Source organism: Kribbella sp. NPDC020701 (assembly GCF_055562215.1).
Window position 1 is genome coordinate 56,058 of sequence record NZ_JBVHFT010000021.1, and the last position, 81,741, is coordinate 137,798.

Below are 81,741 nucleotides of genomic sequence, written 5' to 3' on the forward strand. Positions count from 1 at the left end.
GACCCCGATCCGGACCACCGGCTGGTGCTGTCAACCTCCCGCGGTGCGGTGAGTCTTGACGGCAACGACGTGCCGTTGACGGTCACGGAGTACCGGCTGCTGGTCGAGCTGGCGCAGCCACCCGGCCGGGTTCTGAGCCGGTCCGCCTTGCTCGCCTCCGTCTGGGAACACGGGTACTACGGAGACGAGCGCATCGTCGACGTTCACATCCGAAGGCTGCGCACGAAGATCGAACGCGACCCCGGCAAGCCACAGCTCGTGGTCACGATGCGAGGAATGGGCTACCGGCTGGACCCGCAATGACCGTCGGACTGCACATCTTCGGCCGGAACACCTGGGGCTTGCGACGCCGGCTCGTGCTCGCCTTCGCACTCGTGGCATTGCTCGTGTCGGCTGTGTTTGCCGTCAGCACCTACCTCCTCGCGCGTGGCTACGTACTGGCGCAACGCGAGCGGGCCGTGCAGCATCAGGCCTTCGCCGATGCGGCGTTCGTCCAACGCCGCCTGGAGAGCGCAGGCGCCGACATCTCCGCCGTTCTGACCGCAGCCGGTACGCCGGCCGGGCACACGATCATCCTCAAGTGGAAGGGACAGTGGTACGCGTCCGCGCTCGACCAGGGCCGGGACGCCATACCGGCCACCGTCCGCCAGGACGTCGCCGACGGAACCGCGTCCAGCCAGCGCTTCCGATCCGACGACGGCCCAGCGCTCGTCGTCGGCGTACTGGTCCCGTCGGTTGACGCAGAGTTCTACGAGATCGCCCCACTCAACGAACTCGACGGGACGCTACGTCTGCTCAGTGGAATCCTGTTCGGTGGTGCGTTGCTCGCAACGGCTGCTGGAGCAGGCCTTGGAGTGTGGGCCAGCAGGTCGGTCGTCACACCGCTGAATCGTGTCGCGGCAACGGCAGCGTCGATCGCGGGCGGCGACCTCGACACCCGGCTGCCGGCCACGCTGGACCCCGAGCTGGCCACGATCGTCGGCTCGTTCAACAGCATGGTCGACACGCTCCAGCAACGGATCAATCGCGATGCCCGGCTCGCTGCGGACGTCAGTCATGAACTCCGTTCGCCGTTGACGACGCTGGTCGGCAGCGTCGACCTGCTGAACGCCCGCCGGGACGAGCTGTCCGATCGATCACAGCGCGCCCTCGACCTGGTCACGGCCGACCTGCAGCGGTTCCGGCGGCTGCTCGAGGACCTGCTCGAGCTCGCGCGTTCCGATGGCGGTCTCGACGTCCGCCCGCTCACTGTGATCGAGCTCGGTCCGCTGCTGCGGCAGGTCCTCGGTGAGGTCGGCTGCGACACGTCGCTGCTGACCAGCCCAGAGGATCTGTCCGTATGCGCGGACAAGCCGCGCCTGGGACGGCTGTTCCGCAATCTCTTCGAGAACGCCGAACGCCACGGTGAGGGACTCGTCAGCGTGCAGGCCGCCCGCTCCGGGACCGACCTCGTCGTGTTCGTCGACGACGCCGGCCCGGGCATTCCCGTCGACGACCGCGAGCGCGTCTTCGAACGCTTCGCGACCGGTCCGGCCAAACGCGGATCCTCATCCGGAACCGGCCTCGGCCTCGCGCTGGTGACCGAGACCGCTACGGTGCACGGCGGTGCGGTCTGGTGTTCGGCGTCGCCGTCCGGCGGAGCCCGATTCGTCGTGAGGTTGCCGGAGGCCCCCAAATGAGCCGCCGTACGCGCGCAGTGCTGGGAGCGATCGCGGCGACGATCCTGCTGATCGGTTGTGGCGTTCCGATCCAGCGACAGCCCGCACCGATCGATCCGGGGGCCGTGCCGTCGCGGCTCCAAGGTTCCGGCTCACCGACCTCGGGCCCGGCCTCCGCCACACCGGGCAGACCTGCCATCCAGGTGGTGTTCGTGCAGAAGGACCAGCTCGTCACCCTGGTCCGCGACGCCCCCAGCCCGGCCACGTCCGATCGCCTGCGGACAGTCATCGCGGCGCTGCTCGCCGGCCCGACCACGACCGAGCAGGCGAACGGCCTCACCTCCGCACTGCCGCCCGAACTCAACCTCGCAGTCAGCAACGTGCAAAAAGACCGCGTTGACCTCGAGCTGTCCGGGGAAACCGACGGGCGGTCCGCCGCCGAAAACGTCCTCGCCGTCGGGCAGATCGTTCTCTCGATCACAGCACTCCCGACGATCCGCGAGGTCACCTTCTCCCGCAACGGGCAGCCCGTCGACGCCCTCCTCGCCGACGGCGCCCTAACCACCGCCCCACTCACCGCCGCGGACTACGCCGCACTCCGCGCTCACTGAGACCACCAACCACGGCCACCGGACCAGGCTCAAGAAGCCACGTACTCCAGACGCACCAAGGGCAGCCGGTCCGCGACGTCCGGCGGCAGCGGTCCGTTGCCCGCCAGATCCGGAAGCGCCAGCGTCCGTCCGAGCGCCTTGGCCGCGCGTGGATGTCGGCGACGGTACGCCGCTAGATGCTCAGGGACCTCACCCGCCGGAATCTGGACCGCATGCGCTGGAACACCCCGGCGTCGTCCGGACCACAACCGGACCGCCGGATCCGCCAGGACGTTCCGGTACCACTGCGCCGTACGGCCGTACCCGGACACCACAACGAGTCCCTCCGGATCACGCTCCAGCACCTCGAGTACGACGTAGCGGGCTTGACCCGTCACCCGGCCGTGATGCTCCAGCATCGTCAGGCGCTGTCCCAGCACGAATCCGAGACCAGCGCGGAACATCGGAATCGGTGCACGCGCCAGAAGACGCGGAATCCGGCGAGTCATAGGTCACCACCTCCAGTCAACGAGGGAGTATCCCGCCGTGGGTTGTCGATCGGTGCCGTCGATTTCGCAGCGATCGCGGCAGCCGCTGTGCGGTTGAAAGGCAACCTCCTTGAGCATCACGCGTGCTGGTGTGCGGGCAGTGACTGCAGGGCGACGCGATAGCTGATCCAGCCGACGACGTGGTTCTCCTCGAGTACCGGGATCGCCGCGCAACCGCTGCGATCGAGCGCCTCGATGGCCTGTCCCAGTTGGTCGTCACGTCGTACCTCGAGCGGCAGCTCGAGGACCAGGGACGCGGGATCGGCATCGTGCCGCCCGTCCGCCAGCGCCTCCGCGACGACCCGTGCGGTGACCACGCCCACATAGCCGCCATCCGCATCGAGCACCGGCAGCACGCCCGACGCGGAGCGCGCCAGAACGCCGGCGACCTCGCGCACCGGCTGGTCCGTCCGGACGCCTTCCGGGACGGTGGTCATGACATCGCCGACCTTGGTCAGGGCCGCCGTACCGATGACTTCGCGGCGCCCGAGGTCGATACCTCGCCGGCGGAGCTTGAGTGTGTAGATGGTGTCCGCGGACAGCGCGTGGCTGACGCCCGTGGCCAGCACGATCGCCGTCATCAACGGCAGGATGATCGAATACTCGCCGGTCAACTCGAACAGGATGACCACCGCAGTGATCGGAGCCCGGGCCGCACCGGCGAACACCGCACCCATGCCGATCAGGCCGTACGCACCGGCCGGTCCCGCCACGCCCGGGAACATGCCATGGGCCAGTCCGCCGAACGCGGATCCGAGCATGGCCCCGACGAACAGGCTCGGCGCGAACACGCCACCGGATCCCCCGATCCCGATCGTCAGGCTGGTGGCGAGCATCTTCGCCCCGGCAAGCAGCACAAGGAAGGCGATCCCGTACGCGCCGAAGACCGCGTTCCCGAGCACGGGGTATCCGACGCCGTACATCTGCGGGACGGCAATCAGCAACAGGCCGAGGAGAAGGCCACCCACTGCCGGGCGCAGCCACTCCGGTCCACGCCACACCGCGTCGCACGCATCCTCGATCAGATAGAGGACGCGGGTGAAGACGACGCCGACGACACCGGCCAGCAGCCCGAGAACGGCGAACAGACCGTACTGACCGACGTGCTCGACAGTGAACGGCGGAAGCGACAGGAACGGCGCGTCGCCCAGGGCTGCCCGGCCGATCGCCGCGGACGTGACAGCCGCGACCACGACCATGCCGAAGGCCTGGGCGGTGAAGTCGGCAAGGATCAGCTCCATCGCAAAGAAGACCCCGGCCAACGGCGCGTTGAAGGTCGCCGCGATCCCGCCGGCCGCCCCGCATGCCACCAGCACCCGCAACCGCGGCTCGGCGACCCGCGCCAGCCGCCCGACCGTGGATCCCAGTGCGGAGCCGATCTGGACGATCGGCCCCTCGCGGCCCACCGATCCACCACCACCAATGCACAGCGCGGACGCCAGGGCCTTCACAGCGGCGACCTGCGGCGGAATACGAGCTCCACGCCGACCCACGGCGTACATCACCTCCGGCACGCCGTGACCGCGGGCCTCGCGGGCGAAGAAGTGCACCAGCGGCCCGTACAGCAGGCCCGCCAGCACCGGCACCGCAAGCAGGAACCAGCGCCCGAGACCCTCGATCCCCGGGTGCGGAGCTCCCGGCGTGGCCGCGTAGTCGGCGCGGCCGGTCGCCAGGTGGGTGAAGGTGGCGATCAGCCAACGGAAGACGATCGCGAAGCCCGCCGACCCCGCCCCGACCAGCAACGCCAGAGCCAGCAGGCCGCCCTCGGAGACGCACAGCAACTGGCGGAGTCGGACACGACGGGGAGCCGACGAGGCGGCTCTGGGGATCACGGCGGACATGAATTGCATTATGCAATATTTGGTGTCCGCAACTCCCTGCCCGTCTCATCGACGCGTCCGGCAAGTCAGCCTCGCCGCCTGTCATGCAGCAGATCCGCGGCGGCATGGAGTGCCGTGAGCGCCTGCTGCAGATCTTCGAGAACGAGCTGTCCGTAGCAGGCGCGCACCGCGAACAGGCACACCGCCCGGCGGCCGGCAAGCGTCTCCCCCGCTACCTCCGGGTCACTACGTTCGTTCTCGAGCAGCGTCCACCCTGATACCGCCAGGCGATCGAGGAGACTGACCAGGTCAGCAGACTGCAAGGACAAGCCCGCAGCCGGCGAATCGTTCCACTCGGACGGCCAAGCGACCCCCGCAAACCCATCCTCCGAGGAGATGTCGGTCTCTCCCGCCGGCAGCAGCAGGAACCCTGATCCGGTGTGAGGTTCGAGGTACGCGCTGTGCGCCGCCGACTCGATGACCGCGATCTGGATGGGCCTGGCGACCCCGACGTCGATCGAAAGGTCCTGGTCTCGCGGCAGCGGGCGCGACGGCTCCGGGCCGACGTTCAGGTTCCGGTGATAGTAGGCCGACACCGCCGACAACGGGATCCGGCACGTCTGGAGGTCGTGTGTCACCCGCACCACCTTTGCCAACCCAGCTTTACGAACGACTGGACGCGTTCTTGACGATCTGATGACAGCTTGACCGTTGGCGAACTGGTGCCGTGAATTGCGATATGCAATATTTGGCCGCGCCAAGTCACGGATCCACCTGTCCGGTGAACTAAACGTCTGCAGCGCGAAGACACGAAAAGCTGAGGCGAGGTCGGGCGCGCAGGCCCGGCCCGGCCGCACTTTGAGAGTTCTTGACATTCGGCCCGAGATCGAGCGGAAAGGTGGCAGCCGAGCCGTGCCTTACCTAGTCTTCGTCGACAGGTGCGGCGGATTCGTTGGCGCGGAAGCCGGGCCACGTGGATGCCGCGGCGATCGTTCAGAGGCGGCCGCCGTCGGCATCCCACGTAGCCAAGCCGGCCTCACCAACGCTCGCTGGTCGGCGAGCGGAGCACCTGCGTAGTCGCGGCACCCACCGAGACGTCGCACGGCAAGCTGTTCCTCGCGGAGGCGCTTACCTGTGCTTCCTCGGCGTGCCGGCGTCGCCGCCTGCGCGTCGCTGGAGCATGCGGTTGTAGGCGGCGTGGGCCTCGTCGCTGTCGGGATCGAGCGACCGTGCAGGATCGGCTCCGACTTCGGTCGCGATGACATTGCGACGTACGGCGTCCAGCCACCGCCCGGTCATCCGATCGCGTCTGCTGGGCGACGTGACGACGCTGATCATCAGCCCGATGGCGGCGAACATCATGAGCCCGTCCCCTCCGGCCCACATGAGCCCACCGGCAGTATGAACGTCCGTCAGCGCCGCAGGCGCCCACGACGGATGGTGAGATGTCATTACCGGGAACGGGTCACGGGTGGCCTGGAGCAGCACAATGCCGACAACGGTGTCCGGCACCATCGCGATCAGAAACAGCACGAACCGCACGAGGTACCCAGGGTCCGGACGGATCGGCTCCTCACCCAGGAGAGGCAAGAAGAACAGATAGCCGGCGGCGACATACAGCGTCTGCTCAGCCGGCATCAGCCAGGGATGCAGCACCATTCGGTCCATGAACCCTGTCAGATGGGTTCCAATGATCACCACTGTATAGATGACCAGCCCACTCGCGGGATGAGTGAGGACACCGAGCAGTCGTGACTCCACCAACCGCCGTGGCCGAGACCAGCGGCCGGCGGGCAATGACTCCAGTGCGACGGTGATCGGGTGCCCGAGGACGAGCAACGCGGGCACCACCATGATGAGTAGCAGGTGGAGCACCATGTGCATCCAGAACACCGCCATCGCATAACGACCGATTCCCGACGCCACACAGATCCACAGCAGTCCGCAGCCCAGGACGAACGACACCGCCCGCCAGAGATGAACACTCGACCGGCCCCGGGCTCGGACCCGCAATGCGATGTATCCGCCCGCAAGCAGCACACAGACCGCAAGCCAACCCGGCGCGAGCCGCCAACTGTTCCAGAAAGGCCCCCAGCCCAGCGGCGGCATCGCACTCAGGCCGGACATCGGCATCTCGGATCATCGATCGCTCGTAACGAGGCCGCCATCCATACCTCCGTATTTGTCTGATGCAAGCATTGCATACTGCAATTCCTGGCAGCTGCCGGCTTCAGACTGGTGCTCCGGACTGGGACCGGAGGAGTTGGGCGGTGGCTGCGTCAGCGGGAAAGAACGTCTCGATCGCGATCTCGTCGAGGGTGACGTCCCGCGGTGAGCCGAAGACCGTGGCCGCGTAGAGGAACGCCACGTCGCCGTACGGCGTGGTCATCCGCAACGGAACGACGACGTCGTCGATCGCCGCGCTCGCCGTCGCCCCGGAGGCGCCGTACCCCTCGAGTTCGCTGAGCAGGTCGGCCAGCCCCTGTGCGGCAGTGCGTTCGAGCTGACGACGTACCCGCCGCAGCACATGCGCACGCCACTGCCCGAGGTTGCGCACCTGAGACGCCAGGCCGTCAGGGTGCAGCGTCGCTCGGAGCATGTTGACGGGCGGCCCGGCGAGTTCGGCGGGAAGCCCGCCCAGGAACGTCTGCGCTGCCTGATTGGCGGCCAGCAGGTCCCAACACACATTCACCGCCACAGCGGGGTTGGGCTCCATCCCGGCGAGCACCGCACGCACCGCGTCCTGGGCCACACCGAGGTCGGCGAGCGGCCGCTCGGGATGGACGGGAGCGAAGCCGGCGGCAAGGTGAAAGCGATTCCGTTCCCGCAGCGGTACGTCGAGCTCGTCACAGATGCGTTCGATCATCTCCGGACTCGGATTCGACCGGCCGGTCTCGATGTAGCTCAGGTGCTTGGCGGACAGATCCGCGGCCAGCGACACGTCGAGTTGTGAGCGCCGGCGCCGCTCGCGCCAGCGCTTCACCAGCATCCCGACAGTCTCACCCGAAATCATCGTCGTCGTTGTCACGACAGCAACGATGCCGCCCTCAGGTGCGCCCGGCAATCACCTCGAAGGTTATTGCGACGCGCCGCCCCTACCTTCCAGAGTGGGCGACGTCCACATCGACAGAGGAGACCTCGCAATGACCGAACACGCCATCGTGCAGCAGTACATCGACTTCTGGAACGCCGGCACCGATGCCGAGCAACGCGAACTCGCCGCAACCACGTTCGCCGACCACTTCAGCTACCACGCCCCCGTCGGGGTCATGCGCGAAGTCGAGGAGCTGGTCAACTTCCGCAAGCAGTTCGCCGAGCACGCACCAGGCTACGAATTCCAGCCGCGGTCCGAACCCGAGGCCCACCACGACCGCGCCCGGCTGCAGTGGGAGCTGATCGTCGACGGTACGTCGTTCGCGACCGGGACCGACGTCCTCGAACTCGGATCCGACGGCCGGATCGTCTCGGTCGCGGGCTTCCTCGACCGCGCCCCGGAGGGCTTCGCACACGCCGATCACTGACTCGGCGACTCGGAAGGAGCTCCGCGATGAACAGCAACGAGGAGGCCGTGCAGGCGCGCGGTCTGGTCAAGTCGTTCGGCCGAGACCGGGCCGTCGACGACCTCGACCTCGCCGTTGCCGACGGCGAAGTAGTCGGACTGCTCGGCCCGAACGGCGCTGGAAAGACAACCGTCGTACGCATGCTCTCGACATTGTTGCGGCCCGACGGCGGCTCCGCGAGAGTCTTCGGCCACGACGTGGTCGACGAGGCCGGCGCGGTACGTCGCCTGATCGGACTCACCGGACAGTTCGCGTCGATCGACGACGACCTGAGCGGGCGCGACAACCTGACCATTCAAGCCCGACTGCTCGGCCTCGACAGATCGGCCGCCGCTGCTCGGAGCAGCGAACTGCTCGCGCAGTTCGAACTCGAGGACGCGGCGCGCCGTCCGGTCAAAACGTACTCCGGTGGCATGCAACGCCGACTGGACATCGCCACCTCCCTCGTCGTGCCTCCGCGGCTGTTGTTTCTGGACGAGCCGACCACTGGCCTGGACCCGCGCAGCCGAAGTCAGGTCTGGCAACTGGTCCGGGCTCTGGTCGCCGATGGCGTGACCGTGCTTCTCACTACGCAGTACTTGGAGGAGGCTGATCAGCTGGCCGACCGGGTCGTCGTGGTGGACCGCGGCCGACTCCTGGCCGACGACACACCCCTGCAACTCAAGCGATCGGTCGGTGCCAGCGTGCTTGAAGTCGAGATCGTCGACCCCACACGTCTGACTGATGCCGCGAGGTCCCTGGCCGTCGACCTGGGGCCCGCAGAGATGACCGGGGACGGAACCACTTTGCGGATCCGCATTCCGTCCAGCATCGAGAACCACGGTCACCGTACGACGCGCGCCCTCGCCGGCCTGACAGAGGACGGAATCGATGTGGCCGGCTACGCCCTCGGTCAACCCAGCCTCGACGAGGTCTTCCTGGCACTCACCGGCCACCGCGCCGAAACCCCGACCGGCGACGAGACTTCGCTCGAGGAGACCGCATGACCACAACCATCCAGAAGGCCGCCGGGAGTACGTCGCCGCTGACGATCCACCGCCCGAACGCCGTATCGACCTCGCGAACCATGGCCTACCGGGCCGTCCTCCGAATCAGGCGTGCACCCGAGCAACTGGCGGACGCGCTGATGATTCCCGTCATCTTCACGCTGCTCTTCACCTACCTGTTCGGCGGTGCACTCGCAGGATCGACGTCCAGCTACCTGCAAGAGTTGCTCCCAGGCACCCTGGTGATGTCCGTCATTCTTGTGACCACGTTCATCGGAACCGGTCTGAACACCGACCTCACCCGCGGCCGGCTGGACCGGTTCCGGGCGATGCCGATCTGGCAGCCCTCGCTGATCGTCGGCGGCCTCATCGGCGACCTGGCGCGGTACCTGATGACCTCCGGCATCGTGATCGGCCTCGGCCTGATCATGGGCTTCCGTCCCGCCGGCGGGGCCACCGGCGTCGTCCTGGGCGTCGCCCTGATCCTGGCGTTCGCATCCGGATTGTCATGGATCTGGACGACTCTCGGCCTCCTGGCCCGTTCGCCCCAGTCGCTCGGAATCCTCAGCTTCCTCGTCCAGTTTCCGCTCCTCTTCGCCAGCAACACCTTCGTCTCACCCAACACGATGCCGGGCTGGCTCGACCGTCTCGTCACCCTCAACCCGGTCAGCCACCTGGTCTCTACTGAACGCCACCTGATGGCAGGCACCGCCACAGCCGGCGAAGTGACCGGCGTACTCCTCGCCGCAGCCGCCCTCACCGCGGTCTTCGCCCCGCTCACCATGCGCCTCTACCAACGCCGCAACTAGGCGCGCAGACGCGCACGGGATGGCCGGCCCGTCGTGTAAGTTGCTGCTTGGTGTGCCGGGAAGCCTGGTCGGCGACAGGGTTTGGTGTGTCGGCCGAGGGGGTTTCTCGTGGTGGTTCAGATTCTGCTTGCCGTTGCCGGATTGGTTGTGTTGACCTTCGCGGCGGACCATCTAGTGCTCGGATCCTCCCGGCTGGCGCAGCGGATGCGGATCAGTCCGGTCGTGGTCGGCGTTGTCGTCATCGGTCTGGGTACGTCAGCGCCCGAGTTCCTCGTCTCCGGTGTCGCCGCGGCACGCGGGGACACCGGACTGGCGGTCGGCAACATCACCGGATCCAACATCCTCAACCTCACTCTCGTGCTCGGGATCGCCGCACTCGCCGGGCCGGTGGCTGTCACGTCACAGGTGATCCGTCGTGAGGTGCCGCTGGCCGTGGGCGCCGTCACCGTGTTCTCGTTCCTGGCATGGGCCGGCTTGAGCCCGGTGACGGGCGCGGTGCTCGCCGCTACAGGCGTGTGCGCGGTGCTGGTGCTGCTGCGTTGGGCCAGGCAGGGGCGCAGTAACGAGGAGGTTGCCACCGAGGCCGCGGAGTTCACCCAGGCACCGGCGGCCGTGGATGTGCCCGTGCAGCCGTCGCGGCTGCCGGCCTGGTTCGAGCCGGTACGGGCGCTCCTCGGACTCGCCGGCGTCCTGGCCGGAGCACAGCTCCTCGTGTCCAACGCGTCGGCCATCGCGACCGATCTCGGCGTACCGCAGGTCATCATCGGCTTCACGTTGGTCGCACTCGGTACGTCGTTGCCGGAGCTGGTCACCACCGTGCAGGCCCAGCGCCGCGGCGAGTCCGACCTCGTCGTCGGAAACCTGTTCGGCAGCAACCTGTTCAACAGCCTCATCGGAGGCGCAGTCGTCGGACTCGCCTCCGGATCCGCCGCGCCCGGCCGCGCCGCCGTCGCGCTGAGCGTCACCATGATCCTCACGGCGGGGCTGGCCTGGATGCTGCTGCGTCGAGGTCTCGCCCTGACCCGAACCGAAGCCCTGGTTCTCCTCGCCGCCTACGCACTCACCATGCCGCTACTGCTCTCCACGTGACACACCACCCACGGTATTTGATTGCCTCTGACAACGGCCCGTGATGTTGCGCGGTTTCGGGCCATGGTTTGCGTCCATGGCCGCGGATAGGAGAGGCTTGACTGCGGAGCGCCGGGAAGTCTGGTCGGCAGCACCCGCCCTCAGCCGAGGTGCGGGTCGATCGACGACCCCGGAGGCGGCATGGCGCTGCAGGAATCCCACGGTCAGGACCTGCTGACGTTACGTGAGCCCGATGGTTCCGGCGTATCGTGCAGGTGTGCACGGACAGCAGATGGCCGAGGCGTTTCCGGTGGTCAGCCTGGACACGGACGCGCGGGAGGCAGTCGAACTTCTGGCCTCGCGGCACTTGCCGGGGCTCATCGTGGTCGACGAGAAAGGCCGTCCACACTCGGTCCTACCTGCGTCGCAGGTGGTGCGCTTCCTGGTGCCGAGCTATGTGCAGGACGATCCGTCCCTGGCCCGGGTGATGGACGAGCCGCTGGCCGACCAGGTAGCGAACAGGCTGGCCGGACTGACCGTCCGCAAGCTGTTGCCGAGGGAACCGGTCGAGCTGCCAGTGGTCAACCACGACGACACCGTCATCGAGGTAGCGGCCATCATGGCCCGGCTGCGGTGCCCGCTGGTCGCGGTCGTGAAGGACGACGAGATCCTGGGCGCGATCACCGCGTCCCGGCTGCTGGAGCTGGTCGTCGCGGCGCACTGACCGACGGACGGGTGATCACATGACAGTGATCGCCGTCGTCGTCTTCGTGGTCGCATATGTGCTGATCGCGACGGAGTGGACCCACAAACTGCTCGCCGCACTCGGCGGTGCGGCTGTGCTGCTAGCTCTCGGCGTCACCGACTCCGAGGACGCGTTCTACTCCCACGACACCGGCATCGACTGGGACGTCATCTTCCTGCTGCTGGGCATGATGATCATCGTCGGCATCCTGCGCCGTACCGGAGTCTTCGAGTACATCGCGATCTGGGCCGCCAAACGGGCCAAAGGATCGCCGCTGCGAGTGATGATCCTGCTCACCCTGATCACCGCGGTGGCCTCGGCCTTCCTCGACAACGTCACCACGGTGCTGCTGATCGCACCGGTCACCCTGCTGGTCTGCGACCGGCTCGGGATCAATCCCGTCCCATTCCTGATCGCCGAGGTGATGGCCTCCAACATCGGTGGCGCCGCCACGCTGATCGGCGACCCGCCGAACATCATCATCGCCAGCCGCTCCGGCCTGACCTTCAACGACTTTCTGATCCACATGACCCCACTGGTCGTGATCGAGCTGATCGTGTTCACACTGGTTGTGCCGTGGCTGTTCAGAGGGTCGTTCGACGTCGATCCGGCCAGGGTCGAGAACGTCCTGCGGCTGAACGAGCGAGAGGCCATCCAGGACACCAGGCTGCTGATGAAGTGCGGCGCCGTACTGTTGCTCGTATTCACCGGCTTTGTCGGGCACTCGATCTTCCACGTCGAACCGTCTGTGGTGGCGCTGCTCGGGGCCGGGCTGCTGGTCCTGATCTCCGGCGTCCCGACCAAGGACTATATGGGCAGCGTCGAGTGGCAGACGCTGCTGTTCTTCGCCGGACTGTTCATCATGGTCGGCGCGCTGGTCAAGACCGGCGTGATCGGTGATCTCGCCGAGCAGATCGGCGAAGCGACCGACGGCAAGCCCCTCCTGGCCGTGATGCTGATCTTGGTCGTATCTGCTGTCCTGTCCGGCATCGTCGACAACATCCCGTACGTCGCGACGATGAGCCCCGTCGTCCTCGAACTCACCAAGAACGTCACCGATCCCGCGCATGTCCATGCGTTGTGGTGGTCACTGGCCGCGGGAGCCGACTTCGGCGGTAACGCCACCGCCGTCGGGGCGAGCGCGAACGTCGTCGTCATCGGCATCGCACTCCGGGCCGGAAGCCCGATCAGCTTCTGGGAATTCACCCGCAAGGGCGTGGTGATGACCGCTATCACCATCATCGTCGCCGCGCCGTACCTGTGGCTGCGCTACTTCGTCCTGTCCTGACCGGCGGCGACTCAGACAGCTACTGTCCCGCCGGGAGGCGAATCGCATGGCACAGCGCGACGAGAGCCTCACCGCAGCCGGCGGACCCGACACGAATCAGCGCGTCACGATTCGAGGTCGGGAGCGGTGAGGTCGGGCGGCAGGAAAGCCTGCGGGTACGGCGTCTGCCGGCGATCCAGGTAGTAGGCAAGCATCCCGGCTCGCCGAGCGCCGTCGATGTCCCACGGGTGCACCGCCACCAGCGCCATCCGATCCACGTCTGTCTTGCAGACCTCGGCTGCGTACCGGTAGGCGGTGGCGTGTGGCTTCCAGCGACCGGCCTTCTCGACGTCCAGCCGATGCTCCAGCAGTTGGAGGACTCCAGCCTCGGCGAACATCTGCTCCGACATCGCCGCTGCGCCATTGGTCAAGGTGACCAGGCGGAACCCGAGTTCCCGCAGCCGCGTCAACCCGGGCGCGACGTCCGGATGTGCATGCAGCTGGGTGAATCCGGACAAGATGCTGCTGATCATGTCATCGGTGGCGTCGAGCCCTGCGTCGGCAAGCATCGAGTGGAGCAGGTCGCTGCCGATCGTGCGGAAGGCGGCGTACGAGTCGGCCGCTGTGAGCGCGAATCCGTCCCGGAGCGTGGCCGCGAAACAGGTGTCGAGAGCATGCCCCGGCAGCCCCGCGGCCTCGAACCGGGCGCGCAGCGGTTCCATATCGGGCAGCGTTTCGTTGACGTCCAGAACAAGCACCTCGGGCCGTTGGTTTGTCACCATCACGCCACACCCTTTATCTTGGATTGATCGTTCCAAGATAAGGGGTGTGTGGCGTGCCGGATGTCAAACACTTCGACTCGGATGAGACGCTGGCTGCGGTCGAGCTGCTGTTCTGGCGTCAGGGGGTGACCGCGACCGGGATCCAGGACATCGTGTCCGCGACCGGGCTGAGCCGGTCGAGCCTGTACAACGCCTTCGGCAGTAAGGAAGAGCTCTACATCGCAGCCCTTGAGCGGTATCTCGATCGGCGCTCCCGGCCGATGTTCGACCGGCTCGCCTCCGACGATCGCGGCCTGCCGGCCATCGCCGACTTCTTCGACCGCCTGATCCGGCTCCGCTGCTCAGGTCGCCATGCTCAGTGGGGTTGCCTGATCTCGAATGCCCACACCGAGCGCCCGGGCGATTCCACTCGGGCGCTCCTCGACCAGCACCACGCCGGTCTCCGCGCGGCCTTCACCGCGGCTCTTGAAGTTGCCCGAGGCAAGGGCGAGCTCCGCCACGGCCTCGACCAGGCCGGAGCCGCCGAGATGCTCACCCTGCTCGCGTACGGCGTCAACCTCCGCTCGCGGTCAGGAGCCCGACTCGAGGATCTGAAGGCGGGCATCGGAACCTGCCTGCACATACTCGCCGCGCCGTCGGCAGGGCGCAAGCCGACGGTGTGATCGAACCCGGCAGGCTGGTCAGACGGGGGCGGCCCGACCAGCCGAGGTGACTGCGAGCCACAATCCGCCCAAGCCGTCGATGTTGTGGCACTTCACCTCGTTCTTGCCCTCGTGAGCGTAGAAGTACAGCGGATGTCCGCCGTACGTGACCTGGGTCGTGCCGTCCGTCCGCTTCGTCGTACCAAGGAGGGACTGCTTCACCTCACCGAGCGCCTTCGGTGCACCCTTCGTCAGCACCGGCGGCCAGGCCTCGGCGCAGGCCCTGTAGCACGCCGAGGTCGCCGACTTCTCCTTGTCGAACAGATAGATCGCCTGCCCCGCATTGTCGAACAGAATCACACCGAAATCACTGGCAGCCGTCTTCACACCAGTCCCAGCAGGCGTCGGCACCGTAGGCTGCTTCCGCGGCGAAGCCGAGCTGACACCCGGCGAAGCCGGAGGTGCCGAAGACACAGACGCCGTGGACGTCGGTGCAGCGGGCTGCGAGCCCGCCCCAGGGTCGCTTCCACAACCAGCCAACAGCAATCCGCACGCAGTGAGTACGGCACCCGTGCGCATCACAATCATCTCCAACCTCAGGCGTTCCAGGATCTGACGGTAGCGCCCAAAGACAGGCCGGAGCGGTTCCGTCATCGGTCCGTAAGCCAGCCCACCCCGGCCCCACCAACCTGACCGAGGAGGGTTTCGCTCTGCTTGCGCAGGAATTGTGTGGTTGGTTGGGCTCTGGTCAGCTCGGCGGCGCGGGGGTAGGCCTCCGCGGCGCCACCGCTCCGGGATCTGACACGCTGCCGGACTCGGCGCCATCCGTCGCGACACGGGCAGCGCCGAGTCCAGCCGATTCAGGACAGGTCGAGGTCTCGTCGACGGAAGCTGATGCCTCCGGCAACTGTCAGCAGGGCGGCGATCACTGTCAGGACGACCAGTGGGAGCGCCGCGATGCTGGACAGCGGCATCGCGGTGGTGTGACCGAACGGCGACAGCTTCGCGAAGCCGTCGGGCAGGTTCAGCAGCGTGCCGAAGAAGCCGAAGAAGAAGGCGTAGGCGACCACAAGCCACGCCCAGCTCGACACCCCCGGCCGGAGCCCGAACAACACCGCTGCGACGCCGATCACGACGAGGACCGCTGGGACGAAGGCGAGGGTCGCAACCATCACCTCGGCGACCACACTGCCGTCCGAACCGCTCGTGACGGCGCCGAGACCGACTCCGAGTCCGCTGACGAGCAACAAGACGACAGATGCCAGGCCGGTGTACCCGAGCCACGAGAGGATCCAGCGCCGGCGGCTGACGGCGGTGGCCAGTGCGGCCTCGGTGTGACCGGTGCGTTCCTCGGACCTCAGTCGCAGTACGGATGTGACCGCGAACGCCGCGATCATCAACGCGAAGAACAACGCCATGACGCCGAAGAAGCCATCGGTCGGATCCTGCCCGTTGGCGCGGAACACTTCGCCCATGTCCGGGTTCTCGGCCACCGCCTCGGACACTGAATCACTCAACGAACCGCTGGCCAGTGCGAACACGAACAGGCCGATTCCCCAGCCGATCAAGCTCGCCCGCTGCTGCCGCGCCGCCAATCCGAACGGCGTGGACAGCGACGGCGCCGCATTCGCTCTTCCCAGCCGTGCGGGCAGCAGCCCAGCGCCGACGTCACGCCGCCCGGACAGCAGATAGGCCGCGCCGACAACAGCCGCCGTCACCGCAACCGGCAGCAACAGCGGCCACCACCGCAGGTCGACGAACGGACGCAACTGTTGCGTCCACGCCAACGGCGACAACCAGGACAGGATGTTCCCGCCGCGCTGCGACGCATCCCCGAGTGCTCGCAGCAGGAACGCAGCACAGACGACCGCCATCGCCAGGCTCGAGGCCGATCGGGCGTGCTCGGTCAACTGCGCGGTCACCGTCGCGACCCCGGCGAAGACCAAGCCCGTCAGGCCCAGCCCGAGACCGACGGCGAACGAATCGCCCGCCGCCAGGTCACCGCTCACCATGGCCAGCCCGGTCAGCAGGGCGACTCCGGCGTTCGCGATCACGGCCACGATCAATGCGGCCAACGGAGCCGCATAACGACCGACAATGGCCGAGCGGACGAGTTCGGCGCGGCCGGTCTCCTCTTCCGCGCGGGTGTGCCGGACGACCAGGAAGATGCTCATCATCGCGGTCGGTACGGCGAGCCACAGCACCATCTCGTTGGTGATCATCGCGCCGAGCGTGTAGTTGTCCAGGCCGTACCCAGGCCCCGACATCATCGTCGCCGCGGGCGAATCCATCAGCCGCGCCCGGACCTGACGTTGCTCCGGCGTCGCATAGACAGTCGGCAGTGCGCTGACGGCGTACAACATGCCGAGCCCGATCGCGCCGACCCAGACCGGCAGCTTCACCCGGTCCCGCCGCAGCGCGAACCGGACCAGGTCGCCTGTCGCGGTGAAGTTCGTCATGACTCCACCCCGACCAGCTCGTCGCCGTACTGACGAAGGAACAGCTGCTCCAACGACGGCGGGGCACTCGTCAGGCTCCGCACGCCGAGTCCGCCGAGCTCTCGCACCACCGACGCCAGCTCGTCGTGATCGACGTCGAACGTCACCGTTCCGTCGTCCGTGCGCAGATCGTGTACGCCGGGTAGCGCAGCCAGCCGCTCCGCATCGCCGTCGAGCGACGCGGTGATCGTCGTACGGGTCAGGTGACGCAGCTCCTGGAGCGTGCCGGACTGGACCGCGCGTCCCGCACGGATGATCGTGACCGTGTCACACAGCTTCTCCACCTCGGCGAGGATGTGGCTCGACAACAACACCGAACGACCGGCAGCCTTCGCCTCGGCGATGCACTCCTGGAAGACCGTCTCCATCAACGGATCAAGGCCCGACGTCGGCTCGTCCAGCACCAGGAGCTCGACGTCGGCGGCCAACGCCGCGACCAGCGCGACCTTCTGCCGGTTTCCCTTGCTGTACGTGCGTCCCTTCTTCGTCGGGTCGAGCTCGAAACGCTCCAGTAGCTCGGCTCGGCGCGACTTCGACGCGCCGCCGCGCAGCCGTGACAACAGATCGATCGCCTCGCCACCGGTCAGGTTCGGCCACAGACTCACGTCACCGGGCACGTAGGCGAGCCGGCGGTGCAGTTCGACCGCGTCGTGCCAAGGGTGCAGACCTAGTACGTCGACGTACCCGGAGTCGGCGCCGAGCAGGCCGAGAACGATCCGGATCGTGGTGGACTTGCCGGCGCCGTTCGGGCCGAGGAAGCCGGCCACCTGACCGGCCTCCACGGTCAGGTCGAGACCGTCGAGCGCCTTCACCTGGCCGAAGGATTTGTGTAGTTGCTGAATTGTCAGGGCAGCAGTCATCGCTGAACCTCTTCGCAATGGATTCCGGGATCGTCCCGGCGTGATGTCGTCTGTCAGCAGCGCCTCGATGCAGGCGCATGGTCGGCTTACGGTTTCGCGTCGCCGGCCGGCGGATCGCAGACGTACATCAGGTAGTCGTCGAGCATCGTGCGGTCGACGAACAAACCCTCCGAGAACAACTCCAGCGCCGGCAACGTGATCTCGTCCGAGATCTGCCGCAACTCCTTGCGGAAGTCGTCGACCTCCCGGAACCCCGGGTGCAACGAGATCCACAACAACAACGACCCCATGCCCTGCATTGCGAGATACCGCGCCCGCGCCGCCGGATCCCGGCTCGGCTTGATCAGGCCACTCGCGACACCGGCCTCGAGATACTCCAACGCATCGGCGCACATCTGCTCCATGAACTCGCCGGCGAGCTCACCACCGGCTTGCAGGCTGCGCAACGAGTACAGCGCCATCGGCGCGTACTCCTCGATCTCGGCCAGTTGCGCGATCGCCGCCGCCGGCCCACCCGTCGTCGCCTTCAGCTTCGCCGACCGGATCACACCGAGCACGTGCGCGTCGCAGGCCTTCCGCAGGCCGTCCTTGGACCCGAAATGGTGCACCACAAGTCCCGCGGTCACTCCCGCATCCGCGGCCACCGCCCGCAGCCCGACCGAGAACCCGTCCCGCCCGTACCGCAGGATCGCGGCGTCCCGAATGCGCTCAGCCGTCACCTGCCCGGCCCCCGGAGCCGAGCCGCCGGAATCTGCGGTTGAACGCACGTTCAAACCTTAAACGCGCGTTCAATCAGCTGGCAAGCTCCTGCTCTTGTGGCCGCCAAATGTTAGCGACTAACATTCACTGTGGGCTCAAGGGCGGAGCGGACGCGGGACCGGCTGTTGACGGCGGCGCTCGAGCTGTTCGTGGAACGCGGGTACGACGGCACGAGCGTGAGTCAGATCGCTGCCCGTGCAGGGGTGACCGAGATGACGTTCTTCCGGCACTTCCCGGGCAAAGCGAGTGTGCTGGTCGACGATCCGTACGATCCGGTGATCGGCGAGGCGATTCGCACGCAGCCGCCCGGACCCGATCCGATCAGCCGCGCGGCCCGGGGAATCCGTTCGGCGTGGCGGCAGCTTCCGCAACCGTCGGTCGAGCAGGTTCGGACCCGCCTCCGGATCGTCGCGCAGACCCCTGCCCTGCGGGCGAGTGTCGCCGGTGGAACGGCCGCGACCGAGGCCGTGATCACCGACGCCCTCACCAGCGGCGGGACCAGCCGACGGGAAGCGCTGATCGCCGCGGGAGCAGTCATGGGCGCACTCAACACGGCCCTGCTCGAATGGAGCCTGACCGACAGCGACGACCTCGGTCAGGCGATCGAGACTGCCCTGGATCTGTTGGAGGACCGACGTGGCTGAGCACGCGGTCGATGCCCGAGGACTGGTCCGTACGTTCGACGACGGCACCGGAATCCGGGGCGTCGACATCTGGGTCGCACCAGGCGAGATCCACGCGCTGGTCGGGCTGAACGGCGCCGGAAAGTCCACCCTGATGCGGCTCCTCCTCGGCATGCTCACGCCGACCGCAGGTACGGTCACGATCGCCGGCCAGGCACTGAAGCACGTCGGCTGGGCGACAGTCGGGCACCTCGTCGACTACCCGTTGGCCTACCGGGAACTGACCTGCCGGCAGAACCTCGAGCTGGGCGCACGACTGCACGGTGTCTCACCGGCCAAGATCCCGCGCATGGTCGCAGCCGCGATCGCCGAACTCCAGCTGACGCAGTACGCCGATCGGCGCGCCGCCAAGCTGTCCCTCGGCAACAAACAAAGGCTCGGCCTCGCCTCGGCACTGCAACACGACCCGCGCTTCATCGTGCTCGACGAACCAACCAACAGCCTCGACCCCTCCGGAGTGATCCTCCTCCGGGAGGCGCTGCTGCGTCGATCCGACGAAGGCGCCGCCGTGCTGGTCAGCAGCCACCACCTCGACGAGGTCGCCCGCATCGCCGGACGCATCTCGGTCCTGAACGCGGGCCGCGTCATCGGATCCCTCGACCCGCACGGCGTCGACATCGAACGCGCCTTCTTCGACCTCGTGCACAGCGACGACATGGCCGCATGACGATCGGCCTCGTCACCGAGTTCGCCAAACTCGTCCATTCGACCGTCGTCCGAGTCACCACGATCCTTGTGGTGCTCGGGATCTCCCTCATCTGCGCGGCGATGCTGTTCGCCGTCCACACCGACGATCCGCAACTGGCCGCCAAGCTCGGGCCGCTCATCGACCCCGGCGGATGGGCCGGCTACATCACCGTCGCCATCCAAGTGACCGGCGCAGCAGGATTCGTCGGATACGGCGTCGTACTCAGCTGGCTGTTCAGTCGTGAGTTCGCCGACGGCACGATCACCGGCCTGTTCGCGATCCCGGTCTCCCGGCCCATGATCGCGACCGCGAAGCTCATCGTCTACCTCGCATGGGGCCTCGTCACGGCCGCCGCTCTCCTGCTGACCCTCGTCATCCTCGGAGTCATCAGCGGCCTAGGCGGCGTCCCCGCCGACGTCCTACCGTCGATGGCCCGGCAGTTCGGCCTCTCCGTGTTCACCATCGTCCTCGCAACCCCCGCAGCCTGGGCAGCGACACTCGGACGATCAGTGCTCGCCGGAATCGGAACCACCATCGGCATCCTCGTCACGTCTCAAGTGAGCGTCATCGCCGGCAGCGGCGGCTGGTTCCCCTTCGCCGCACCCGCGCTGTGGGCGATCAACACCGACATCACCGTCACACCCGTCCAGCTCGCCCTCGTGATACCTGTCGTCGTACTCGCCGTCGCCTTGACCCTGCACGCCTGGCACCGCCTCCAACTCGACCGCTAGGCGCGGCTGGGGAGACGCAGGGTGCTTCTCGACGTGTAACGTCCAGGCCCGATGGGCGGATAGTACGAGTGAGTCTGTCGTGCTCTGGCGCGACGGACCACGGTGTGCCGGGAAGCCTGGTCGGCGACATGTTTCGTCGTCGACCGAAAGAGGCAGGACATGCCGGCCGTCCCGCGCTGGGTCTCGGTGCTGGGCGCCTACGCGCTCGTGGCAACAGTTCTCGGCCTGGTCGCCCTCCTCGACACCCGCCACCGACGAGCCGTCGCACAGGACTTTCTGGACACCGGTGTCCGGACCACGGCCGACCACGTTGAGGTGGCGGTCCAATACGGCAGAGGCGGGAGCTACATCGACGAGGTCGAGGTGACGTTCGCCGTAGCTGCGAAGCAGCACCTGGCGACCTTGTCGAACAGCCACGGCGATCCGGAAAGCAACGCCGACGGCCGCCACCCACCGGCGGCCGGAACGCGGTACGCGAGCCCCCTACGGATCGTCTACAAACCCGACGCCCCGTCGCAAGTCATCGCTCTGGTAGACGCCGAGGACTTCGTTTCCGACACCGGAACTCCGACGGGCATCGCAGCCGTTGCCTCCATCGGGGGCACCACCACCGTCGCCATCGCCGTCGGATGGCTCGCGCACTGGCGACTGCTGTCCGGCAGAGCAGATCGAGAAGAGCGGCGGCGCGGTCGATCGCGCCGCGACGATGCTGGATCGACCGGACGGCATCGTCGTGTCGGCGGGTAGGCACCGGGGCGGGGCTGACGGTCCTTGGCTCGAGCGCGTCGTGCTGGCGACCCCCGTCGGCGAGTGGTCGACGCTCCGCGTGATCCTGAGCCTGCTGTGGATCGCCGGCATGGCAGGCCTTTCAGCGTCCTTCGCGTACGACGACCTGATGCTGGACCACCGTGGTGAACTCGTGACCGCGCTCGTGCTCCGCACCAACTACGACCAGCGCGGCCCCAGCTTCAACGCAGAACTTCGAGCACCGTTCGCCGGCGTACGAGTCCTGGTCGAAGACATCCACCAACGCCCGGCTGCCGGCGATCTCATCGACCTCGAGGTGGACTCCCGCAAACCCACCAGGGTCCGCGATCCACAGTCCTGGCGCTGGCACCCTGTCAACGTCGCCTTCATCGTCCTCGCCCCCACCGGCGTACTCATCGCCTGGGCCTGCCTCAACCACTCACACCGCAAACGCCGAAACCCTGGGCACCCGGCCTGATCCACCGCGCATCCCATCCGCGAGAACGAAGGGCTGGTGGCCGCCCCGGCCAACTGCCCTGCACTCGACCCGACCGCCGCCGTGCAAGCGCACCCATTTGTCGCACCTCAATCATCGCGAGACACCGCGGCAGCAAGAACCGACGCGCAGCGCGACACCCGAAACCCCTTAGATATAGGGGCTCTCACGACCGATGCGAAACCGCGGTCCCAGCTGCACGGCAGTGCGCGCCGAGGGCGAGCGCAGTCCATCAAGGGGACAGCCAGGGGTTGCACCCGGGGTTCTGACGGACGCGCCCGCCGATCGATGAACGGGAGACTCCTGGCCAGGCCCACTGACGCGGCCACGATCGACACGAGGAGAACCCACATGTCTCTACTGCAACCAGGCGATCCCTTTCCCGACCTCTCGTTCCCGGTTCCCGGCGGTGACAAGGTGACCGTTCCAGAGGTCTTCGCCGGCGGCTTCGGCGTGATGCTGTTCTATCGCGGTTCCTGGTGCCCCTACTGCAACGCCCAGCTGCGCGGGTTCCAGCGCGCAAAGAGCACGCTGGAAGAGCTCGGCGTCGGCGTGGCGGCCCTGTCGGTCGACGACGAGGCCACAACCGCCGAGCTGATCACCAAGCACAAGCTCACGTTCCCGGTGGGCTTCGGGGCCGATGCCGGATCAGTCGCCGAGCTCACCGGGGCCTTCGTGAACTCGGACCCGGCCTACCTGCAGTCCACAGGCTTCGTCCTGGATCCCGACGGCGAGGTGATCGTGAGCGTCTACTCCAGTGGAGCGATCGGTCGCCTGGTGCCCGAAGACGTCGTCGGCCTCGTTCGCTATCTCCGTGAGCCCGTCGGCCATTGACCGGTGAACCGCTGCGGCCCGTTCGGGATACACCATCTCGAACAGGCCGCGACGGGGCTGTCAGTCGAACTTCTGTTGCCGACCATGGGCTCAGCCGTACAGGCGCTCCTCGGTGGAGGTGGAGAAGAGGTGCAGCTTGTCCGGGTCCGGCGCCAGGTGGACGACCGTGCCCTTGTCGTTGTGCAGCCGGGTGCCGACCCGGGCGATGATCTGGTCACTGGTGTGCTCGGCGGTCCCGTACAAGAACGCGTCCGATCCCAGCTCCTCGATCACCGACACCTTCACCGGCAGACCGTCGTCGGCCAGGTGCAGCGCCTCCGGACGGACGCCGAGCGTCAGCGTCTTGTCGTCACCGGCCTTGGCCAGTACGTCGCGCGCGATCGGGACCACGTAGTCGCCGACCTTCGCGCCGCCCTCGACGATCTCGGCCTCGATCAGGTTCATCGCCGGCGACCCGATGAAGCCTGCGACGAACTTGTTCCGCGGCCGGTCGTACAGGTTCAGCGGAGTGTCGACCTGCTGCAGTACGCCGTCCTTCAGTACGGCGACCCGGTCGCCCATCGTCATCGCCTCGACCTGGTCGTGGGTGACGTAGACGGTGGTGACACCGAGCCGATGCTGCAGCTCAGCAATCTGAGTACGGGTCTGGACCCGCAGCTTCGCGTCGAGGTTCGACAACGGCTCGTCCATCAGGAAGACCTGCGGGTTACGGACGATCGCGCGGCCCATCGCGACGCGCTGGCGCTGACCACCGGACAGCGCCTTCGGCTTACGGTCCAGATACTCCTCCAGACCCAGCAGCTTCGCGGCCTCCTGGACACGCTTCGCGCGCTCGTCCTTATGGATGCCCTGCATCTTCAGCGCGAAACCCATGTTGTCGGCCACCGACATGTGCGGGTACAGCGCATAGTTCTGGAACACCATGACGGTCCGACCGACAGCCGCAGTTGGTCCCGCAGCAGCGCCGCCAGAACCGCCGGGTCGCTCGGCATCGTGAGCCGGCCGGACTGCACTTGTGTCTCCAAGCCGTATGACAATGTGTAGCGGCCGCTCGGGAACGCCGAGTCGCTGAGCTGCAGCACAGACAACAACCCTGCCAGCCCTGGCTCCACGCCCCCTCGATGATCGAGCATCAGACGATGTAGTAGAGCTGGGACATCGACACCTCGTCCGACGCCGACACGACAGCCGGTTCACCGTCCACAGCTACCTGATAGGTCTCGCTGTCCACGGTGATCTCCGGTATCAGGTTGTTACGGACCATCTGTGCCTTGCCGACCGTCCGGCAGCCACGAACTGCCTCGGTCCATCGATCGACACCGAGCCGTTCCATCACACCTGCCTCCGCCGCCGCCTGGGACACGAACGTCACCGACGTCCGCCCGGCCGCCTTGCCCAGCCCGGCGAACATCGGTTGCAGCAGCACCGGCTCCGGGGTCGGAATGGAGGCGTTCGCGTCGCCCATCACCGACCACGCGACCATCCCGCCTTTGATCACGTACTTCGGTTTGACGCCGAACGTGTTGGTCGGCCACAGCACGATATCGGCCAGCTTGCCCGGCTCCAGTGACCCGACCAGGTGCCCGATGCCGTGCGTGAGCGCCGGATTGATCGTCAGCTTCGCCAGGTACCGCAGGATCCGCTGATTGTCGTCGCCGCTGGTCTCCCCCGGCAGGCTCCCGGTCACCTTCTTCATCTTGTCGGCGGTCCGCCAGCAGGTCGCCACGGTGTCCCCGACCCTTCCCATCGCCTGCGAGTCCGACGAGTACATGCTGAGCACGCCCATGTCGTGCAGCACGTCCTCCGCCGCCTCGGTCTCCGCGCGGATCCGGGACTGCGCGAACGCCACGTCCTCGGGGTTGTCCGGGTTCAAGTGGTGCGTCACGATCGTCATGTAGAACAGGTTGTCGGTCGTGTCGGTGGTGTACGGACGGGTCGGATTGGTTGACGAGGGCAACACGTTCGGCAGCGATGCGATCGCCATCATGTCCGGCGCGTGGCCGCCACCGGCGCCCTCGGTGTGGTAGCTGTGGATCGTCCGCCCGTCGATCGCGTCCAGGGTGTCCCCCAGGTACCCGCTCTCGTTGAGAGTGTCGGCGTGCAGCGCGACCTGTACGTCGTACTCGTCGGCAACTGTCAGCGCACAGTCCAACGTCGCCGGCGTGGCACCCCAGTCCTCGTGCACCTTGAGTCCGCACGCCCCGGCCTGCACCTGTTCACGCAGACTGTCCGGACGGCTGCTGTTGCCCTTGCCCATGAAACCCACGTTCACCGGCAGGGTCGCGGTCGCCTCCAGCATCCGGGCCAGGTTCCACGGACCGGGCGTGCAGGTTGTTCCCTTCGAACCGTCGGCGGGGCCGGTGCCGCCGCCGAGCATCGTCGTGATCCCGCTGGACACGGCATGCGGGATCTGGGCAGGCGTCAAGAAGTGCACGTGGGTGTCGATCGCGCCGGCGGTCGCGACCAGGCCCTCCCCCGAGATCACCTCGGTGCCGGGGCCGATCAGCAGATCGGCCGAGACTCCGTCCTGGAGGAACGGATTGCCCGCTTGCCCGACCCCGACGATCCGGCCGTCCTTCACGCCGATGTCGGCCTTCACGATCCCGATCACCGCGTCCATCACGACGACCGACGTGATCACCAGGTCCAGCGCTCCGTCGGCGTTGCGCAGTCCTGGCACCTGAGCCATCCCGTCACGGATCGACTTGCCACCGCCGTAGATCGCCTCCTCACCAGGAAGGATCAGGCTGCGCTCCACCCTCGCGAACAACTCCGTGTCAGCCAGCCGGAACCGATCGCCCGCGGTGGGACCGTACAGCGACGCGTACTGCCTTCTCGAGACCGTCGTCATCCCTGCTCCCCCGCTCCGGAGAAGCCGCGCTCACACGCCTTGGCCAGGGCCTGGGCGCGCGACCGCGGATTGGACGCCGCGCCGTCGAGCAGGCCGCTGAACCCGACCACCCGCCGGGAACCGCCGAACTCGACAAGGTCGACGTCACGCTCGTCCCCCGGCTCGAAACGGATCGACTGGCCCGACGGGACGTCGAGGCGCATTCCTAGCGCCGACGCCCGGTCGAAGTCCAGCGCCCGGTTGATCTCGAAGAAGTGGTAGTGCGAACCGACCGCTCGGCGACCTGGTAGATCACCAGCTTCTCGACCTCCCGGGGAGTCAGCATCAGCGACGAGACCCACGTCTCGATGCGCGGCTCCCCGAGACCCTCGTCGGTCATCTCGTCAGAACCCGGCCAGCCCCTGCGGGCTGTTGTACGGGATCTCCGCACTGGTCACCTCGCTGAGCGAGCCGTCGGCCTGGACGGCGTACCCGATCAGCTTCGAGGCGTTCGCGTAGATCTGGTACAGGTAGCTGCCGTCCGGGGTGATCAGGTTGTCGCTCGGTCCACTACTGACCGTCCCGTTCAGCGCCCGGAACGTCCCGTCGCCCGGAACCTTGGGGCAGGCCGAGTTGTGCACCAGCGAGACCACGTCACCGTCGATGCGGAAGCTGCTGATGTTGCTGTAGCCGAAGTTCGTCGCGAACACCCACTGGTCGTCCGGAGAGACCGCGAGCCAGCACAGCTCGGACGGCAAACCGGCGCTGGTGTCGATCTTCACGACCGGGCCGGTGCCGATCTTCCCGTCCTCCGCGAGCGTCGCGAGGGCAACCCCGTCGGCGACGGCATAACCGATGACGAACTGATCCGGCCGGTGATGCAGGAAGGCCGGGTAGAACGGTGAGCCGCCACCACCGTCCTGGAACATGCCCTCGCCCAGCGAACCGTCCTGCTGGACGGCGAACACGATGATTCCGTCCGGGTCGGGCGCGTTGGACGCCACCGACTTCTTCGAGCCGTCCGGCTGGTCGGCCCACAGGATCGGGGACCCGTCCGGGTTCGCCTTGGCCGGCTCGTCGAAGGTAGTGCCGACGACGAGGAACTTCTCGTCCGGAGACAGCACTACCATCGTGGACACCCGCAGCGGCTTGTCCGGGGTGTTGACCGTGTAGCCCTCAGGTCGCGCCTGAAGCTTGCCTTCGGCATCGACCGACATCAATCGCACATGATCCGTACCGAACGAGTGCAGTACGAACAACGTACGGCTCGCCGGCAGGTAGGCCAGCGACTTCGCCGTACCGCTCCGACCGGTCACGACGTTGCCGGTCCGCTTGACGTCGATCAGCGTCAGCTTGCCGTCGTCACCCACCCCGAAGCTCGAGACCGAGTTGTCCCCGCCGTTGGTCGTGAACAGGAACCGCTTGTCGGCGCCAAGGATCACGCTGCCGGCCGCCTCGAACGCGTTCGGTGCGCTTTCCTGACCGCTGATCGGCTTGTAGACACCGGAACCGGCGCCGCCGGTCGCGACGCGCTCCACCTCGCTGATCGTCCCGTCGGCACGCCGGGTGTAATGGATCACGAAGTTCTTGACCTCGTTGGTCTGGATGTACAGGTGCCCGGAGGCTCCCATGCTTCGTTCCATCACTGTTTTGTCCTCGCTTCTTGGTCTGGTTCAGAGCTGGTCGGTGCGTACGACGGCGCCTATGACGTCGTTGAACGCCTCGGACGACGAAGGGTGGGTGTAGACGGCGTCACGCAGTTCGCCGGCTTTTACGCCGGTGCGCATCGCCAGCGCCACCAGGTTGATCAGTTCCTGTGCGTCCACGCTGAGCAGCGCCGCGCCGAGGATCTCGTCGGTCGCGAGGTCGATCACGAACTTCATGACGCCCCGGGTCTCGTGCACGACGTACGCCCGCGGCATCGCGATGATCTCGGCCACCGGCTGACTGGCCACCTTGATCCGGTATCCAGCGGCGCGTGCCTCCTTCTCGGTGAGGCCGACGTTTGCCAGCGGCGGAGTCATGAACAGGGTCCGCGGAATCGCGACCCGGTCCGTCGTGGCCCGTCTCCCCTCGCCGACCAGCTGGTCCAGCACGATGCGGCTGTCGTCCAGCGAGATGTAGGTGAACTGCGGTCCACCGTTGACATCGCCCAGCGCGAAAATATGCGGGCGGCTCGTGCGCAAGTGCTCGTCGACCTCGACAGCTCCCCCGGAGGTCGTACGCACTCCGGCAGCCGCCAAACCGAGTCCCTCGGTCGCCGGCCGGCGACCTGCCGCAGCCAGTACGACATCGGCGGAAAGTTCCTTCTCGCGGCCGTCGTTCGTGTAGGTGATCGTGACTTCGCTGTCGCCATCGCGTACCTCGGTCACGTTCGCGCCGGTGACGATCTCGATCCCCTCGTCGACCAGGATCTTCTCCGCCACCGCGGCGATGTCGTCGTCCTCACGGTCGAAGATCGCCGAACCCGACTCGAAGAGCGTGACCTGTGAGCCGAAGCGACGGTAGATCGCCGCGAACTCGACTCCCAGGTAGCCGCCGCCCACGATCGCCAAGCGCTTCGGCAGCTCGGTGCGGTGGATCAGGTCCGTGCTGGTCACCAGGTACTTGCTGTCCCGCAGACCGGGAATGTCCGGGATGACCGGCGTGGACCCGGTGTTGATCAGGATGTGCTCGGCCGTCACCGTCACCGGCCCGTCCAGGGTGTCCACCCGAACCCTACGTTCGTCCGTGAACTCCGCGTGCCCGGTCAGGACCGTGGCGGTCTCCAGGCTGTTCATCCCGTCGAAGTTGCCCTGACGGAACAGCGACGTGATCTGGTGTACCTCGCCGACGGCACGTTCGTACCACTCCTGCGGTACGTCGGACGGCCGACGATTGCCGGCTTCGTGGACCAGTGCCTTGGTCGGAACGCAGCCGACGTTCGGGCAGGTACCGCCGTACATCTGGTCGGACTGCTCGACTACCACCACTTGCTTGCCCAGTCGCGCCATCGCACCTGCAACAGCCTTCCCACCCTTGCCGAAACCGACGACCAGGAGGTCTACCCGCAATGAGTTTTCCGCGCTTTGCATGATGATTTCGGCCTTTACACATCAGGAGGGACGAGCAGTACGTCCCAAGCCTGGAGCGCGGCCGGGCGCCCCGCATCGGGGAACACCCGAGCCTCCATCCCTAGCCGATCGCTGCCGCGCCTCGGACCGATGACCAGTCGGCGGGCCGACTCGGCGATGCCCTAGAGGGACACGGATGCGATCAGAACCGCCACCCGCTTGGCTCGACCACGACTCAAGGTCACGACTCAGCCTGTGCTCGACACTAACGGCCGGCTTACCGATCGGCAGATCCGGTCGCAGCCGGCAACTCCGGATCTACTGTCGATCGCGTTCATCCCTTTCCTGTCGGAGGAATCACCATGCGCAATCCGTTCGTCCGTTCCCTGTCGCCACTGCTTGCGGTCGCGGCTGCCGCCACCGCCGTCGTCAGCCGCTTCATCGAGAAGAACCCGGAGTACGCCGATGTCCTCGGCGCGCCGCGGCCCGCCCCGACCTCGTAACCGAAGGAACGAGCGACCATGACGGCTGAGTCGTCAGGTCGACGGCTAGTCATCAGGACGGTGAAGGAAGCGCGTGGACGGCTACTTCTTGCCGGCCGGCTTCGCGTACACCCGGACCGAGTTCATCGCCAGGTCGAGGGCGACCTGCATCGGTCCGGGGTCACGAGCGGCCTGGGCGAGAACGTACCCACCCTGAAGAGCAGCCATGATTCCCGTCGCCAGCGCTTGTGGATCAGCCGCCTCGTACGTGCAGTTCCATCAGTCCGCCTCCGTCTACTTCTCGTTACTCCAACGCCGGGAGCGCGAACAGGCTGGAGGTCCGCGCACCCCATTGCGGACCAAGGACGTCGTAGGCTGTCAGGCGGACCTCAGATCCTCGCTGTCAGCTATCAGGATTCTGGGACCGACGTCAGTTGCGAACACCGCGCTCAACCTGAACAACGTCCTGTATGCCTGGGACCGAGGCGACCCCATCGGCGGCGACGGCGAAGTCATTCTCGACATGGCTGAGTTCGAGCAACGGTACAGAACCTCGCGGAACCAATTTCTCCATGACAGCCAGCGAGCGCTCTACCGTCCCCTGGAGGGCTGACGGTCAGCACCGGTCGTCCGCGGAAGCTCCGGAAGCCGATCGGCGGACTCGCCTCGATCCGTCAGGCATGCCGGGAAACGTCGCTCGAGCAGAAGCTCGACCTGATCTGGTCCAACATCAGGGCGATCCTCGCATTCGCCGACATGCACAAATGCTGCGACAGTCACCTCTTTACGCACCTGAATCAACGCGAACGGATGGTTGCCAATGAGAACCTATGCGCCACATCCACCCACCAGATCCCTTACCAGCAAGCGATTCTGCGCATCCCTGGCAACCAATGATCAACCTCAGCTGGAAGTCAGCGGGTTCGGGGTTCGAGTCCCTGGCGGCGCACAAAGCCCAGGTCACCGAGGTGACCTGGGCTTCGTCGTGTCTCCCGCGCGCCAGTTACGCACCACTTTGGCAGGAGCCTGCGTCGACCTGGGTCGTCGGCATCCGAGCCACCCCTGACTTCTGAGCGACCGGGCTGCCCTCGCGAGCTTCATCTGATCGTGACTGTGCGTCACATCACATCGCTTCGCAGTTACGTCACCACCACCAACCGGCAGAACAGCGCCGGTGAGTTTCGCCCCTAGGATCCGAACAGGTCTGATCCACAGCGTTGCCCTAGGCAAGGGACTGTACACGCTCCCTGCTGTCTCGCCGGCTAAGTCGCCGGCGCGGTTTGCCAGCGGGTGATGGCCTGGTCGATGTGGGTGGCGACCAGGTCGGTCAGGTTGATGTCCGCGCCCAGTAACCACTGGAGCTCGACGCCGTCCAGGACCGCGATCAGAATCCGGACCTCGGTCTCGATCTGTTCCTCGGTGAGTGCGCCGATCTCGCCGTTGACGACGGCTTCGCGCAGTTTCCCCGCCCAGCCCCGCACGGTGTCGGCGTACCGGCGCTGGATGAACTCGCGGGCCGGGTGACCCGGGTTCGTCGCCTCTGCGGAGATCGTGAGGAACAGTTCGAGCGTGCCGCGGTGGTCGACGTGGTAGTTCATGATCGCGGGTATCGCCCGGAAGTACTCCAGTCCCGGCGGATCCGTGGGGATCGCCCATCGTGCGGTCTGGATCGTCCAGTCGTCCAGCACCGCCATCAGCAGGCCTTCCTTGCTGCCGAAGTACTGGATGAGCGTGGCCGGTGATGCGCCGACCCGGTCGCCGATCGTGCGCAGCGACCCTCCGACGTAGCCGACCTCGCCGAACACCGCGGATGCGCTACGGATGATCTGCTCGCGACGTTCGACGCCCTTGCGATAAGGGCCACGGGTCGTGGGGGTCGCATCGCCGGCCACAAGGTCCTCCCGGTGCTGAGCCATTGACGAAACCTTAGCACCCGTTTATGTTTGGCGAAATCTTAACGACTGATCGTGTTTCGTCCTGGTAAGGAGTCACGGATGCAGTCCTCCACCGGAGTTGGATTCCTGGGCGCCGGCCCCGTCACGCAGGCCATTCACCTGCCGACGCTCGCTCGGCTCGGCACCACGTTCACCGTTCGCCACGTCACCGACATCGATCCCGCGGTCGCCGCGTCGGTCGCTGGTCGAGCCGGAGCAGCGCACTCGACCTCGATCGAAGCATTGCTCGATGATCCGGCGGTCGACGTCGTGGCGATCTGCAGCCCGAACGCCTTGCACGCCGAGCAGGTGATCGCCGCATGCCGTGCCGGCAAGAGGGCCGTGCTGTGCGAGAAGCCGCTGGCGATGTCGGCAGCCGAGGCCGACGAAATCGCGGCCGTGTCCGCGCAGACCGGCGTACCGATCCTTGTCGGCGCCATGCACACGTTCGATCCGGGATGGCGATCCGCCGTCGGGGCGTGGGGCGACCTTCCGCGGACGAGTCATACCATCCGCTCGTCGATCGTGCTCCCGCCGAACTCGCGTTTCGAGGATGTCGCCACCGAGATCCTCTCGCGGCCGTCGTTCCCGCCGATGGACCTGACCGACGTGCAGGTGCTGGCCGGCATGGTGCACGCCGGTGTGATGGGTCTGGCGATCCACGATCTCCCGCTGATCCGGAGCCTGCTCCCCCGGTACGACGATCTGCGGGTGATCGACGCAAGGTTCCTCGCACCGTTCGGCTACCGGATCCTTTTTGTTGCCGGTGGCAAAAGTGTCGAGCTGCACGCGGTGATGTCGCAGACCTGGCAGCCCGACTGGGTGTTCGAGGCATTCGCCGACGATCAGGCCCTCAAGGTGGAGTTTTCGCCTTCCTATGTCCATGCCGGATCCGCGATCAGCACGCTCAGTACCTCCGCAGCAAGACAGACCTTCGGCCCGGCCAGTGTCAACGGCTACGAAGCCGAGTGGCGTGAACTGGCCGCCGTCGTCAGCGGCGAACTGGCGCCACCCAGCCTGTCCGCTCTCGTCGACGATCTGCGCTTCGCCCTCGCGCTCGCCGATGCCGCCGCCGAAACCGTCCGGTCGGCCCACAACGCGAAGACCGCAGCATGAGCACGTCATCGAAGCAAGCCCGTACGACGCTCGCCACCCTGCCGTTGTCATACCCGGATCCCGTCGGCGTCGTCTTCGTCGACGGCGGTCTCGGCTGGCCCGCAGAGCTGCAGCGCGCGATGCGATCCGACCCGACCGGGATAGTCCTGGTGCATCCCACACCAGAAGACTTCCCCGATCTGCTCAGCGCGGATCCGTCCACGATCGTCGTCGTCGACTCACCTTGGGCTTCCAACCCGGCGACAGGCCTTGCTGCACAGGCGTTCCGCGCTGCCGCCGCGGACCGAAGCAGAGTCGAATGCCGAGTGATCCTGGAACCTGGAAAGGACTTCCCGACCGCCTTGCTGGACCAGGTGGTCCTCATCCGCACGATGCTCGGGCCGGTCACGAAGCTCCAGGTACAGCACATTTCAGATCGCGCCTTGTACGCCGAAGGTCTGACGGATACCTCGGTTGCGATCGACTTCAGCATTGTGTGCACGACCGTCAGGCCGGCGTCGGCCACGCTCCGCCTGCTGACGTCCGACGGCAGCGTCGAGTTGCTGATTCCGTCCGGTGACACAGCTCAGCCTGCCCGGCTGATCACGGTCGGACCGGATGGCGCCGTGCTGGCACCGACGCAGTACGAGACCGGGCATCGCTCCAGCCTTCGCCGCTTGCGCGAGCTGCATGCGGCCGGATCGGCCGACGGCTTGGCCGACCTGCGCCGCCTTCGAGCGGATGTCGTGACGACGACCGCCGCCCTCGGGGACCACCTTCGTGAGAGGAACGCAGTCCGATGAATCAAGCAATGACCCGCCGAGGATTCCTGGGGCTGGCTAGTGCGGCGATCGCCGCACCCGCGCTGGCCGCGTGCAACGTCTCCGGCACCAGCGGCGCGAGCAAAGCCGGTGGCGGTGACGTCAAGTTCTGGGACATGCCCTGGGGCACGCCCGCCTACAACGACCTGGGCAAGAAGATCATCACCGGCTACAGCCCGGCGCAGGGCTCCGGGAAGGCGACGTACCAGATCATCCAGTGGAACGGCTTCTACCAGACCTTCTCGTCGGCGATCGCTTCCAAGACCGGTCCCGCGGTGAGCTCGGGCGCAGGGTTCCAGGCGTTCCAGTTCGCCGACCAGGGCCAGATCGCGTACGCCGACAACTTCATCGAGAGCCTGAAGAAGGACGGCACGTACGACGACTTCCTGCCCGGCGTGATCGACACGATGAAGACCGACAAGGGGTATGTCGCCGTACCGTGGCAGACCGACGTCCGGCCCTTCTGGTACAACAAGGCGCTGCTCGACCAGGCCGGCGCCAAGGTGCCGACCTCCTGGGACGAACTGCTGGCTGCCGGAACGGCCCTGAAGAAGGTCGGCATATCCGGCTTCGCCACCGGCGCCGGCGCCGGCAACAACCTCGGTGCGCACACGATGGTCGCGATGATGATCAACAACGGCGGCGGCATGTTCGATCCGGACGGCAAGCCGGATTGTGTGACGGACGCGAACATCCAGGCGATGGCCTTCGTCCGCGAGCTCGCGAACGAAGGGATCATCGACGCGGGAGCGGTGTCCTACACGGCCGACAACCTCGATGCCCAATGGAAGAACAAGAAGGCCGCGATCGGGGTCCACACTCCGGGGCTCGCGGCGCGGACCGGGGAGGTCGGCAAGGACCTGCACGTCATGAACCCGCTGACGAGCCCGAGTGGCACAGTTGCCGGGCTGTTCTTTGTCAACAACCTGATGATGTACACCAACACCCCGTCACAAGAGGCCTCCGAAGCCTTCCTGAAGTACTACCTGGGCCAGATCCACACCTACTGGCAGAACCCGGTCGGCGTCGCCGTACCGGTACTGAAGTCGATCGCCGGCGCGGACTACTACGCCAAGGACCCCAACCAGGTCGCGATCGTCGAGAAATGGATGCCGGTCTGCAAGACCTACGCCGCGAAGCAGGCGCAGTCGTTCGCCGCGCTTGCGGCCGTTGACGGTGGCCAGCCGCTGGCCCAGTTCGCGCAGGTCATGTTGCAGGGAAAGGCCGACCCGAAGGCGGCCCTCACCACCCTGCAGCGGGGCCTCGAGTCGATTGTCAAGCGATGACCATCACTCAGGACGCCGGCGGCCCGTCCGCCACGACAGCGCGGTCCCGCCCCACGGCACCAGCGGCTCCGTCCGGCAGGGGCAAAGGACTCAACCGCCGCGCGATCACGATGATCCTGCTGGTCGCCCCCTCGATCATCCTCGTCGTACTGATCAACGCCTATCCACTGGTGGTGGCGGCGTCGCAGTCGGTCCACAACGGCACCTTGATCGTCACCGGGGATTTCGTTGGCCTGGCCAACTATGTCGATGTCGTGACGAGTCCACGGTTCTGGTCAGCCGCCCGATTCACGCTGATCTTCACCATCGTGGGCGTCTTCGGAAGCTGGCTGGCCGGCATGGGTCTTGCGCTCCTGCTGCGGACGCGGATCCCCGGCCGAAACGCGTTCAAGGTCCTGCTGATGCTTCCGTGGGTAGTACCGATCGTGGTGTCGTCCACCGCCTGGAACTGGCTGGTCGGTACGCCGGACAGCCCGATCCCCACCATCGCCGCGAAGCTCGGATTCGGTGAACTGCACTTCCTCGCGGATCCCACCCTGGCCGCGATCACGGTCTGCGTCTTCAAGGTCTGGGTCAGCTTCCCGTTCATGATGTTGATGACGTCCGCCGCGCTGGCCGCCGTCGACACCACCGTCTACGAAGCCGCCGGCATCGACGGCGCGAGCCGCTGGCAGCAGTTCATCCACATCACACTGCCACCGATCTCGCGATCGACGTACATCAGCTGGATCCTGATGACGATCTTCTGCGTCAACGACTTCCCGACTATCTACCTGCTGACCGGCGGTGGTCCGGTCGACGCGACCTCGTCCTTGGTCGTACTGGCCTACCGCACCGTCTTCCAGGACCTGCTCACCGGTCCCGGCGTAGCGATCGCCTTCCTGATGACGCTCGTCCTGGTGATCATCTCCACAACGTTGTACCGCCAGATCCGAAAGGTGGACATCGCGTGACAACCGTCCAAGTCTTGCGGTCGAGGGACCCCGGGGCGCGCGGTCAATGGTGGCGCTTCGCCGCCCTGCTGCTCATCACCCTGGTCGTACTCGTGCCAGTGCTCGCCACCCTCCTCCTGGCCATCCGGCCCAGCGCGTCGAGCAGCACGACCAGCGCTCTCACACTGGAGAACTTCCGGTCCGTCTTCGGCAACACCGACGTGATGCTGTGGCTCGGTAACAGCCTCGGCGTCACCCTCGCCACCGTGCTGGTGTCTGTCATCGTCGCCGCTCCGGCCGGATACGTCCTGTCCCGTGGCCGCAGCAAGGCAGTGTCAGGCTTCTCGTTGCTGCTCTTCATCATCCAGTCCTTGCCGGTGATCACAGCGATCATCCCGCTCTTCGTGCTGTTCGCCCGGCTCGGGCTGGCCGACAACCTGATCGGCCTGGTCATCGTGTACGTCGGCAGCACGCTGTCGGTCGCGACCTGGATGATGGCGGCGTACTTCGACTCGATCCCGTACGCACTCGAAGAAGCCGCGTGGGTGGACGGCTGCTCGGTGTTCGGCTCCTTCACCAAGATCGTGCTCCGCAACTCGCTGCCCGGCATCCTCTCGACCGCGATCTTCGCGTTCCTGCTCGCCTGGAACGACTACCTCGTCGCCCTCGTCTTCCTGCGGTCCAGCACCATCTTCACGCTCCCGATCGGACTGCAGACGTTCTTCCAGCAGAACGCCACCGACTGGGGCTCGGTGATGGCGCTCTCGGTCGTCATGCTGTTGCCGCCGGCCATCATCTTCGCCTTCCTCAACAAGTACTTCAGTGTCGGCGGTATCGGCGGCTCGCTCGCCGGTCGTTGATCCCAACCCTCCTAGGAGTTTCCTGATGCCGAAGTTCCGTATCGGTCTGAATCCGCTGCCGTGGGTCCTGACCCCTGATGGCTTCGACCTGAGCGTTCCCGTCCTGCGATCCGCGTTCGCGGAGATCGCAACCACCCCGTTCAAAGGCATCCACGCCGATCCACCACCCGACCTCGACGCCACCGGATATCGCGCACTGCTCGCGGAGTACGACCTGGAGCCGGCACCCGGCTACTTCTCCGCCGACTTCCACACCACCGACACCCGTGAGCTCGTCGAATCAGCCAAGAAGCACGCCGCAGTCCAGGCCGAACTCGGCAATACCGAGGTCTTCCTGGCGGCCGGTCTCACCGCCGAGCGCATCGCACGTCCGTCGATCGGGTACGGCGGCGACGCCAACCTGCCGCAGGTCATCGATGGCATCGCCGCCGCTGCTCAAGCCATCACCTCCGAGGGAGTCGTCCCTGCCCTGCACCCCCACGTCGGCAGCACCATCGAGAGCGAATCCGAGATCCGCGCCGTCCTGGACGCCGTACCTGCAGCGCTGCTCGGCTTCGGCCCGGACACCGGGCACCTCGCATGGGCCGGGATCACGCCGGCCACACTGATGTCGGAGTACGCCGATCGCATCGTGGCGATGCACCTCAAGGACGTCCACCTCGGCCAAGCACAGGCAGCCCGCGACGCCGATGCGACGTACTTCGACGCGACGGTCACCAAGTTCACCGTCTGGACCGAGCCCGGTCGCGGCGACGTCGATCTGGCCGCCGCGATCGATGCGTTGCCGGAGTCCTTCAACGGCTGGCTCATCGTCGAGGTCGACGTACCCGAGGCCGACACCAACCTCGGATCGACCGAACTCTCCGCCCAGTGGATCACAACCCAGCTCGGCGCCGACGCCTTCTAAGGAGCACTATGCCGGAATCCGGCTTCGAACCATTGTTCAACGGCAAGGACCTCAGTGGTTGGTCGGTCATCCCGCGCAGCTACGGATCGATCTGGCCGGGTGGCCCCGACGTCCTCGACGTCGCGCCGGACTTCCCCGGCGACTATGCCGAACAGGCCGCGCTGCATCCTGCCGCCTGGACGGTGGAGGGCGGCGCCATCGTGGGCCGGCAACAACCTCTCGGGAGCGGGTGCGGCGGCTACCTCATCAGCGACGAGACGTTCGGCGACTTCGAACTCACCCTCGAGCTGAACCCGGACTGGCCCGCCGACACCGGCGTCATGCTCCGCCGCCGACCTGACTCCTGGCACGGACTCCAGGTCCTCGTCGACCACCGCCGCTCCGGCTCCATCGGCGGCTTCTTCGGCAACGGCCTCGGCAGCTTCCACGCCGTCCCCTTCGCCATCACGGCCCAACTCGACGCAGCCGGACAACCGATCGGCCTCAGCGAGGACGATCCGGTGAACTCCGCCGAACCGTTCACACCGGCCAAAGCAGAGCTCCTCGAGTTCGCCGCGAGCCTGGACGAGTTCCTGGCCGCCTGGCGATGGCTCGACTGGAACTCCCTCCGCATCCGCTGCGTCGGCGACCGTCCCCACGTCACCACCTGGATCAACGACGTCAAGATCGCCGAAATCGACCTGTCCACCCTCACAGCACCGAACTACGACGCCGACGAGGTCGCCGCCTTCCTGGGCTCGAAAGGACACATCGCCTTCGAGGTCCACGACAACGACCCCCTGCTCGGCACAGATCGCTGGGCTCCCGACGCGGCCTGCCGCTGGCGAAACATCATGCTCAAACGCCTGTGAGTCTGAGCGACCCGCTCGACCGCGTAGACCATGGCGCTCGAGCTGCCGCTTAGTACTCGTTCTCGATGACGTGTTCACCCCATTCGACGTCAGGGTCCGACGGATCCGGCGCGCCTTCGGCCATGGCCAGGTGAGTCATGAAGCTGTCCGGGGTCGCGCCATGCCAGTGCCATTGCCCTGGCGGGGTCCAGATCGTGTCACCGGGGCGCATGACAATGACCTCGTGGCCACGGGCCTGTACGAGCCCGATGCCCTGGGTGACGTGCAACGTCTGGCCGTACAAGTGCCGGTGCCAGGCTGTGCGGGCGCCGGGAGCGAACCGTACGACGGCCAGGCGGGCACGTGATGGCGCGACGGCAGCGAAGAGCGTGTCCACCCAGACATCGCCGGTGAAGCGCTCGGCCGGTCCTTTTGTGGAAGCGGGTTTGGGCAGGATGTTCACGAGCTCAGCTGTCCTCTCGCTTGGCCCCTTAGCGCGCTGTGGTTTTCGGTGGGTGCGTCCATGTGCTGGGTGGCCCAGCTGGAGAGGAATCGCAGCGCCTCGGCGGCGAGCGCGTCGAGTACCTGCTCGGAGACGCCGGCGGTCGGCAGCCCGGCCTGCTCCGGCGTCACTTTGCGCGCCGGCTGGTGAGGAACTCCCGTACGTCGTCCTTGATGGCCACGGCCTTCACGGTACGAGCGGGCGTACTCGCGGTGGGAGGTCCTGCTGGTACCTGTTACACCGAGAACTCCCACCTGTGACGCGAACGCGTGTTCGCTGGACTCATGACCGCGCTCAGCGTGACGCTGAGTTGCCATCAGCACCAATCCAACCGAAGGGTGAAGAACTCATGCGGACCGTCACGTTGAACAACGGCGTCACGATGCCCATCATCGGCTTCGGCGTCTTCCAGATCCCGCAGGACCAGACCCAGGCCGCCGTCGAGGCAGCGCTCGAGGCCGGCTACCGCCACCTGGACACGGCCGCGTCGTACGGCAACGAGGAAGCCGTCGGAGCCGCCATCGCCGCCAGCGGCCTCCGCCGGGACGAGTTGTTCGTCACCACCAAGCTGTGGATCCAGCACGCCCCGACCGGCAGCGTCGAGGACGACACCAAGCGCGCCTTCGACGCCTCACTGCGCAGGCTCGGCCTCGACCACCTCGACCTGTATCTGATCCATCAGCCGCTCGGCGACTACTACGGCGAGTGGCGGGCGATGCAGGATCTCGCCAAGGAAGGCCGGATCCGGGCGATCGGCGTCTCGAACTTCCACCCCGACCGGCTCGTCGACCTCATCGACCACAACGAGATCCCGCCCGCGGTCAACCAGATCGAGACCCACCCCTTCCACCAACGCGTCACAGACCAGGAGCTGATGCGCGAACGCGGCGTACAGATCGAGTCCTGGGGACCGTTCGCCGAGGGCCGCAACAACCTGTTCACCGATCCGGTCCTCAGCGGCATCGCCGACGCACACACCACATCCGTCGCCCAGGTCGTGCTCCGCTGGCTCGTCCAGCGCGACGTCGTCGTCATCCCGAAATCCGTCCGCCCGGACCGGATGGCTCAGAACCTCGACATCTTCGACTTCACCCTCACCGACGACCAGATGAAGCAGATCGCCACCCTCGACGCCGGCGACAGCCTGTTCTTCGACCACCGCGACCCCGCCATGGTCAGCGCCCTTGGCAGTCGCCGGATCGACTGACAGATGGTACGAACCTTGCACCCACAGCGGCTCGCCGACTCCGACGGCTCGCGTGGCCTGCGACGCCGGCAACTGCTCAGACTCGCGCTGACCAGCGCCGTCGCCGCAGCCGTTCTGGACGGCTGCCGCCAAGAACCCGGACCCGACGCTGAGAGCCCACCGACGGACGAAGGAGAATCCCCCTCGGTGCAGCCATCGACCACGCCCACGAACACCGCCGCACCGAAGGTGCTCGTCGCCTACTTCTCTCGCGCCGGCGAGAACTACGACAACGGCGGCCGCACCTGGCTGAAGGTCGGCAACACCGAGGTCGTCGCCACAACGATCGCCGACCTCATAGCATGCGACATCCATCGGATCGAAGCCGCGGAACGCTACTCCGACGACTACGACGACACCGTCGCGCGCAACGTCCGCGAGCAGAACACCGACGCCCGACCCGTGATCGCCAACTCGCTACCCGCCATCGACCAGTACGACGTCGTTCTCCTCGGCAGCCCGATCTGGAACGTCCGCGCCCCGATGATCATGTCGACCTTCACCGAGAACCACGACTTCACCGGCAAAACCGTCCACCCCTTCACCACCTACGCCATGAGCGGCCTCGGTACGACGGAACGTGACTACGCCCGATCTTGCACCGGCGCCACCATCGCCGAAGGTCTCGCCATCCGCGGCGAGGAAGGGCAGCAAGCCCGACCGCAGATCACAGACTGGTTGCGGCGGATCGGGCTGGCCTGACAACTTCCCAGCTGAATCAGAAAGGAACCACATGACTACCTGGTTGATCACTGGCTGCTCCACCGGGCTCGGCCGCGCTCTTGCCGAGGCAGTGCTCGCAAAAGGACACAACGCCGTCGTGACCGCGCGCGACGTCGCGAAGGTGCAGGACCTCGCTCACGCGCACCCGGAAACGACGCTGCCACTCCCGCTCGACGTCACCGACGAAGCACAAGTCACCGAAGCGGTCACCGCCGCCGAGCGACGGTTCGGTGCCATCGACGTCCTCGTGAACAACGCCGGCTACGGGTACCGCGCGGCGATCGAGGAGGGCGAGGACGGCCCCGTCCGTCAACTCTTCGACACCCAGGTATTCGGCACCGTCCGCACCATCAAGGCCGTCCTCCCCGGCATGCGTGCCCGCCGATCCGGCACCATCGTGAACCTCTCGTCGATCGGTGCGCGCATCTGCCCGGAGGGCTCCGGCTACTACTCAGCCGTCAAGGCCGCGATCGAGGCGCTCACCCTGTCTCTACGCAAGGAAGTCGTGCCGCTCGGCATCACGGCCATGGTCGTCGAACCCGGCGCCTTCCGCACCGACTTCGCGGGCCGTTCACTGATCCAGTCCGCCGAACCGATCGCGGACTACGCCGACACCGCGGGCAAACGCCGCAAGGAGCACGACACCGTGCACGGGAGGCAGCCGGGCGACCCGGCGAAGGCCGCCACCGCCCTGATCCAGGCCGGCGAGTCCGACTCCCCGCCGTACATGCTGCTGCTCGGCAACGACGCGTCCGACGGATTCCGCGCCGCACTCAACGCCCTCCACGCCGAGGTCGACGCATGGGAAGCCCTCAGCCGCAGCACCGACTTCGACGCCTAAGCCGACCGGACCTCAGTCGATGCGGGTGACTGCGGCCGCCCGCTCGAGCTCAGTCACCTTGACGTTCGACAGACCGATGCGGGTCACCTTGCCCTCGTCACGGAGTGAGGCGAGAGCAGAGACACCCTCCTCCACAGGTTGTTCAGCGAGATCAACTCTGTGCAGGTAATAGAGATCGAGATGCTCGCCTCCGAACACGCGCAGGCTTGTCTCGACGTCAGATCGAATCCGGCCCGTGCTGATATCTGCATCCCAAGTAGTCTCGCCCGTTCTCGTATGGCCGCCCTTCGTTCCGATAATGACGCTCGCACCACGGGCGGCCTCTGCCGCCAGCTCTTCGCCGTACCAAGGCGCATCAACGCGGGCGTACGCACGCGCGGTGTCCAGGATCGACGTACCCGCAGCAATACCGGCCCGGATCGTGGCGAGATCCGCGGATCGGTCCCGGGGCGCGAACGAAAGGCCCGCAACCCCGAGAGCGACCCGCCCGACGAGTCGGGTCACGAGTCCGCCTGTCGCCGACCCGTCACGAGCCGGCCTTGTAGTCGGTGTCCATTGCTTTGAGGACCTTGTCCGGGGTGGATTGGCCGCTGAAGATCTCTTGCAGACCGCTCAGCATCGTCTGTTGGACCTTCGGGTTGGGCCAGAGCTGGTCCATGAAAGGCACGGTCTTGTTGTCGGTGATGTACTTCGAGAGTTCGGCCAGCGACGGGTCGGCGGTGAAGCCGGTGTCGGGCAGCGACGGAAGGCCGCCCTGCTTCTTGACGAACAGATTCATGCCCTCGGGCGACATGACGTAGTTGACGAACTTCACTGCGAGGTCCTTGTTCTTCGCCTTGGCGTTCACGCCGTACCCGGCACCGGCTGCGGCGGGCATGATGAACTCGTCCGGATTGTCGGTGGCCGGAAGCGCCTTGAGGGTGAACTTGCCGTCCGGGTTCTTCCCCTTGAGCAAGGCGACCACCCAGTTGCCCTGGATGATGCCGAGCGTCTTGCCGGTGGCGGCGAGTGTCTGACTGGCCTCGTAGCTGGTGCCGAGCGGGTTCTTCTGGAAGCAGCCGGCCTTCTGCATCTGCAGGTACTTGTCCATGCCGACGGTCCAGTTCGAGTCTGCGAAGGTGGCCTTGCCGTCCGCCATCTTCTGGGCGAACTCGCGGTCTGGCCCGTAGACGGTGGTCGCGACCAGCGCGTAGAGCACGATCTGGGTCACCCAGTTGTCCTGGATGCCCAAGGCGAACGCCGGCGTTCCCTTGCTTGCCGCGGCCTTGCAGAAGTTCAAGAGCTCACTCCAAGTACCCGGCGGGGTGAGCCCTGCCTTGGTCATAGCATCCTGGTTGTAGATCGCGCCGATGCCGTTCTGCCCGAAGACCCCGGTGTAGGTCTTGCCGTCGTACTGCGCGACGCTCTTCATTGCCGGGGGCAACTTGGAGGCCCACGGCTGGTCGGAGAGGTCCAGCAGGTAGCCGGGCTTGGCGAGGACGTAGGTGGCGCCGGGGTTGCCGTTGCCCGGCCACACGGTCATCACGTCGGGCGCGGTGCCCGAGGCGAGCTGGGTACGGATCTGCTGCTGGTACTGATCGGCGCCACTGGTGGTGAATCGCACCTCGACGCCGGGGTTGGCCTTCTCGAAGGCCTTGACGACATCTTCGACGGAGCCTTGGTCGACCGAGGCGAGGGTCAGGACGTTCGACGTACTGCTCCCGCTCCCTGCGCTCCCGGCGTTGGTACCACCGCTGCAGGCGGCCACCAGGCCCGCTGCAGTGATCGCGGCAATCAGGGCGGCCAGTCTGGGTGTTTTCATGGTGTCTCCCGCAACGATGGAATGGTCGGTCGATGAATGGCGTGGGGCAGGCCAGCGGCTTGTCTCATCCCTTGAGTCCGCCGGCGAAGCCGTTGATGATGCTGCGCTGAAGTGCGAAGTACACGGCCAGGATCGGCACGATGCTGATCGCCAGTGCGGCGAAGACGAGGTTCCAGTCGGTGACGTACTGACCGACGAAGCCGGCGATCGCGACCGGCATGGTCTGCTGTCCGCTGCCGCTCAGGTACAGCAGCGGAGTGAAGAAGTCGTTCCAGATGGCGACGGCGTTGAGCACCAGGGCCGTGACGGTGATCGGCTTCAGCATCGGGAACACGACGTACCGGAAACCCTGTGTGGGTGTGCAGCCGTCGATCAGCGCGGCATCCTCGAAGTCTCGTGGTAGAGCTCGCAGGAAACCGAGATAGAGGAAGGTGGTGAATGGCACCTGAAGGCCGGAGTAGAAGAGAATCAGAGCCCATGGGGTGCCGAGCAGACCGAGGTCGCGCATGGTCTGGTACAGCGGCAACGCGGCCAGCTGGAAGGGCAGCGCCAAGCCGAGCATGATCAGGAGGAACATCCCGCGGGACCATCGTGCGGTGGCACGAGCCAATGGATAGGCGGCGAACGAGGACACCGCCAGCACGATGACGACGCTGACGACAGTCACCAGCACGCTGTTGAGCAATGCCCCGCCGAGCGCGCCCCGCTGCCAGGCTTCCGCGAAATTGTCGAGCGTGGGCGACGTGGTCGGCCGAATCGGCGATGACGTGTCGGACGGAGCCCGGACGGCCAGGTTGACCAGCACGTACAACGGGAAGCCGACCACCAGGGCGATGGCGATCATCACGAGTTCCAAACCGAACGTACGCCGGCGGTAGCGGCTCACGACGCGGCCCTCTCGTTCCGGGCCAGTACGGCGTACTGACCGGTGGAGGCGACCGCGACGATGATCGTGAGCACCACCGCGAGGGCGATGCTGTAGCCGAACTCGCCCAGTGTGAAGGCGTCCTTGTAGATCAACGTCGACAACGTGTCGGTGGCATGTCCTGGACCGCCGCCGGTCAACGCGTACACCTGGTCGAAGAGCTTGATCCCGCCGATGATCGACAGCATCAGGTTGATGGTGAAGGCAGGGGCGAGCAACGGGCGGACCACCGACCAGAAACGCCGAACCGGGCCGGCGCCGTCGATATCGGCGGCCTCGTAGATCTCTCTCGGCACGGATTGCAGACCGGCCAGGAAGATGACCATCGAGTACCCTGCGAACTGCCACACGATGACCCCGACGATCGACCACAGTGCAAGACCCGGGTCGCCCAGCCAGTTCTGCTGCCAGCCGGTCAGTCCGACCGCGCTCAGCAGGCTGTTCACTGCGCCGTCCGGGCCGAGCAGGTTGCGCCACAGGTACGCCGTCACGATCGGGGTCACCACCGCGGGCGCGAACAGAAACACTCTCAGCACGTTGCGGGACTTGATGGCGCTGTTGACCCCGAGTGCCAGCAGCAGGCCGATCCCGTTCTGGATGATCGTGATGGCCACCGCGATGAGCAGCGTGTGCCAGATCGCTTGCATCGCGTCGGGATCGCGGAACATGGCGACGAAGTTGTCCAGACCGACAAAGGAATAGCTCGGATCGAGCCCATCCCAGTTGGTGAAGGCGTAGTACACGCCACGCGCGCTCGGCAGCAGGACGACGAAGGCGAACAGCACCATCGCCGGCAGTGCGAACCACCACGGCGGAGTGTTGCTCAGCCTGCGCCGGGCCGGGGTGGCGCGGCGGCTGATCGGCACGACGGCAGCCCGGCTCGGAAGCTTGTCGCTCGGTGCAGAAATCACAGACGAACCCGCCCTCATGAAACGTTTCACTGATTGTGGGTAACGTTCCCCAAAAAGTTCTCCAGACTCTAGGAGTTGAGCCTCCGTGACGTCAACATCTCAGCCGTCTATCCTCTGGGTAACGTTTCTCATCTGTGATGCAAGGTCGGAGGAAGAACACATGGAGCCGCCGACGCAACCACGACGGGTCACCATCGTCGATGTCGCCCAGCACGCACGGGTCTCCACGACCACCGTTTCCAAGGTGCTGCGCAACGCGTACGGCGCCAGCCCGGCCATGCGAGCGAGGGTGCAGCAGGCGATCGCCGAGCTGGGCTATCGGCCGTTCGCCGCGGCCAGAGGCATGCGCGGTCAGACCTACACCATCGGTGTGATGCTGCCGGACATCCGCAACCCGTTCTTTCCCGAGATCCTCGACGGACTGACCGAAGCTCTTCGAGATACCTCCTACCAAGTCCTGCTGGGGCCAGGCGGCTGCAACGACGAACAGGCGGAGGCACGCGTCACCGATGCGATGATCGATCGCGGGATGGATGCCATGGTCCTGATCGCCCCTGTCTCGTCTCGGTCGCGTCTCGAACACGTCGCCAGGACCGTGCCGACGGTGGTCGTCGGCCGGCACGGGCACTCCCCCCTCTACGACATCGTGTCCGACGACGACCTCGCGGGCGCCACGCTCGTCGTCGACCACCTGGTCGGCCTCGGGCACCGCCGGATCGCCCACATCGAGCACGCCGAGACCGACCGCGCCCGCCTTGCGGAGATGCCCAACGCGATCCGTGCCGAAGGCTACAAACAGGCGATGCGCGCCCACGGCCTCGGCGACGAGATCGACATCGTCTCCACCACCTACACCCAGGTAGGCGGTTACCTGGGCGCGCGGGAACTGCTCGCCCGGCCACGACTGCCCACTGCCGTTTTCGCCGGCGCAGACATCGTCGCCATGGGCGTGCTCGAGGCCTTTACCGAGGCCGGCATCTCGGTTCCGGATGACGTGTCTGTCGCTGGTTACGACAACACCACGGTCGCCGCTCTCGGGCCGGTCTCACTCACCAGCGTCGACCAAGCCGGCCGCCATATCGGCGCCGAAACCGCGCGCCTCCTGCTGGACCGAATCGCCGACCGACACCGGCCATCAGCCCAAGTCAAGCTCTCTCCCACCCTGGTATCCCGCCGCACCACAGCTCCCCCGCCCACATGACACACCCGGCCTCCAGCGTGAGATCCCGCCGCCCAGCCCCTGAGACCTGACCTAGCGGTTCGCCTAGCGGACCGAGTTTGCTGTCGCCCCACCCGGCAGGTGCATAACATCCGGCCAGCGGGGCCTGCTCGGCGTCGCGTGATCCCGACCAGGGAGCAGCTGGCCGTCCCGCAGGCATGACCTGGTCGACTCTCATCGAAGGGGTCTCACTGTGAAATTCTCTGTGTTCACTGCCTCTACTCCGACCTGGACGCCTCAAGAGACGGTCCAGAGCCTGGCCAAACAAGGCTGGGATGGGATCGAGTGGGGCCTCATCGATAGCCCGCCCGCCGACGTACCGGGTTTCTGGGAGGGCAACCTGTCCCATCTGCCGTTGACCGGCATCGAGGACAACGTCGACCGGTACCGGGACCTGACCGCGTCGGCCGGCCTGCAGATCTCCGCGATCGCGGGGTACTCCGATGCCAGCCCCGAGAATCTCGACAAGATCGAACGGCTGCTGGCAGTCACCGCCGCGCTCGGCGCGCGTCAAGTGCGGGTCAACTCGCCGATGTTGACCACTGGGGAGTCGTATCCGGCGCTGATGACCGAGACCCGAAAGCACTACGCGTGGATCGCGGAGCGGGCCGCCGAGCATGGCGTGAAGGCGCTCGTCGAGACCCATCACCGGCTGCTGACTGCCTCCGGTTCAGCGGCGCTGCGCCTCCTCGACGGACTGGATCCACAGCATGTCGGGGTCATTCACGACCTGGGTAACACCGTGATCGAAGGGCAGGAGGACTACCTCGGCGTCTTCCAGATGCTTGGCGATTATCTCGCCCATATCCACGTCAAGAACGCCGTGTGGGAGCCGCTGGAGGGCCTCGATCCTGAAGGCGCGACAGTCTTCGGTCACCACTGGGCGCCGCTTCGCCGCGGCCAGGCCAGCGTCTTCGCGTACTTCGCCGCCCTTCGGCTGGTCGGGTACGACGGCTGGGTGACGGTCGAGGACTTCAGCCAGGAGCAGCCGCTGGACGAGCGCACGCTCGACAACCTCACCTATCTGAAGGCGGTTGAGCAGCGCGTCGCGACCGTGCCGTGGGACGACCTGCGGGTCGACGAACGATCATCGCGGATGAATCGCATTCTCAAGCAGTGATTCCCGCGCACCGGACAGGAAGTTGTGAACACCATGACAGAGAGCACACTTACTGCCCTGATCGTTGGTTGCGGCATCATCGGCCGGCATCACGGAGTTGTCCTGACGCAGCATCCATCATTCGTCGTCACCGGACTAGCAGACCCTGATCCGGCGATGATCGACGCGGCCTCTGCGGCCATCGTCGGTGCGGGTGGCACCGCGCCGGCGGCGTACGACAGTCTTTCTGAGGCCCTGGAAGCTCGCACCGCCGAGGTCGTGGTTATCTGCACGCCGAGCGGGCTGCACATCCAGCAGGCGCTCGAGGCACTCGAGTACGACGTTCACCTGGTGATCGAGAAGCCTCTGGACGTGAGCGTCGAGAAGGCACGTCGGCTGATCGACGCGGCTGAGCGAGCGGCCGAGGGGGGCCGATGCGTCTCGGTCATCAGCCAGCACCGGTTCAATCCGGCCAATGTGGTTGTCCGGGACGCCATCGAGTGCGGATCGTTCGGGCGGATCACTTCAGCAACGACAACCATGGCCGCGCACCGGAGTCAGCAGTACTACGACCAGGGGGCCTGGCGCGGAACCTGGCTCATGGACGGCGGCGGCGCCGTGATGAACCAAGGTGTCCACCACGTCGACCTGCTGCGTTGGTTGCTCGGCCGGCCCGTCGAGATCGCTGCCCACACGGCGCGGCTCGGCCATGAACGCATCGAGATCGAGGACACCGCCACGGCGACGATCCGGTTCGAGTCCGGGGCGTTGGCGACGCTGTTGTGTACGACGGCGGTCTATCCGAGCGTGCCGACCCGCCTTCAGGTCCACGGTTCGCGGGGCGCCGCGGTGGTCGACGACTCGCGGCTGGAGTTCTTCCACGCGCTCGACGGCGATCCCGACAACGCCGAAGACCCCGAGAATCAGGCTCCGCAACGCATCGAGACAAGCGAACTGCGGTCAAGCCCCCGAGCCGCAGACTTCTTCGTGACCGGGCACCTTCGCCAGTACGACGATATCGCTGACGCCATTACTCGCAAGCGACCTCCGTTGGTCACGATCGATGAGGCGTTGCTCTCGCTGGCGCTGGTACGGGCGATCTACCTTTCCGCGGCCCTGGGCGCAACCGTGCGGTTCGACGACGTCCTCGACGGGAAGGTCGGCGAGTCCGGCACCGCGGCGATCGCTGCCATCGGCGGAGCAATCTGACTAGATGAGCGGAGCAGAGCAGTCACCGGTGTCGTTCCACGGGATCGTGGCGCGGCGGGCCGAGACCAGACCGGACGACGAGCTCGTCCGGCTGGCGGGAGCGCCCGGGTGGACTGCGGCAGCTCTGTGGGAGCGCGGGCTGGCGATCGCCGGTGCACTGTCGCGCTACGTCGGACCAGGCGACGCGGTCGCGACCCGCCTCCCACCCGGTCCGGAGGCAATCGCGGTCACAACCGCGCTCTCTGCCCTCGGTACTGTCGAACTACCGCTCACTCCGGATCTGGACGGGACCTGGATCCAGACCTTGCTCCAGGCAACCAACTGCACGACGACGATCACCGTGGAAGCCGGCCACACGATAGTAGGTCGTATGGTGCGTGGCGGCGGATCGGACGCGGTGTCGCTGGCGGACCTGATCGCCGACGGGCGGCGGATCTCGCCGCACAAGAGTGCGCCGAGCGATCCAGCTACGGTGATGACGACCTCAGGCACGACCGGCCGGGTGAAGGGTGCTCTGCTCCCGGTGGCGGCCGGTCCCGGCCAGGCGGCACGAGTCCAGCGGGCCATGCAGTACGACGAGTCTGACGTGCTCTACAGCTTCTTCTCCTGGCAGCACATCAACGCCCGGCACGCGGCGTTCCTGCCGGCGGTGCTGTCGGGTGCGCGACTGGTGATCGGACCACGGTTCTCAGCATCCGGATTCCTGGACACAGTCCGAGCTGAACGCATCACCGCCTTCAACTTCATGGGAGCCGTGTGCGCACTCCTCCTCCGCCAGCCACCGTCTGACCACGATCGCGATCACCTGGTCCGGCGCGCGTACGGCGGGCCGGCGCCGGAGTACCTGTTCCACGCCATGCAGGACCGCTTCGGCATCACCTTGCTCCAAGCCTATGCATGCACCGAGCTAGGCGACGTGGCAACGACGTACGCCGATGAGGTCCGCCCAGGTGCCGCCGGCCGACCGGTGCCCGAGTACAGCTTGAAGATCGTCGACAACGAGCTACTCGTCCGTCCCGAGCAGCCCGATCTGACCTTCAGCAGGTACGTCGGTGATCCGGCGGCGACCGAACACGCCTGGCGTGGCGGCTGGTTCCACACCGGCGATCAGGTGCGGCTGGACGACGGCTGGTTGTACTTCGAAGGCCGTAGCGCGGACGTCGTGCGGCGGCGTGGCATCAACATCTCCCCCGACGCGGTGGAGCAGGTCATCGCGGGTATGCCGGGAGTCGCCGAGGTCGCAGTCGTCGGCATCCCGTCCGAGTTGACCGAGGACGAAGTGCTCGCGGTCGTCGTACCTCTGCCCGGCCAGGTCCTCGATCCGGCCGAGGTACGGCGCCATTGTGTCGACCGGCTGCCACGGCACGCACTCCCCCGCTTCGTCAGTATCGAGCAGTCGCTTCCGCGCAACACCAATCTGAAGGTGTCCAGGGCCGAGCTGCGCTCCCGTGGCGGGCCGCCGGACACCTGGGATGCCGAATCGGAGAATCCATGAGTCGCCTTCGTGTCCTCGACCTGACCGACGATCTCGCCCGAGCGGCCGGTCGGCTGTTCGTCGGGATGGGGGCCGACGTCATCCGGATCGAGCGAGATCGAACCACCGACCGAGCGGATCGACTGCATTGGCACGCGGGTCAGCGCGTGCTGCACGTGCCCGACGAGGGCGAGCTCGACTCTGTACTGGATCGCCTGCTGCCCGAGGCGGACGTCGTGCTCGAGTCCGGGCCGCTCGACCGGATCCGCACGCTGAAGCGGCGCGGGGTCGCCTGGCAACACGTCGTGCACGTCGTCGTCACGCCGTTCGGGACCTGGGGACCGTGCAAGACCTGGCAGGCGGACGATCTGGTGGCCACTGCGGCAGGCGGAATGGCGTGGCTCGGAGGTGCGCCGGGCGAGGCGCCGGAGCCGCCGCCGCGGGAGCAGGCCGGACAGCTGGCGGGTACGCACGCCGCCATCGCCGCGATGCTGGCGCTGCTGGCGAAGCAGCGCGCCGGCGTCGGTCAGCTCGCCGAGATCTCGGTCCATGAGGTGGTCGCCGCGACGTTGGAGACGGGTGCGATCGCCTGGATCCACGCCGGCACGATCCCCGGGCGGACGTCGGGTGTATACGGCCACGTCGCGCATCGCGTCTTCGCGGCCAAGGACGGCCATGTGGCGGGCGGCTACTCGGGACCGAACCGGATGTGGGACGACCTGTTGGCCTGGATGGCCGAGGAAGGCGAGGCCGCCGACCTGACCGAGGATCGCTGGCAGGACGCGGCCTACCGCTGGCACCACCGCCCGTACGTCGACGACGTGGTCGGCGCGTTCGTCGCCCGGCGCAGCACCGACGAGATCGCCACCGGCGCCCGGGCTCGCGGGTTGCCCTGGGCAACTGTTGCCGCGCCGCCCGAGGTGCTGACGAACCCGCAACTGCTGGATCGTCGATTCTTCCTGGACATCGAGACCACAGCAGGCCTGGTCCGCGATGTCGGCTTCCCGTTCGAGTCGCTCACAAGGCCGGTGCGACTCCACGAACCCCAGGAGGTCGACGCCTCCGTCAGCTGGCTGCGCCGTGACCAGGTCGCCCCGCCAAGACGTCGTACGGCGGGCAGCGCGGCTCTCGACGGCGTCCGGGTCCTCGATCTCACCTGGGTGCTGGCCGGTCCGTATGCGACCAAGCAGCTGGCCGAGCACGGCGCGGACGTCATCAAGGTCGAGTCGATGCACCGGCAGGACCCGACCCGCTTCGCGCCGTCGATGCGGTTGCGGCCGGAGTCGACGTACGACGACAGCGGCTACTTCCTCAACTTCAACCGCAACAAGCGCAGCCTCGCGCTGAACCTGCGCAAGCCGGAGGGCCAGGAGTTGCTGCGGCAACTCGCCGCCACCGTCGACGTCGTGATCGAGAACTTCAGCCCAGGCGTTCTGGACCGCTGGGGTCTTGGCTACCAGGACCTGCGGAACCTGAACCCGGACGTCGTGCTCGTGTCGATGGCAGGGGTCGGGCAGACCGGTCCGTGGCGGCAGGCGGTGACCTTCGCGGACACCTTGGCCGCGATGTCCGGACTGACCTACGAGACGGGCCAGCCACCGCAGGGCCTGACCTTCGGCCTCGGCGACATGGTCGCCGCCAACGCCGCGACCCTCGCCATCCTGGATTTCCTCCACCAAGGCATCGGCGGCCACGTTGACCTGTCCCAGCTGGAAGCCATGGCAGCTCACCTCGGCCCAGCCGTGATCGAGGCAGCGCTACCTTCCGACGGAGAGCGGCCAGCCGCAGCCCCGCTCCCGCGCGTGATCAGGTGCCTCGGCGACGACCGCTGGATCGCCATCGCGGCCTTGACCGACGACGCCCTGGCCTCGGCGCTCGGCACAACGGCGGCGGATCTCATTGATGTCGTCGCGCAGCAGGACGCTGACTCTCTCGCCGCCCGTCTCCAATTCCTGAACATCCCCGCCTACCCCGTGCGCGACGGCCGCGATCTGGTCGAGCGCGATGCGCAACTCGCCTCCGGCGGCTTCTACCAACAGCTCGCTCATCCGCTCGCCGGCCCGGTGCTGCACGAAGGCGTGACCGCACATCTCCACAGCACTCCCGGAGGCCTCTGGCACCCAGCTCCTCTGCTGGGCCAGCACACCGACGAACTGCTCACCGAACTGCTCCACCTCGCCCCGGAGCACCTCGCCGACCTCCACGTCGAAGGAGTCCTCGAATGAACGACGGGTTCCAGATCCGGTACGACGGCCCGATCGCGACGCTGGCCATCGACAACGGCCCGGTGAACACCGTGGATCCGCGCCTGATCGAGCGGCTCATCGACAGTCTGCCCGCGCTGACCGACGATCCCGCCGTCCGGTGCATCGTTGTCCGCGGCAAGGACAAGGTCTTCGTGGGAGGCGCCGACATCACCGTGATGCGGCGGCTGGAACCGGCGACATATCGGGCGATGCGGCGCTGGGTCGAGGTGCAGCGCACACTCGAGCTCGCCCCGAAGCCGGTGATCGCCGCGCTCAACGGTCACGCCCTCGGCGGCGGCGCCGAGCTCGCGCTGGCCTGCGACCTCCGCATCCTGCACGCCCGCGCGACCTTCGGCTTTCCCGAAACACGGCTGGGCATCTTCCCCGGCGCCGGCGGCTCGCAGCGGCTGCCACGGCTGATCGGTCCGCACCGGGCCAAGCGCCTCATCATCGACGGCGCCCGGCTGACGGCCGAGGAAGCTTTGGCCGAAGGGCTGGTCGACCTGGTCGCGGGCGGTGACTTCGACGCGGTCGTGGACCGGGAGGCGGCCCGGCTCGCCGCGTTGCCAACAGCAACCATCGGCCTGGTCAAGCAGGTCATCGACGGCGGTTGGGGCCTGCCGATCGACGAGGCGATGGCGGTCGAGGAGGAGTTCGTCCTGCGCAACCTCGAACTCGCGGACGCCGCCGAAGGACTGCAGGCCTTCCTTGACAAGCGCCCACCGGCCTTCACCGGTCGCTAGTTGATCTGCCCCGTCGCCGCGACCTTCCGCATCACTTCGGCCAGCGCGGCGGCGAACTTGGCGGTGTCGGCCCGGAAGGTCGGCGCGGTGATGGACAGTGCCCCGAGCAACAATCCGCTGCTGCCGAAGACCGGCACGGCCACCGAGCAGTAGCCGATCGCGGTCTCCTCCAGCTCGATCGCGTGCCCGGCGCTCCGTGCCTTGCGGATCTGTTCCCTGAGCATCCCCGGCAGCGTCACCGTCGACGGCGTCAGCCGCTCCAGCGGCCGGGCCAGCACCTCCTCCAGCAAGGTCGGTGCGGAGAAGGCCAGCAGCACCTTGCCGGTCGCCGTGCAGTGCAGCGGCATCCGGCCGGCGATCCGGGACGGTTTCGTCGCCTGTGCGTTGCCGGCGATCTTCTCCAGGTAGAGGATCTCGAGCCCGTCGCGGACGACCAGATGGACGGTCTCCTTGGTGGCGTGATGCAGGTTCTCCATGTACGGCCGCACCACGTCACGCAGTACCCGGAACCGCGGGACTCGCGAGCCCAGCTCGAATGCGCGCATCCCGAGCCGGTATTCCGCACCAGACCGCTCCAGCATCCCCCACTCCAGCAACTCCTGCGCCAGCCGGTGCACGGACGCCTTGGAGATGCCGGTACGACGGGACAGTTCCGACAGCGAGACGTCGATGTCGTCGAGCTGGAAGGCCTCCAGGATCAGCCGGGTCTTGCCCAGCACGCTGTTGGCCCCCTCACCGAGGCCTTCGCCGTACCGGCGCGGGCTCACCTCTTCCACAACAGAACAGTACGCACGCCCTCAGTTGATTTGGTGCGTCAACGCCAGCTTCCGGCTGACATCGGTCAGGGCGGTGGCGTACTTGGCGCAGTCGGCGCGGAAGGTGGGTGCGGTGATCGACAGCGCACCGAGGAGCAGTCCGCTGCTGCCGAACAGCGGCACCGCGACAGAGCAGTACCCGATGACCGTCTCCTCCGACTCCACTGCGTGACCGGCGCCGCGAATCTTGCGAACCTGCTCGCGCAGCGCCCCGGGCATGATCACGGTGGACGGCGTCAGGCGTTCGAGTGGCCGGGAGAGTACGTCGTCGAGCAGCGTGGGCGGCGAATACGCGAGCAGGATCTTGCCGGTCGCGGTGCAGTGCAGCGGCATCCGGCCGGCGATCCGGGACGGTCGCGCCGCCTGCGGCCCGCCGGCGATCTTCTCCAGGTAGAGCACTTCCAGACCGTCCAGCACCGCCAGATGGACGGCCTCTTTCGCTGCGTGATGGAGGTTCTCCATGTACCGACGAACCTCGTCACGGAGCACCCGGAATCGCGGCACGCGGGAGCCCAGCTCGAACGCCCGCATCCCGAGCCGGTACTCCGCTCCGGACCGCTCGAGCATCCCCCACTCCAGCAACTCCTGGGACAACCGGTGCACGGAGGCCTTGGAGATGCCGGTACGACGGGACAGCTCCGACAGGGACAGGTCGAGCTCGTCGATCTCGAATGCCTCGAGGATCAGCCGGGCCTTGCCCAGAACACTGTTCGCCCCGGCTCCGAGACCATCGCCGTACGGGCGTGCGCGCGGAACGTCCATGTCAGTTCCCTTCGACGAACAGCACGGTCCGGACCAGGATCTCGACCAGGCGACGCATCTCCCGGAGGTCGACCAGGTTCATCCCGGCGGTGAAGTCGACCGGCTCTCCGGCCGGAGTCGCGAGTACCTTCGGCATCCCGACGCGTGCAGTGGGAACGCCGCGCATTCGCAGGATGTTGGCGTCCGTAGCACCGCTGTTGGCCATGATCGGCACGTGCCGCTCCCCCGCCACGGCCTCCCACGCCATGACTGTCGCCCGCACGATCGGCGCATCCGGTGAAGTGTGCGAAGCGGGAATGGCCGCTACCTGCTCAACCCGAAGCGCCGCGCCAAGCTTCTCCCCGAGTCGCTCGACCTCTGCCCGCACCTCGCGGGTCACGCCGGGCGGGGTCTGCGCGGTCGTGATGCGCAGGTCCAGCCGCAGCCGAACCTGCGCCGGGGTCGAGGCGGCGAGCCGCTCCGAGCCACCAACGACGGACGAGACGATGCCCTGCGGACGCATGGTGTCGTGCTCGTTGCGGGCCGCGTACTCGCCCAGCCACGACTCGAGGTGCCCGGCCACTTCGCCGGCGAGCGCGATGGCGTTGCGGTATTGCAGTCGATGCCGGCTCCCGGCGTACGTGTGGATGCCGGGCACGAGTACGTCGAGCCAGACCAGGCCGACTTCCTCATGGGAGACGGTCCAGCCCGGCTTGGCGATCACCGCGTGGTCGGTGGTGAAGCCGCGTTCGAGCAGGAAGGCGGCGCCGACCCCGTGACCCGTGTTCTGCCGGACACCGTCGACGGCGAAGCTCGGCATTCCACCAGCGCCGAACCCACCGACCACATCCCCCGGGAGCTCGACACCCGACGCAGCCAGCGCCTCCAGGGCCACCAGGACACACGCCGCGTGGCCCTTCGGATTCCCGGCACCCAATCCCTGCACGAGCTCGCCGTGCACCGAGGCCCGCGGCAACATGTCCGCCCGCATCGCGAGGGCCGCCGACGGTACGTCGTACGCCGGATCGCCGGTCGTGAACGTGTCCAGCGGCGCATAGAGCAGCGTGGACGGGCCGTCACCACCGCGGATCGTGCCGACCGCGTTCGCCTGCAGCTCGTCGATCGGCTGCAAGTGCGCACCGACTCCGTGGACGATCAGATTGTCGACAATCCACGCCGCGAGCCGACCCTCAGCACCGGTCGGGCTCGGGATGTCGACGACCCCGCAGACGGCGTCCGCGAGCTGGTCGCGGGTGACGTGCCGCATCACTCGCTCCACCGCCTGCTCGATCGCCATGGTCAAGGCCCTGGAACGATCACTGCGCGACCGCGCAGCCCACCGGTCGCCAGCAGATTGAGCGCTTTGGCCGTGTCCACCATCGCGAAGGACTGGACCTCCAGCGTCAGCTCACCCTTCGCGAGCAGCTCGGCGAGCAGCGGCGCGTGCTCGAGGGCGAGAGCGTCCCGACGGATCATGTTCACCGGCAGCAGCGCCACATCGTCGAGCAACCAGGCCGGCACATCCAGGCCGAGTTCGGTGCCGGCGACATACCCGACGATCACGGCACGCCCACCCGGTCGCACCCAGCGCGAGCGCTGGGCCACGCCCTGGCCGCCGAGCGTGTCCACGAGCAGCGTGGCGGGCCGGTCCTTCAGCAGTTCGGCCGCACGCTCGTCGTCGTCGAGGAGAACTGGCTCGACACCTGCGGGAAGCGAGCCAACCTGTGCGGCCCCGACGACACCGATCACCTGGCAGCCGGCCCGGAGCGCGAGCTGCGCGACCATCGAGCCGACCGCACCCGCGGCGCCCGCCACCACGACGACCTCATCCTCAGTAGCCCCGAACCAGGCGCCAAGCCGTCCGATGTCGTGCAGAGCGACGTACGCCGTCGTCGTCGGGACGAAGTAGGTGGCTCCGACCTCAGGCGGAAGATCGGCGGGGATCGGAGTCGCACCCTTGCGCGTGGCAACAAACTCTGCCCACGTGCCACTGCGGACCAGACCGAGCCCACCACCGCGGAGGACGACCCGAGTGCCAGGCTCGTGGACGTCGGAGGAGACGACGGTCCCGCAGCCCTCCACGCCACCGATGTACGGGAGCTGCGGCTTGAGATCGAAGTTGCCTCCAGCAACGGTGAGGTCGAGGTGAGCCACCGCGGCCGCCTCGACGCGGACGAGCGTCTCGCCGTCCTTCGGCGTCGGCGCCGGGACGTCCTCGACCACCGGATCCGCACCCCATGCGTGCACTCGGACAGCTCGCATCGCAGTCACCTCAGGCCGGGTGCTTCGCGAGGAACTCGAGGCTGAGCTCGTTGTACCGGGCAGCCTGCTCGTGCTGCGGCCAGTGACCGCACTCATCGAAGATCACCAGCTCAGACCCGGCGATGGCCTCGTGCATGTGGTTCGCCTCGGGCACCTCACCGAACGGGTTGTTGCGTCCCCACACGACAAGCGTCGGGACAGTGATCTGGGCGAGGTGCTCGGGACGCAGCACGTTGCGCAGCCGGACCTCCATGTTCTGCAGGCAGAGCAGGTTGTCGATGTTCTCGACGAAGTCGGGCTGGTGATAGATCGCGTGCCGGACCGCGACGAGCTCCTCGGTCGCGTCGACCGGATCCGCCATCAGCAACCGCAGCCGTGCTCGGGTCAGCTCGACGTCGTCGCGGGAGACCGCCTCGCGGGTACTGGTCCGGATCCGCTCCATCACCTGCGGGTTGGCCACGGTCCCGCCGGCACACAGCAGCTGCAGTGACGCGATCCGGTCCGGTACGTCGATCGCAGTCCGGGCGCCGACCCAGCCACCGAGGGACTCGCCGATGATGTGGGCCGACTCGATGCCGACGGCATCCATGTAGGCGAGCAGGTGGTCGCGGTACCGCGGGATCTCGTACGGGTAGTCCGGCTTGCCGGTGTAGCCGTGGCCGAGCATGTCGATGGCGTGGCAGGCGTACCGCCCGGAGTGCGCACCGAGGTTGCGGGTGAACGCCTCGAGGTGGCCGCTGGTGCCGTGCAGGAAGATCACCGGCTCTCCGGCGCCGGCCTGCAGCGATCGCGTCGGCACACCGCCGGCGTCGACCGTCGTGAGCCGGAACTCAGTGCCGGTCAGCTCGGTCCAGATGGTCTCGGCAAGCGTCATATCGGTTCCTCCAGTGGTCAACGGTGCTGGTTGATCCGGTGGATCTGGGTGTTGCTCCGGGCAAGCAGTTTGTGCAGTACGACGACCAGCGCCGGCACCGCGAGAAGGACGAGGATCTTCTTCATGGTTCTCCTGGATCACGGATGGTCGACGGAACGCAGGAAGCCGTCGACCACGGCGTGGTACGCGGCCGGCCGTTCCTCCTGCAGGTGGTGGGACACGTGATTCATCACGTGCAGGTTTCCGTGCGGCACCATCCGCGACAGCATCAGCGGATAGTCCGGCGTCAGGAACGCGTCCTCGCGTCCCCAGACGAAGAGCGCGGGCGCCTCGATCAGGGGCAGCTCGTTGGTGAGGTCCTGCCAGTCGCCACGCGGAGAGTCCGACATCGCGGCCAGTTCCCGCTCGTCCGGGTCAAGGCTCTGCTGATACCGCAGGTCGACGGTCTCCTTGGGCAGCCGGTCGGCGTCGTACCACTCGAGCCTGGTGATCAGGGCACGCATCTTGTCCCGGGTCGGGCCCTCGCCGCCGTAGTAGATGTCACGGGCGGCACGGCCGCGGTGGCCTCGCTCCGGTAGCGGAGCCAGCGGTCCGTAGAAGACCGGCATGCTGCCCGTGACGACAAGGGAACGGACGCGCTCCGGGTACCGCGCGGCCAGGCAGAGGGCGATGGTGCCACCCCAGGAATTACAGATGAAATCGGCCTTGCCGACGCCGAGTGCGTCCATCAGCGCGACGGTCTTCGCGGCGTGGAAGTCCCACATCGGCCCGGTGATCCGGCACTTGTCCGACTTGCCGTATTGCAGGATGTCAACAATCAAACAATGCCGATCCGCGGCGAAGTACGGCGCCACCGGGCCGAAGTCACTCCAGCCGGTGCAACCCGGACCGCCACCGTGCAGGAAGATCGTGTCCAGGCCATCACCCAGCTGGTGAAAGTGATAGGTGACACCGTCCGCCTGGACGAACCGGCTCTCCGGCGCGGGGCCGGCCGGTGGTGAGGACAACCGAGCCGGTGCCGTGGTCATCGGCGTACCTCCGAAGGATCGATGACGGCCGCGCCCATGCCGGTGAGCCATTCGGGCATCGGTGCGTAGGAAAGTCGCCGGCCAGGCGTGAAGCCGAGGGCGGCCGCCATCACCAGCCAGGTGCGCAGTTCCTGGCCGCCGTTCCCGGCGACCGCTTCCAGGTCCGCCGACGTCATCGCGGTGTACCGCCGCAGGTCGCCCTTCTCCAGATCGTCGAGGAAGGCCTCGTCGAACTCGGGGAAGATCGTCGGCTGGGCGGCCACGATGATCTCGCGGCGACGCTTGTCGTACCGCTCCCACTCGCCGCGGCCGTTCAGCCATGCCTCGACCAGGAACGCCTCGTCCTCGCTCTCCGGATCGGTCCAGTCACTCGGCCACGGCAACTGATGCGACAGCCCGCCGGACGCGATCACCACCACCCGCTTGTCCCCAGGAACGGTCGCCAACCGCTCCCCCAGCTGGGCACAACGGGCCAGCGTCGGAAGCGGCTGGGCGAACACATTCACGACCAACGGGACGACCGGTACGTCGATACCGTCCAACAGGTACTGGATCGCGTGCGATTGGCCGTGATCGATCTGCAGCCGCGCGGAGATCGCGACCTCGGTGCCGCCCTCGACCAGGTGCGTGGCCAGCGCCTGCGCGAACATCGGATCCGTCTTCTGCGGACCCTTCGGCGTACCCGACTCGCCGGACGCGATCACCTCGCCGACGCCGAGGGTGAACGACGGGATCAGGTCCAGCCAGAAGCCACGGAAGTGGTTCGATCCGACGATCACCACCACATCGGGGTCGGCGTCGGCGATCGCCCGCCTGGCCTCGATCAAGGCGGCCCGGAACGCCTCGGCGCGGTCGGTGTGGACGACGTGGTCCCAGTGCGTGTTCATCAGCGTCGAGTGCGATGCCCCGACGCCGAGCAGGATCTCAGTCATGGGCGAGCTCGATTCCCTGCTCGCGCAGCCGGTCGAGGCGATCCTCGGTGGTGTCCTCGGCGAGCTTGCGCCACTGCAGCAGCGAGTCGTCCGGGCGGTAGAGCTTCTCCGGCGGCGCGTCGGTGACCTCGACCATCCACTTGTCCTGGCCGGAGAACTGGCCGTGGAACAGCCAGCGGACCGCGCCGAGGTACTTGGCGTAGAAGGGCAGCGTCTTCAGGCCCTTCTTGAAGTCCGCCAGTACGCCGACGTACAGATGATTGCCCTGGTCAACGGGTACGTAGAACTCGTAGTGGATGAAGGTCGGGTAGGCGATCCGCAGGACACCGGGCATGCTGACCGAGGCGAAGCCGGGAAACTCCTGCGCCGCGATCACCGGGTTGGTCTCGCGATGCGTCGAGGTGTTGCCGATGTTCTTGGTCTCCTTCGGCGGCCGTAACTTGTACCAGGCCGTGCCGCTCCAGTGCCCCAGGCCCGGGAAGTCGGCGTCCCAGAACTGCTCCTGCTGGACCCGGTAGATCCAGCGGCCACGCTTCACGATCCGCGTCGTGTTCCACACCGGCATCGGCTTGAAGAGCCGCCACAACGCAGTCCGATGCAGGTACTTCGCGTGGCCCTCGTCGTACCCGTTCTCGCAGGCGAAACGCCAGTTGCCCTCCCGCGGCTGGATCCGCGCACCGACCACGGCCGGGTTGGACACGAGCTCCTCGGGCAGCTGCTCGTCGATGGGATGCGGCTGCTCGCCGTCGCCGACGTACACCCAGACCATCCCGAGCCGCTCTTCCACGTCGTACGTCGGCTGCGTCACCTTCCCGCAGATCGGCGACTGCGGCCCATCGGTGATCGCCGCCTTCAGGTCGCCGGTCTCCAGGTCGAACGTCCAGCCGTGATAGACGCACGACAAGGTGCCCGGGAACTGCTTGTTGCCGTAGCTCAACGGGACACCCCGGTGCGGGCACCGATCCTTCATCCCGAACACCTTGCCGTTGTCGCGGATGACGAACAGGCGCTCACCGAGCAGTGTCACCTGACGCGGCTTCTCCCCCACCTGCGAGGAGAAGCACACCGGGTACCAGTAGCCGCGGAATCCCGCCTTGGCGGCCTGATAGTGCGGCCAGCTCGACCAGTCCTGCCGACCGGGCAGCCGGCCGGCCCGATGCTTGCGCACCTGCCTTTTCTCAACGGTGTCGGTCACGTCAGCTCCACTGGTCGTCGCGATCGGTGGAGTGAGCACATCACCGGGCGCCGGGCAGACCAACAAGTTCGGTTCGTCTGACGGAACGCCCCTGCCGGCACGGATGAATTCGGGCTACCGGTCCGGTGAGCGGTCCCGACCACGCGACGTCGCCGGTACGCAATACCTACATTCGAGCGCACCCCATCTCTCAGGAGGACTCTCGTGACCACCTCCCAGACCGTCTCGACCGACGTACTCATCGTCGGCGCGGGACCGACCGGCCTGTACGGCGCCTACTACGCCGGCTTCCGTGGCCTCACCACCACCGTGGTCGACGTACTGCCGCAGTCCGGCGGCCAGGTGATGGCGCTGTACCCGGAGAAGCAGATCCGCGATGTCGCCGCCATCCCCGCGATCAAGGGCCGCGATTTCGTCGCCGCCCTGGTCGAGCAGGCGGCGACGTACGAACCGACGTACCTGCTCGGCCGGCAGGCACGCTCGCTCGAGCACACCGACGACGAAGCCGTAGCGATCCTCGACGACGGGACCGTGGTCCGGGCCCGGGCCGTCGTCCTCACCTCGGGCATCGGTACGCCGACCCCTCGGCCGCTCGACTGCGGCCAGGAGTGGCTCGGCTCCGGGCTGTCCTACTTCGTCACGGACCCACAGCAGCATGCCGGCCAGGACGTGGTCATTGTCGGTGGAGGTGACAGCGCTCTCGACTGGGCCGACGCGCTCGAGCCGATCGCCAGGTCCGTGACGCTTGTGCACCGGCGCGCGATCTTCCGTGGCCACGCGGCTACCGTCCAACGGGTCAAGGCCGGCGGCAGCCGGATCCACACCGACACCCAGGTCGTCGCGCTCGAAGGTGACGACGGCCGGCTGACGAAGGTCACGCTGCGCTCGAGCGACGGCCAGGAGACAGTCGTTCCGGCCGACCACGTGATCGCCGCGCTCGGATTCATCAGCGATCTGGGGCCGTTGCGTGACTGGGGTCTCGAACTCCGCGGCCGGTCGGTCGCGGTCGACCGGGCCATGCGGACGAACCTGCCCCGCGTGTACGCCGCCGGCGATCTGACCGACTACGACGGCAAGGTCAAGCTGATGTCCGTCGGCTTCGGAGAGGTCGCCACTGCCATGAACCACGTGGCCGTGGACCTGGACCCCGAACTGACCTTGTTCCCCGGCCATTCCACCGACGCCGCCTGAGAGGACCTGCCATGACGTATGTGATCGGCGCCGACTGCATCGACGTTCTCGACCGCTCCTGTGTCGAGGTGTGTCCGGTCGACTGCATCTATGTCGGCGGGCGCAAGAGCTACATCAACGGCAACGAGTGCATCGACTGCGGTGCCTGTGAGGTCGAGTGCCCGGTCGAGGCGATCGTCGTCGACCGGGCCGCACGGAAGGACCCCGCGCTGAAGGAACACCTCGACGACTCCCGGGTCTTCTTCGAGCTACCACTGCCCGGCCGGGACGCACCGCTCGGTGATCCCGGCGGCGCACAGAAGCTCGGCGAGGTCGGCGTCGACACTCCGCTGGTCGCTGGATGACCGCGCGGCGTTCGTACGCCGATACGCCGTTCGGCCAACTGCACTACGCCGAGGCCGGATCCGGTCCCGCGCTGTTGCTCCTGCACCAGACTCCGCGCTCGTACGACGAGTTCCGCGAGGTCCAGCCGTTGCTCGCGGGGCGGCACCGGGTCATCGCGATGGACATGCTCGGCTTCGGGCTGAGCGCCGTACTGCCTGCGCCACAGACAATCGAACAGTACGCGGCGGGCGCATTCGCGTTGCTGGACGCGCTCTCCGTGCCCGACGCGGCCGTGCTGGGGCATCACACCGGGGCAGCGGTCGCGGTGGAGATGGCGGCGTCGCGCCCGGACCGAGTCAGCGCGCTGGTGTTGTCCTCGCCACCCTGGACGTCTCACGGGACTGGCGTCGACGACGTCGAGACCGATGCCGACGGCAATCACCTGGCCGAGCTCTGGCAACTGCGTCAGCCCTACTACCCCGCCGGCCGCCCCGAGCTGCTCGAGCGCTTCGTCCGGGACGCCCTCGCGCCCGGTGTCGACCCGGCTGAGGGTCATCGCGCCTGCGCGCGGTACCGGATGGCGGACCGCATCGGGCTGGTGACAGCTCCGGTCCTGCTCATCGGTGCGAGTGCCGATCCGTTCGCCTTCCCCAACGTGGCCATCCTCCAGGAGCACCTGGTCGCGGCCCGCTCGGTCCGCTCCGCGATCGTCGAAGGCGGCACGATTCCGTTGATGGAACAGGCGCCGGAGGAAGTCGCCAAGCTCGTCGGCGACTTCCTCCGCTGATCGTTCAGGCCTTCGCGAGGTCCAGTGCGACGTCGACGATCATGTCCTCCTGACCGCCGACCAGCTTGCGCCGGCCGACCTCGACCAGGATCGTCCGCACGTCCAGGTCGTAGCGGTCGGCCGCGACCTCCGCGTGCCGCAGGAAGCTCGAGTACACCCCCGCATAGCCCAGCGTCAGCGTCTCGCGATCCACCCGCACGGGCCGGTCCTGCAACGGCCGGACGATGTCGTCGGCCGCGTCCTGCAGGGCGAACAGGTCGCACCCGTGCTCCCACTCCTGCAACGTCGCCACCGCCACGAACGGCTCGATCGGGCAGTTTCCCGCCCCGGCACCCTGACCGGCGAGCGAGGCATCGACTCGGGTCACCCCTTCCTCGACCGCGGCGACCGAGTTCGCCACCGCCAGCGAGAGGTTCTCGTGGGCGTGGATGCCGAGCTCGGTCGCCGGATCCAGTACGTCGCGGTAGGCCCGCACCCGCTCGCGGATGCCGTCCATCAGCAACCGGCCGCCGGAGTCCGTGACGTAGACGCAGTGGGCGCCGTACGACTCCATCAGGGCGGCCTGCTTGGCCAGCTCGGCGGCGGGCGCGAGGTGGCTCATCATCAGGAAGCCGGACACGTCCATCCCCAACTCACGCGCGGTCGCGATGTGCTGGGCCGACACGTCGGCTTCCGTGCAGTGGGTCGCAACCCGCACCGACCGAACCCCGAGGCTATGTGCCTGCTTGAGGTCCTGGATCGTCCCGATGCCGGGCAGCAGCAGCGTTGTGAGCCGCGCGCGGGAGATGTTCGCGGCCGCGGTCTCGATCCACTCCCAGTCCGAGTGCGAGCCAGGCCCGTAGGTCAGGCTGCCGCCGGCGAGACCGTCGCCATGGGCAACCTCGATACCGTCTACCCCTGCCGCGTCGAGCGCGGAGACGATCCGCGCGACGTCGTCGGTCGCCATCCGGTGCCGGACGGCGTGCATGCCGTCTCGCAAGGTGACGTCCTGGATGAACAGCGTGGTCATGGGGCCTCCCGGCCTGGACTGAGGAGCGGAGGGAGCGTAGCGACCGGAGCGACGAGGGAAGGCCGGGAGTCAAAGCCCCATGACCCGCCGCGCCGGAGGCGTGGCATCAACGCGGTCATGCCCGGGCCATCCTCTCCGCCGCGGCCAGTGCCGCGGACGTCATGATGTCGAGATTTCCGGCGTACGCGGGAAGGTAGTGCGCGGCGCCTTCGACCTCGAGGAACGCCGAGACCTGATGGCTCAGCGGTTCTCCGCCGGTCAGTGTGTGCACCGGTTGGTCCTTCGGCACCGCGGTGATCTGGACCTCTTGCTTCAACCGGTAGCCCGGCACGTAGCCGGCCACCACATCGACCATCTCCCGGATCGACTCCCGGATCCGATCGTGGGTCGCGACGTCCGCAGCGTCGATCAGGCAGAGCACGGTGTCGCGCATGACCAGCGGCGGCTCGGCCGGGTTCAGCACGATGACCGCCTTACCGCGCCGGGCGCCGCCGACCTTCTCGATCGCGGCCGCCGTGGTCTCGGTGAACTCGTCGATGTTGGCCCGGGTCCCGGGACCGGCCGACTTCGACGCGATCGACGCGACGATCTCGGCGTACACCACCTCGGTAACCCGGCTGACCGCCGCGACGATCGGAATCGTCGCCTGGCCGCCACACGTCACCATGTTGACGTTGCCGCAGGCAATGTTGTCGCCTAGGTTGACCGCGGGTACGACGTACGGTCCGAGTGCCGCCGGGGTCAGGTCGACCAGCCGCTTGCCGTACGGCGCCAGTGCGCGCGCGTTCACCTCGTGGGCCTTCGCCGACGTCGCGTCGAAGATGATGCCGATCTCGTCGAAGCCGTCGAGAGCAATCAGGCCTTCGACACCATCGTGGGTCGTGGTCACGCCCATCCGGGCGGCACGGGCGAGCCCGTCGGAGGCTGGATCGATACCGACCAGCGCGGCCAGTTCGAGCGTCTCCGACAGCCGCATGATCTTGATCATCAGATCGGTGCCGATGTTGCCCGACCCGATCACGGCGACCTTGGTGCGTTCCATGAGTTCCTTTCAGCTGAAGGTGACCGCGACGCGGCCGAGCCCGGCAAGCTCCGCGTCCACCCGGGCACCCGAGGTCACGGCGACCATCGGTCCGAGCGCACCGGACAGGACGATCTGGCCTTCGCGCAGTGGCTCGCCCAAGGTTCGGGCGGTCCGCGCCAGCCAGGCGAGTGCGTTGAGCGGGTCGCCGAGGCAGGCCTTGCCGGATCCTTCCGACACGGTCTCGCCGTCGAGGCGCATCGTCATCCGCACGTCGGCCGGCTCGACCTCGGCGAGCGCCGTACGGGCGTCGCCGAGCACAAAGAGACCGCTCGACGCGTTGTCCGCGACGGTGTCGCCGAAGCTGATGTCCCAGTCTGCAATCCGACTGTCGACAATCTCCAAGGCGGGCAGCACGAACGCGACCGCATCCCGGACGTCACCGTCTTCGTCCAGGTCACGCCCCATGATGAACGCCACCTCGGCCTCGACCTTCGGCTGCAACAGCACCCCGGCCGGTACGACGCCGCCGTTCGCGATCTCCATGTCGGCGAACAGCACCCCGAAGTCGGGCCGGTCGACACCGAGCTGTTGCTGGACCGCCGGTGAGGTCAGGCCGATCTTCCGGCCGACCACTCGGGCGCCGCCGGCCAGTCTGTCCGCGACCAGGACCCGTTGGACGGCGTACGCCGTACTGATGTCGTCGCGACCGATCAGGTCGCGCACGGGTGGGCACGGGGTCATCGTTCGGGCCGCCTCGCGGAGTCGGTCCACCGCGGCGTCGATCGTCATACGAGTTCTCCTGGGAAGTGGCACGCGGCGGCTTGGCGGTTCCGGCGCGGTATCAGTTCGGGATCCTGTTCCACGCAGATGTTCCGGTCGGGATGCGTGAGTGGGCCGATCGGGCAGCGGGTGCGGAACCGGCAGCCGGACGGTGGATTGGCGGGACTCGGTAGATCGCCTTGCAGGACGATCTGTTCCCGGGTCCGCTCTTCGACATTGGGCGTCGGCGACGAGGACAGCAGTGCGACGGTGTACGGATGCTGCGGATCGCCGTACACCTCGGCAGCCGTGCCGGTCTCGACGATGCGGCCGAGGTACATGACCGCGACCCGGTCGCTGAGGTGACGCACCACCGACAGGTCGTGCGCGATGAACAGGTAGCCCAGACCAAGCTCGCGTTGCAGCTCCTCGAGCAGGTTGATGATCTGCGCCTGGATCGACATGTCCAGGGCGGACACCGGCTCGTCCAGGATCAGCACCTTCGGCCGGCGGGCGAGCGCCCGGGCAATCCCGATTCGTTGCCGTTGGCCACCGGAGAACGCGTGCGGGTAGCGATCCAGGTACTCAGGCCGCAGACCGACCCGGTCCATCAGCGCGAGAGACTCCGCTTCCAGCTCCGCCCCTCGGACACCTCGCAGCGACAGGGCCTCTGCGAGTGACTGGCGTACGGTGCGGCGGGGATTCAGCGAGGCGTACGGGTCCTGGAACACGTACTGCACCGACGAACGGATCCGGTCGAGCTGCTCGTCGCCCATCGACGTGACGTCATGGCCTTCGACCTCGACCGACCCGCCGGCCACCGGCGTGATGCCGACGATGCTGCGGGAAAGCGTCGATTTGCCGCAACCACTCTCGCCCACCAGGCCGACCGTCTCGCCCGCGTGCACCGCGAGACTGACCGAATCAACGGCGTACACCGAAGGTTCGCGGTGGAACAAGCCCCGGCGCCGCGATCCGACGTCGACGCGGACGTCGCGAACCTCCAGCACCGGAGAAGACCCACGGGGAGCACTCTCTTGGATCTCGACCAGGTCAGGGGCGACGACACCATCGATCCCGACACCTCGCTGTGCCACGAAGCACGCGGACAGCTGTCCCTCGTCGCCGATCTGGAGCAAGGCCGGGATGTCGTGATGGCAGCCGTCCTCGACGAACCGGCACCGGGGCGCGAAGGCACAGCCTGGCGGAAGTGCCGCCGGATCGGGCGGCGAACCCGGGATGGCCGGCAATGGTTGCCCCAGGCGCTCATCGTCGAGCCGTGGCATCGCAGCCAGCAGTGCGGCCGTGTAGGGATGCCGTGGGGTGCGAAGGACCTGTTCGACCGCCCCTTGCTCGACGATGCGGCCTCCGTACATGACCGCGACCTTCGAACACATCTCCGCGACCACTCCCATGTCGTGGGTGATGATCGCGATAGCCAGGCCGAGGTCGTTGCGCAGCTTGAGCAACAAACGCAGGATCTGCGCCTGGATCGTCACGTCCAGCGCGGTGGTCGGCTCGTCCGCGATCAGCAGCACCGGATCGTTCGCGAGGGCGATCGCGATCACCACGCGCTGCCGCATCCCACCGGAGAACTGATGCGGGTACTGGTCGATCTTCACCGCCGCATCCGGGATGCCGACCTGGCCCAGCAACTCGACCGCGCGTGGCCGGGCATCCCGTTTGCTGGTGCCGTGCAGGGTGAGTGCCTCAATGATCTGGTCACCGATCGTCATCACTGGGTTCAGCGCGGCCTGGGGATCCTGGAACACCATCGCCACGCCGCTCCCCCGCCGGCGCCGCATCTCGCGTTCCGGCAGCGCGAGCAGATCCTCGCCGTCAAACTCGACCGAGCCACCGACGATCTCACCCGGAGCACGGACCATCCGCATGATCGAGCGCGCCGTCACCGACTTGCCTGAGCCGGACTCACCCACGATGCCGAGCACGTCACCCGGCTGGATGTCGAAGCTGACGTCGTTGACGGCCCGAATGCGGTCCGGACCGATCCTGAACTCGGTCCGCAGATTCCGGACCCTGAGCAGAGCTCGACTCTCCTCGCCTCTCGATCGAGCGGCCGTCCGCACCACCGTTGGATTGTTCACCGGTTCACCGCCTCGTTGAGGGAGTCCGCGATCAGGCTGAACGCCACCGCGAGCAGAAGAAGGATCAGCCCGGGACCGATCAGGTACATCGGCGCCTGGGTGACGAACCGCAGCCCGTTGTTCAGCAGTACGCCGAGACTCGGTGTCGGTGGCTGGACACCGAGTCCGACGATGCTCAACCCCGCTTCGATGTACACGGCGATCACCATCCAGATCGACGCATTGACCACTGCCGAGTCCATTGCGTTCGGCACGATGTGCCGGGTCATGACCTGCCACCTCGGTACGCCGAGCACCCGAGCGGCCAACACGTACTCGCGCGACTGCTGGGACAGCCACGCCGCCCGAGCCAGCCGGCCCGCAGATGGGATGCCCGAGATCAGGATCGTGAGGAACAACGCCGGCCAGCCCGGGCCGAGGATCGCCACCAGGCAGATGCCGAGCAGCAGACCCGGGAACCCGACGATCACGTCCAGCAGGCGCTGGATCGCGGCCCCGAGCCGTTCCGAGATCACGCCGGCCAGTCCGAGCGTCATCCCGAGAACCATGCTCAGTGGTACGGCGGCGAAGATCAGGCTGAGGTCGATTCGTAACCCGTACACGCTGCGGGTCAGGACGTCCCGTCCGAACTCGTCGAGGCCGAACGGATGTGCGGCCGACGGACCGGTCAGCGACGTACTGCTCTGCTGGTCATAGCCGCCGGGGAACAGGACCGGCGCGAGCAACGCGGCGAGCACCAGGATGCCCAGCACAGTCACCCCGATGATGCCGCGCGGGGTGCGGAACGCGGACAGGTAGCGCGCGACCGTCGGATTGAGCCGGCGGGTCCTGGCGAGGCCGGCGCTGGTCACCTGGAGGTTCGTCATCGTCAGTCTCCCAACCGGATGCGGGGATCGAGCGCGGCCAAGATGATCTCCGTGCCGAGCTGGCAGATGACCGCCACGAAGACGGCACCCAGGATCAGCACCTGCAAGACTGTGAAGTCCCGGGACTGCACACTCGTGACGGCCAACTGGCCGAGACCGTTACGGGCGAAGATCGCCTCGATCACGACCGCACCGGCCAGCAGGTGCCCGACCTGGAGACCGACGGCCACGACCGCGCTGCCAAGGCTGTTGCGGAACACGTGCCGGTAGGTGATCCGCCGCCGCGACGCCCCCTTGCTGACGGCCAGATCGACGAACTCCGCCTTCCGCATCGTCGCCATCTCGGTCTGGATGAATCGGGCGACGACCGCCGCCGGTCCCAGGGCGAGCGCGAGCGATGGCAGCACCAGGTACTGGATCCCGATCGCCGGGTTGGACAGCACCCCAACCTCTCCACTGACCGGCAGCCAGCGGTTGAACACCCCGAACACGAGGATGAGTCCGAGCCCGACCACGAACGACGGCACCGCCACGAACAGGCTGTCGGTGAAGTCCAGCAGGGCCCGGACCCAGCCGATCCGGGCCGAACCCGCCAGGATCCCGAGCCCGGCGCCGATCACGATCACGAAGACCGTCGACAGCACGGCCAGTTCCAGCGTGCTCCCGATCCGGTCCCCGATCAGGCTCGCCACACTGCGGTGCAGCAGGAACGACTCCCCCAGGTTCCCCTGGAACAGTCCCCCGATCCAGTCGAAGTACTGCACCAGCGGAGACCTGTTCAACCCCAGCTGCTCGCGGATCGCCGCGATCGTCTGCGCGTCGGGATCCTCGCCGGCCAGCACGACCGCGACGTCACCCGGCGCCAGCCGCGGCAGCGAGAACGCGATGACCGAACTGGCGAACAGCACGAACAGGACCGACGGTGTCTTGCGGAGCAGGAACCTGATCATCGGGTCGCGCCCTTCAGTCGCTCAGCCAGGACTGGCCGAGGTTCAGGAAGCCCATCTGGGTCGCGACGATGTTGTTCAGCGAGGTGGACCGTACCGTGAGGGTGGGACGGGTGATGAGCGCGACGGCGAACGCCTGGTCGAGGAAGTAGCTGTCGAAGTCGTTCAGCGCCTTCTCCTGGGCGGCCTTGGTGCTCGCGTTCGACACCGCCTGCGCGATGGCGGAGTACTCCGGGGTCTTGAAGAAGGTGATGTTCTGCTCAGCTGACAGCTCGGGCCTACTGACCATCGCGGTCGCCGGTGAAGCACCGTTACTGGCTTGCATCAGGACGGCCGCGGTCCGGAAGGTGCGAGTGGCCAGCTTCTGCTGGTAGTCGGGCACATTCATGGTCACCGGCTTCGCCTCGAGGCCGACCGCCGCGAGGTTGTTCTTGACGATCTGGAAGATGGCCAGTGACTCGGGGCCGTCAGCGGTCGCCACGTCGAACGTCGTACCAGGCTTGACTCCTGCCGCGGCCAGCATTTGCTTCGCCTTGGCCGGATCGTAGGTGTAGTGGCCGGACCGTGCGCTGTCGTAGCCGACGGTCGACGGCCGCCACGGCAGACTGGCGGCGGTGGCCTTGCCACCCTCGGCCTGCTGCACGATGCGGTCGCGGTCGATCGCGTACTGGACTGCCTGACGCACGGACTTGTTGTCGAACGGCGGTTTGGTCACGTCCAGGCCGAGGTGGAACGCGGCACCGCCCGAGCTGAGCAGCGCGAACCCTTGCTGCGTGCCCAGGCTCCTCGCGTCCACCGGAGCAACTCCGACCCCATACTGCGCCCTTCCACTCCGAATCGCCGAGACAAGAGCCGTCGGGTCCTTGACGATGCTGACCTCGATGGCGTCGAGATGCGTGTTGGCAACGTCCCGGTATTTGGCGTACTTGGTGAGCTCGACCTTGCCGCCCGGGGTGAACGACTGCCACTCGAACCGGCCGGTGCCGTCCACCTTCTTGCCGGCCGCGTAGTCGGCATACGCGTCCTTGTTCAGGATCGGCATCGTCTCGAACAGGTCGAAGATGTTCGGCAGCGGCTTGGCGAAGGTCAGCGCAAGCTCGTCATCGCTCTTCACCTGCACGGCCGCGATCTGCGCGGCGATCTTCTGGTTGGCGGCGCCGACGGCGGGATCCTTGGCCTTGGCGAGCGTGAAGGCGACATCCGCGGCGGTGAGCGTGCGACCGCTGTGGAACGTGACGTCATCACGCAACTGGACCGTCATGGCCTTGCCGTCGGGAGCGAGCGTCCAGGACTTCGCCAGCACACCCTTGGGCTCGGCGGTCTGCGGGTCGATCAGGGTCAGCGTCTCGAGGACGGCGTACTCCGTCACGATGTTGCCGATCGCGGTCTTCAGGAACGACGCCGGGTCGGGGTCGTAGGCCTGGGCGACGACCAGCTTGCCGCCGTTGTGGACCGGTCCGGTGCTCTGCGCGGCCTGCCCGGTCTGGCCTGCGTTCTGGTTGGCGGCACTGCACGCGGTGCCGGCAAGCATCACCACGGCGGCAGCCGCCGCTACCGCTGTCTTCTTGAGTGACATCGAAACTCCTCGAGCTAGTCCTGACACCTGCCGTGAACGGAGTGCGAAGCGCAGTGAGGAAACGCCGGGGCGGCGACCGGATCGGGGTCCGGTCCTCGCAGTGATCGCCACACCATAGGGCGGCCGGATCGCGCCCGTGCCGGACTCGGTTCGCTGACCGGAACACCGTCCGGCCGGGACTCGCACCCCCGCGGCTAGCGTCCGGTGCCATGCCTCTCGCCTATGGATTCACTGAGTACGGCGGCCCTGAATTCCAGCGCTTCCTCGACCTTCCGATGCCCGAACCCGGCTCCGGCGAGGTGCTCGTCGCGGTACACGCGGCCGGGGTGAACCCAGTCGACTGGAAGGTCCGCGAAGGCAAGCACCGCGCCTTCCTCCCACTCGAGTTGCCCGCCGTCCTCGGTCGCGAAGTGGCCGGAACCGTGCTCCGGTCCGGATCCGGTTTCCAGGAAGGTGACCGGATCTGTGGGCCGACGGTCGGTGGATGCGGCGGATACGCCCAGGTCGCGCTCCTCCCCGCGGACCGCGCGGCCCGGATGCCCGCCGGCCTGTCGTTCACGGACGCCTGTGTGCTTCCGATCGCGGCCGGTACGGCGTACGAGGCACTCGAAGCGTTGGACCTCAAACCCGGCGAGAGCCTGCTGATCCTCGGGGTCGGCGGCGGCGTGGGCACGGTTGCCGCGCAACTGGCGATGATGCGTGGGATCGAGGTGGCCGGGACGGCCAGCCTGGCGAAACATGCTTACGTCGAGTCACTCGGAGCCGTTGCCTACGACCATGACCAGCCTCCGCCGCGGGCCGACGCCGTACTCGATCTGGTCGGTGGGGATGCCTTGCACCACGTGACCGGCGATCGGATCCTGGGCGTCGCGGATCCGGACGTGCTTGCGCAGTACGGCGCTCGTCCGCTCAAGCGCAGCGGGGATCCGGAGGTGCTCGCCGTACTGACCGAGCTGGTCGCGAACGGGAAAGTCGATCCCGGTGTCCGGCACGTGTTCCCGTTCGCCGAAGCCGGTGATGCACTCGCATTGGTGGAGGCCGGCCATGTGACCGGAAAGGTCGCGATCGGTTTGCCTACCGGACCACGACGCTGACCCCTCCAGCCGCATCGTCCATAGCATGCGACGACGGCCTGACCCCGATGGAAGGACGACCATGACCGCACTGCCCAGCTCGCGTCTCGCGCTCAACCCGATCCAGTGGATGGCCACCGACGACGGCTGGCTCGACCCGTCCAAGGCGCCTGAGCCCACGGAGCAGCTCGCACTGGTCAAGAAGGCCGGCTTCGACGGCGTGATGGCCGCGGTACCGGCCGACTGGTCCGTCTCGCAGTACCAGGCGGCGGTCGGCGAGGCCGGCCTGGCCCTGGCACCCGGGTACTTCGTCTGCCGTTCGGACGGGCGCGATGGCACCGAGGGCGACGTATTGGCGAGCGCGCGCGAGGTTGCGCGGCAGCACGCGGAACTCGGACTCGCCGACATCGGGCTCGGCATGGGGATGAAGCAGGACGCCGTCCGGGTGCTGCATCCGGCGCAGGGGTACGACGCCGAGGCCGCGCGACTGGAGTCGGTGACCGGGCTGATCGGCCAGATCGCCGACGTGATGACGGCTGAAGGGGTACGCCCGGCCCTGCACCCGCACGTCGGGACCTGGTGCGAGACGGACAGCGAGGGCCGCGCGGTCCTCGAAGCAGTGCCGGCCGACAAGCTCGGCTTCCTGCCCGACACCGGTCACCTCGCCTGGGCCGGCGTCGACGTCGGCGCCCTGATCAGCGACTACGCCGACCGGATCCCGTTCGTGCACGTGAAGGACTGCCGTCTCAGCGTCGGTCGGGAGGGGCGCTCCGGGGACTGGGACTACAAGAAGATCGTCAGGTCCGGTCTGTGGGCCGAGCCGGGCCGCGGTGAGCTGCCGCTGGTCGAGATTCTCGGTGCCCTGGGCAACGACTTCGGCGGCTGGCTGATGGTCGAGGTGGACAAGCCCGACATCGACGACCCGTACGAGAGCGCCGTCGCGTCTGCGACCTGGATGCGGGCTACCTTCGGAGGCGGTCGGTAATGGCCGACCATCGCCTCGGAATCCTGGGCAGTGGCAACATCTTCGGCCGTTACGTCACCGGGTTGAGCCGCTACCCGTCGCTGGAGATCGCGCGGGTCGGCGACATCGACACCACCCGGGCGAAGGAGGCCGCGAACGAGTTCGGCATCCCGGACTGGGGCAACGACGAGGACCTGTACGCCGACGACTCGATCGACATCGTCGTCAACCTCACGCCGCCGGTGCACCACGCTGCCACGATCACGGCCGCGCTACGGGCCGGCAAGCACGTGTACGTCGAGAAGCCGCTGGCGACCACGGTCGACGACGCTCGAGCCGTACTGGATGTGGCCGCGCAGACCGGCAAGATCCTCGGCTCGGCGCCGGACACCTTCCTCGGCAGCGCGAGCCAGACCGCGCGGAAGGCGCTCGACGACGGCCTCATCGGCGAGCCGATCGGCGCGTCCTTCTTCATCGGTCACAGCAAGGCCGAGAAGTGGCATCCGGATCCACGGTTCCTGTTCCGGGACGGCGGCGGGCCTGTCCTGGACATGGGTCCGTACTCACTCGCGATCCTGGTCAACCTCCTCGGCCCGGTCGCCTCGGTGAGCGCCTCGAGCCGGATCGGGGCAGCCGTGCGGACCGTGACGTCTCCGAACCGCGCGGTCGACACGATCGAGGTCGACGTACCGACCCATGCGGCGGCGATCTTCACCTTCGCCTCCGGTGTCATCGCCTCCGCCCAGCTGAGCTTCGACGTCTGGGACAGCGACCTGCCTCACATCGAGGTCTACGGCACCCGCGGCACCCTCTCGCTGGCGAACCCGAATCACTTCGACGGCGACGTCCGGCTCAAACGCCACACCGACGACGCGTGGGTCGTCCTACCACCGGTCACCGAACTCTTCGGCGCCGTCGGCACCCGCGAACAAGCCCGCCGTGGCCTCGGCGTCAACGACCTCGCCACCGCCATCGAAGGCGGCCCCCACCGAGCAAACGCCACCTTCGCCCTCCACGTCCTCGACTCCCTCACCGCCGTACAAACCTCATCCGACACCAACGCCCCCGTCCTTCTCACCACCACCTGCGACCGCCCGGCACCAGACGATACGGATCGCAACGTCTGATCCTGTCTCCTCGAGCCGAGACGACTTCAGGACGGGCGGCCCGATCCGCGATCTGGAGATCCGTCCGGCCTGGAACCGCGTGACCGGGTACGCCCGAATGCGCGAGGTTCCCGAATCCGGCCCGCCCAGCTTCACCGGCGTACTCGCCCACACCGACCACGTCGCCGCCGGCGCCAGGCAGGCACTCCGCGACGCCGGACTCCGGGTCCCCGAAGAGATCTCGATCGTCGGCTTCAACCACGACTCCTTCGCCGCTGACGTCCAGCTGACGACCGTCCACATCCGCCTGCGAACTCGGCAGCACCGCCGCCCTCGCCATCGACCCCACAACGACCGAACCCCACACCACACTCGGCGCCCGCCGACACTGTGCGGATCAGCCGAGGATCGCGCGGACGTCTCGGGGTCCTGCCGCAGTCAGGGCGCGGTGTACCAGGTCGGCGTCTGCGGCACGGTCGATCTGACGGACGGCCTGCTTCACGGCAGCGACGGAGGACGGTGCCACGCTGAGTTCGCGGACGCCGAGTGCCACCAGTAGTGGAGTCGCCGCTTCGTCGGCCGCCAGCTCGCCGCAGACGGCGACCAGGCAGCGGCCTTCGGCGGCCCGGCAGACAGCCCGGATCAGGTGCAGCACGCCAGGGTCGAGCGGGTCGCCCAGCGAGGCGACTGACGGGTTTCCCCGCTCGGCGGCCACGGTGTACTGGGTGAGGTCGTTGGTGCCGACGCTGAAGAAGTCGACGTGCGGCGCGAAGGCATCTGCTTTGAGGGCCGCGGCCGGGACCTCGACCATGATCCCGACTTGCAGTCCCGCCGGCCGACCGCGGCCAGCGAGCTGGATCGCACGGTCGAGGTGATGCCGCGCGTCCGCGAGCTCGTCGACGGTGCTCACCATCGGGAACATCACGCTGACGGGCGTCTCGTAGGCTACCGCGACGATTGCACGGAGCTGGTCGTCGAGGAGGTCGCGCTGGGCCAGTGCCAGCCGGATGCCCCGCATACCCAGGAATGGATTGGCCTCGGGCGGCTGGGGTACGTACGGAAGCGGCTTGTCGCCTCCGATGTCGAGGGTCCGCAGGGTCAGGCGTTGTCCGCCGAGTGCGTCGGCCAGCGACCGGTAGACCTCGATCTGTTCCTCGGTCGTGGGTGGTTGGTGCCGGCCGAGGTACAGGAACTCGGTGCGGACCAGGCCGGCGAGTTCGGCGCCGTTGTCAGCGGCTGCGCGCGCGTCCGGGACGGATCCGAGGTTGGCCCCGACAAGGACCTCGACCCCGTCGTGCGTGACGGCCGGCGAGAAGGCTCCCGCCCTCGCCAGCGCGGTCTTCGCCCGTGCTTGCCGGTCGGCGGCGTCGAGCTCACGAAGCGTCTCCTCGCCGGGGTCGACGAAGACCCGTCCCGTCGTACCGTCAACGGCAACGGTCGTACCGGATGGTACGTCCAGCACAGCTGGTCCGGCAGCGACCACAGTGGGGATGGCGCGGGACCGCGCCAGGATCGCGCTGTGGCTTGTCGGGCTCCCCGCGGCCATGACGATGCCCGTCACTCGCGAGGTGTCCAGGTCGGCCACCTGGGCCGGGACAAGGTCATCGACGATCAGCACGCCCTCGCCCTCGATGCTGATCGCCGGCGCGCCGGTCAGCGCACGCGCTACCTGCTGCCCGACCGCGTGAACATCGAGGGCGCGGGCTTGCAGATACTCGTCCGAGACGCCCGCGAACTCCGCCTCGACGGACGCGATCGCGTCGATCCAGGCGCGCGGTGCCGCCTGGCCTGCCGCGATGTGGGCGCGAACTTTGTCGAGGAGATCGGTGTCGTCGATGAGCATGAGGTGGGCATCGAAGATGGCCGCCTCGCCTTCGCCGCCCTCGCGTGCGGCCGCGACCCGGATCCGCTGTATCTCGCGTCGAACCTCGGCGATCGCGGCCCGGACGCGTCGCCACTCAGTCGGTCTGTCGCCAGGCACCTCGTCTGGGATCTCGACGTCGGCTGCCCGCATCGAGACCGCCGGACCGATGGCGATGCCGGGCGACGCCGGCATCGGTGTCCCGTGCGCGCGATGTCCGGTGGATCTCTGAGGTCCGGCTGCGCTGGTCTGGTCTTGCTCGTCGAAACGACGATCGGCGAGCGCGAGGACGTGATTCAGGGCCTCGTGAGCTTGGCTGCCCGTCGCGGCCACTTCCACCCGATGGCCGCAGAGCGCACCCAGGGTGGCGACCCGGGACAGGCTGGTGGCGGGAACGGGGCCTGCCCCGGTGTCGAGATTGCGTAGCTCGATCCGGGCGTCGAACAGACGGGACTCCTGGACCAGCCGGGCGGCGGGTCGCGCGTGCAGGCCGTGCCGGTTGGCGATCTTCACAACCGCTGTGTACGTCGGCGTCTGGTTGCTGGTGTCCGCGGGTAGCCCGTCGGCGGCCGAGAGGTCAGCCACGATCGATGGGCCCGGTGGGGGCGCGGCCAGATGCCCCTGCTTGGCGGCCAGCGACCCGACCGCCTCGGCTGCGACCTCCGAGGGGGTCGCGCCGCCCGCCGCGGCGACGGCAGCCACGACGAGCCCCTCTACGAGCGGGGCCGCGCACAGGACCGCACGCTCCCGGACATCGGGGTCGACCATGTCCAGAGCCATCTCAGCGGACAGAACCGCGCTACCGAGGTCCATCAGCACCACGACGCCCGCACCGTCATCGGCCGCTTCGATCGCCTTCACGATCGCGGTCGCGTCGGTCCCGAACGTCGCCGCGTCCAAGCCGGCGGCCACCGCGATCCGGACCTCGGAGCCGTGCAGCATCTCTGCCGCGAGCGACGCCGCCGCCTCGGCCAGGGCCCGGCTGTGGGACACCACGACCAGGCCCGTCACTGCGACACGTCCCCGGACAGCGCCCGTGCCGCGGCGGAGATCAGCAGCGCTGCCGACGTTGCGCCCGGGTCCTGGTGTCCCACGCTGCGCTCGCCGAGGTAGGACGCCCGACCCTTCCGCGCCAGCATCGGGATCGTGGCGTTGCACCCGGCGTCCGCCGCCGCGGTCGCGAGCGACAACGCGTGGCCCAGGTCTTTCCCAGCCGTGACGGCGTAGTCCAACGCGTCGCAGGCGGGCGAGAGTGCGTCGTACATCGTCTTATCCCCGGCCTGTGCACGTCCGCGGGCCACGACACCGTCCAGACCTGCGCGCAGAGCCGCGGCGAACGCCGGCGCGTCGAGCGAGTCGACGTCGCCCGCACTGCCTGCCATCCGGAGGAACAGAGAGCCGTACAACGGGCCGCTGGCACCTCCGACCGAGCTCACGAGCGTCATCCCCATCGTCTTCAGTAGGGTTCCCGGCGAGACTGCGGCGTCACCGGCGAGGGCAGACACCGCGGCCGATGTGCCCCGGCTCAGGTTGGCGCCGTGGTCGGCGTCACCGATCGCGGCGTCGAGCCGAGTGAGGAGGTCTCGGTTGCGGGCGACCTCCGCCGCGAACAGGCTCAGCCAGGATCGGATCGCCTCTGCGTCGACCACAGCCCGCACCTCTGGTACCGGCGGCGTGCTCACAGGCCCCACCGCAGAGCCGGAGTCCGCACCGGGGCGTCCCAGAGCCGCAGCATCTCGTCGTCGAGCTTGAGAAGTGTGACCGAGCAACCGGCCATGTCCAGGCTGGTGATGTAGTTCCCGACGAGCGACCGGGTCACCGAAACTCCTGCCTTCGCCAGCAGCCGGTCGATCTCGTGGTACATCAGGTAGAGCTCGATCAGGGGCGTTCCGCCCATGCCGTTGACGAAGGCAAGGACGCCGTCGCCGGAGAACTCGAGGTCGTCCAGGATCGGATCGACGAGCATCCTGGCCATCTCGGCCGCGGGCGCGAGCGGCACGCGTGTCCGGCCGGGCTCCCCATGGATCCCGATGCCGACCTCGATCTGGTCGTCCGGCAGATCGAAGGTGGGTTTCCCTGCCGCGGGCACCGTGCAGGACGTCAGAGCCAGGCCCATGCTCCGGCCGGCGGCGTTCACCCGCCGGGCGACGGTAGCGACGTCGGACAGACTCCGCCCCGCCTCCGCGGCCGCACCCGCGATCTTCTCGACCAGGACGGTGACGCCGACACCGCGGCGACCCACGGTGTACAGGCTGTCCTGCACCGCGACATCGTCATCGGTCACCACGGCCACGACCTCGGCACCACCGGTCGCGCCGGCCATCTCGGCGGCCATCTCGAAGTTCATCACGTCGCCGGTGTAGTTCTTCACGATGTGCAGCACGCCGGCTCCACCGTCGACACCGTTCGTGGCGGCCGTGATCTGGTCGGGGACCGGCGAGGTGAAGACCTCGCCGCAGGCGGCGGCGTCGAGCATCCCGTGACCGACGAAGCCTCCGTGCAGGGGCTCGTGCCCCGAACCACCTCCGGAGACAAGGCCGACCTTTCCCGGCCGCGGCGCATCGCCACGGAAGATCACCTTGTGCTCGTGGTCGACGCGCAGCTCCGGATGGGCGGCATCGACACCGAGCAGTGACTCGGACAGGACGTTGGCTGGGTCATTGATGAGCTTCTTCACGGGACTGGCTCCTCGTGCTGGTCGGGCTTCAGGTGGAGGCGGGAGGTCAGGCGCGATTGGCGGGTTCGGCCAGCAAGGGCGCCGGTACTGTGCTGTCGGGGGACTCGACGACCTCGCCGACACCCTTGACGAGGGCTTGGTAGAGCAGCGCCGCCAGCGCTCCGGCGAGGAGTTCGGCGACGACGTAGACCGGCAGTTGCTCCCACTTCACCGTGCCTCCCGCCAGTTGCAGGACGAACATCGGGCCGAAGGTGCGAGCAGGGTTGATGGAGGCGCCCGTGGCCGGGGCGACCGGGATGATGGCCGCGAAGACGACCAGGCCGATGGCCACGCCCGCGAACCCGGCCGGCGCCTTTCGATGGATCACGCCGAGCACGGTGAACACGAGGATGAAGGTCCCGACGAACTCCGCGGCGAACGCCTGCGGCACACCGACCGTGTCGGCGTACGACGCGACGCCGAGGCCCACCTCGCTCGCTTTGTCGCCGAGTACAGCGATGATGGCCGCGGCTCCGATCGTCGCGCCGACGACCTGCGCGGCGAGGTAGGTGGGCACCTGCCTCCACGGGAACTTCCTGGTTACGGCGAGGCCAAGGGTGACGGCGGGGTTGATGTGGTTGCCGCTGATGTGACCCAACGCGTAGACGGTCGCCACGACGATGGTCCCGAACGCGAGCGAGATCATCCCGAGGTCGGCCATGGTGAAGGGGGCGTCGCCGTTGACGATGAGGGTCGCAGGTACCGACCCGACGCCGATGAAGACGAGAAACGCGGTCCCGATGACCTCGGAGGCGATCTTCTGGGGAGTGGACGGTTCGCTCATGGCATCTCCTCCACCGAGCGCCCGGCGGGCCTCGGCATTGCTTGGAATACCATTCGATAATGTCGAATGGTGCTCGAAGGTACGCTGCTGCTTGACACCGCGCAATACCTTGCGCCGACCCGATCTGAGCTGGCTTGGAGAGTGACGAGTTGATCCAGTCCGTCGACCGCGCGCTGCGCATCCTCACCGTGCTCCAGGGCGGTCACCGGCTCAGCCTCGGCGAGATCGCTCAGCGCCTCGACCTTCCACCGTCCACCGTTCACGGCATCGTGCGCACTCTTCTCGTCCACCGCATGATCGTGCAGGAGCACGACTCGGGTCAGTACCGCCTCGGCCCGGCCGTGCTCACCCTGGGCAACGTTTACCTCGACACCCTCGAGCTGCGGTCCCGCGTCGCGCCCTGGGCCGAGGATCTCGCCCGCCGCACTGGTCTCGCCGTACGCACCGCCGTGGCCATGGCCGAGGACGTCGTGGTGGTGCACCACGAGCCCCGGCCTGACGGTTCGCGCCAGATGCCTGAGGTCGGCATCGTGATTCCTGCCCATGCGTCAGCGCTCGGCAAGGCGATCCTCGCCTTCGACGAGGAGGCCGCTGAAGGGCTCCTCGACGGAGGAACCCTCCGCAGCATGACCGGTGAGACGATGACCGATGCCCGCGCGCTCCGCAAGCAGTTCGACGAGGTTCGCGTGACCGGCATCGCCGAGGAGGTCGAGGAGGCCGTGCTCGGGGAGTGCGGCCTCGCGGCCGTTCTCAGCGACAGGCTCGGGGGCGCGGTGGGTTCGATGGGCCTTGTCGCCCCGACCAGCGATTGGCCAGTCCCGGCCGGCGTCGTCGCGAGCCTGCGGACTGCCGCACGGTCGGTCTCGCGGGAGCTCGGTGCCACGTCCTGGCCGCCGGTCGGCCACGCGCCCCGGGCCTCGGAGATGGGTACCCGCCGCCGGCGTCCGCGGCCGGCCTGACGCGGCCGCCGCCGGCTCGGTCGTCAGAGGGGACGCCTTCGGTCTGGTCGCATTCATCGGGATTGCAGCGGTCATCGGCGCCAGCCTGCGCACGTGGCGCGCCTATGAGGCCGCGGAACGGGCCGAGGGGGGAAGCCACCCGCGAAGAGGAAGCTCGCGCCAGGTCGCCGAGCAGCGGCTGCGCATCGCACGGGAACTCCAAACGCACCTGTTTACGCACCCTAATCAGCGCGAAGGGACGCGTAGCGATGAGAACTCACGCAGGCCACGCAGGCACCGGATCCCTTATGAATAAGAGCTTTCGCTCATCATCGACAAACCATGATCACCCTCGGCTGCACATCAGCGGGTTCGGGGTTCGAGTCCCTGGCAGCGCACAAAAGCCCAGGTCACCACGGTGACCTGGGCTTCTTCATGCCTGCAGGTCACCTCTATTCGACCTTTCAGCCACGCATCTCTCCCGGTCGCTCGACCTTGCAGCCATCACCTGATCGTGACTGTGCGTCACATCACATCGGTTCGCGACCTTAACGACCTCGCCGATCCTCCACACCGGCCGCGTGTTGAACAGGCAACGCTCACACCGGTTGGAGGCAACACCTGCCGAGGCCACCACCCCTGCCCATCGGAACCTGGGGACAGATCTCCACCAGAACCACGAAGACCACCACGATCGGCAAACCCGCCAAGCACCTGACCCACGCCAAGTTCCGCGACCACGACGGCAAAGTCCGCGCCGTCACCGCCACCGGCAAAACCAAGACCGCCGCACGAACCGCCCTGCTCACCAAACTCCGGAACCGCGCCGGATCAACCACCTCCTCGACCTGTGGGAGCGAAGGTTCGAAGGACTGGTCGCCGACGGGACACGCTCACACCTCCCTCGACACCTACCGGCGCGCCCTGAACAACCACGTCCGACCCGCTATCGGCGAAGCCACCACCCCACGCCTCGACACCGTCCTCACCGACATCAAGGACCACGAACGGCTTCCCGCCGTACGTCGCATTCGCCGCACCGCGGACACGGCGCTGGGTGTTTGCGTATCGCCTGCTTGATGGGAGAGGGTTGGGCCTGGAGCGCCGGGAAGTCTGGTCGGCAGT

The 81,741-nt window shown here is 67.4% G+C and carries 83 protein-coding genes and 3 pseudogenes (1 of these 86 cut by a window edge); 42 read left to right on the top strand and 44 right to left on the bottom strand.

Annotated features, from left to right (window positions below; genetic code table 11):
• The 3 genes in view from ACZ3HV_RS37620 to ACZ3HV_RS37630 are tightly spaced (each overlapping or abutting the next) and all read left to right on the top strand, a layout consistent with a single transcriptional unit that may run on beyond the window.
• A protein-coding gene (locus ACZ3HV_RS37620) for a response regulator (RefSeq protein ID WP_465691680.1) crosses the window boundary here: on the top strand, positions 1–303 show its 3' end. The gene continues 399 nt to the left of window position 1, outside the view; 303 of the gene's 702 nt are visible here — the last part of the coding sequence; the start codon falls outside the window, past its left edge; it ends in the stop codon at positions 301–303.
• Positions 300–1,679, top strand: coding sequence for a HAMP domain-containing sensor histidine kinase (locus ACZ3HV_RS37625; RefSeq protein WP_465691682.1), 1,380 nt, complete (start codon positions 300–302; stop codon positions 1,677–1,679). Before ACZ3HV_RS37620 ends, ACZ3HV_RS37625 begins: the two co-directional genes overlap by 4 nt.
• A complete protein-coding gene (locus tag ACZ3HV_RS37630; RefSeq protein ID WP_465691684.1) occupies positions 1,676–2,269 on the top strand; it encodes a GerMN domain-containing protein in 594 nt (197 codons plus the stop codon). Before ACZ3HV_RS37625 ends, ACZ3HV_RS37630 begins: the two co-directional genes overlap by 4 nt.
• A gap of 29 nt (positions 2,270–2,298) precedes the next feature.
• Here the strand turns inward: ACZ3HV_RS37630 and ACZ3HV_RS37635 are convergent, their stop codons facing one another.
• The 5 genes from ACZ3HV_RS37635 to ACZ3HV_RS37655 all read right to left on the bottom strand — a co-directional run bounded on the left by ACZ3HV_RS37635 (position 2,299) and on the right by ACZ3HV_RS37655 (position 7,644).
• On the bottom strand, positions 2,299–2,757 hold the full coding sequence (locus ACZ3HV_RS37635; protein WP_465691686.1) for a nitroreductase family deazaflavin-dependent oxidoreductase: 459 nt from the start codon (positions 2,755–2,757) through the stop codon (positions 2,299–2,301).
• Positions 2,758–2,873: 116 nt separating this feature from the next.
• Positions 2,874–4,637: a chloride channel protein gene (locus ACZ3HV_RS37640; RefSeq protein WP_465691688.1), complete on the bottom strand. Its 1,764-nt coding sequence runs from the start codon at positions 4,635–4,637 to the stop codon at positions 2,874–2,876.
• Between the two features lie 65 nt (positions 4,638–4,702).
• The gene (locus ACZ3HV_RS37645) at positions 4,703–5,254 is read right to left on the bottom strand and encodes a hypothetical protein (RefSeq protein WP_465691690.1); all 552 of its coding nucleotides are present in this window, start codon (positions 5,252–5,254) and stop codon (positions 4,703–4,705) included.
• A gap of 490 nt (positions 5,255–5,744) precedes the next feature.
• A complete protein-coding gene (locus tag ACZ3HV_RS37650) occupies positions 5,745–6,749 on the bottom strand; it encodes a cytochrome c oxidase assembly protein (RefSeq protein ID WP_465691692.1) in 1,005 nt (334 codons plus the stop codon).
• Between the two features lie 97 nt (positions 6,750–6,846).
• A complete protein-coding gene (locus ACZ3HV_RS37655; RefSeq protein ID WP_465691694.1) occupies positions 6,847–7,644 on the bottom strand; it encodes a helix-turn-helix domain-containing protein in 798 nt (265 codons plus the stop codon).
• A gap of 115 nt (positions 7,645–7,759) precedes the next feature.
• Between ACZ3HV_RS37655 and ACZ3HV_RS37660 the strand changes: the two genes are divergently transcribed.
• The 6 genes from ACZ3HV_RS37660 to ACZ3HV_RS37685 all read left to right on the top strand — a co-directional run bounded on the left by ACZ3HV_RS37660 (position 7,760) and on the right by ACZ3HV_RS37685 (position 13,072).
• The gene (locus tag ACZ3HV_RS37660; protein WP_465691696.1) at positions 7,760–8,137 is read left to right on the top strand and encodes a nuclear transport factor 2 family protein; all 378 of its coding nucleotides are present in this window, start codon (positions 7,760–7,762) and stop codon (positions 8,135–8,137) included.
• A gap of 26 nt (positions 8,138–8,163) precedes the next feature.
• Entirely contained in the window at positions 8,164–9,162 is a 999-nt protein-coding gene (locus tag ACZ3HV_RS37665) for an ATP-binding cassette domain-containing protein (protein WP_465691698.1), read from the top strand.
• A complete protein-coding gene (locus tag ACZ3HV_RS37670; RefSeq protein ID WP_465691700.1) occupies positions 9,159–9,971 on the top strand; it encodes an ABC transporter permease in 813 nt (270 codons plus the stop codon). Before ACZ3HV_RS37665 ends, ACZ3HV_RS37670 begins: the two co-directional genes overlap by 4 nt.
• A gap of 108 nt (positions 9,972–10,079) precedes the next feature.
• Entirely contained in the window at positions 10,080–11,060 is a 981-nt protein-coding gene (locus tag ACZ3HV_RS37675; RefSeq protein ID WP_465691702.1) for a calcium/sodium antiporter, read from the top strand.
• A 256-nt stretch (positions 11,061–11,316) separates the two neighbouring features.
• Complete coding sequence (locus tag ACZ3HV_RS37680; RefSeq protein ID WP_465691704.1) at positions 11,317–11,763, top strand: CBS domain-containing protein; 447 nt, start codon at positions 11,317–11,319, stop codon at positions 11,761–11,763.
• A gap of 19 nt (positions 11,764–11,782) precedes the next feature.
• A complete protein-coding gene (locus ACZ3HV_RS37685; RefSeq protein ID WP_465691706.1) occupies positions 11,783–13,072 on the top strand; it encodes an ArsB/NhaD family transporter in 1,290 nt (429 codons plus the stop codon).
• Between the two features lie 104 nt (positions 13,073–13,176).
• Here ACZ3HV_RS37685 and ACZ3HV_RS37690 read toward each other — a convergent pair whose 3' ends face one another.
• Positions 13,177–13,833: a haloacid dehalogenase type II gene (locus tag ACZ3HV_RS37690; RefSeq protein WP_465691708.1), complete on the bottom strand. Its 657-nt coding sequence runs from the start codon at positions 13,831–13,833 to the stop codon at positions 13,177–13,179.
• Positions 13,834–13,886: 53 nt separating this feature from the next.
• Here ACZ3HV_RS37690 and ACZ3HV_RS37695 point away from each other — a divergent pair, with 53 nt between their 5' ends.
• Entirely contained in the window at positions 13,887–14,495 is a 609-nt protein-coding gene (locus ACZ3HV_RS37695) for a TetR/AcrR family transcriptional regulator (RefSeq protein ID WP_465691710.1), read from the top strand.
• A gap of 18 nt (positions 14,496–14,513) precedes the next feature.
• Here ACZ3HV_RS37695 and ACZ3HV_RS37700 read toward each other — a convergent pair whose 3' ends face one another.
• The 5 genes from ACZ3HV_RS37700 to ACZ3HV_RS37720 all read right to left on the bottom strand — a co-directional run bounded on the left by ACZ3HV_RS37700 (position 14,514) and on the right by ACZ3HV_RS37720 (position 18,599).
• Positions 14,514–14,834 (bottom strand): COG4315 family predicted lipoprotein, encoded by a 321-nt coding sequence (locus tag ACZ3HV_RS37700; RefSeq protein ID WP_465691712.1) that lies wholly within the window; start codon positions 14,832–14,834, stop codon positions 14,514–14,516.
• Between the two features lie 7 nt (positions 14,835–14,841).
• Positions 14,842–15,027, bottom strand: coding sequence for a hypothetical protein (locus ACZ3HV_RS37705; RefSeq protein ID WP_465691714.1), 186 nt, complete (start codon positions 15,025–15,027; stop codon positions 14,842–14,844).
• A 307-nt stretch (positions 15,028–15,334) separates the two neighbouring features.
• Positions 15,335–16,933 (bottom strand): ABC transporter permease, encoded by a 1,599-nt coding sequence (locus ACZ3HV_RS37710; protein WP_465691716.1) that lies wholly within the window; start codon positions 16,931–16,933, stop codon positions 15,335–15,337.
• A complete protein-coding gene (locus ACZ3HV_RS37715; protein ID WP_465691718.1) occupies positions 16,930–17,832 on the bottom strand; it encodes an ABC transporter ATP-binding protein in 903 nt (300 codons plus the stop codon). The genes ACZ3HV_RS37710 and ACZ3HV_RS37715 overlap by 4 nt, the downstream gene beginning before the upstream one ends.
• 86 nt (positions 17,833–17,918) lie before the next feature.
• Entirely contained in the window at positions 17,919–18,599 is a 681-nt protein-coding gene (locus ACZ3HV_RS37720; RefSeq protein WP_465691720.1) for a TetR/AcrR family transcriptional regulator, read from the bottom strand.
• Positions 18,600–18,680: 81 nt separating this feature from the next.
• On the opposite strand from ACZ3HV_RS37720, the gene ACZ3HV_RS37725 reads away from it, so the two are divergent.
• From ACZ3HV_RS37725 to ACZ3HV_RS37750, 6 genes are all read left to right on the top strand, one after another.
• The gene (locus ACZ3HV_RS37725) at positions 18,681–19,235 is read left to right on the top strand and encodes a TetR/AcrR family transcriptional regulator (RefSeq protein WP_465691722.1); all 555 of its coding nucleotides are present in this window, start codon (positions 18,681–18,683) and stop codon (positions 19,233–19,235) included.
• Positions 19,228–19,941, top strand: coding sequence for an ABC transporter ATP-binding protein (locus ACZ3HV_RS37730; RefSeq protein WP_465691724.1), 714 nt, complete (start codon positions 19,228–19,230; stop codon positions 19,939–19,941). The genes ACZ3HV_RS37725 and ACZ3HV_RS37730 overlap by 8 nt, the downstream gene beginning before the upstream one ends.
• On the top strand, positions 19,938–20,693 hold the full coding sequence (locus tag ACZ3HV_RS37735) for an ABC transporter permease (RefSeq protein ID WP_465691726.1): 756 nt from the start codon (positions 19,938–19,940) through the stop codon (positions 20,691–20,693). The genes ACZ3HV_RS37730 and ACZ3HV_RS37735 overlap by 4 nt, the downstream gene beginning before the upstream one ends.
• 159 nt (positions 20,694–20,852) lie before the next feature.
• Positions 20,853–21,440 carry a hypothetical protein gene (locus ACZ3HV_RS37740; RefSeq protein ID WP_465691728.1) on the top strand — a complete coding sequence of 196 codons (588 nt, stop codon included), beginning with the start codon at positions 20,853–20,855 and terminating at the stop codon, positions 21,438–21,440.
• A gap of 40 nt (positions 21,441–21,480) precedes the next feature.
• Positions 21,481–21,918, top strand: coding sequence for a hypothetical protein (locus ACZ3HV_RS37745; protein ID WP_465691730.1), 438 nt, complete (start codon positions 21,481–21,483; stop codon positions 21,916–21,918).
• 369 nt (positions 21,919–22,287) lie between these two features.
• Positions 22,288–22,770, top strand: a complete 483-nt coding sequence (locus ACZ3HV_RS37750; RefSeq protein WP_465691732.1) for a peroxiredoxin family protein — start codon at positions 22,288–22,290, stop codon at positions 22,768–22,770.
• Between the two features lie 90 nt (positions 22,771–22,860).
• On the opposite strand, the pseudogene ACZ3HV_RS37755 reads toward ACZ3HV_RS37750, so the two are convergent.
• From ACZ3HV_RS37755 to ACZ3HV_RS37775, 5 genes and pseudogenes are all read right to left on the bottom strand, one after another.
• A pseudogene (locus ACZ3HV_RS37755) lies at positions 22,861–23,694 on the bottom strand (ABC transporter ATP-binding protein); the annotation flags it as partial.
• Positions 23,695–23,902: 208 nt separating this feature from the next.
• Positions 23,903–25,621 (bottom strand): urease subunit alpha, encoded by a 1,719-nt coding sequence (gene ureC / locus ACZ3HV_RS37760; protein ID WP_465691734.1) that lies wholly within the window; start codon positions 25,619–25,621, stop codon positions 23,903–23,905.
• The gene (gene ureB / locus ACZ3HV_RS37765; RefSeq protein WP_465691736.1) at positions 25,618–25,962 is read right to left on the bottom strand and encodes an urease subunit beta; all 345 of its coding nucleotides are present in this window, start codon (positions 25,960–25,962) and stop codon (positions 25,618–25,620) included. The genes ureC and ureB overlap by 4 nt, the downstream gene beginning before the upstream one ends.
• A 42-nt stretch (positions 25,963–26,004) precedes the next feature.
• Positions 26,005–27,231, bottom strand: a complete 1,227-nt coding sequence (locus ACZ3HV_RS37770; RefSeq protein ID WP_465691738.1) for a lactonase family protein — start codon at positions 27,229–27,231, stop codon at positions 26,005–26,007.
• Between the two features lie 42 nt (positions 27,232–27,273).
• Positions 27,274–28,653, bottom strand: coding sequence for an FAD-dependent oxidoreductase (locus ACZ3HV_RS37775; protein ID WP_465691740.1), 1,380 nt, complete (start codon positions 28,651–28,653; stop codon positions 27,274–27,276).
• 362 nt (positions 28,654–29,015) lie between these two features.
• Between ACZ3HV_RS37775 and ACZ3HV_RS37780 the strand changes: the two genes are divergently transcribed.
• Positions 29,016–29,156 carry a hypothetical protein gene (locus tag ACZ3HV_RS37780; protein ID WP_465691742.1) on the top strand — a complete coding sequence of 47 codons (141 nt, stop codon included), beginning with the start codon at positions 29,016–29,018 and terminating at the stop codon, positions 29,154–29,156.
• 81 nt (positions 29,157–29,237) lie between these two features.
• Here the strand turns inward: ACZ3HV_RS37780 and ACZ3HV_RS37785 are convergent, their stop codons facing one another.
• Positions 29,238–29,363 (bottom strand): hypothetical protein, encoded by a 126-nt coding sequence (locus tag ACZ3HV_RS37785; protein WP_465691744.1) that lies wholly within the window; start codon positions 29,361–29,363, stop codon positions 29,238–29,240.
• Between ACZ3HV_RS37785 and ACZ3HV_RS37790 the strand changes: the two genes are divergently transcribed.
• A complete protein-coding gene (locus ACZ3HV_RS37790; RefSeq protein WP_465691746.1) occupies positions 29,362–29,748 on the top strand; it encodes a hypothetical protein in 387 nt (128 codons plus the stop codon). The two genes, ACZ3HV_RS37785 and ACZ3HV_RS37790, sit on opposite strands and share 2 nt — an antisense overlap.
• Before the next feature lie 649 nt (positions 29,749–30,397).
• On the opposite strand, the gene ACZ3HV_RS37795 is transcribed toward ACZ3HV_RS37790, so the two are convergent.
• On the bottom strand, positions 30,398–31,051 hold the full coding sequence (locus ACZ3HV_RS37795; RefSeq protein ID WP_465691748.1) for a TetR/AcrR family transcriptional regulator: 654 nt from the start codon (positions 31,049–31,051) through the stop codon (positions 30,398–30,400).
• Positions 31,052–31,129: 78 nt separating this feature from the next.
• Here ACZ3HV_RS37795 and ACZ3HV_RS37800 point away from each other — a divergent pair, with 78 nt between their 5' ends.
• From ACZ3HV_RS37800 to ACZ3HV_RS37830, 7 genes are read left to right on the top strand one after another with little or no spacing between them, the layout of a single operon-like run.
• Positions 31,130–32,185 carry a Gfo/Idh/MocA family protein gene (locus tag ACZ3HV_RS37800; RefSeq protein WP_465691750.1) on the top strand — a complete coding sequence of 352 codons (1,056 nt, stop codon included), beginning with the start codon at positions 31,130–31,132 and terminating at the stop codon, positions 32,183–32,185.
• A complete protein-coding gene (locus ACZ3HV_RS37805) occupies positions 32,182–32,967 on the top strand; it encodes a hypothetical protein (protein ID WP_465691752.1) in 786 nt (261 codons plus the stop codon). Before ACZ3HV_RS37800 ends, ACZ3HV_RS37805 begins: the two co-directional genes overlap by 4 nt.
• A complete protein-coding gene (locus ACZ3HV_RS37810) occupies positions 32,964–34,271 on the top strand; it encodes an ABC transporter substrate-binding protein (RefSeq protein ID WP_465691754.1) in 1,308 nt (435 codons plus the stop codon). The genes ACZ3HV_RS37805 and ACZ3HV_RS37810 overlap by 4 nt, the downstream gene beginning before the upstream one ends.
• Complete coding sequence (locus ACZ3HV_RS37815) at positions 34,268–35,224, top strand: carbohydrate ABC transporter permease (protein ID WP_465691756.1); 957 nt, start codon at positions 34,268–34,270, stop codon at positions 35,222–35,224. Before ACZ3HV_RS37810 ends, ACZ3HV_RS37815 begins: the two co-directional genes overlap by 4 nt.
• On the top strand, positions 35,221–36,063 hold the full coding sequence (locus ACZ3HV_RS37820) for a carbohydrate ABC transporter permease (protein WP_465691758.1): 843 nt from the start codon (positions 35,221–35,223) through the stop codon (positions 36,061–36,063). The genes ACZ3HV_RS37815 and ACZ3HV_RS37820 overlap by 4 nt, the downstream gene beginning before the upstream one ends.
• 25 nt (positions 36,064–36,088) lie before the next feature.
• Entirely contained in the window at positions 36,089–36,970 is an 882-nt protein-coding gene (locus ACZ3HV_RS37825) for a sugar phosphate isomerase/epimerase family protein (protein ID WP_465691760.1), read from the top strand.
• 8 nt (positions 36,971–36,978) lie between these two features.
• Positions 36,979–37,821, top strand: coding sequence for a 3-keto-disaccharide hydrolase (locus tag ACZ3HV_RS37830; RefSeq protein WP_465691762.1), 843 nt, complete (start codon positions 36,979–36,981; stop codon positions 37,819–37,821).
• 49 nt (positions 37,822–37,870) lie between these two features.
• On the opposite strand, the gene ACZ3HV_RS37835 is transcribed toward ACZ3HV_RS37830, so the two are convergent.
• Positions 37,871–38,263 (bottom strand): (R)-mandelonitrile lyase, encoded by a 393-nt coding sequence (locus tag ACZ3HV_RS37835; protein WP_465691764.1) that lies wholly within the window; start codon positions 38,261–38,263, stop codon positions 37,871–37,873.
• Complete coding sequence (locus ACZ3HV_RS37840; RefSeq protein WP_465691766.1) at positions 38,260–38,433, bottom strand: hypothetical protein; 174 nt, start codon at positions 38,431–38,433, stop codon at positions 38,260–38,262. Before ACZ3HV_RS37840 ends, ACZ3HV_RS37835 begins: the two co-directional genes overlap by 4 nt.
• A gap of 218 nt (positions 38,434–38,651) precedes the next feature.
• Here ACZ3HV_RS37840 and ACZ3HV_RS37845 point away from each other — a divergent pair, with 218 nt between their 5' ends.
• Genes ACZ3HV_RS37845 through ACZ3HV_RS37855 form a run of 3 tightly spaced genes read left to right on the top strand, consistent with a single transcriptional unit; the run spans position 38,652 to position 41,112 of the window.
• Positions 38,652–39,509 carry an aldo/keto reductase gene (locus ACZ3HV_RS37845; RefSeq protein ID WP_465691768.1) on the top strand — a complete coding sequence of 286 codons (858 nt, stop codon included), beginning with the start codon at positions 38,652–38,654 and terminating at the stop codon, positions 39,507–39,509.
• 3 nt (positions 39,510–39,512) lie between these two features.
• Positions 39,513–40,250 carry a flavodoxin gene (locus tag ACZ3HV_RS37850; RefSeq protein WP_465691770.1) on the top strand — a complete coding sequence of 246 codons (738 nt, stop codon included), beginning with the start codon at positions 39,513–39,515 and terminating at the stop codon, positions 40,248–40,250.
• Positions 40,251–40,281: 31 nt separating this feature from the next.
• Positions 40,282–41,112 (top strand): oxidoreductase, encoded by an 831-nt coding sequence (locus tag ACZ3HV_RS37855; RefSeq protein WP_465691771.1) that lies wholly within the window; start codon positions 40,282–40,284, stop codon positions 41,110–41,112.
• Positions 41,113–41,124: 12 nt separating this feature from the next.
• Here ACZ3HV_RS37855 and ACZ3HV_RS37860 read toward each other — a convergent pair whose 3' ends face one another.
• The 4 genes from ACZ3HV_RS37860 to ACZ3HV_RS37875 all read right to left on the bottom strand — a co-directional run bounded on the left by ACZ3HV_RS37860 (position 41,125) and on the right by ACZ3HV_RS37875 (position 44,749).
• Positions 41,125–41,616, bottom strand: a complete 492-nt coding sequence (locus tag ACZ3HV_RS37860; RefSeq protein ID WP_465691773.1) for an aldo/keto reductase — start codon at positions 41,614–41,616, stop codon at positions 41,125–41,127.
• A 22-nt stretch (positions 41,617–41,638) separates the two neighbouring features.
• On the bottom strand, positions 41,639–42,913 hold the full coding sequence (locus ACZ3HV_RS37865; protein ID WP_465691775.1) for an ABC transporter substrate-binding protein: 1,275 nt from the start codon (positions 42,911–42,913) through the stop codon (positions 41,639–41,641).
• Positions 42,914–42,977: 64 nt separating this feature from the next.
• Positions 42,978–43,799, bottom strand: a complete 822-nt coding sequence (locus ACZ3HV_RS37870; protein ID WP_465691777.1) for a carbohydrate ABC transporter permease — start codon at positions 43,797–43,799, stop codon at positions 42,978–42,980.
• The gene (locus tag ACZ3HV_RS37875) at positions 43,796–44,749 is read right to left on the bottom strand and encodes a carbohydrate ABC transporter permease (protein ID WP_465691779.1); all 954 of its coding nucleotides are present in this window, start codon (positions 44,747–44,749) and stop codon (positions 43,796–43,798) included. The genes ACZ3HV_RS37870 and ACZ3HV_RS37875 overlap by 4 nt, the downstream gene beginning before the upstream one ends.
• A 160-nt stretch (positions 44,750–44,909) precedes the next feature.
• On the opposite strand from ACZ3HV_RS37875, the gene ACZ3HV_RS37880 reads away from it, so the two are divergent.
• From ACZ3HV_RS37880 to ACZ3HV_RS37905, 6 genes are all read left to right on the top strand, one after another.
• Positions 44,910–45,950 (top strand): LacI family DNA-binding transcriptional regulator, encoded by a 1,041-nt coding sequence (locus ACZ3HV_RS37880; protein WP_465691780.1) that lies wholly within the window; start codon positions 44,910–44,912, stop codon positions 45,948–45,950.
• 211 nt (positions 45,951–46,161) lie between these two features.
• Positions 46,162–47,088: a sugar phosphate isomerase/epimerase family protein gene (locus ACZ3HV_RS37885; protein WP_465691782.1), complete on the top strand. Its 927-nt coding sequence runs from the start codon at positions 46,162–46,164 to the stop codon at positions 47,086–47,088.
• A 33-nt stretch (positions 47,089–47,121) separates the two neighbouring features.
• Positions 47,122–48,276: a Gfo/Idh/MocA family protein gene (locus ACZ3HV_RS37890; RefSeq protein WP_465691784.1), complete on the top strand. Its 1,155-nt coding sequence runs from the start codon at positions 47,122–47,124 to the stop codon at positions 48,274–48,276.
• 4 nt (positions 48,277–48,280) lie between these two features.
• Entirely contained in the window at positions 48,281–49,771 is a 1,491-nt protein-coding gene (locus tag ACZ3HV_RS37895) for an AMP-binding protein (RefSeq protein WP_465691786.1), read from the top strand.
• On the top strand, positions 49,768–51,975 hold the full coding sequence (locus ACZ3HV_RS37900) for a CaiB/BaiF CoA-transferase family protein (RefSeq protein WP_465691788.1): 2,208 nt from the start codon (positions 49,768–49,770) through the stop codon (positions 51,973–51,975). The genes ACZ3HV_RS37895 and ACZ3HV_RS37900 overlap by 4 nt, the downstream gene beginning before the upstream one ends.
• Entirely contained in the window at positions 51,972–52,739 is a 768-nt protein-coding gene (locus tag ACZ3HV_RS37905; protein ID WP_465691790.1) for an enoyl-CoA hydratase/isomerase family protein, read from the top strand. The genes ACZ3HV_RS37900 and ACZ3HV_RS37905 overlap by 4 nt, the downstream gene beginning before the upstream one ends.
• Here ACZ3HV_RS37905 and ACZ3HV_RS37910 read toward each other — a convergent pair.
• The 8 genes from ACZ3HV_RS37910 to ACZ3HV_RS37945 all read right to left on the bottom strand — a co-directional run bounded on the left by ACZ3HV_RS37910 (position 52,736) and on the right by ACZ3HV_RS37945 (position 60,586).
• Positions 52,736–53,515 (bottom strand): IclR family transcriptional regulator, encoded by a 780-nt coding sequence (locus ACZ3HV_RS37910; RefSeq protein ID WP_465691792.1) that lies wholly within the window; start codon positions 53,513–53,515, stop codon positions 52,736–52,738. The genes ACZ3HV_RS37905 and ACZ3HV_RS37910 overlap by 4 nt on opposite strands.
• Positions 53,516–53,536: 21 nt before the next feature.
• A complete protein-coding gene (locus ACZ3HV_RS37915; protein ID WP_465691794.1) occupies positions 53,537–54,316 on the bottom strand; it encodes an IclR family transcriptional regulator in 780 nt (259 codons plus the stop codon).
• A 1-nt stretch (position 54,317) separates the two neighbouring features.
• On the bottom strand, positions 54,318–55,592 hold the full coding sequence (locus ACZ3HV_RS37920) for a M20/M25/M40 family metallo-hydrolase (protein WP_465691796.1): 1,275 nt from the start codon (positions 55,590–55,592) through the stop codon (positions 54,318–54,320).
• Between the two features lie 2 nt (positions 55,593–55,594).
• Positions 55,595–56,557: a quinone oxidoreductase family protein gene (locus ACZ3HV_RS37925; RefSeq protein ID WP_465691798.1), complete on the bottom strand. Its 963-nt coding sequence runs from the start codon at positions 56,555–56,557 to the stop codon at positions 55,595–55,597.
• A 10-nt stretch (positions 56,558–56,567) separates the two neighbouring features.
• Positions 56,568–57,431 carry an alpha/beta fold hydrolase gene (locus ACZ3HV_RS37930; protein ID WP_465691800.1) on the bottom strand — a complete coding sequence of 288 codons (864 nt, stop codon included), beginning with the start codon at positions 57,429–57,431 and terminating at the stop codon, positions 56,568–56,570.
• A gap of 137 nt (positions 57,432–57,568) precedes the next feature.
• Positions 57,569–58,459, bottom strand: a complete 891-nt coding sequence (locus ACZ3HV_RS37935; protein WP_465691802.1) for an alpha/beta fold hydrolase — start codon at positions 58,457–58,459, stop codon at positions 57,569–57,571.
• Positions 58,456–59,391: a DODA-type extradiol aromatic ring-opening family dioxygenase gene (locus ACZ3HV_RS37940; protein ID WP_465691804.1), complete on the bottom strand. Its 936-nt coding sequence runs from the start codon at positions 59,389–59,391 to the stop codon at positions 58,456–58,458. The genes ACZ3HV_RS37935 and ACZ3HV_RS37940 overlap by 4 nt, the downstream gene beginning before the upstream one ends.
• Positions 59,384–60,586, bottom strand: coding sequence for a Rieske 2Fe-2S domain-containing protein (locus ACZ3HV_RS37945; protein ID WP_465691806.1), 1,203 nt, complete (start codon positions 60,584–60,586; stop codon positions 59,384–59,386). The genes ACZ3HV_RS37940 and ACZ3HV_RS37945 overlap by 8 nt, the downstream gene beginning before the upstream one ends.
• A gap of 204 nt (positions 60,587–60,790) precedes the next feature.
• On the opposite strand from ACZ3HV_RS37945, the gene ACZ3HV_RS37950 reads away from it, so the two are divergent.
• From ACZ3HV_RS37950 to ACZ3HV_RS37960, 3 genes are read left to right on the top strand one after another with little or no spacing between them, the layout of a single operon-like run.
• On the top strand, positions 60,791–61,777 hold the full coding sequence (locus ACZ3HV_RS37950) for an NAD(P)/FAD-dependent oxidoreductase (RefSeq protein ID WP_465691808.1): 987 nt from the start codon (positions 60,791–60,793) through the stop codon (positions 61,775–61,777).
• Between the two features lie 11 nt (positions 61,778–61,788).
• Entirely contained in the window at positions 61,789–62,121 is a 333-nt protein-coding gene (locus ACZ3HV_RS37955) for an indolepyruvate ferredoxin oxidoreductase subunit alpha (RefSeq protein WP_465691810.1), read from the top strand.
• Complete coding sequence (locus ACZ3HV_RS37960; protein ID WP_465691812.1) at positions 62,118–62,888, top strand: alpha/beta fold hydrolase; 771 nt, start codon at positions 62,118–62,120, stop codon at positions 62,886–62,888. The genes ACZ3HV_RS37955 and ACZ3HV_RS37960 overlap by 4 nt, the downstream gene beginning before the upstream one ends.
• A gap of 4 nt (positions 62,889–62,892) precedes the next feature.
• Here ACZ3HV_RS37960 and dmpG read toward each other — a convergent pair whose 3' ends face one another.
• The 7 genes from dmpG to ACZ3HV_RS37995 all read right to left on the bottom strand — a co-directional run bounded on the left by dmpG (position 62,893) and on the right by ACZ3HV_RS37995 (position 71,174).
• On the bottom strand, positions 62,893–63,897 hold the full coding sequence (gene dmpG / locus ACZ3HV_RS37965) for a 4-hydroxy-2-oxovalerate aldolase (RefSeq protein WP_465691813.1): 1,005 nt from the start codon (positions 63,895–63,897) through the stop codon (positions 62,893–62,895).
• Between the two features lie 115 nt (positions 63,898–64,012).
• A complete protein-coding gene (locus tag ACZ3HV_RS37970; RefSeq protein WP_465691815.1) occupies positions 64,013–64,939 on the bottom strand; it encodes an acetaldehyde dehydrogenase (acetylating) in 927 nt (308 codons plus the stop codon).
• A 9-nt stretch (positions 64,940–64,948) separates the two neighbouring features.
• Complete coding sequence (locus tag ACZ3HV_RS37975) at positions 64,949–65,710, bottom strand: 2-keto-4-pentenoate hydratase (RefSeq protein WP_465691817.1); 762 nt, start codon at positions 65,708–65,710, stop codon at positions 64,949–64,951.
• Positions 65,707–67,785, bottom strand: a complete 2,079-nt coding sequence (locus ACZ3HV_RS37980) for an ABC transporter ATP-binding protein (protein ID WP_465691819.1) — start codon at positions 67,783–67,785, stop codon at positions 65,707–65,709. Before ACZ3HV_RS37980 ends, ACZ3HV_RS37975 begins: the two co-directional genes overlap by 4 nt.
• Positions 67,782–68,651, bottom strand: coding sequence for an ABC transporter permease (locus ACZ3HV_RS37985; RefSeq protein ID WP_465691821.1), 870 nt, complete (start codon positions 68,649–68,651; stop codon positions 67,782–67,784). The genes ACZ3HV_RS37980 and ACZ3HV_RS37985 overlap by 4 nt, the downstream gene beginning before the upstream one ends.
• A 2-nt stretch (positions 68,652–68,653) precedes the next feature.
• Entirely contained in the window at positions 68,654–69,601 is a 948-nt protein-coding gene (locus tag ACZ3HV_RS37990; RefSeq protein ID WP_465691823.1) for an ABC transporter permease, read from the bottom strand.
• Positions 69,602–69,614: 13 nt separating this feature from the next.
• Positions 69,615–71,174 carry an ABC transporter substrate-binding protein gene (locus ACZ3HV_RS37995; RefSeq protein WP_465691825.1) on the bottom strand — a complete coding sequence of 520 codons (1,560 nt, stop codon included), beginning with the start codon at positions 71,172–71,174 and terminating at the stop codon, positions 69,615–69,617.
• 209 nt (positions 71,175–71,383) lie between these two features.
• On the opposite strand from ACZ3HV_RS37995, the gene ACZ3HV_RS38000 reads away from it, so the two are divergent.
• The 4 genes and pseudogenes from ACZ3HV_RS38000 to ACZ3HV_RS38015 form a co-directional block, all read left to right on the top strand.
• The gene (locus ACZ3HV_RS38000; protein ID WP_465691827.1) at positions 71,384–72,268 is read left to right on the top strand and encodes an NADP-dependent oxidoreductase; all 885 of its coding nucleotides are present in this window, start codon (positions 71,384–71,386) and stop codon (positions 72,266–72,268) included.
• 61 nt (positions 72,269–72,329) lie between these two features.
• Positions 72,330–73,232, top strand: coding sequence for a sugar phosphate isomerase/epimerase family protein (locus tag ACZ3HV_RS38005; protein WP_465691829.1), 903 nt, complete (start codon positions 72,330–72,332; stop codon positions 73,230–73,232).
• Positions 73,232–74,338, top strand: coding sequence for a Gfo/Idh/MocA family protein (locus tag ACZ3HV_RS38010; protein ID WP_465691831.1), 1,107 nt, complete (start codon positions 73,232–73,234; stop codon positions 74,336–74,338). The genes ACZ3HV_RS38005 and ACZ3HV_RS38010 overlap by 1 nt, the downstream gene beginning before the upstream one ends.
• A gap of 97 nt (positions 74,339–74,435) precedes the next feature.
• Positions 74,436–74,615, top strand: a pseudogene (locus ACZ3HV_RS38015) (substrate-binding domain-containing protein); the annotation flags it as partial.
• A gap of 99 nt (positions 74,616–74,714) precedes the next feature.
• Here ACZ3HV_RS38015 and ptsP read toward each other — a convergent pair.
• From ptsP to ACZ3HV_RS38040, 5 genes and pseudogenes are all read right to left on the bottom strand, one after another.
• Entirely contained in the window at positions 74,715–76,763 is a 2,049-nt protein-coding gene (ptsP, locus tag ACZ3HV_RS38020; protein WP_465691847.1) for a phosphoenolpyruvate--protein phosphotransferase, read from the bottom strand.
• Positions 76,764–76,787: 24 nt separating this feature from the next.
• Positions 76,788–77,189, bottom strand: a pseudogene (dhaM, locus tag ACZ3HV_RS38025) (dihydroxyacetone kinase phosphoryl donor subunit DhaM); the annotation flags it as partial.
• Complete coding sequence (gene dhaL, locus ACZ3HV_RS38030; protein ID WP_465691849.1) at positions 77,186–77,836, bottom strand: dihydroxyacetone kinase subunit DhaL; 651 nt, start codon at positions 77,834–77,836, stop codon at positions 77,186–77,188. The gene dhaL and the pseudogene dhaM, both read right to left, overlap by 4 nt.
• Positions 77,837–77,856: 20 nt before the next feature.
• Positions 77,857–78,855 carry a dihydroxyacetone kinase subunit DhaK gene (gene dhaK / locus ACZ3HV_RS38035; protein ID WP_465691833.1) on the bottom strand — a complete coding sequence of 333 codons (999 nt, stop codon included), beginning with the start codon at positions 78,853–78,855 and terminating at the stop codon, positions 77,857–77,859.
• 46 nt (positions 78,856–78,901) lie between these two features.
• Positions 78,902–79,678 carry an MIP/aquaporin family protein gene (locus ACZ3HV_RS38040; RefSeq protein ID WP_465691835.1) on the bottom strand — a complete coding sequence of 259 codons (777 nt, stop codon included), beginning with the start codon at positions 79,676–79,678 and terminating at the stop codon, positions 78,902–78,904.
• Between the two features lie 149 nt (positions 79,679–79,827).
• On the opposite strand from ACZ3HV_RS38040, the gene ACZ3HV_RS38045 reads away from it, so the two are divergent.
• The gene (locus ACZ3HV_RS38045; RefSeq protein ID WP_465691837.1) at positions 79,828–80,637 is read left to right on the top strand and encodes an IclR family transcriptional regulator; all 810 of its coding nucleotides are present in this window, start codon (positions 79,828–79,830) and stop codon (positions 80,635–80,637) included.
• The last annotated feature ends 1,104 nt before the right edge of the window (positions 80,638–81,741 follow it).

Excerpts from the sequence above, each read along its gene's own strand:
- ACZ3HV_RS37625 (WP_465691682.1), top strand. The coding sequence starts at position 300 with ATGACCGTCGGACTGCACATCTTCGGCCGGAACACCTGGGGCTTGCGA.
- ACZ3HV_RS37630 (WP_465691684.1), top strand. The coding sequence starts at position 1,676 with ATGAGCCGCCGTACGCGCGCAGTGCTGGGAGCGATCGCGGCGACGATC.
- ACZ3HV_RS37635 (WP_465691686.1), bottom strand. The coding sequence starts at position 2,757 with ATGACTCGCCGGATTCCGCGTCTTCTGGCGCGTGCACCGATTCCGATG.
- ACZ3HV_RS37640 (WP_465691688.1), bottom strand. The coding sequence starts at position 4,637 with ATGTCCGCCGTGATCCCCAGAGCCGCCTCGTCGGCTCCCCGTCGTGTC.
- ACZ3HV_RS37650 (WP_465691692.1), bottom strand. The coding sequence starts at position 6,749 with ATGCCGATGTCCGGCCTGAGTGCGATGCCGCCGCTGGGCTGGGGGCCT.
- ACZ3HV_RS37660 (WP_465691696.1), top strand. The coding sequence starts at position 7,760 with ATGACCGAACACGCCATCGTGCAGCAGTACATCGACTTCTGGAACGCC.
- ACZ3HV_RS37665 (WP_465691698.1), top strand. The coding sequence starts at position 8,164 with ATGAACAGCAACGAGGAGGCCGTGCAGGCGCGCGGTCTGGTCAAGTCG.
- ACZ3HV_RS37670 (WP_465691700.1), top strand. The coding sequence starts at position 9,159 with ATGACCACAACCATCCAGAAGGCCGCCGGGAGTACGTCGCCGCTGACG.
- ACZ3HV_RS37685 (WP_465691706.1), top strand. The coding sequence starts at position 11,783 with ATGACAGTGATCGCCGTCGTCGTCTTCGTGGTCGCATATGTGCTGATC.
- ACZ3HV_RS37690 (WP_465691708.1), bottom strand. The coding sequence starts at position 13,833 with ATGGTGACAAACCAACGGCCCGAGGTGCTTGTTCTGGACGTCAACGAA.
- ACZ3HV_RS37710 (WP_465691716.1), bottom strand. The coding sequence starts at position 16,933 with ATGACGAACTTCACCGCGACAGGCGACCTGGTCCGGTTCGCGCTGCGG.
- ACZ3HV_RS37715 (WP_465691718.1), bottom strand. The coding sequence starts at position 17,832 with ATGACTGCTGCCCTGACAATTCAGCAACTACACAAATCCTTCGGCCAG.
- ACZ3HV_RS37735 (WP_465691726.1), top strand. The coding sequence starts at position 19,938 with ATGACGATCGGCCTCGTCACCGAGTTCGCCAAACTCGTCCATTCGACC.
- ACZ3HV_RS37740 (WP_465691728.1), top strand. The coding sequence starts at position 20,853 with ATGCCGGCCGTCCCGCGCTGGGTCTCGGTGCTGGGCGCCTACGCGCTC.
- ACZ3HV_RS37750 (WP_465691732.1), top strand. The coding sequence starts at position 22,288 with ATGTCTCTACTGCAACCAGGCGATCCCTTTCCCGACCTCTCGTTCCCG.
- ureC (WP_465691734.1), bottom strand. The coding sequence starts at position 25,621 with ATGACGACGGTCTCGAGAAGGCAGTACGCGTCGCTGTACGGTCCCACC.
- ACZ3HV_RS37770 (WP_465691738.1), bottom strand. The coding sequence starts at position 27,231 with ATGGGAGCCTCCGGGCACCTGTACATCCAGACCAACGAGGTCAAGAAC.
- ACZ3HV_RS37780 (WP_465691742.1), top strand. The coding sequence starts at position 29,016 with ATGCGCAATCCGTTCGTCCGTTCCCTGTCGCCACTGCTTGCGGTCGCG.
- ACZ3HV_RS37790 (WP_465691746.1), top strand. The coding sequence starts at position 29,362 with ATGATTCCCGTCGCCAGCGCTTGTGGATCAGCCGCCTCGTACGTGCAG.
- ACZ3HV_RS37785 (WP_465691744.1), bottom strand. The coding sequence starts at position 29,363 with ATGGCTGCTCTTCAGGGTGGGTACGTTCTCGCCCAGGCCGCTCGTGAC.
- ACZ3HV_RS37795 (WP_465691748.1), bottom strand. The coding sequence starts at position 31,051 with ATGGCTCAGCACCGGGAGGACCTTGTGGCCGGCGATGCGACCCCCACG.
- ACZ3HV_RS37800 (WP_465691750.1), top strand. The coding sequence starts at position 31,130 with ATGCAGTCCTCCACCGGAGTTGGATTCCTGGGCGCCGGCCCCGTCACG.
- ACZ3HV_RS37805 (WP_465691752.1), top strand. The coding sequence starts at position 32,182 with ATGAGCACGTCATCGAAGCAAGCCCGTACGACGCTCGCCACCCTGCCG.
- ACZ3HV_RS37810 (WP_465691754.1), top strand. The coding sequence starts at position 32,964 with ATGAATCAAGCAATGACCCGCCGAGGATTCCTGGGGCTGGCTAGTGCG.
- ACZ3HV_RS37815 (WP_465691756.1), top strand. The coding sequence starts at position 34,268 with ATGACCATCACTCAGGACGCCGGCGGCCCGTCCGCCACGACAGCGCGG.
- ACZ3HV_RS37825 (WP_465691760.1), top strand. The coding sequence starts at position 36,089 with ATGCCGAAGTTCCGTATCGGTCTGAATCCGCTGCCGTGGGTCCTGACC.
- ACZ3HV_RS37830 (WP_465691762.1), top strand. The coding sequence starts at position 36,979 with ATGCCGGAATCCGGCTTCGAACCATTGTTCAACGGCAAGGACCTCAGT.
- ACZ3HV_RS37845 (WP_465691768.1), top strand. The coding sequence starts at position 38,652 with ATGCGGACCGTCACGTTGAACAACGGCGTCACGATGCCCATCATCGGC.
- ACZ3HV_RS37850 (WP_465691770.1), top strand. The coding sequence starts at position 39,513 with ATGGTACGAACCTTGCACCCACAGCGGCTCGCCGACTCCGACGGCTCG.
- ACZ3HV_RS37855 (WP_465691771.1), top strand. The coding sequence starts at position 40,282 with ATGACTACCTGGTTGATCACTGGCTGCTCCACCGGGCTCGGCCGCGCT.
- ACZ3HV_RS37865 (WP_465691775.1), bottom strand. The coding sequence starts at position 42,913 with ATGAAAACACCCAGACTGGCCGCCCTGATTGCCGCGATCACTGCAGCG.
- ACZ3HV_RS37880 (WP_465691780.1), top strand. The coding sequence starts at position 44,910 with ATGGAGCCGCCGACGCAACCACGACGGGTCACCATCGTCGATGTCGCC.
- ACZ3HV_RS37890 (WP_465691784.1), top strand. The coding sequence starts at position 47,122 with ATGACAGAGAGCACACTTACTGCCCTGATCGTTGGTTGCGGCATCATC.
- ACZ3HV_RS37895 (WP_465691786.1), top strand. The coding sequence starts at position 48,281 with ATGAGCGGAGCAGAGCAGTCACCGGTGTCGTTCCACGGGATCGTGGCG.
- ACZ3HV_RS37900 (WP_465691788.1), top strand. The coding sequence starts at position 49,768 with ATGAGTCGCCTTCGTGTCCTCGACCTGACCGACGATCTCGCCCGAGCG.
- ACZ3HV_RS37905 (WP_465691790.1), top strand. The coding sequence starts at position 51,972 with ATGAACGACGGGTTCCAGATCCGGTACGACGGCCCGATCGCGACGCTG.
- ACZ3HV_RS37915 (WP_465691794.1), bottom strand. The coding sequence starts at position 54,316 with ATGGACGTTCCGCGCGCACGCCCGTACGGCGATGGTCTCGGAGCCGGG.
- ACZ3HV_RS37920 (WP_465691796.1), bottom strand. The coding sequence starts at position 55,592 with ATGGCGATCGAGCAGGCGGTGGAGCGAGTGATGCGGCACGTCACCCGC.
- ACZ3HV_RS37925 (WP_465691798.1), bottom strand. The coding sequence starts at position 56,557 with ATGCGAGCTGTCCGAGTGCACGCATGGGGTGCGGATCCGGTGGTCGAG.
- ACZ3HV_RS37930 (WP_465691800.1), bottom strand. The coding sequence starts at position 57,431 with ATGACGCTTGCCGAGACCATCTGGACCGAGCTGACCGGCACTGAGTTC.
- ACZ3HV_RS37935 (WP_465691802.1), bottom strand. The coding sequence starts at position 58,459 with ATGACCACGGCACCGGCTCGGTTGTCCTCACCACCGGCCGGCCCCGCG.
- ACZ3HV_RS37940 (WP_465691804.1), bottom strand. The coding sequence starts at position 59,391 with ATGACTGAGATCCTGCTCGGCGTCGGGGCATCGCACTCGACGCTGATG.
- ACZ3HV_RS37955 (WP_465691810.1), top strand. The coding sequence starts at position 61,789 with ATGACGTATGTGATCGGCGCCGACTGCATCGACGTTCTCGACCGCTCC.
- ACZ3HV_RS37960 (WP_465691812.1), top strand. The coding sequence starts at position 62,118 with ATGACCGCGCGGCGTTCGTACGCCGATACGCCGTTCGGCCAACTGCAC.
- dmpG (WP_465691813.1), bottom strand. The coding sequence starts at position 63,897 with ATGACCACGCTGTTCATCCAGGACGTCACCTTGCGAGACGGCATGCAC.
- ACZ3HV_RS37970 (WP_465691815.1), bottom strand. The coding sequence starts at position 64,939 with ATGGAACGCACCAAGGTCGCCGTGATCGGGTCGGGCAACATCGGCACC.
- ACZ3HV_RS37975 (WP_465691817.1), bottom strand. The coding sequence starts at position 65,710 with ATGACGATCGACGCCGCGGTGGACCGACTCCGCGAGGCGGCCCGAACG.
- ACZ3HV_RS37985 (WP_465691821.1), bottom strand. The coding sequence starts at position 68,651 with ATGACGAACCTCCAGGTGACCAGCGCCGGCCTCGCCAGGACCCGCCGG.
- ACZ3HV_RS37990 (WP_465691823.1), bottom strand. The coding sequence starts at position 69,601 with ATGATCAGGTTCCTGCTCCGCAAGACACCGTCGGTCCTGTTCGTGCTG.
- ACZ3HV_RS37995 (WP_465691825.1), bottom strand. The coding sequence starts at position 71,174 with ATGTCACTCAAGAAGACAGCGGTAGCGGCGGCTGCCGCCGTGGTGATG.
- ACZ3HV_RS38000 (WP_465691827.1), top strand. The coding sequence starts at position 71,384 with ATGCCTCTCGCCTATGGATTCACTGAGTACGGCGGCCCTGAATTCCAG.
- ACZ3HV_RS38005 (WP_465691829.1), top strand. The coding sequence starts at position 72,330 with ATGACCGCACTGCCCAGCTCGCGTCTCGCGCTCAACCCGATCCAGTGG.
- ACZ3HV_RS38010 (WP_465691831.1), top strand. The coding sequence starts at position 73,232 with ATGGCCGACCATCGCCTCGGAATCCTGGGCAGTGGCAACATCTTCGGC.
- ACZ3HV_RS38040 (WP_465691835.1), bottom strand. The coding sequence starts at position 79,678 with ATGAGCGAACCGTCCACTCCCCAGAAGATCGCCTCCGAGGTCATCGGG.